Raw genomic sequence first — 115343 nt, 5'->3', positions numbered from 1 at the left:
TGAGTTCAATAGTTCACCTCGCAAATATACTTGAAGTTTAATTATACCACTTAGAGATAGACCATGCAAAGCAAGGGACTGGATGATTGCAACTTTGTTTTACCTTGAAAGTACATCTTTTATTTTTCCCACCGCCCAGTCTATTTCCTCTTTTCCTATTATAAGAGGCGGCGTAAACCTCAATGTTTGATCATGGGTTTCCTTGCAGAGAATTCCCTCCTCCAGCAACAGCTCGCAGTATTTTCTTGCAGTACCGCAGGATTTTTTTATCTCGATACCAATCATTAGACCCCTTGAACGTATCTCCTTAACCATTGGAGACTCCATTTCTTTAAGCCTTTGGGCAAAATACCTGCCGTTTTCCTTTGATTTTTCACTTAATTTTTCATTCAGAATTACTTTTATTGATGCTGTCGCTACAGCGCTTGCCAGAGGATTCCCGCCGAAAGTTGATCCATGGTCTCCTGGTTTGAAAACCCCCATTACCTCTTCACTTGATAAAACAGCAGATACAGGATAAACGCCTCCACCAAGAGCCTTGCCCACTATCAGCATATCCGGCCTTATCTTCTCATGGATATAGGAAAAAAGCTCTCCAGTGCGGCCTAGCCCTGTCTGTATCTCATCGAAAATCAAAAGGACACGGTGTCTTTCTGTGATTTCCCTCACCTTCTTCATATAGCCCTCTGGAGGGACTATGACGCCCCCTTCTCCCTGAACCGGCTCTATAAGCAAGGCCACTGTATTTTCGCTTATAGCCTCTTCCAACTTTTGTGCATCTCCGAATTCCACGCTAATAAATCCGGGAGTGAAGGGCCCAAATCCGGTTTTGTACTGTTCTTCACTTGAGAAGCTTATAATCGTCACTGTTCTGCCGTGGAAGTTGTTGTCGCAGACAATGATTTCAGCTCTGTTTTCAGCTACTCCTTTAACCTTGTTGCCCCATTTTCTCGCTGCCTTTATACTTGTTTCAACCGCTTCTGCACCGGTATTCATGGGAAGCGCCTTGTCGAACCCTGTCACGTCGCACAACAGGCTTAGAAATTCGCCCATTTTGTCATTGTGAAATGCTCTAGATGTAATTGTAATCCTTTCCATCTGGTCTTTCGCCGCTTGAATAATCTTAGGATGTCTGTGACCCTGATTGACGGCAGAATATGCAGCCAGCATATCTAAATATTTCTTTCCGTTCTTGTCCCAGACCCATACTCCCTCGCCCTTTGCCAGAACGACGGGCAGTGGGTGGTAGTTTCTTGCGCTGTAACGTTCAGTTTCTGATATTATTTTCTGCATTTTAACGCCCCCCTTTTAAGTTATAAGTTTTAAGTTATAAGTCGTAAGTAAAAGCATATGCCAAACACTGTCATTTCGAGCAGAGCGAGAAATCTCAGGAATAACGTTGTTTAGCAATGGTATGCGCCGGATCTCAGGAAATTCTGGAATTTCTTTAATTATTGTTAAACAATTGTGAGGCAATGGTTAAGCTATAGTTAAACAATTGGATAATTAAAGGCCTTTACGACTGTTTAACGACCGTTTACCAACTGCCCAACGATTGTTTTACCGGTTAAAAGCAAGCTTTAGACGCAAAATCCTTTATTGTTGCAAATGTATCGAAACAGCATCTCGTACAGCTCCGCTGTCCGAGCTCGCGGGCTTCGCCCAATACCTTCCTCGAAATCATGCGTCTTTAAAGCAAGCTTTAGACGCCTATTTCTCATTAGGTGCTGTTTCTCAGCTTTTCGCGAAAAAAAACCACGGAAAATTCCGTGGTTTTGATATCATTCCGCATAAACCGGAAACTTTTCACATAATGATTTTACCTTATCCTTAGCTGCTTGTCCATCGTTTTTGATCAGGCAATCATATATGGCTTCTCCGATTACAGCCATTTCCGCTTCCTTCATTCCCCTAGCAGTTACTGCCGGAGTTCCGATTCTGATTCCACTCGTTATGAAAGGACTTTCAGGATCAAAGGGAATTGCATTTTTATTTACTGTAATGTTGACTTCGTCGAGTATTTTTTCCGCATGCTTTCCTGTCAAACCGAAGTTTCTTAGGTCGACTAGCATCAGATGGTTGTCAGTTCCGTTTGACAACAGCTTAAATCCCTTTTCCATAAGCTTTTCGCTGAGGGCTTTGGCATTTAATGCAACCTGTTTTTGATACACTACAAAATCATCAGTTAATGCTTCTTTTAAAGCTACAGCTTTTGCAGCTATAACATGCATCAACGGTCCCCCCTGGCTTCCAGGAAAAACTGCCTTGTCTATAGCTTTTGCATATTCAGCTTTACAAAGTATGGCTCCACCTCTTGGACCTCTTAAGGTCTTATGAGTTGTGGTTGTTACTATATCTGCATAAGGCACGGGACTTTGGTGAACGCCTGCAGCTACTAGGCCTGCGATATGGGCCATATCTACCATGTATAAGGCTCCAACTTCTTTGGCGATTTTTCCGATTCTTTCGAAATCTATCTCTCTTGGGTATGCGCTGGCTCCTGCAACTATCATCTTGGGCTTGTGTTCCTTGGCAAGCCTTTCAAGCTCTTCGTAATCTAAAAGCTCCGTATCTTCTTTTATTCCATAAGGTATGAAATTGTAGTATTTCCCTGACATGCTTACAGGACTTCCGTGACTCAAGTGTCCACCATGAGCTAGATTCATTCCCATAACAGTGTCTCCAGTCTCCAAAAGAGCGAAATATACAGCCATATTGGCTTGTACTCCGGAGTGAGGTTGAACATTTGAATGCTCCGCTCCAAAAAGCTTTTCTATTCTTTCCTTTGCGATAGTCTCTATTACATCTACGTGCTCACAGCCTCCATAATATCGTTTTCCGGGATATCCCTCTGCGTACTTGTTGGTAAGGTGGCTGCCCATAACTTCGATTACCTGTTTTGTAACTAAATTTTCTGAAGCTATAAGCTCAAGATTGTTTTCCTGTCTGTTTAATTCCTTTTCCATTGCTGCGTAAATTTCCGGGTCGTAATCTTTTATGACTGTAAAACTCAATTTCTATTCCTCCTCAATGTTATTCTTTTTTTGACAACTGCTGAGCGATCTGCTGTAAGCTAATTGCTATGCTTCTGATATAGGCTTCTGTTTTTTCAACCTTTTCCCTTAAAAAAAGTAGGAAGAAAACCACCGACATCAACATGATAAATGTCATAACGGGATTAAGTAATGTGGTTATCCCTGATAGGCTGGTAATAAATCCGTCCATACTTGCACCCCCGATTTAATCTTTAAGTATTATCTCATATTTATGTGAAAAAAAGAAGATTAATATGAATAATATTTTATTATTTTAGTTTATCGTACGTATATTTATACATTTTTATTATCTTTGCCAATGATGTCCTTTACTACTTCCCCTGCCATTATAAGACCTGCAACCGAAGGCACGAATGAAACGCTGCCTGGTATCTGCCTCTTTGATGTGCATTTCTTAGAACTTTCCTCTGGGCATACGCAACCTGTCGCGCAGTCGTCGCCAGATTCCATCGGCTTTAATGGCGGTTCCTTTGAATATACAACCTTTAGTTTTTTAATTCCTCTGTTTTTTAGTTCTTTTCTCATCACTTTTGCCAGTGGACATACGCTGGTCTTAAATATATCTGCTACTTCAAACCTGGTGGGATCGAGCTTGTTGCCTGCTCCCATAGCGCTTATGATAGGGATATTTCTTTGGTTAGCCTTCATTACAAGGTCTATTTTACCTGTCACTGTGTCTATTGCATCTACGATATAGTCGATATCTCCCTGCAGCATGGACTCAGCAGTTTCAGGAAGATAAAAATCCTGTACTATATCAACATTTGCCTTGGGATTGATGTCCAAGACCCGTTGCCTCATGACCTCGACCTTCGGCTTGCCTATAGTCTTTCTGCTGGCATGGAGCTGCCTGTTAATATTGGTAAGGCATACCACATCGTCATCTACTAACAAGAAGTTCTCTACACCGCTTCTTGCCAGACCCTCCACCACGAAGCTGCCCACCCCTCCGATTCCGAAGACGGCAACTCTGGATTTCTTTAATTTTTCTAAAGCTTCTTTTCCAATCAGAAGCTCTGTACGTGAAAATTCATTTAGCATAGTTTCCCTCTATTGTTTTTCCTTGTTTATATACTTTTTCTCTACTATTTGGATATCGTGTCGTATCTGTTTGATAAGATCAGATATATTTGTAAATTTCTTCTCTTTTCTAATTTTATTATTAAATATAAGCTCTACGGTTTCTCCATAGATATCTTCATCAAAGTCATAAATATATGTCTCAACGCTGAAAGGGTGATTTTCGAATGTGGGGTTATAGCCGATGTTTGTAAGCCCCTGGTATTTTACTCCCTTTACGATGATGTTAGTATAGTATACTCCTGCATCCGGCAATATATGTTCCTCTTCGACCGTTATGTTCGCAGTGGGTATGGCATATTGTCTTCCAAGCCCTTTGCCTCGGACAACTTCGCCCATTACGGAGAATTTTCTGCCCAGATATTTTTCAATCTGTTCCACCTTGCCGTTGACCACCAGGTTTCTGATAAATGTGCTGCTTATAATATGTCCGTACTTTTCCACAGGATTTACGACCAATACATCGTAACCGTACTTTTCCTTAAGCTTTACCAGAAGCTCCGGGGTACCCTTTCCTTTTTTGCCAAAATTATAGTTGAATCCCACCACGATGATTTTGGAATTTAATTTTTTGACAAGGATTTCTCTAATGAATTCCTCCGGCTCGAAGTTCATTATTTCTTCCGTAAAGTCGATAAAAATCAGCTTGTCTATATCCATTTGATTTAAAACATTAATTTTCTCGTCGTTTGAGCTAATGAGTTTGGGCGCAAATTTGGGAAATACCAATGTCAATGGATGCTGCCTGAAAGTAACCAGGCAACTTTCTAGATCCTTTTCCTTTGCTATTTTTATCATTTCGTCTATTAATGCCCGATGGCCGATATGAATGCCGTCAAAAAAACCCAGTGCGACTGCAGCAGGTTTTTGATTTTCTATTTCTGTCCAATCGTATATCTCCATAGTCATTTCTCCTCATTGAATATACATTTTGGTTTGATTTTATTAATTTTGTCTTCCACTATTATTTCGCCTATTCCGTAAAACCTGTCTAAGCAGTATAACAATACCTTTTGGCCTTCAGCCAAGGTATCGATTGGTTCCATGAGATTTCTTCCGTAAAGCACATTCCCGTTTACCAGATATTTTTTTGAATCTGGGTCTATCAAAATCTTCGGAAAATCCTTAAGGGGGAAATCCGTCGGATAAAGCTTCCCGGCAATAGCTTCTACATCCATTTTTTCAAGCTTATCCAATGTTATTGCATCATCAACTGAAAAATATCCGCTTTTTGTTCTGATCAGAGATGTCATATGGGCTCCGCAGCCCAGCTTTTCTCCGATATCGTTGAAAAGCGACCTAATGTAGGTACCCTTCGAGCAGCCGACCCTTATCTTAACGTATGGAATTTGGATGCTGACAATCTCAATATCATGTATGACGACCCTTCTTGGCTCTATTTCAACCTCTACGCCCTCTCGGGCATACTCGTAAAGCTTTTTGCCCCTGACTTTAAGGGCTGAGTATATAGGTGGCTTTTGGAGCAGCTCTCCCTTGAAAGAATCAACTGCATCAAGTATTTGATTTTCAGTGACGCTAACAAGTCTGCTTTTTACTTCTTTCCCTTCGCTGTCGTAGGTGTCTGTGGATATGCCAAGCTTCAGCTCTCCTACATACTCCTTTTCCTTGTCAAGCATATATTGGGAAACCCTCGTGGCCTTGCCCACGCATAGTGGCAAGACACCTTCTGCCAAGGGGTCTAAAGTGCCTGTATGACCGATCTTTTTAGTATTCAATGCTCTCCGCAAGATATTGACCATATCATGGGAAGTCTTTCCTTTAGGTTTGTAGATATTTAAAATTCCGTCCATAGACACCTCAAAACACGATGTGGGATTTAATGTCCTCGAGCACATCTTCAAATCTCATATCCCTAATCGTGCATCCGGCTGCCTTGCTGTGACCACCACCTCCATAGTGAACCGCGATCTTGCTCACGTCAAAGTCAGTATTTGCCCTGAAAGACACCTTAAATGTATCTCTGGATGTCTCTTTTATCATGACAGCCACCTCAACACCTTTTATATCCCTGGCGTAGTTGATTACGCCTTCCATATCCGCATCATCTGAGAATTTTTTTAAGTCCTCATGCGAGAGATGGATCACTGCTGCTTTACCCTCTTTAATCAAGGATATCCTGCCTAAGGCATAACCTATCAGCTGCACTTTTTCAAATGTGGTCTCATCGAAGAGCTTCCTGCTTATCTCCCAGTACCTGTTTGGATACCGGTAAAGCTTGCTGGCGATATCATGGGTTTTGTATGTGACATTGCTGTATTTAAAATTGCCGGTATCCGAGACAATGGCCGTATATAGCGCAAGGGCTATCTCTTCGTCAAGTTCCACGTTGAGATTTTCCAAAAGTTCATATACCGCTTCTCCTGTAGCACTGGCATTTACATCAACGTAATTCAAGTGGCAATAGCCGTTATTGCTGACATGGTGGTCTATGTTTATCCTAATCCTGCACCTTTCCATCAGTGAAGCATCGTATAGATGGTCCGGATCTGAGGAATCCAAAAATATCCCAACATCAAAGCTTCTGTCGCCATAGGAGCCGTTGAGTTCGTTAAGCTCGTTTAAAAAACTGTACTTCCCACCCCCGGGCTTTTCTAATGCATAGAAAACATTCTTGCCCATTTTTTTAAGGGCAAGTCCCAAGGCGAAGCTGGAGCCTAGAGCGTCGCCATCGGGAGATTTGTGGGTGCTTATCAGAAAGGTGGAGTTTTCTTTTATGGCGCTTGTTATTTTATTCATGCCCATTTTACTACTCCTGACTGTCCTTGTGCAGCTTTCTTATCACTTCATCTATGTGAGCACCGTACTCGATTGAATCATCAAGTACAAAAATCAGCTCAGGTGTGTAGTGAGTCTTAAGCGTCTTGCCCACGTTTTTTCTTAAAAATCCTGCAGCCTTGTTAAGTATGTCGATTGCCTGAGCTTTCTTTTCGTCTGTATCGAATATGCTTATGTATACTTTGGCATATCTTAGGTCCCCGGTCGTATCTACCTTCATCACGCTGATGAGTTCGGTCAGCCTGGGGTCCTTGATGTTTTTCCTTATGAGGCTGCTAAGCTCTTGTTTTATCGTTTCATTTATTTTGTTGATCCTGTTTTTTGCCATGCTCATCACCTGCTATCTATGTTCTTGCTATCTCTTCCATCGTGAAGGCTTCTATTTGATCGCCTTCCTTTAAATCGTTATATTTCTCGACGCCTATGCCACACTCGTATCCCTGGGCTACTTCCTTTGCATCGTCTTTAAATCTCTTTAGAGATGTCATTTTGCCTTCGAAAACAACTATGCCGTCTCTGATTACCCTTACATCGTTGCTTCTTGCTATTTTACCATTGGTAACGTAGCAGCCTGCTATGGTACCGATGTTAGGAACCTTAAACGTTTGTCTTACTTCCGCAGTACCGAGAACTACTTCCTTGTATTCAGGAGCCAACATTCCCTTCATGGCCTGTTCCACATCGGCGATGGCATCGTAGATGACCCTGTATAGCCTTAAGTCTACCTCTTCCCTTTCGGCGAGTGCATTGACGTTATTTCCCGGTCTTACGTTAAAGCCAATAATTATCCCGTTTGAAGCTGCTGCAAGCATAACATCGGACTCGGTTACCGCACCTACTCCGCCATGAATTATATTGACTCTTACTTCCTCATTGGTAAGCTTCTCCAAAGACTGCTTAAGTGCTTCAACAGAGCCCTGAACATCTCCTTTGATGATTATGTTTATATCTTGAACTTCTCCCTGCTTGATGTGATTGTAAAGTTCGTCAAGAGAAAGTGGAGCGCTCCTTTTTACCTTTTGCTCTTTCAAGTGGGTTCTTCGCTTATCCGCTATCTGTCTTGCGGTTCTGTCATCCTTAACAGCATAGAATTCTTCTCCTGCTTCAGGTACCTCGTTAAGACCCAAAATTTCAACAGGAGTGGAAGGTCCGGCGGTCTTTACCTTTTTACCTTTGTCATTAAGCATTGCTCTTATCTTTCCATAAGATGTCCCGCTGACTACTGAATCTCCGACTCTCAATGTTCCTGCATTTACCAGCAGGGTAGCAACTACGCCTCTGCCCTTGTCGAGCTTGGCATCTATTACAGTACCCTTTGAAAGTCTGTCCGGATTGGCTTTAAGTTCCTGAACCTCGGCTACAAGCAGTATCATCTCAAGGAGTGTATCCAAGCCTTCTCTGGTCATTGCAGATACGGGAACGAATATGGTGTCACCACCCCATTCTTCTGCAACTAGGTTGTATTCGGTAAGTTCCTGCTTGACCTTGTCCGGGTTGGCTCCGGGCTTGTCAATTTTATTTATTGCTACTATGATTGGCACTTTAGCCGCCCTAGCATGGTTTAAAGCTTCTACAGTCTGTGGCATTACCCCATCGTCTGCAGCGACAACCAAAACAGCGATATCCGTTATGCTCGCTCCACGATGTCTCATTGCCGTGAAGGCTTCATGTCCCGGCGTATCGATAAATGTGATTGCTTCGTCGTTTGTCTTGACCATGTAAGCTCCGATATGCTGGGTAATTCCACCGGCTTCCTTTGCTGTTACGCTGGTCTTTCTTATTGCATCAAGAAGGGAGGTCTTGCCGTGATCGACATGGCCCATAACAGTTATAACTGGAGGTCTGTGGATCAGATTTTCCTCATCCTCTTCTTCTTCGACATTTAGCATTTCCGCTACTTCTTCTTCAACATCCTCGAGCTCGATTTTAACTCCAAGCTCAGAAGCTACTACCTCCGCAGTTTCAAAATCGATTTCCTGGTTGATTGAAGCCATGACTCCCAAGCCTATGAGCTTTTTGATTATCTCAGTCGATGGCACGTTTATCTTTACTGCAAAATCACCTACGGAAACGGCGGTTGGAATCATTGCTACTAATTCTTCTGTTTCGTCCTCGCCCTTTTTCTTCTTGTAGGCGCTTTTTGATTTTTTCTCTTTTTTGCTGTTGTCTATAGCCACAGGAGTTACAGGAGGCTTCTTGCTTTTTCTGAAGTCTTTTTTTCCGAGCTTTTTCTTATCTGCCTTCTGCTCAGTTTTAGCTTGTGGCTTTGCGAGGGGTTTCGCCCCTTCAGTCGCTTTTTCTTTTACGGCCTCAGGTCTTTGCGGAGCCTGCTCTTTTTTTTCGACTGTCTTCACAGGCGTTTTCTCCTGTTTTGGACTCTCGCCTTGTGATTTGTTGTAATTGTTTCTAAAGTACTTTTCCTGCTGCTCGGTCAATGCACTCATGTGGTTCTTGACAGGTATGTCCATACTGTTCAATACCTTTACCAGTTCCTTGCTATTTACATTAAGTTCTTTTGCCAGATCGTATACTCTTACTTTGTTCATAAAACTCCCCCTGTTTCTTTTAGATTTTCGTATAATTTAACCAGGTTATCACTTTGGTTTTGGTCTTTAAAGCCCGCTACTGCTGCCGCTTTCTTTCCCACTGCTTTTCCCAGTTCCTCTTTTGTCGACGCTCTCAGGGCAGGTATGCCTTTTTCCTTGCAGAAACGTTCGTACTTGGCCCAAATCCTGTCTGAAGTATCTGTCGCCACCACTACAAGCTTTAAGGTCTCCCTGTTCATTTCCTTTTCTACCATATGGTCTCCAAGTACTATCTTCCCTGATTTTTTACATATTCCTATAAAATTCAAAAACTTATTTTTTTGCATTCTTCACATCATCCATAATCTTCAATTTTACGGCTTCGTCGATTTCCATCTTAAAAGCCCTGTTCAGGGCGTTTTTCTTTAGAATCGCCTCTGTGCATTCGTCACTGCCGCATAAATAGGCCCCTCTACCGTTGGCCTTTCCTGTGGGATCGTAGAAAACTTCACCTTCTTTGTTCTTTACGACACGTATAAGGTTCTTTTTGTCTATCTTCTCTCCGCAAACTATACATGTTCTTTGAGGTATTTTTCTCATGGTAATCCCTCCAATCTGTTATAGATCCAGATCGTCAAGCAGATCGCTGGCGATTTGATCGATCTCTTCCATGTTTTCACTTTGGGACTTGCTCTTTATGTCGATCTTCCACCCTGTAAGCTTTGCTGCCAGTCTCGCGTTTTGTCCTTCTTTTCCTATAGCAAGAGACAGTTGATAATCATCCACTATAACCAGTGCCGATCTTTCAAGCTCATTTACGTCCACTCTTAACACCTTCGCAGGACTCAGAGAACTAGCGATGTATTCTCTGGGATCATCGCTCCATTTAATTATATCAATTTTTTCGCCATTTAGCTCGTCAACAATATTTTGAACCCTTATTCCCTTGGGTCCTACGCATGATCCTACAGGATCTATATTGGATTCAACAGCTGATACAGCTATTTTAGTTCTGGAACCGGCTTCCCTTGATATAGACTTTATAGTGACAGCGCCGTCATAAATTTCTGGAACCTCGTTTTCAAACAATCTTTTTACAAGTCCGGGATGGGTTCTTGATACCATGATCTGAGGTCCCTTAGTGGTTTTTTTAACTTCAAGGACGTACACCTTAATTCGCTTGTTTTGGGAATAATCTTCTCCTGAAACCTGCTCGTTTGGCATCAATATCCCTTCTGTTTTTCCAAGATCCACATATATGTTGTTTTTTTCTTTTCTTTGGATAACTCCGTTTATGATCTCGTCCTCACGCTCGGAGAATTGGTCGAAGATGATGTTTCTTTCAGCTTCCTTGATTCGCTGCACCACCAGCTGCTTTGCATTCTGTGCTGCGATTCTTCCGAAGTTCTTAGGCTTGATTTCTATCTCTGCTAAATCTCCAAGTTGATATCCATCGTAAATCTGCTTGGCATCATCCAATGTGATTTCGATATTGGGATCAAATACCTCTTCAACTACTTCCTTTAAAGCATGTACGTTTATTTCTCCAGTCTCCCTGTCTATGTTTATCTTGATTTCATGGGAGCTGCCGTAGTTTTTTTTGTAAGAAGATGCTATCGCTGCTTCTATGGCATCTATCAGCTCTTCCTTTTTTATTCCCTTTTCCTTTTCCACTGAATCCAGTGCAAGAATAAAATCTTTATTCATCTTGTTTGTAAACCTCCGTTATCATTATATGGCTTCTAATTTAAAATTCAAAATACAGTTTTGCGCTTCCTATCGATTTGACAGGGATCTTAATCACTTTATCTTCTTCTAAGAACAAGGTTAGCACCTCATCCTCGATCCCGCCGTTTATACCTTTGTAGTACTTGCTTCCTTCTATCTGGGCATAAAGATTGACCTCTATCATCTTCCCCTTGTACCTGTCGTAATCCGCCTTTTTCTTTAGTGGCCTGTCAAGACCCGGTGACGAGACCTCCAGAAAGTAGCTTTGAGAAATGGGATCAGTTTCATCCAGCAATACGTTTATTCTGCTGCTGAAGGCCTGGCAGTCATCCAGGTTCACTCCCCCGTCCTTGTCTATGTATAGGCGCAAAAACCAGTTTTGTCCTTCCTTAATGAACTCCACATCCACAAGTTCAACCCCCAATTCTTCCGCTATGGGCTCGGACAAATCGAATACGAATTCATCCGTTTTTTTCTTCGCCATATCAAAACCTCCCGTATCAAATAATAAAGAGCGGGTTTTTCCCACTCTTCGAAAAGTAAACTCAAATTGTTACTGTTAATCATATCATACTCTCATTTTTTTTTCAAGTACCTTTAAAACAGGCTTATCTGGTTGGATTGTGGCAATTCGTTGATGGTTCCGTGCTTAAGCAGGGTTTCCACGTTCGTCTTGCTTAGCTTGGTTCTTGCCTGGAGGTCCTCTATGGATATGAATGAGCCTTTCTTTGCTGATTCGTACACATTTTGAGACGCCTTAAGCCCGATTCCTTCCAGGGCGTTAAATGGCGGCAGCAGCTTTCCATCCTTTATGATGAACTTTGAGTAATGTGATTCGTACAAGCTGACCGGAAGGAAGTCATAACCTCTGCAGAGCATCTCCAGTATGAGCTCCAGGACAGTAATCTTGGATTTATCCTTGGCAGTTGCTCCGTTGCCTATTTCCTTGATCTCTCTAATGGCCTTTCTGACCCTGTCTTTTCCCTGTACCGCCAGGTGGGCGTCAAAGTCATCAGCTCTTACACTAAAATATGTGGCGTAATAAGCAAGGGGGTGGTGAACCTTAAAGTAGGCTATCCTAAAGGCCATTGTCACATATGCGACGGCATGGGCCTTTGGAAACATATATTTAATCTTGTTGCAGGAATCAATATACCACTGGGGAACATCATGCTGGTTCATAAGGGCTACGTCTTCATCGCTTAAGCCCTTGCCCTTTCTTACCTTTTCCATAATATTAAAGGCCTTCTTGCTGGGCAGACCCATATGTATGAGATAAACCATTATGTCATCCCTGGTACAGATGACTTCTTTGATGGTGGCCGTTTTATTTGCTATGAGCTCTTGAGCATTGTTAAGCCAAACGTCCGTTCCATGAGAAAGACCGGATATTCTTATTAAGTCTGAAAATGCAGAGGGCTTGGTAGCCACCAGCATCTCCCTTACAAATCCTGTCCCGAATTCAGGTATCCCATAAGTTCCCACTGTGGATCCTATATCCCCGTCAACCAGCTTCAGTGCCTTGGTGGAAGTGAAAAGGCTCATAGTTTCTGAATCGTCCAAGGGAATCTTAGTTGCATCAAGACCCGTCAGGTCTTCAAGCATACGTATCACGGTAGGATCGTCATGACCCAGGATATCCAGCTTCAAAAGCCTGCCACTTATAGAATGATAATCAAAATGTGTGGTGGTAGTCGTGCTGTCTACGTCGTCTGCCGGCTTTTGTATGGGGCAGAAATCGTATATCTCTTTATTTGAAGGAACCACCATGATTCCACCGGGATGCTGGCCCGTAGTCCTTTTTATCCCGGTACACCCATCAACCAATCTATCGATCTCCGCATTTGTGATCAGGCATCCGTTTTCCTCCAAATAGTTTTTTACAAAACCGAAGGCTGTCTTCTCTGCGATAGTAGAAATAGTGCCTGCTCTGTATACGTTGCCCTTTCCGAATAGCTCTTCGGTGTATTTATGGGCGGTGGGCTGGTATTCCCCGGAGAAGTTTAAATCTATATCCGGCTCCTTGTCCCCTTCGAATCCAAGAAACACCTCAAAAGGAATGTCAAAGCCATCTTTTATGTATTCACTGCCGCATTTCGGACACAGCTTGTCCTCAAGGTCCGGTCCCGAGCCAATCTGAGAGCTGTCGTAAAATTCACTGTTTTTGCACTTTGGACAAACGTAGTGAGGAGAAAGTGGATTTACCTCTGTAATATTGGAAAATGTAGCCGCCAGAGATGACCCTACTGAACCTCTAGAGCCTACCAGATAACCGTCCTCCAGGGATTTTTTCACTAGTTTATGGGCAACAAGGTACAATACAGAATAGCCATTGCTTATTATGGAGTTAAGCTCCTTGTCTACCCGGGCTTCAACAACCTCGGGAAGAGGATCTCCATATTTATCCTTGGCGTAGGCAACGATCATTTCTCTGATCTCCTGATCGGACCCCTCTATTATAGGAGGGAATGTTCCATTTGGTATGGGCAGCACGTTATCGATCATATCTGAAATTTTTATTGGATTTTCGATAACAATTTCACGAGCCTTTTGTTCATCTAGATAGTAGAACTCGTGAAGCATCTCCTGAGTAGTCCTGTAGTAAAGGGGCGGCTGTCTATTAAAGTCGTCATACTTTTGACCGCACATCAAGACCTTCCTGAAGCACTCATCCTCTTTATCCACAAAGTGGACGTCCCCTGTAGCAACCACAGGTTTGCCATATTTTTCTCCAAGGGCAATTATTCGTTTATTGATATTTTTAAGTTCTTCTTCGTTGTTTACGATTCCCTTGTCCAGCAAAAAAGCATTGTTGCCGAGAGGTTGAACCTCCAGGTAATCGTAGAATTCGATGATCTTCTCGATGTCATCTTCCGATTTGTCGTTTAATATTCCTTTGTAGAGCTCGCCGCTTTCACATGCGCTTCCTAAAATCAAGCCTTCCCGGTATTTTTCCAATACGCTTTTGGGAATTCTGGGTTTTTTGTAGAAGTACCTAAGGTGGCTCATGGATACCAGCTTGTAAAGATTTTTAAGGCCTGTTTGGTTCTTAACGAGTATTATTATGTGGGCAGTGTCCATCTTCTTTATAGCCTGCTCGCTGTCGAATACATGGTTTAGATCATCTGCTGTCTTGGCACCCTTGTCCATGCTTATTCCCACAAGCTTGATAAACACCTTGGCCGTGGCCATGGCGTCGTCGCTGGCACGATGATGGTTTTTCAAATCAATCTTGAAATACCGGGAGAGGCTCTTTAGGTTGAACCTGCCCAGATCGGTTAAAGCGTTTCTTGCCAAAGACAGAGTGTCTATTACTGTGAATTTCTTTTCAATGCCCAGCTTTCGACAGAATGCTTCTATGAAGGATATGTCAAATCTTGCGTTGTGGGCAACCATTATGTTGCCTTCTGCAAAGCTTAAAAACTCCTCCATTACGACGTCGATCTCCCGCTGATTTCTTACCATCTCATCAGAAATTCCGGTTATCTCTGTAATCTTAAGGGGCACCTTTGCTTTTGGACGAACAAATGAATTGTAGGTTTCTACGATTTGACCGTTGTTTACCTTGACAGCTCCTATTTCAATGATCTCACTGTTTTTGGCAGATAAGCCTGTAGTCTCTAGGTCAAATACCACAAAGCATCCGTCAAGCGGGCCGTCTCCTTCCCCCCATTTGGAGTTTTTATTGTCATCTACAAGGTATCCTTCCATTCCATAGATAACTTTGATATCTTTTTTAGCCGCTAGCTCCATAGCCTCGGGATAAGCCTGCAATACTCCGTGGTCCGTGATGGCTATTGCCTTATGTCCGAAATCAGATGCAGTTCCTATAAGCTTGGAAAGCTTCGCCACGCTGTCCATCGAGCTGTATTGTGTATGGGCATGAAGCTCTATCCGTCTGGTTTCGGCTTCATCCTTTCTCGGTTCCACCCATTGGCTTTCTATTGAACTGACTATAAGCACGTTCTCTCTGGCAAAAGTATCAAATTGGATTTTCCCTTTCACCTTCAGCCAGCAACCTTCGCTGATTGATGACATGACCTTTTTTGTCTTTTCTTCGTTTAAGAAAGACTTGCATGTCAAAGATGAGGTGTAGTCCGTTATATTGAAGGTGACGATAGTCATATTGTTTCGGATTTCCTTTTGGTCAATCTTAAAGATTTTCCCTCTGATTGCCACATCCTGATCCGAGGAGACTTCGTTCATTGGGATTGGGGCATCCTTGATTTTTCTGCCAAGTATCGTGGAAGCCTCCATGGGTCTGTTGGCCAATGGTTTGGTGCCGGAGGGTTTCTGTCTTGTTTCAAAGCTATTTACCTTTTTCTTTTCTGATTCGATTTCTTCACTGAGCTCCTGCAGTCCGTCCATGGGACAAAAGGAAAATTCCACATTGATTTTGGTCTTCTCGCCAAACCATCTTCTCAATTTTTGGGGAGCATCCGTTTCTGTCATATTCTCACAGTCGGATTTGTGAATAAGGGGTATTCTGATTTTACCGGGTTCTATTACCCAATTGTTTGCAGTAAGCAGCACTTCCGGATAGTTTGATTTTATCCATTTTTTGATATCATCCTTCTCGGAATCTCCAATATATCGATCATCCGACTTTACAGGAATCAACTGAATCTCTACCTGATTGTTCAAAATCCCTTCAAGGTCTATGCGGATTTTATCAAGATCCGTATCCTTTAAGGGATTTACGTACAATGTCCATCGGCTTTTCTTTCTGGCTACTTCAACCCTTTTAATCTCAAAGGCCTCCCGGGAAAGAACCTCTCCTATGGATTTCTTAATATTTTCACTATCATTTAGCATTTTATACACCTGTTTCACTCTTGATATTAATAAAAGCCACATCCTCCTTGGACAAGTAATTGAAAATACTGAACTCCTTGTCTTGAGGGTGCTTTAGTACGGTCAACTTTACATGTTTTTCCCTCAGCTGAAAATCAAGTATCTTAAATTCGTCACTATCTATATCCTTGTATAGCTTGTCCGGATCGAAATCTAGGTTAAACTCCATTTCAATGGAATAGATTTTTGCCATATCGTACTTTTTCAAATTGATGTGTGAAAAAGCTCTCAATATTATAAAAACAGCCGCTGAAGCAGCTAGGGCTATTTCATAGTAACCTGCTCCGATAGCCAGACCAATGCATCCTACCGCCCATATAGTCGCAGCTGTGGTGAGGCCTCTGACATCAAACCCGGATCTTAATATGGTGCCTGCGCCTAAAAAACCTATCCCGCTTATTACCTGAGCCCCCATTCTAGATGGATCCGTCGGGCTGATATCCTGATAATCCCCGGCTAGAGCTATGCCTGTTAGCATAACTACAGTTGCTCCTACAGAAACCAGTACGTGCGTCCTAAGTCCAGCCGGTTTTTTGGTTTTTTCACGTTCCAGACCTACCAAGCCGCTAAAGAGTATTGATAATGCTATCCTTAATACGATATCCAAAATTTCCAGATTTCCTTGCATTAAATCACCTTGAATTCCTTGATTTCCCTAATCATCTCACTTACTATGTCATTTTCATCAATAGTTCTGATGATTTCGCCCTTTTTAAACAGTATCGCTTTTTTATCCCCTCCGGCTATGCCTATATCGGCATCTCTTGCCTCTCCGGGGCCGTTGACAGCACATCCCATAATTGCTACCTTGATTTTCTTTTCTATCCCGGCCGCCGCTTTTTCAATTTCTGCGGCGTATCTGATGAGGTCGATCTTGCACCTTGCGCATGTGGGACAAGAAATGAACTCGATATCCGGCTTCCTAAAAAGACCTAGAGACTTAAGTATTTCCCTGGCTACCTTGATTTCCTCTACCGGGTCTCCTGTGAGGGAAACCCTCATGGTGTCGCCAATTCCCATATTGAGTATGATTCCCAGCCCTACAGAAGACTTGATAGTTCCTCTAAATGGAGTTCCCGACTCGGTTATCCCTATATGCAGGGGGTAGTCGTATTTTTTTGAAAAAAGATCATAGGCCTTGACGCTCATTAAAACGTCGGAAGCCTTAATTGATACGACTATGTCGGTAAAATCCATGTCTTCAAGTATCTTTATGTGATTTGCGGCGCTTTCAACAAGCACTTCTCCGCTTATTTTTCCATCGTATTTTTTTAGAAGCTCTTTGCCCACCGAACCTGCATTGACCCCGATTCTGATAGGTATGCCATTTTCCTTTGCGGACCTAACGACTTCCTGTACTCGTTTTTCATCACCGATATTTCCGGGATTTATCCTAAGCTTGCTGATTCCGCATTCAATGGATTTTAAGGCAAGCCTGTAGTCAAAATGTATATCTGCCACTAAGGGAATAGATATATTCTTTTTTATGTCCTTCAGAGCCTCTGCGCTTTCCATATCAGGGACAGCTACTCTGACGATGTCGCATCCCGCTTTCTCAAGGTCTTTTATTTGATTCACGGTAGATGCCACATCTCTAGTATCCGTTGTGGTCATGCTCTGTATGGCAATTGGGTTCCCCCCGCCTATTTTGACATTTCCTACGTTTATTACTTTGGTATATTCTCTTTTAATCACTTTATCTCCTCATTTACATTCTCAGGGATTATTAATCAGTTAAGCCTCAATATGTCGTTGTAGGCTATAAATAATGCAAGAGCCATAAGAATTACAAAACCTATTAAATGTACCATTCCTTCTTTTTCGGGGTTCACCGGGGAACCTTTGATCCACTCTATCAGGACGAAAACTATTCTGCTTCCATCTAGAGCAGGAATCGGCAACAGATTGAAAATCGCCAAGTTCAAACTGATTATGGCTGCTAAATTCAAAAGCGCCACAGCTCCGTACTGAACTGTTTCACCTACTATGCCCACTACTCCGATTGGTCCCATAAGGTCTCCCGTAGATGCATTCCCGGCAATCAATGCGCCAATAGCGGAGAACATCAATCTGGTATACATATAGGACTGGGTTATTCCTCCTGACAAAGACCCCAGTATGGTTTTTTCTCGAGCCGGAGTTATTCCTATCCTGTACCTGTCGAGCTCGGTGTCTAAATATGAAGTCAACTGAATCTCTATAATTTCTCCCTCTCGGTCCAGGGTTATCCCATAATCAGATTCCCGGCTCTCGTCAAGGGCAAGGTTTATATCGTCCCAAGAATCTATCCCTTCACCATTTATAGAGAGTATCTTGTCTCCCGACGCCATTCCTGCTTCATAAGCCGGATACCCTATCTGAACCTCATCGATGGTGGCTGTGGGTATCCCTATTATGAAAAATACCGCCGTGAGCAAGATTATGCATCCAATTATATTCATGGCCGCACCTGCAGAGAGTATCAGTATCCTGGAGAGCTTGCTCTTTGAATTATAGCTCCCCTCCGAATAGTCGCTTTCATCCTCTCCCTGCATCCTGCAAAATCCTCCAAGAGGGATAGCCCTCAATGAAAAAAGCGTCTCTTTCCCCTGTTTGGAAAAAAGCACGGGCCCCATTCCAATGGCAAACTCCAGTACCTTTACCTTAGACATCCTTGCTGCTATGAAATGTCCGAACTCATGTATTACTATCAAAAACCCAAATATCAATATGGATACTGCAATTGTAAAAAAATTCACCTTATCACCTCTCAGGCTGTCATTATTAGAATCATGTAATATACCACTGGGGATGCAAATATGATGCTGTCAAAACGGTCCAGCACTCCTCCATGCCCAGGGAAAAGATTTCCAAAATCCTTGATTCCAAATTGTCTTTTAATCATCGACGCAGCCAAATCGCCGATTTGAGACACTGCGCTCGCAACCATGCCGATAAATCCGTATCCGATAATGGACAAGCCACCCGGGTACGCATGATTTAGGTAAAACCCATAAACCAAAGCCAGGACGATACCTGCCACCAAACCTCCGATAGAACCCTCAACTGATTTTTTAGGGCTGATCTTAGGTGCCAGCCTGTTTTTCCCGAATCTGATTCCAACAAAGTAAGCAAATGTATCGGTACCGAAGCATATTAAGAAAACCAGCCATATCAGAAGGCTGCCTTGTTCCATGCCTTCAAGCAGAATGAGATGCCCCAAAAAAAAGGTTGCGTATACCAATCCGTAGACCCCATAAGCGGTATTCGAGATATTCGTATTGTCTTTAAGGACATCCCTTCCTGCCAGAATCATTACTGAAAACACCAAAACTCCCAATGTATATTCCTTGAAGAAATAAAAAGAAGATGTCATGCAAAGCCCCAATACAATCAACAACCAAGCATTCAAGCTTACCTTATCGTCTCTGATGGCACCAGCGTATTCCCATAGTCCTATGGAAGCTAAAACGGCTACAGCCAAAAACAACGCCATACCTCCAATTGACACTATCAAAATGAGAAGAGGCATGCCCAAAACAGCTGTCAGAACTCTTTTACTCATCAAACCCCTCCAAATCTTCTTGTTCTATTTTGAAACTCCTCCAAAGCTGAAAGAAATATCTCCTCTGTGAAATCCGGCCATAAGACCGGCGTGAACCAAAGCTCGGAATAAGCGCACTGCCATATTAAAAAATTGCTCAGCCGCATTTCACCGCTGGTTCTTATCACAAAATCCGGATCAGGCAATCCAGCTGTATACAGATTTTCTTCAATAGTGCTTTCACTTATGTCCTCAGGATCGATTCTTCCCTGTTTGACCATTTCCGCAATTTCCCTGACAGCATTTAGAACCTCAGATCTTCCACCGTAATTTACCGCAATATTTAAGACAAGTCCTGTATTTTCCTTAGTCAGTTTTTCTGATTCTGCAATCTGCTCCTTTAATTTCTGAGAAAGAGGGGCTATGTCCCCAACAATACGAAGCTTTACGTTGTTGTCATTTAGCTCTGATACTTCTTTTTTTAGGTATCTGCTGAATATTCCCATCAAGCCGGCAACCTCAGTATGAGGTCTTTTCCAGTTCTCCGTTGAAAAGGCATAAAGGGTCAAAGCTTTTATACCTAGTCTTGAGGATACCTTCACTATTTCCCTAATGGTTTCAACTCCGGCCTTGTGTCCGTACAGCCGTGGTTTATTCTGCATTTTCGCCCATCTTCCGTTTCCATCCATTATGATGCCCACATGATTGGGCAGATTTTCGGATAAATTATTTGACATAGGTTTTCACCTCGCTAATTTCGTCTAGAAGAAAACACCCATCAGGGTGTTTGATTTTAGACTTCCAATATTTCTTCATTTTTAGCAGCAATAGTCTGATCGACTTTTTTTGTTTCTTCATCGGTCATCTTTTGAACATCAGCCTCTGCTTGCTTCAACTCGTCTTCAGTTATCATGCCTTCTTTTTCCAGTTCCTTGAGCTGCTGTATGGCATGTCTTCTTATATTCCTAATAGCGACCTTGCAATCCTCGCCGAATTTTTTTGCTGTCTTGACCAGATCTTTTCTTCTTTCCTCAGTCAACTGAGGCATTACGATCCTAATGATCTTGCCGTCATTCCCAGGATTAAGGCCTAAATCTGATTTTTGTATAGCTTTTTCAATCAGCGGCAGCGCATTTGTATCCCAAGGCTGAACGATTATCATTCTAGGCTCAGGAGCACTTACGTTTGCAAGCTGGTTGACCGGAGTCATTGCACCATAATAGTCTACTGAAACCCTGTCTAGTATCTTAGGATTGGCTCTTCCCGCCCTTAAAGAGTTAAGCTCGTATTTAAGACTTGCCAATGCCTTGTCCATCTTTTCGATGGTTTCGTTTTTAATCTCTTTTATCATCAGTTTACCTCCTCTACTATTGTCCCGATATTTTCGCCGCAAAGTACCTTTACTATGTTTTCAGGCTGCTCGAGTCCAAATACCAAAACCGGTATGTTGTTGTCCATGCAAAGCGATATAGCAGTAGAATCCATTACCTTGAGTCCTTTATTCAAAACATCTATATAGCTTAACCTGTCTATTTTTTTAGCATTCGGATTCAACTTGGGGTCGCTGTCGTATACTGCGTCAACTTTTTTTGCCGACATTATTACTTCTGCATCTATTTCAGCGGCTCTAAGAGCTGCTGTTGTATCGGTAGAGAAAAATGGATTTCCTGTCCCGGATGCAAAGATAACGATCCTTTCTTTTTCAAGATGGCGCATAGCCTTTCTTCTTATATAAGGCTCAGCTACCTCCTTCATTTCGATTGCAGTCTGTACCCTTACTTCCACTCCGATATTTTCAAGTGCGTCCTGAAGTGCCAAGGCGTTTATTACAGTGGCCAGCATGCCCATGTAATCTGCTGTGGCTCTATCCATGCCCTCTCCGTCACGGCCTCTAAATATGTTTCCGCCGCCTACCACGATGGCAATCTCGACGCCTAGGTCTTTTGCTTCCTTAATATTTTTACATATCCCGGCTATCGTAGCGGGGTCTATACCAAATCCTTTATCCCCTGCCAAAGCTTCGCCGCTTAATTTGATTATCACTCTTTTATACTTAGGTTCCATGGCACTACCTCCTCTATATAATATAACACTTACCTTAAGTTTATTGAAGTACAATTTTACATTCTCGTGGCAAGGTTCTTAATTTTCGATTGTCAGATATTTATTCTTCAAGCATTACGTTAAAAAAGGGCACGCAATAGGTGCCCTTGAAATATTACACGTTCATTTGCTTTGCAACTTCTTCAGCAAAGTTTTCTTCTTTCTTTTCTATGCCTTCACCCATTTGGAATCTGGCGAATCTTCTTATCTTGATGTTCTCACCGATTTTAGATATTTTTTCGTTTACCATATCTTGTATAGTCTTGTCAGGATCCTTAACGAAAGGCTGGTCTAAAAGACATATCTCTTGGTAATATTTTTTGATTCTTCCCTCAACCATTTTTTCAACGATTTTTTCAGGCTTGCCTTCGTTTAAAGCCTGTGCTGTAAGAATAGCTTTTTCCTTTTCGATGAAGTCAGAAGGAACTTCGTCCTGAGAAAGGAATTGAGGATTAGTAGCTGCTATATGCATCGCAATGTCTCTTACCATGTTTTTGAAATCATCAGTTTTTGCAACGAAGTCAGTTTCACAGTTTACTTCTACCAATACGCCGATTTTTCCTCCCATGTGGATGTAAGACTCGACTATTCCTTCAGCCGCTACTCTGTCCGCCTTTTTAGATGCGGCAGCAAGTCCCTTTTCTCTTAAGAATTCTATCGCCTTTTCTATATCGTCATTTGAAGCTTCCAATGCTTTCTTGCAGTCAAGCATTCCAGCACCAGTTTTTTGTCTCAACTCTTTAACCATTTGCGCAGTTGCCATTTTTTAACCTCCTTAAATTGTAAAGCATATATATCGTTCACATAAAAATGGAAGAAGGAGGGTTGTACTCCCCGTCTTCTCCCTATAAGTCTCTTAAGCTTTTGTTTCTTCTGCAACTTCTACAGCTGCCGCCTCTTCAGAAGCAGCTTCTTCAAGCTGTACGCCTTGCTTTCCTTCAAGAACAGCATTTGCCATTGCTTCTGAAAGAAGGTTTACCGCTCTAATTGCATCGTCGTTTCCTGGAATTATGTAATCTATCTCGTCAGGATCGCAGTTTGTATCTACGATTCCAACTACAGGTATTCCAAGCTTTTTGGCTTCAAGGATTGCGATTCTTTCTTTTCTTGGGTCAACTACGAAAAGTGCTCCCGGAAGTCCTTTCATGTCCTTGATTCCGCCTAGGAATTTTTCAAGCTTTTCTCTTTCGTTCTTAAGCTGGATTACTTCTTTTTTTGGAAGAACGTCAAATGTGCCGTCATTCTCCATTTCCTCAAGCTTATGAAGTCTCTTGACTCTCTTGCTTATAGTAGCGAAATTTGTCAAAGTTCCTCCAAGCCATCTGTGGTTTACAAAGTAGCTTCCGCTTCTAAGAGCGTGTGTCTTGATAGCGTCTTGTGCCTGTTTTTTTGTTCCTACGAACAAGATGTCCTGTCCATCCTCGACCAAGTCTCTGACAAATTCGTAAGCCTTGTCAATAAGACCTACAGTTTTTTGCAAGTCGATGATGTATATTCCGTTTCTCTCTGTGAAGATATAAGGAGCCATCTTAGGGTTCCATCTTCTTGTTTGGTGTCCAAAGTGAACACCTGCCTCCAACAATTGTTTCATTGATACGTATGACATTGCTACACCTCCTCTGGTTTTTCCTCCACCTTCGTCTTCTGCGCGATCCACCCGTTTGGGGCACCTGATCTGCATCCGAAGATGTGTGTTTTGTGTGCACTAAAAATATTAACACATTGCCTTCATAAAATCAAATGTTTTTTACTTTCATTTATTGTCAGATTTTTCTAGTTCATCTATGAGCCGTGAGTTTAGTATCTTTATATATGTCCCTTTCATGCCTAGAGATCTGGTCTCTATGACTCCTGCGCTTTCAAGCTTTCTCAAAGCATTTACAATTACTGACCTGGTTATGCCTACCCTGTCAGCAATCTTGCTGGCGACCAAAAGTCCTTCTTCTGCGTCCAGCTCCTTAAAGATGTGGGTTACAGCCTCCATCTCAGAATAGGATAATGTAGCTATAGCCATCTGAACCATCGTCTTTTTTCGGGCTTCCTTCTCCAGATCTTCACTTTTAGTCCTCATCATTTCCATCCCTACAACAGTTGCCGAGACTTCGGCTAATATTAGATCCTGGGTGGTAAATTCCTTTTTGAACCTTGCAAGAACCAAGGTTCCCAATCTTTCACCGCCGCTGTTGATCGGCACATATGTTGAGAATCTGTCTTCGTACTTGCACTTTTCAACCCTGTCATATACGCATCCCGGTATATTCTCTTTTTTATTTGAAACTGTCTCTTTTATTTCATTTATATATTTGTTGAATTCTTCAGGGAACTTCGTTCCTTGATCCTGAAGAGTCTTTATATTTAGTTCGCATTCAAATTCCTTTGCAAATGAATATCCCAGCAGATCCCCATTCTTGCTTGCTATATAGACATTGCATACCATTACCTGGCTTAGTATGTCGCTTAGATTAGAAAAATGCCTGTCGCTTTTTTCCGGAAGCTGCAATACTTTATTTACTTTTCTGATTTTTTCCAAAAGACTCAACACATGATCACCCCGTTATATTTATAAAATCGAAATGCGACCCCGCAACGAGATCGCAATCTGTGTGTTCATCATCATTTTAAGATTAACATAAGCATTATTTAAATTCAATTGATTTTTCAGAATATTTTGCTTTTTGCAAAAATTCAAAAGGCTCGTTCTCTATTTTCTTTGAAAACGAGCCTTTTCAGCTTTATCCATAACTCTGATTATTTTTTTACGTAGTCACAGTCCTTGTTGGAGCAGTATGTCTTAGTCATCTTACTGTAGCCCTTTTGAAGCAGCAAAGAATCGCATTTAGGGCACTTCTCATCCTTTACCGGCTTGTCCCAAACCATGAAGTTGCATTCAGGATAATTGGTGCATCCGTAAAAGACCCTACCCTTTTTGCTTTTCTTGGCGACTATGCTGCCGTTTTCGCATTCAGGGCAGGCAATCCCAAGATCCTCCACTATTGTTTTGGTGTTCCTGCATTCAGGAAAACCCGGACATGCTAAAAACTTTCCGTACCTGCCGGTCTTAATGACCATCATTCTGCCGCACTTGTCGCACTCAACATCTGACACAGGATCTTCTATTACGATCTTTTCCATAACTTTTTCAGCATGTTGCAGGTCTTTAGCGAAATCCTTGTAGAAAAAACCAATTATTTCCTGCCATTTGGTATCCCCCTCTGCTATTTTATCAAGTGAGGCCTCCATATCGGCGGTAAAGTCTAAATCTACGATCTGTGAAAAATACTCTTCCATTAGCTCAGTGACCATTATGCCAAGCTCTGTAGGTTGGAACTTCTTTTCTATGTTTTCCACATATCCTCTTGCAAGTATGGTTTGTATCGTTGGGGAGTAGGTACTGGGCCTTCCGATGCCTTTTTCTTCTAATGTCTTTACAAGGGTTGCCTCAGTATATCTTGGAGGAGGATTTGTAAACTTCTGTTCCTTGATGAGATCTTTCATGTCAAGGATGTCCCCCTTGGTGATTGCAGGAATCAGCTCCTTGTCCTTGCCCTTGTCCTTCTCATCATCCTCTTCTTCCTCAACGTCGTATACCTTCATAAAGCCTTTAAATACCAGCTGGGAATCAGATGCCTTGAATCTATACTTCCCACAGCTTATATCTACCGAAGTTGTGTCATAGACGCCGTTTGACATATGACTAGCTGTGAATCTATCCCATATTAGCTTGTAAAGCCTGTATTGGTCCCTTTTCAAGGAGCTTTTAATGAGTTTAGGGTCAAACTCCATGGATGTAGGCCTTATGGCTTCGTGGGCATCCTGTACATTTTTGGCTTTGTTTTTTCTGACATCAGTCCCCAGATATTCCTTGCCGAAGTTATCTTCTATATACGCTCTGCAGTTGTCCTTTGCTTCATCCGATACCCTTATAGAGTCCGTTCTCATATAGGTGATAAGCCCTACGCTGCCCTTACCTTCTATATTAAGCCCTTCGTAGAGCTGCTGTGCCAGGCTCATGGTCTTTTTTGTAGAAAAGTTGAGCTTTTTAAAGGCTTCCTGCTGTAGAGTTGAAGTAGTAAAGGGATTTGGGGGCTTTCTGTTTTTCTTGCCTTTTTTGACATCTGTAACCAAGATGGGGTCTTTTTTCAGGTTATCGAGGATTTCTTTTAGTTCGTCCTCGGAGTCAATGTCTTTTTTCTTTCCGTCCACACCGTGGTATCTGGCAGTAAATATATCCTTGCCATCTTCCTTTATTGCCACCTTCAGTTGAAGAGTCCAATACTCCCTGCTTACGAAATCCATGATTTCTTTTTCACGGTCTACTATTATTTTGGTTGCTACAGACTGAACCCTTCCGGCACTCAATCCTTTTTTGATTTTCTTCCATAATAAAGGACTGATGCTGTATCCAACAAGGCGATCAAGGATCCTTCTTGCCTGTTGAGCATCCACGATATCCATATTTATTTCCCGTTGGCTTTTAATTGCGTTTCTGATTGCATTTTTAGTTATCTCGTGAAACTCAATTCTTGCTGAGCCTTCCTTAGTCAGATTCAGATAATTTGCGATATGCCAGGATATCGCTTCTCCTTCTCTGTCGGGGTCAGTGGCAAGCAATACCATGTCAGATTTTTTTGCTTCGCTTTTCATCTTCTTAAGTATGTCGCCTTTTCCTCTGATAGTCACATAGCTAGGCTCAAAGTTGTTTTCAAGATCTATTCCTAGTTTGCTTTTCGGCAAATCACGTACATGACCCATTGTGGCCTGCACCTTATATCCCTTTGGCAGATATTTATTTATAGTTTTAGCTTTTGCGGGAGATTCCACAATTACAAGCGTTTTAGCCATTTAATCACCTCAAATTATTTAACAGTTGTAAATTATATCAGAAAGCATTTAACTATTCAACCAAAACAAAAATCCCTAATATTCTGGCATATGAGCTTATCATAAAATATGATAGATGCTTCTATCCTTTGAAATCATGCGTTTGATTTCCATTTTTGTCAAAAAATACCCAGTTTCTGCAGGAGTCAAGCCTGATTTTGAAATTAACATGTCAGGCGTATTATACCCCTTTTCTATCAGATCAAAAAGAATTTTTTCATCCTGAGATAAATTTTTCTCTCTATTACGGTTTTCGGCACTCTTGAATTCCATCATGGGAAATATATCTTCAATTATGTCCATAGTCTGCAATACCAATTTAGCGCCGTCTTTTATCATGGAGTTGGTTCCCTTGCTGTTTCTATTGTTGATATCACCAGGAAAGGCATAGACCTCCCTGCCCTGCTCCATAGCAAATTTTGCAGTAATAAGAGATCCGCTTTTAGGCGCCGCTTCTGCCACCAGTACTCCAAGAGCCATCCCGCTGATTATCCTGTTTCTTCTTGGAAAATGTAACGGCAGGGGTGGCGCTCCCAGCCTGTACTCACTAAAGATTCCTCCCCCGCTATCCAGTATTTCGTGATATAAAGATCTGTTCTCCGGTGGGTAGCATCGATCCACCCCGCAACCCAAAACGGCCGCGGTAATTCCCCCTCCTTTCAAGGCGCCTTCGTGAGCCTTTGTGTCTATTCCGTTCGCTAGACCGCTAATAATCGATATTCCACATGAAGAAATTTCACTTGCCATTTCAAATGTGTTCCTAAGGCCGTTGACTGTAGCTTTTCTTGAACCTACAATAGCCAACGAGTTCTTGAAAGAGTCTTTTCCGCATATCCCCTTGTAGTGGAGAGCAAATGGGGGATGTAGGACCTCCGATAGATTGGCGGGATAATTATCATCTAAAACAGTCACTGTTTCGATATTGCTTTCTTCAAGGCTTTTGATATATGAATCCATGTCTATTTCTTTATGACTTAAAAATTTTCTTAAAGTGCTTTCATCCATCAACCCATTCTCTGCCAGATCTGCCTCACTGGCATAATATACATCTTCAGGGCTCCCGAAAAAATCCACCAGATCATATAATGTTGACATGGGAACGTCTTTGATAAGATTCAACCATAAGGCATAAATTTTATCATTCATCTTATCACATCCATTTCATCCATTTAGTTGTTTATAATGTTATATTATAGCATATTTGTTATCTATTCGATATAATAGACTGTGAGGTGATAAGATGATATCAGAAATCTATAGTTGTTCAGTACTAGGAATAGACGGTTTTATGGTACAAGTGGAAGCAGATATTTCTAAAGGGCTTCCCTCATATGCACTGGTTGGTTTACCCGATACAGCCGTAAAGGAATCAAAGGAAAGAGTTTTTTCCTCAATAAAAAACAACGGGTTTAAATATCCCATGAAAAGGATAACGATAAACCTTGCTCCTGCGGATATAAAGAAGGAAGGTCCTTGGTATGATCTTCCCATAGCAATGGGCATACTCACAGCCAGCGAGGAAATTTCTCCTGAAATAGATCTTAATAAAACAATATTCATAGGCGAGCTCTCCCTTAAAGGAGAGATTAGACCCGTAAGAGGCATTTTGCCGATGATCCTGGAAGCAAAGGCCAAGGGCTTCTCTTCAGCAGTCATCCCCTGGGAAAATGCAAGGGAAGCCTCATTGGTGGAGGGGATAAAGATCCATCCTGCCAAAAATTTGATGCAGACGATAGAACACGTTTGCGGTATGAGGGAAATAGAAACTTATTCTTCAAACCTGGCAGAGCTTTTAGAGAATAATACAGATTTCAGCTTTGATTTTTCCGATGTCAAAGGTCAAAATCACGTAAAACGTGCCATGGAAGTCGCAGCTGCCGGTTACCACAACATAATAATGATAGGTCCTCCCGGGTCGGGAAAAACCATGCTTGCAAGAAGGTTCCCCTCTGTCCTTCCTCCCCTTTCACCTGAAGAAGCATTGGAAGCGACAAAAATCTACAGCATATCCGGGATGCTAAAGGGCAGATCTTTGATTACAGAGCGCCCTTTCAGAAGCCCACATCATACAATTTCAAAAATCAGTTTGATTGGAGGCGGTCAGGTGCCAAAACCAGGAGAGGTCTCCCTTGCTCATCTCGGCGTTTTGTTCCTTGATGAAATGCCTGAATTCCAAAAGTCTGCTCTAGAGGTTCTAAGACAGCCAATGGAAGACAAGTTCGTAAATATCTCAAGAGTGAATGCGACGCTTACATATCCCGCTTCCTTTCTTCTTGTCAGCTCCATAAACCCTTGTCCCTGCGGCTACTACGGAGACGAGACCCACAACTGTCAGTGCACCCCAAGGCAAATCAAAAACTACTTGAACAAGATCAGCGGACCCTTGCTGGATAGGATCGATATACACATAGAAGTAAAAAGGACTGCATACGAGGATTTGGAAAACGATGCTGAAGAAGAATCTTCCTTGTCCATAAAAGAAAGGGTAAACAGAGCACGTGATATCCAATTGGATAGATATAAAAACGAAAATATTTTTTTCAACTCCCAGCTGGGCGCTTCTCAAATAAAAAAATACTGTTCAATGGACAAGGAAGCAAAATCCCTTGTGAAGGATGCCTTTGAGGCCATGAATTTAAGCGCTAGGGCATACCACCGGATTATCAAGCTCGCCCGTACAATAGCAGATTTGGACGGCAGGGAAGGCATCGACGGAAGGCATATAGGAGAAGCCATTCAGTACAGAAGCCTAGACAGGAAATACTGGGAGGTTTTTTAACAAAATACTGGTTTTGCACAAAACACAAGCTCAGGCGCATAGGCGCCTGAGCTTGTGTTTTTCTTTATGTAAGTAAACAATATTTTAATATCTACCAATTTAATCCAAAAGCATTTTCTATGTGGTTGACCTCACCGGGAAGTATCTCTATGACATCAAATCGATAATTATTGCTGAAATCATCCATCTCCATCAGATAATGCATGGCGGTCTTCACGATGTGCCTTTTCTTCGATTTTGACAGCGCTTCACCGGGGTTGCCGTAGTCGGTGGAACTTCTGGTCTTAACTTCTACGAAGACTACGTCATCATTATTTTTAGCAATAATGTCTATCTCTCCTGCCTTGCTGCGGTAATTTGTTTTTAAAATCTTGTAATTTTGCTTTCTAAGATAATCTGCTGCCAAATTTTCTCCCATAGCGCCCTTTTCCTTATTGTAGCTCATTGGACCTCCAGATCTTGTGACATAGAGTTGCTTAGATGAAATTCTTACAAAATGACCTTCTGTGAATGGGTGAAAGCCCATACCTTTTGATTGCTTCTAAATGTTCCTTGGTGCCGTAGCCTTTGTTGCTTAGAAAATTGTACTGAGGATATTCTTCATGATAGTCCTCCATAATCTTGTCTCTGACCACTTTTGCTACGATGCTTGCAGCGGCAATCGAGTAGCATTTTTCATCCCCTTTTATAACGGATTCCTGAATTATGTCAAGGTCTTCCAACCTTACAGCATCGATCAAGACTGCCTGGGGACTAGGATCTAATTGTTCCAATGCAAGATACATGCTTTTTTTTGTTGCATTCAGAATGTTTACATCATCTATGGTTTCAGGGCTTACAACCCCTACCGCCACGGATACAGCATTTTTTTTAAGTTCTTCAAATAATGCTTTTCTTTTTTCCGCTGAAATTTTTTTTGAATCGTTTATATGCAAAATATCGCAATCGGAGGTCAAAATAATGCCACAGCTAACCACCGGCCCTGCCAAGGGACCTCTTCCTACCTCGTCAACTCCCGCAATAAGATTAAGGCCTTGTCTGCGGTACCTCTCTTCGGTTTCTTTCATTTCCATGATGCGATTTTTTTCCAGGTTAAAGTCATTAAGTCTTCGTTCAAGGCTTTTACCGATTGATTGCACGCCTTTCCGGTGATCATTTTTCAACACCGCTGCCGCTTCGATCCAATCAGCATCGCTCAAAGCCGCAATAGTTTTTTTGATGTCTCCAACCGACATGTCTGCGAAATTCATAACTGCTCCATAGGCCACTCGAAAGATATTTTCCCAAAGGTAGTCTTCTTTATTTCGTCCATAATCATCTCTGAAGTCCTTGCATAATCTATCTCTCCGCCCCTGGCCAACAGCTTTCTTTTTAGTGCGATCTTGTCCATTATCTCCAAGTCAGTGGTATTTTCGTCAAATTCTATCTTGTATCTATCGTGGAGTTTTTCAGGGTATGCTTCCCTAAGGTATCCAATCAATTTTAATGCCGCTTCTTCCCTGTCGTAGATGGTTTCCTTGATGGAGCCAATCCATGCAAGCTTCAAACCAATTACTTCATCATCAAATTTAGGCCATAGAATTCCAGGTGTATCAAGCAAAAGAATATCACTGCTTACCTTGATCCACTGATTTGATTTTGTGACCCCGGGGATATTTCCAGTTTTGGCCGTGGACTTGCCACCGATAGTATTTATCAGTGTTGATTTTCCTACATTTGGTATGCCCAGGATCAGGCACTTTATTTGACGATTCATCCGGCCCTTCTTCTTATCCCTGTCCATAACAGGCTTCATAACCTGCTTGATCTTTGCGATAAGCTCCTTTATGCCTTTGCCCTTAATGCAATCTACGAATACGTAGGGTTGGCCTGCATCCTTGTAGTGCTGTTCCCAAAGCTTATTGATTTCAGGGTCAGCAAGGTCGGTTTTATTTAATACCACTATTTTCTTCTTGCCGCCTACAAGTCCGTCCACCTCAGGGTTTCTGCTGCTCACAGGTATTCTAGCATCCACCAGTTCAATTACTATGTCTATTAATTTTAAATTTTCGCTAATCAGCCTTTTTGTCTTGGCCATGTGTCCCGGATACCATTGTATATCCATATTATCACCTACTCTATCCTACCTATTTCACTGAAGGGATAAATCCTGAAGAAGACCTTGCCTACTACGTCATCCCTTTTTATAAATCCTACATCAGGGAATCTGCTGTCCCTGCTGTTGTCTCGGTTGTCTCCCAAAACAAAATAAGTCCCATCAGGAACTACTGTTTCCGGGAAATCAGGTACGGTCGATTCATCTGTATAATCCTCATCTATTGCAACTTTATTTACGTAAAGTACATTATCCTTGATTTCAACCGTGTCGCCACCTACTGCCACGATTCTTTTTACAAACTCCACATCCCCAGAGTAGTGCATGATTATAACATCGCTGTAGGCGGGATCATTAAAGTAATACTGGGGTTTTGTAACTATGAGCCTGTCTCCATCATTAAGCGTTGGGTTCATGGAACTGCCTTCAACCAGAACAAACTCAAAAACAAAAAATTTCAATACTAGAGCTATGGCAATCGCCGCCAACGCGGATTCAATCCATTCTCTCAAATCACTTTTATTTTTTTTACCGTGGATATTCAGCTCACTCACGACCTTCACTTCCTTAAGTAATCCTATAAAAAATGGGACTGTTGCCAGTCCCCGGATGTTACATTTTTTCCTTGATTTTAGCTGCCTTACCAATTCTTTCTCTTAAGTAGAACAATTTAGCTCTTCTTACCTTACCTTTTCTTGAAACCTCGATTTTATCGATTCTTGGTGAATGTAAAGGGAAAGTTCTCTCTACACCTACACCTGAAGAAATTTTTCTAACAGTAAAAGTCTCTCTGACTCCGCCGTTTTGTCTTTTCAAAACTGTACCTTCGAAAAGCTGGATTCTCTCTCTTTTGCCTTCAACTACTTTAACATACACCTTAAGGGTGTCGCCTACGTTGAACTGAGGAATTTCTTGTTTCAGTTGCTCATTTTCAATTTCTCTAATTATGTTCATGTCTTTACCTCCTCCCTTTCTGGACGTTCTTGCCTTCAGCAGAGGACCGCCTGAGATAACACAACACATTATAGCATATTAACAATCAAATAACAATCATTTATCCTCTTCTTTTTTGTACATTTTGTATAAATCAGGCCTTTTGGCCTCTGTCTCACTTTCTGACATCTCCAATCGCCATTTGTCGATTTCCTTATGGTTGCCACTTGTGAGAACCTCTGGAACCTCCATTCCCTCAAAGACCCTTGGTCTTGTATATTGGGGAAACTCCAGGAGATGCTTCGAAAAACTCTCGTCAGCCGAGCTGTCCTCATTGCCCAATACCCCTTCTAAAAGCCTTGAAACAGAATCTACTACCAACATTGCCGGGATCTCGCCTCCCGTCAAGATGAAATCCCCTGCTGAAATCTCTTGATCCACGTATTTATCGAGAATACGCTGATCCACTCCTTCGTAATGGCCACACAGCAGTATCAAGTCAGTTTTATCATGGGCAAATGTCATAGCATCTGATTGGGCATATACTCTTCCCTTAGGGGTAAAGTATATCACCCTACTCTCGGGACTTAATATCTTTGCATGCTTTATAGCATCTGCAATTGGCTGAGGAGTCATTACCATTCCCGGTCCTCCCCCAAAAGGGTAGTCGTCGGTTTTTTGGTGCTTGTTCTTCGAAAAGTCCCTGATATTTAGGATTGTTACTTCGATTAGATTTCTTTCCAAGGCTTTCTTAATTATGCTGCTTTCCATGAAGGAAGTAAAAAAATCAGGAAAAATCGTGAGGATTATAAATCTCATAGATCCCAAAGGCCTTCAGGGATTGATACCTTCATTTTGCCTTCCTCAATATCAATATCCAAGATATTTTCTTCAGTAGCCGGCAGCATTAGCTGTTTTGTAGGTGTATCTATTATATAAATGTCTGCTGCTCCTGTCTGTAGAACATCCTTGAGTACTCCCAGTTTTATATCGCCTTCAAATACATCTATGCCTACCAAATCTACGATGTAGTACCTTCCTTCGGGAAGGGGTGGTGCATCTTCTCTGCTTATTTCAATTAAGCTGTCCTTTAGCCTATCCGCGCCATTTCTATCTTTTATATCTGCGAATGTGATCAGGACCATGTTCTTGTGATATCTGATGCCTGTAATCAAAAGATTTTTTTTGACTCCATCAGTATTGACGATTATTTCTTCCAAGTCGTCGAATCTGTGCATGTCGTCGGTTATAGGCATCACCTTAACCTCTCCCTTTATGCCATGGGAAGCTACGATTTTTCCTATTACTAAATTATCTTTTTCACTCAAGGATTTCACCGCCCTGCTTATCTTTGATTTCAATTAAAGATAAGCCAGGATAAACCTGACTTATTTTATTGGATAATTTCTAAAACTACCCTCTTATTCTCTTTCGTTGCAGCTGCCTTGACAACAGTTCTTATAGCTTTCGCTATCCTACCCTGCTTGCCTATGACTTTACCCATGTCATCTGGAGATACATGCAACTCTAGAATAATTGTATGGTCTCTCTTTGTCTCAGTGACTTCAACCTTTTCAGGATGATCCACCAGTGATTTTGCCAAAATTTCAACCAATTCTTTCAAAAAAGACACCTCCGGGAATATATCTATTACTTGATAATTCCATTCTTTTTGAACAATGCCTTAACGGTGTCAGACGGTTGTGCACCGTTTGCCAACCATTTTTTTGCCTTTTCATCTTCCACCTTAAATTCAACAGGCTCAGTCAGCGGATTGAAATATCCGATTTCCTCAATGAACTTGCCGTCTCTTGGAGATCTTGAATCTGCAACTACAATTCTATAAAAGGGTTTTTTATTAGCACCGATTCTCTTTAATCTAATTTTAACAGCCATTTTTTCACCTCCTTAAAATTCTACATGAATGGAAATTTAAATTTCCCATGTTTTTTATTATTCAAACCGCTGAATTGTTTCATCATCTTTTTAGATTGTTCGAAGCCCTTCAGTAGTTTATTGACATCCTGAACCCGCGTACCTGATCCTGCGGCTATTCTTTTTCTTCTATTTGCATTTATGATTCCCGGATTATTTCTTTCTTCCGGAGTCATGGAATTGATTATGGCTTCGGAACGTGTAAATTCCTTTTCATCCAGATCTATTCCCTTAAGAGCTTTTTTACCCGCTCCTGGCATCATTTCCAAAATATCTTTAAAGGATCCCATATCTTTCATTTGTGAGAGCTGCTGCTTGAAATCTTCGAGAGTGAATGTCTGTTTCCTGATTTTTTCTTGTAGCTCCAAGGCTTTTTCTTCATCGAAATCGGCTTGCGCCTTTTCTATGAAAGTCAGCACATCACCCATTCCTAGGATTCTTGAAGCCATTCTGTCAGGATAAAAAATTTCAAGATCAGTAAGCTTTTCTCCCATACCGGCAAATAAAATGGGCTTTCCGGTAACTGATGCCACCGACAATGCCGCACCGCCTCTTGTATCTCCGTCCAGCTTGGTAAGTATCACACCGGAGAGACTTATCTTTTCATTAAAAGTCTCGGCTACGTTTACTGCTTCCTGTCCTGTCATAGAGTCTATGTTAAGTATGATGTGATCCGGAGTTACTGATTTTTTTATCTGGACAAGCTCGTCCATTAAAGCTTCATCTATATGAAGCCGTCCCGCAGTATCAAATATAACCACGTCATAAAAATGTTCCTTGGCGTATTTGAGAGCTTTCTCGGCAATCACCACGGGATTCTTTTCTTCAGTATCCGCAAAAACCTCGGCATCAACCTGCTTGCCGATGACCTGTAGCTGTTTGATAGCTGCCGGTCTATATACGTCACAAGCTGCCAGCAATACTTTTTTTGACTCTTTTTTAATATATGCAGCTAGTTTCCCCGCAGTGGTTGTCTTGCCCGCACCTTGAAGACCAACGAGCATTAAAACCGTCATTCCCTTTGGAGAATAGGTTAGCTTTACAGGCTGCCCCCCCATAAGTGAAGTCAATTCGTCGTTGACTATCTTTATTACCTGCTGTCCTGGCGTAAGGCTTTTTAAAACATCTGCTCCCAGAGCTCTTTCGTTTATGTTTTTCACGAAGCTCTTGACCACCTTAAAGTTGACATCCGCCTCAAGTAGAGCCAGTTTGATTTCCCTAGTAGCTTCTTTTATATCTTTTTCAGTAAGCTTGCCTTTTCCCTTAAGCTTTTTGAATGTATCTTGCAGTTTTGAACTGAGTCCTTCAAATACCATGTTTACCTCCCTCAGTTTTCCTCTAAAAGTCCTTCCAGCTCGGCTTGAACTTTTTTAATTTCATCAACGGCGATTCTATCTGAAATATGGTCCTGTGCTTTTTTCAAACCGGTGATGGAGTCGCTTATTACTTTGTTGATTCTATTAAACTTTTCTACAAGCTTTAATTTTTCTTCAAAATTATACAAGGCCTCTTCCGACCTGACTAATGTATCTCTGACTCCTTGTCTGGTAATGCCCATCTTTTCGCCAATTTCAGCTAAAGAATAATTCAGATTATAGTAAAAGTATATAGCCTGTTTTTGCTTGTCCGTCAAGAAATCCCCGTAGTAATCGTATAGAATCGGTATCTCAAAGAATTTATCCATAATTTTTACTTCCTTGCTGTAAAGTGTTTTTGCTTTACAGTAGAATTCTAAACTAAACCCGTGCTCCTGTCAAGGATTATTCAAATAAAATTTCGGCAAAATCTTCAGGAATGAATTCTTGTAAATCTTCCACCCCTTCTCCTACGCCTACGTATTCAACCGGAATATGGTACTGGTTCTTTATAGGAATTATTATCCCGCCCTTTGCCGAACCGTCCAGCTTTGTGAGTATTATCCCGTCGAGCTGGGTAACTTCATTGAAAGTGGCGGTTTGATTTAAAGCATTCGTACCGCTGGTCGCATCAAGGACAAGGTATCTGTAAACATTGAAATGATCCGAAGAATTGTTGATTATCTTGTTCATTTTCGAAAGCTCTTTCATCAAATTGTCCTTGTTGTGAAGCCTTCCCGCAGTGTCGCATATCAGTATGTCGGTCTTTCTGGATTTAGCTGCCTGAAGAGCGTCAAAAATCACCGAGGAAGGATCCGCCCCTTGTGCGTTTTTAACGATGGGAACTCCCACCCTTTCAGCCCAGATTTCCAGCTGCTCCACCGCTGCAGCTCTAAATGTGTCTCCAGCTGCAAGCATCACATTCAAACCCATGCCCTTATACAAGTTTGCAAGCTTTGCAATAGTTGTAGTCTTGCCAACCCCATTTACTCCTACTATTAAAATGACAGCCGGAGTTGCAATGTCCCTGTGCTTATCATCCTCTTTTTTGAGTATTTCCTTCACTACCAGTTTAATGGCGTTTTTTACTTGGATTTTATCGGTTATGTTTTCTCGGGTTATTATCTCTCTGGTCTTTTCTATTATTTCGTTGGTGCTTTCATATCCGATATCCGACAATATCAGTATCTCTTCCAATTCCTCAAAAAATTCTTCATCATAGACACCGGAATAATTTATTAGCTGGTCGATTTTCCCTGTGAAGCTCTTCTTAGTCTTCACCAGGCTGTTTTTTAATTTTTCAAATAAATTTTCAGCCATTTCAAGCCTCCTCCTTAAGTAATTCAGAAATGTGAACAGAAAGCATCTTAGATACCCCGTCTCGTCCCATGGTCACTCCATAGAGCCTGTCCGCAATTTCCATTGTTCCTTTTCTATGTGTAATGGTTATAAACTGATTTTGTTTTGTTATCAGAGACAAGAACTCTGCGAACCTGTCCACATTGCTGTCATCCAACGCAGCATCGATCTCGTCCAAAACGCAAAAGGGTGCCGGCTTTATGCTTATTATGGCAAACAAAAGGGCTATTGCGGTAAGAGCCTTTTCCCCACCGGATAAAAGCGTTATATTCTTCAGCTTCTTGCCCGGAGGTTGAGCTGCTATTTCAATTCCCGTTTCCATAATATCCCCGTCATCCAGTATGGAAAGGCCGGCAGTGCCTCCATTGAAAAGCTTTTTGAATGTCACGTCAAATTGTGCCTGTATCAAGGAGAATTGCTCCACGAATTGCACTTCTATGTCCTTGCTGATGCTTTTTATCATGGACTTCAGTTCTTCCCTTGCGTTTAAGAGGTCATCCTTTTGGAGTGTCAAAAATTCGTACCTTTCCTTGACTTCCTTGTACTGATCTATGGATGATACGTTTATGTTTCCAAGAGCTTTTATTTTATCCTTTAACTCTTTGGCCTTTTGTATCTCCAACTGCATGTTTTCAACAGGATAGCTTAGCTCCTTAGCCATCATATAATTCATCTGGTAGTTTTCAAACATGTTTTCAGAAAGGTGGTTCTTTTCGATGCAATGAGCATTTATCTTCATTTCCAACTTGTTCAAAGACTCGCTTATAAGCATGCTCTCGTGGTTGATTCCCTTTAAATTTCGATCCACTATATCGAAAGACTTGTTTTGGTTTTTCCTTTCTTCATGAAGCTTGTCTAGTTTGCTCTGAAGGCCCTTTTTTTCTTCACCAGAGCTGTTCATGAATTTCGACTTTTCTTCCACACCCTTTTGGAGTTCCAAAACAAGCTCCTTTGAATTAACTATCTGATTTTTCTTACTAGCGTACCTGTTTTTCAAATCATTTATGAAGTTTTTCTGTCCCTCTCTTTTTTCCATTTGAGATAAAATCTTAGTATCCAGTCTCGCCTTTTCTATCATAAGCTCGTTGATTTGTCGCATAAATCCGCTAAGTGAATCCTTTAACTTCTCTATTTCAAAATCTTTTGCTCCAAATTCGATTTTTGATTTTCTTTCTTTCAGTCCTTCGATTTCAAGTTCTATTTTTTCGATATTTTCTTCTGTGTCTTGGATTTTTTTAAGACTAATCAGGATGGAGCTTTCAACTCCTTTTACTTTCTCCCCTGTTTCACTGAGTGATTTTTCAAGATTCAACATATTTTGTTCCAAAAGCCTTTTATGAGTCATTTCCTCATTTAAATCTTCAGTTACTTTCTGGATCAAATCTTTTAATTGATTTAATTCATCTTCGGTCCGTTGAATGTCTTTTTCCAAATCCTTGGCTTTGCCAATATTGTCTTTTATTTCTTCTTTCAAGGAAAGAATGTGGTTGCTGCGTTGCAAAAGCAGGTTGCTTTTGTTAAAATTCCCTCCAACAATAGCGCCTCCGGGATAAAAAATCTCCCCTTTCAGAGTTACCAGCTTATATTTTTTAGACAGCTTCTTGTTTATGGTCATTGCGGCGTCCATATCCTCTACGATCAGAACCCTTCCCAATATGTTCCCAAGAATCCCCTCGTACACAGAATCATAGTCTACGAGATTTACAGCAATATCTATGAAACCGTCAAACTTTCTAAATTCATCAACCCTTTGTTCCCTGTTTCCCTTAACATTGTTCAGCGGTAAAAAAGTGGCTCTGCCCCATTTATTCTCATTAAGTATTTGTATGCAGCGTTTAGCAGAGGCTTCATTTTCAACCACTAGATTTTGCATGCTGCCTCCTATGGCTGTTTCTATTGCTACGGAGTATTCATCTTCAACTTTAATGATATTACCCACAATATTATGAAGGTTATGCCTTAAAAAATCATCTTTTTCCTTAAGCTTCAATAGATTTTTAACGCTTTTATAATAGCCCTTTTGATCTTGGTCTTCCTGCAAAAATTGCACCTTCGACCTTCCGGAAGCTATATTATTCAAGAGAAGATTCTTTTGAGCAATCAAATCTCGACGCTTTATTCTCAGCTTTTCGACATTAGACTCTTTAAAACGCTTTTTTTCGCCGATTTTTTCAATCCTTGTATTGTTGGATTCAGATTCCCTTCTTATACTAATCAGCTCATCACCGAGCTTTATGCTTTCTGACTTAAATGCCTGAAGTGTTTTTCTGAAATCCTCGATCCTCTCATTTTCAAATACGATGCTCCCTTTTGAGAGGTTTGCTTCATTCTCTTTTGATACAAGCTGCTGTTCAATATTTTTGTAGTTGTTTTCTGAGTCTGCATTCTCATTTATGAGGAGATCAAGCTCCCTTTGGACAGTAGCTTTTTCATTTTCCTTCTCGGCAATGCTGTCATTTACGCTTTTTAGCTCTGTCTTGAATTTCTCATATTCTTCCGCAAACGCTTCAAATGATTCCTCAGATTTTTCCAAACTTTTATCCAACTCAGAGAGTTCATCCTCCCACTGGGTTATCTGATTTTCGCTATTTCTGATATTGGCTATGGCGACTTGGATTTCCGTATTGAATTTTTCCGTGTCTTCACTTAACTCGATAATTTTTTTGTTGTAATCATCTATTTCTTCGTCAAGCTCTGTTATCCTGCTTCTTATCTGCTGGTATGACTTATCGGACTCTTCCATCTCCATATTTTTTTGTCTTTGATTGTATAATGCATCATCTTTGTCCTTTTCAAGATCTGTCAGTTCTCTTTCAATCTTTTCAATTTTATAGACAAATACATTTAAATCGATCGTTTTCAATGACTCCGCAAGCTCCAGATATTTTTGAGCTTTTACCTTTTGTCTTTTTAGAGGTCCAAGCTGTTTTTCAAGCTCAGATATAATATCTGCAACTCTGTGTAGGTTGTCGACAGTTCTTTCCAGCTTTCTTTCAGATTCAGCTTTTCTGTTTTTGAATTTGACAATGCCTGCAGCTTCATCAAAAAGATGCCTTATATCCTGGGGATTGCTGCTGACGATAGAATCTATCTTGCCTTGGCCTATGATTGAGTAACCTTCTTTGCCAAGGCCAGTATCTGCAAAGAGATCCTGAACGTCCTTAAGCCTGCAATGACTTTTATTTATAAGATATTCGCTTTCCCCGGACCTATAAAGCCTTCTTGTCACCGATATTTCGCTATAATCCAGTTCCAGTGATCCTTGAGAGTTGTCCAAAACCAGGGTAACCTCCGCATAACCCAAAGGCTTTCGGGATACAGTCCCTGCGAAGATCACATCTTCCATTTTTGTTCCTCTCAAAGACTTGACTTTCTGCTCTCCGAGGACCCACTTTATGGCGTCCGAAATATTGCTTTTGCCGCTTCCGTTTGGTCCCACGACTGCTGTAATCCCTTTGTCAAAATCTAATTCGATCCTGTCGGCAAAGGATTTAAACCCATATATCTCTATTCTCTTAAGAAACACCGCATTCACCTCGATATATTGTATTCAGATTCATACTCTTTAACCGTTTCTTTATAATAGTTTCCCAGACTTAACTTGACATCACCATGGATGCTTTTAATTGATATCATATTTTCTAGGCTGTCATCTGATTGTATCAAAATATCAACGCCATATCTGTCCTTTAGTTTGCATAGCACAAAGTTTTTGTTTCCAGATACTTTCGACCTCATTTTGAGGGAACATCCTATAGTTATATTCCCGGAGAATTCTTGAGCATCCAGATATCCGCAGATCATGTCAAAAATAATGGAAGATACTACGATCTCTCCAAATGATGGATGATTGGGACCTGCTATGACATTTCCACTTTCTCCAAGGGATTTAGATGCATGAAGTCCGGTTCTGATAATCGGAATCTCTTTTTCTGTGAATGCAATAAATGGAATCTTTACCAAATCAACCGCTTCTTGAAGGGGCAAGGGTTTGTAGCTTCCTTCGTAATAGAACTGCTCTAATTGAGTATCTTTGATTACAAGACAAGGATATATCCTCAGTGTAGAAGGCTTAAGGTGGATCAAGTCGAAGGTAGTTTTTAAAAGCTTTCTTCTGTTATCCCCGGGTAAGCCCACCATGATTTGAAAACCCCAGTTGATTTCTGATTTTTTCAAGTTTTGCACTGCTTCTTTTATCCCATCCAAATCATAATGCCTATTGGCAAGGCTCAAAACAACAGGATCAGTTGATTGTATTCCTATTTCTACATGCTCAACAGAATAGCTTTTGAGCAGTCTAACGTTTTCTTCATTCAAGTAGTCCGGCCGGGTAGATACCCTTATTCCATGGATTTTTCCATTTTCCATATTTGTCTTCGCCAGTTGGAGCAAGGCCATCTGTTTTTCCTCTTCTATTGCAGTAAAGCTCCCTCCGTAGTATGCAATGGTAAATTTACTGCTTTCATCATTGCTATCCACATACATTTGGATTGTGTTTTGTATCTCTTCCTCTCCGGGAACTTTTACAGACCCGGAAATTTTTTTTTGGTTGCAGAAAGAACAGTCATGAGGACAACCCTCATGAGGGATAAATATCGGAATTATTTTATTTCTCATTTAGCACTCCAAGAAAAGACAATCCGTTGTAAGCTGCCTTTTGCTCCGCTTCTTTCTTGTTTTTTCCGTCACCTTTTCCTATTAGCTTTGAATCCAACAGCAAGTCAACGTAAAATATCTTGTTGTGTTCAGGACCGGTTTCCTTTTCAACTCTGTATTCAACTATTGATCCCTGCCTTTGCTGCGCTACTTCCTGCAGCCTCGTCTTATAGTCGAATATCAGCTTTCCGTTTGCTGCATCGTTTATATTTTTCTTGAGAAAGCGTAATATGAATTTGCGTGCCTCTTCAAGTCCCCCGTCAAGATAAACCGCACCTGTAACGGCCTCAAAGGTATTAGCTAAAATAGATCTTCTTTCTCTTCCTCCGGTGTTTTCCTCACCTTTTCCCATATAGACGTATCGGCCGAGATTATTTTTTGCCGATACCGTCGACAATGATTCGGTACAAACTATTTTAGCTCTTATCTTTGTAAGCTCTCCCTCTAATTTTTCGGGAAACTTTTTGTACAGGTATTCGCTTATGACCAGCTCCAAAACTGCGTCCCCTAAAAATTCAAGTCGTTCATTGTTGTTGGAGCAACTCTTTTCATTTATAAATGAACTGTGAGTCAATGCTGTTTTTACAAGCGTCTTATTGTGGAACTTATAACCTATCGTCTTCTCCAAACTCTTAACTTCCATATTTCACCTCATTTTGTTCTAAATCCAATCAGCTCGGATTATCTTATATAGGAGAAAAGAATCAAAAGCAAAGTCTTGATTCTTGTCGTGCTGATACAGTATTTACTTTTCCAGGTATTCAACCAAATCCTTGATAGTCTTCATTTTTTCAATATCTTCCTCATTTAGCTCAATGTTGAATTCTTCTTCTATTGCCATGATAATTTCTGCAATATCCAGGGAATCAGCTCCGATGTCTTCCATTAAATCCGCATTCAATGTGATGTCCTCTTCTTTTACATCCAAATGATCCAAAATTATACCTTTAATTTTTTCAAAAGTGTCCATAACACGCCTCCTAATATTTATAGTACGCTTTTTAACTACTTTGTTTCAACTAGTTTGTTGGAAATTTGCTCTAAGGTATCTTTTTCCTGAAAGATTATTCCCTGTCTTATGGCATTGTAAAAAGCTCTTGCATCAGAACTGCCATGAGCCTTTATGACTCCACCTCTCACTCCTAAGAGGGGTGCTCCGCCGTATTCCTTGTAGTCAAATTTAGTTTTAAACTCTTTAAGCGCGGGTTTTAAAAGAAGCCCGCCTACCTTCGTCCTCATACTTCCCATTATTGTAGATTTGAGAGAAGCAAAAATAAATGAGCTCAAACCTTCAGTAAGCTTGAGAATTATATTGCCTGTAAATCCATCACAAACCAATACGTCCGCACCACTGCCTATTATATCCCTGCTTTCCACATTTCCTATGAAATCAAGGCCCGACTGCTCCAAAAGAGAATATGTCTCCTTGTAAAGTTCATTTCCTTTATTCGGTTCAGACCCTATATTGACAAGGCCTACTTTGGGAGACTTGATATCCAATACATTTTGAGCATAAACCGATGCCATCATCCCAAATTGAACCAGATAGGATGCTTTGCAGTCGGCATTTGCTCCCACATCCAACAACACCGTGGGTCCTTTTTCGGAGGGCAGCACTATGGTAAGAGCGGGCCTTTGTATCCCTTTGATCCTGCCCAGCAGCAATGTTCCTCCTGCCAATAGCGCCCCTGTGCTTCCTGCTGATATAAATACCCCTCTCGGGTCTTCCTTGAGCTTTTTTATTCCTACTACCATTGAAGAATCCTTCTTCCTTCTGATTACCATCGCCGGCTCGTCTTCGTTCTCAACTATTTCAGTGGTATGAATGATCTCTATCAAATTTTTGTCATATTCGTATTTTGCAAGTTCTCTTTGAATCGCTTCCTCATCGCCAAGGATATGGATTTTTCTTTCAAAGTCCCTGGTTGCATCCACACAGGCTTTGACAATTTCTGAAGGAGCATTATCTCCTCCCATCCCGTCCACATAAATGTTATTCATAGTGCACCTCTGTTTTAGATTGTTCTTGTTTTACTTGTTTGGCTCTATTTAAAAACGGATAAAAGAAATGGCAGAGATAAACTCTGCCTTAATTATGCTTCAACTGCTATAACTTCTTTATCTTTGTAAGTTCCGCATGCTTTGCAGACTCTGTGAGGAAGTTTTACCTCTCCGCACTTGGGACAAGTACTCATTCCCGGAACTGCTAGCTTATAATGCGTCCTTCTTTTATCTCTTCTTGATTTGGATGTCTTACGCTTTGGTACTGCCATGATTACACCTCCTATTCGTCCTCATTTAATAAATTGCTCAGAACAGATAAACGAGGATCAAATTGTTCCGATTCACAATTACAGTCATTCGTATTCTTGTTGGTTCCGCATACCGGACATAATCCTCTGCAATCATCGCTGCAAATCGGTTTGATCGGCATGTTCACAAGAATATTATCCCGTATCAATTCTGTTAAGTCAAGGTGTTCTTCAATACTTTCCTGATTATCATTCAAATCTAAAGCTTCAGTAAAAGCAATATCGAAGTCTTTTGTGAACTCTGACGTGCATCTGGAACAATTAAGTTCAGCAGAAAATTCCGCCCGGATTTCCACAATCAATTCATCGTTAACCAGGCTGATATTTCCCTTTACCTTAACAGGGGTCAGCACGGTCAGATACTCATCAGAAATCTTTTCAGGTTTCAAATGAAATTCAAAATATTTTGAAGATCTGTACCGATTTATCAGTTCAGAAATATTGATAATCAAAAAAACCACCTCATTACTCGCAAAGAATATTATATATTCTAAGACAGGGCTTTGTCAAGCACATTCCCTTTTACAATATCTTTTGTATCTCTTGCGATAGCCATTTCTTCATCTGTAGGAATTACAAGAACTTTTACTTTAGAATCAGTGGTAGAAATCATGTTTTCCTCACCTCTGATTTTGTTCCTTTCATCGTCGATAGTAATACCCAGATAAGAAAGACCTTCACAAATCGCTTTTCTATTAGAAGCAGAGTTTTCTCCAAGACCTGCAGTAAATACGATGGCATCTACTCCGTCCATGGCAGCCGCATATGCTCCAATTGATGTTTTAACCTTGTAGTTGAATACATCAATAGCTAAAATCGCTCTTTTGTTTCCATTTTCAGCTGCTGCTTCTATATCTCTAAAGTCAGAGCTTACTCCTGATATTCCAAGAACTCCGGATTCTTTGTTCAGAATATCGTATATCTCATCTGTGCTAAGCTTTTCTTTTTCCATAAGGAACGTTACTATTGATGGGTCGATGCTTCCGCATCTTGTACCCATGGCCAATCCCTCTAAAGGCGTAAATCCCATCGTTGTGTCTACTGAGTGACCGTTTTTGACAGCTGCTATGCTGGCTCCGTTTCCAAGGTGACAAGTAATTATTTTTAAATCCTCAATTGATTTTCCCAGGAAAGCCGCTGTTCTATTTGATACGTATTTATGAGATGTTCCGTGAAAACCGTATTTTCTAACTTTATATTTTTCGTAGTATTCATAAGGCAACGGATAAGTGTATGCTTCGCTTGGCATCGACTGGTGAAACGCCGTGTCGAATACAGCTACCTGAGGCACTTCCGGTAGTAGCTCCTTACATGCATTGACACCTGTGATATTCGCCGGATTGTGAAGTGGCGCTAGTTCGATGCATTTTTCAAGTGCTTCCATCACATTGTCATCGATCAGTACTGATTCAGAGTAGTACTCCCCGCCATGTACTATCCTGTGGCCAATTGCAGTGATTTCGCTTAATGAATCGATAACACCATACTTGCTTTCAGTTAAAGCAGTCATAACCATATTAAGTGCTACGGTATGGTTTGGAATGCTTTCTTTTTGGACGATTTTATGTTTTCCGCTTGGGCTATGAGTGAAAATACCCGTCTCCAGTCCAATTTTTTCTACAAGTCCTTTTGCCATAACTGACTCATCTTCCATGTTGATTAGTTGGTATTTTAAAGAAGAGCTACCACAGTTAATAACTAATAAATTCATCAAAACATCTCCTATCATAAATATTGTTCAGTATCATTTTAACATACATGCAACAGGTTGTTTACAAAAAAACACTATAACATACCATGTTTTTTAAGTCTTTGAGCATAAATTCAGTTTTATTCTGAAATTTGTTTTTCATTCTTTCTTTAATATTGTATCATAAAGTAACAATATTAAAAGTGAGGTCATCATGCTTATGAAAATATTAGGGATAGTAGCAGAATATAACCCTTTCCACAATGGCCATCTGTACCATTTGGAAAAATCAAAGGAAACAAGCGGATGCAGCCATACAATTGCAATTATGAGCGGCAGCTTTTTGCAGCGGGGAGAGCCTGCGTTAACAGATAAATGGAATCGGGCAGAGACCGCCGTAAAAAACGGGATAGATCTTGTAGTTGAACTTCCTTATGCATACTCTTGTCAAAGTGCAGAAATATTTGCTTATGGCGCCATTAGAACCTTAAATGACACCAAATCAGTAAACTGTCTAGCCTTCGGCAGCGAATCTGCAGACATATCAAAGTTGTCTTTGGTCGCAGATATTATTGCCAAAGAGCCGGAGTATTACAAAGACAAACTTCGAAAACATCTTCAAACAGGTCTTTCCTTCCCTAAGGCAAGAGAACTGGCTTTGAATTTCTGCATCCCAAATGTAGGAGAAAGCGTAGTGATAGGACTGCCTAACAACATCCTGGCTCTTGAATACCTTAAATGGCTATCCAGACTAGAGAGCAATATAGAGCCAGTCCCGATAGAAAGGACCAAGGTGGGATATCACAGCGATTTTTCACTAGACGGCATAGCAAGCGCCACCCATATTAGGAATATAATAAATCAAAACGATCAGTGGAGAGAAATTTTAAAGCCTTTGGTTCCTCAAGTTACTTATGAAGAAATAGAGAGCTATAGCCATAAACAAGGTTTCAACAACCTTGAAAATTATTTCGACATCATAGCTTCAGAAATATTGAGATCTTCCCCCAGGGAAATTTCTGCCTATCCCGATGTGACAGAAGGGCTTGAAAACAGGCTTGTAAGCTCACTGAAAAATTCTTCTACTGTCGCGGGGCTTGTAGAGGAAGTATCTTCAAAGCGATATCCATCAACCAGGATTTCTCGAATACTCTGCCATATGGCAACGCATTTTACCGATGAAGACACTGCGCTGTTCTATAAGGACAAGTCCTTTAGCCCATATCTTAGACTTTTGGCATTCAATACAAAGGGTCGCGAGATAATCAATGCGATTAAAGGCAATTCTGAAATAAAGATTCTTGACAATCTGGGAAGATCACAAAAAAAACTGAAACCAAACCAGGTCAGATGTCTGAAAAAAGACCTTGCTGCATCAGACATTTATTTTTTAAAGACCAATCCCCAAAAAATCGGTTCTGATTATTTAAAAAAACCCATATACGTCAACGAATAAAGGCAAATGAAATAGAGCGCAAGCTCTTTTTCATTTGCCTTTTAGTTGTTTTCTGTTGTCTTCAATGGTTTCGGATAATTCCTTGATTTGCATCTGAAGGTTTTTCAGAATTGAATCGGCATAATCGTTTGTGGATTTTCTGATTTCCCTGGAGATCTCTTCAGCTTTTTTCCTTATCTCCTGTGCCTCCAAATATGCAGACTGGGTGATTTGGTTTTCATCTACCATTGATCTTATTTTTGATTCAGCATCGTTCAATATTTTTTCCGATTCCTTTTGAGCTTCAAGGAGTATTTTTTTTCGTTCTTCCTTGATCCATTGAGCCTGCTTGATCTCGTCCGGAAGGGAATGCATTATCTCCTGAATGATTTCCAAGGCCTCCTCGGTATTGACCATGACTCTTGATGAAAACGGCACATGGGTGCCTTCATGGAGAATGCTCTCAAGCTCATTTAACAGCGCTATTATCTTCATCGTTTACCCTCCCGTATTTTTGATCGATCTTCTTATAAACCAACTCTGGAACCATATCCTTCAGATCTCCGCCAAATTTTATTATTTCCCTAATCAGCGTGGAGCTGATAAAGGAATACTTGATATTTGTCATCAATATCACTACTTCAATTTCGGGATAGAGCTTTTTATTCATTGAAGCCATCTGAAATTCATTTTCAAAATCTGCCAAAGCCCTAAGCCCTCTCAATACGTACTTATAGTTGTTTTTTTCCATATAGTGCACAAGCAGTCCTTCGAAATGCTCGACCTGGACATTATCGAGGTGTTTGACCGATTCTTCTATCATCTCCATCCGCTCCAGTGTCGTAAAGCACGGCGTCTTCGATGAATTCACCAGTATTGCCACCACCAGTTTGTCAAACATTTTTGAGCCTCTCTCAATTATATCCAGATGTCCTTTTGTCATGGGATCAAAGCTTCCCGGGTATACCGCTATTCTCATTCAACCACCTGATTTCTAAAGATTTCAATGCCCGTATTTCCGTATTTTTTCTTGCTCTTCCATTTGTATTTTATCATATTTTTGTCAATATTGCGATTTATATCATGTTCCAGGATCAAAATCCCTCCAAGACCAAGCAATTCGAGAGATTGGATCTTGTTTATGATTTCTTCCAATCCTTCAATATCGTAGGGAGGATCCAAAAAAATCACATCGGCTTTCACACCTTTTCTGCCAAGGGATTCCAATGATTTTCGGTAATCCATGTTTATAAATTCACACCTGCTTTGATCCAGATTTGTGTGGTTGAGATTTTTTTTTGCCAAATCAATGCTTTCGCTGTCTTTATCACAAAAATAAACTTTTTCCGCCCCTCTGCTTAATGCTTCCAGTCCCATAGATCCACTTCCCGCAAACAGGTCGACGAAAACACATTCATAAACCTTTTGATTGATTATATTAAAGATGGATTCCTTGATTCTATCAGTAGTAGGTCTTATAGAATCGTCTTTTGGAGAAAACAGCTTTTTACCTCTGGCTGATCCGCTTATTATTCTCATAAACCCTCCTTGGTTAGTCTATATTGTCTATCTTTTTCTTGAAGCTTTGGATAATCTTTTCAATGGTTTCTGTTTTGTTGTTGTCCACCAATGTATCCAGTATTTTTTTTGCAGTTTCTATCTCTTTTTCATCTCTTGACAAATCCGTAAGCTTAAACTCGGGAAGTCCATGCTGCTTGAATCCGAAATAATCTCCGGGACCTCTCAATTCGAAGTCTCTTTGAGCTATTTCAAAGCCGTCATTGCTGGTTTCTAGAACTCTCAACCTCTCCAAAGATTTTTCATTTGATGTGTCCGTCGCTAATATGCACCACGACTCATAAGATCCTCTACCCACTCGTCCCCTTAACTGGTGCAGCGTGGCAAGACCGAATCTGTCCGCATCCATGATCAGCATGACAGTGGCATTGGGTACGTCTATGCCCACCTCAACGACTGTAGTTGATACCAATACGTCAATTTCTCCTCTTGAAAACTTACCCATGGTCTCTTCTTTTTTATCTGCTCTCATCTTTCCATGGACCAAAGCAACTTTGGTTTCGGAAAATACCGAATCGATTAAATCTTTGTATAACTCGCTTGCCGATACGTTCTCATTTTCTCCTTGTTCAATCTCTGGACAAACTATAAAGGCTTGCCTTTTCTTTTGTATTTCCTCCAAGATGAATCCGTAAACTTTTTTAAGCCTGGATTTTTTGATGCAATGAGTCCTAATGGCCTTTCTTCCCTTTGGCATTGTATTTATTGTCGATACGTCCAAATCTCCGTATAGTGCATGGGATATAGTCCTGGGAATCGGAGTAGCGCTCATTACGAGAACATGAGGCGAGGAACCTTTTTTCATAAGCTTAGATCTTTGTTCAACGCCGAAGCGATGCTGTTCGTCGGTTATCACAAGACCCAGGTTAAAAAACTCCGTATCCGATTGAATTATCGCATGAGTGCCTATAGCCAAATGGCATGTCCCATCCTTAAGCCCTTCTAAAACGGCTTTTCTATCGTTTTTTTTCATGCCTCCAACGACGAGCGCCACCTTTATGCCAAAAGGCTCTAAAAACGCCTTAATCGTCTTTTCATGCTGTCTTGCAAGTATTTCCGTGGGAGCCATAATCACTGATTGGTAACCTTTTAAAAAAAAGATATACTGAGCCAACGCAGCAACCACTGTCTTTCCGCTACCCACATCCCCCTGAATTAACCTATTCATTCTTTTCCGTTTCTTTAGGTCATCTAAAATAGTACCTACGACCTCCTGCTGACCCTTAGTCAACACAAAAGGCAGGCTTGACTTGAGGGCTTCGATCTTCCCTTCATCTTCCCGGTCAACGTTCAGCCTGATTTTTGTTTTGTTCAGGCTTTTAAAATATTTAAACCCCGCTTGAATCTCCACGAGCTCGTCTATCACCAGCCGTCTTCTTGCGCCAATTACTTCATCCTTTGATTTGGGTCTGTGGATTTTATAGATTGCATCTCCCTTTCCAAGAAGATCGTGCTCCCGCAAAAGGCTGTCTTCCAGATATTCCTCCACTTCAAGCTTTTGATCTAAGACATCAGCCACCGCTTTTCTAAGATCTTTTTGTGTCAAACCCTTGGTCAGAGAATACTTCGGAAGAATTTCCCTATTGTTCTGCCCCTCTTTTTCGTGTTTGAATTCAGGGTTTTCCAGTACATATCTTCCAAACTTTTTTTGTATCTTCCCATAAAAATAGTAGGTCGAGTTTTTCCTGAGGGTGTTCTTTAAGTAGGGAATGTTGAACCATGCAACGTCAAAAACACCCGCTTCCCCTTTACACGAAAAACGGGTTATTGACAAATTTCCTCGAATTCTTTTTACTATTCCGGAGTCCATGAGCGTGCCTTTGACTACCCACTTATCTCCCGGGATTACTTCGTCTAAAGAATCGATTACTTCTCTGCTTTCATAATCCCAAGGATAATAATAAAGCAGATCGTTTATATTGAAAATTCCGAGCCTGTGGTAAAGGGTTTCCTTTTTTTCACCGATACCCTTGATTCGTCTGATTGTTTCATATCTGTTCATAGCCTGTAATCTCTATTCTACTGAAATCACATAATAGTAAAGGGGCTGGCCTCCCCAATGCAGCTCTACGTCCATTTGGTCATACGAGCTTTCTAAAGAAGAAATAAAATCTTCAGCAGATTCTTTTTTAACATCCTCTCCATAATAAACCGATATCAACTCGCTATATTCGTCAATCATGCTTTTCAAGAGTTCATCGCAGACTTCTTCAGGGTTGTTACCGACACAAACGATTTCTCCTTCTGATATACCTATTATATCCCCTTTTTTTATATCCCTTCCTTTAAAGCTGGTATCTCGAACGGCAAAGGTCACCTGTCCGGTCTTGACTTCCCCAGCCGCTTCCTCCATAAGATCCTGATTATCCTGTGGCTGAAGCTCCGGATTGAATTCTAAAAGCGCTGTGATTCCCTGGGGTATGGTTTTCGTAGGTATCACCACCACATTTTTCTTGCTTATTTGCTTGGACTGATTTGCAGCAAGTATGATGTTGCTGTTGTTAGGTAGAATTATTATATTCTCTGCGTTTATATGATCGATTTTTTCTATGAAAGCTTGTGTGCTTGGATTCATCGTCTGTCCCCCAAGAATCACTTCGTCAGCTCCCAAATCTTCAAAGATCCTTTTCATTCCTTCACCTGAAGCAACTGCTATCACTCCGTATTTTTTTGGCTTGACACTTTTTGCAGTGGTCTTTTCCACAGTTCTGTTTTGAACCTGCTCACGCATGTTTTCGATTTTTATGCGGGTAAGAGAGCCGATTTCAAGAGCCAGTCCCATAGCTTTGTCGGGATTATCCGTATGAAGATGTACTTTTATCTTTTCTTCATCTCCTACTACTATTATTGAATCGCCAAGCTTATTGAATTTTACCGCCAATTGATCTCTGACAGTTTCGTCATTATTACCTATTATTATAAATTCCGTGCAATAACCAAATGTTATATTCTCATAGGACTCGATCCTGTCCTCAACGGGCTTATCCCATTCAATTTCGGGCTGTTGATACGTTGACTCTTTGCCAGTAAGAGCGTTTAAAGCTCCCTCCATGATAAATAAAAGACCCATCCCTCCGGCGTCGACGACTCCTGCATCCTTTAATACCTTAAGCATGTCAGGCGTTTTGTCCAAAATGATTTTGCCTTCCTTTATCACATCTGTCAAAAAGCTCTCCATATCGATATAGCTCTCATTATTTGACATGGCAAATTCAGCCATTCCTCTCGCCACAGTCAAAATCGTTCCCTCTGTAGGTTTCATAACTGCCTTATATGCCATGTCAGATGCATATTGCAAAGCTTGTGCTGCATTTTGAATATCAAGCTCCTTGAGCCCTTTGCATCCCTTAGCAAAGCCTCTTAACAACTGGGATAGTATTACCCCGGAGTTTCCCCTTGCTCCCATCAAAGCTCCGCTTGAAGTTGAAGCGCTTACTTCTGACACGGTCCCATCAGCAATGTTATCTATCTCTCTGACAGCGTATTGCATGGTTAGTGACATGTTTGTTCCTGTATCCCCATCTGGCACGGGAAAGACATTTAAATCGTCTACTGTCTTTTTATTGGCATCAAGGTTTAAGGCCGCTTCCTTCAACATTTTTTTCAGTAAAGCTCCGTCTATCGTTTGTATTCCCATCCCGAATTACCTCCTCAAGCTGTCATACCCTGACGCTTTCTACTATTACATTTATTTTTTCTATTTTTAATCCTGTCTGTTTTTCCACGTTGTATTTGACTTTTTCGATAATATTTTCAGCCACTACGCTTATTTTGACACCGAATTCGATGATAACGAACAAGTCTATGCTGACCTTGCCCTCTTTTTGAGTCACCTTCACGCCTTTACTCAGATTTTCACCTTTTAGAAGCTGCACGATTCCATCTGTGCTCTTTTTTGAAGCCATACCAACTACTCCGTAGCACTCAGTAGCTGACAGTCCTGCAATATTGGCAATTAGATTCTCAGAAATATTGATATATCCGAACTCATTGTATATTTTCGCTGACATAATTATTCCTCCTCATATTCTCTTGGTTATTATTCTAATTTAACACGTTATTAAATTCAAGTCATCAGTACAACATTTGACTCCAATGCATGTTTTTAATTGTAAGCGCTCCTGATTTTCAAGTTATTCTTGAACTGCATATTGAATTATGCTATAATGCTAATGCTATGCAATTATAGCTAAGGAGGGTTGTAAATGTCAAGAGTATGCGAAGTTTGTGGAAAAGGTTCCGTTTCTGGAAATCAGATAAGTCACTCCGTAAGACATACTAAAAGAGTATGGCTTCCGAATTTGCAGAAAGTCAGAGCCATGGTAGACGGTTCTCCGAAGAGAATTTCCGTTTGCACTAGATGCTTAAGAAGCAACAAAGTCGAAAGAGCACTTTAAGCACAAAGGGGATTTAAAAAATCCCCTTTTAAGGTTGCTGAGTTTTTCAGGTTAATCCCCTTCCGAATAAACCAACAGCAACACGCCTTGCTCAAATTCAATTTTCGCTTTATTGTCCGTCACTACATTGCTGATTCCCCTGGAGGAACCCATATCCAAATCCTGATTGTTCAGTTGATAATAAAACCCATGAAGGGTTATTTTTTTTACGCTTTCACTCAGTGGAACCAAGGAAACAGTACAACCTTTTTTTCCTATGAGTGCTTTTTCGTTAAGGATTACCTCCATGGAGTTGTATTCATCTACCATCATCGCGTCTATGTTTTTTTTAGCCAACTCGTACAGCAGATGGATATTTGCCATGGTATGATCTATGCGCCTGCCTGAACACCCTATCATGATTATACTATTGCAACCCTTTTCAATAAGATGGGACAAGGCAATTTCCGTATCGGTTTCATTCTTTTGTGCTGGATATTTTATAAAATCCACCTTTTCCCCGGTGAAATACGTACGCACTTTTTCATTGATGGAATCCAAATCTCCTACTATCGAGTCAGGTTTTATTTTAAGTTTGTAGGCATTGTTTGCCCCTCCATCAGCACAGGTTATATACTCAAAGTCTTCCTTATCCATCAGCTTGCTGTAGAACTCTTTATCTCCTATCTCACCGTTTGCGATAAGCAATCCTTTCATCCTAGTTACCCTCCTTTATCTTTTGTCCAATATCTCCAAATGGGTTTCCTTATAGAAAGAATACCTCTCTTCAGATACAATTTGACCTACCTTATCCTTAACGGCGCACTCAGGTTCATTTATATGCAGACACCCTTTGAAACGGCAGTCTTCCTTAAGACCGGAAAATTCAGGAAAAAGCTCTTCCAAATCGTATTGGTCGATATTCGACAAATCGATGTTCCCAAAACCTGGAGTATCGGCAAGATATCCTTTCTCCCCTGTCTTAAACAGCTCTACATGCCTGGTCGTATGCTTGCCCCTTTTAACTTTGCCACTCAAGCTGCCAATTTCTAAATCCTCCCATCGGTGAGGTAGAAGATGCTTGATCAAAGACGACTTCCCAACTCCTGAAGGGCCGCAAAAGACAGAAATACGACCTTCTAGCTCCGTTTCAAGCGTCTTTATTCCCTCTTCTGTCTTGACTGATGTGAATATTACCTTATAGCCTGTGTTTCTGAAAGCTTCGGTGATCAGTTTCCTATCCTCGGGGGAGGTAAGATCTTTTTTGTTGAAGCATATAACTATTCTTAAACCGTTGTACTCACCGTTTAATACGACTTTGTTCAGCAGTGAAAAGTTCAGCTTGGGCTCGGTTATCGCCGAAACCACCACCATCTGGGTGACGTTAGCCACTGGAGGGCGTACCAACTGGTTCTTCCTTTGGCATATTTTTTCTATGACTCCGATGTTATCGCTGTCAACCGTTATTTCCACCATATCGCCTACGCAAGGCTTGATGTTTTCGTTTCTGAATATGCCTCTTGCTTTGCACTCTATAATGCCATCGGAGGTTTCCACATAGTAGAATCCTCCGATGCCTTTTAATATTCTTCCGTTAATCATATATCACCTAAAATGTTATTATCTCAGGCCCGAATTTCTCACCGTCGATTTCAATTTGATAATACTGAACGCCTAATCCTTCAAGGGTAACGCTTATAGTCTCATCAGCTTTGTGATTTCTTTCGTATACAACTGAAGAATTGCTTGACTGATCGATCAAAGTGACCTTTACGCTGACTGTAGGAACTTCGTCATCGTCGTCGTATTCGATATATCTCCCGATATTGATGGTTATATCTTTTGTTTGGAGCTTGCCTTTGCTCACTGTTAAGGATACGACGCTGTTTTTTGCCACTTCCGCATTGGGTTTTGGATCCTGATTTTCAACTATCCCCTGGCCGTGCTTGTCGCTGACTACTTCTCTGACTTCTCCAACCTGCAACCCTAATGCTGTTATAGCACGTCTGGCATCTTCCAGTGACATTCCAACAAAGTCCTCTACCACTGCAGTGTCTTTGCCTTTGCTCACGTATATTATAATCTCAGCGCCTTCCTTGACCATGAGTCCCGGTCTTGGGTTTTGATCATATATTTTATCTTTTTCCACATCGTCGTTAAACTGACGTGATATTTCCTTTACCGTGAAATTAAGGTTCTCTAGCTCCTGGACACCTTCAACTTCGAATTTGCCTGTAACGTCAGGAACTTCCGCTTCTCTAGGTCCTGAGCTTACAACCAGCTTGACCGTCTGGCCTTCCTTTAGAATCGTCCCTGGATTTGGATTTTGACTGATTATGTAATCTTCTGGAATAGTTGCGCTGCTTTCAGTCCTTTCGATTTCATATTTCAGACCTTCCTCTTCCAGTTTTTCTGCTGCTTCCAATATATTCATGCCTTCAACCGAAGGTACAGAGACTTCATTTACAGAGAAATACCTGCTCGATAAAAGAATAACCGCCAAAAAAAGCAAAATCAAGCCACCTAGGATCCACATGGTGGTTTTTTTCATTTTTCCTTCTTTAGGCTTTTTCTCAGAAGGTTTTTCTACAACAGGTTTAGGTTTTGAAGTCGCTAGGATACCAGGTAATATACCAGGTTTTTTTGTTTCTCTTCCTGCGATCTTTTCACCGCTTTGAACAGCTATCAAGTCTTTTACCAGTTCTTTGGCGTTTTCATATCTTTCTTTGGGGTTTTTCCTAATCAGCTTCAAAACTATATCTTCAAGACTTTCAGGTATGTCATCGAGATCGTCCTCAAGGAATTCTATTTCCTCCTGAATGTGTTTGATAGCTACAGATATGGAATTATCTCCGTCAAAAGGCACTCTCCCTGTCAGCATCTCATACATCACTATTCCCAAAGAATACAGGTCGGATCTTTCGTCGACAAAACCACCCCTTGCCTGTTCTGGAGATATATAGTGAACGGAACCCATTGTTTCTTCCACCAAAGTGATGGTGGAACTGGTTATTGCTCTTGCTATCCCGAAATCAGTGACCTTGGGTATTGTTTCTTCATTTATCATTATATTATGAGGCTTGATGTCCCTGTGAATTATATTGTTTTTATGTGCGTGATCCAGAGCAAAAGCGATCTGTTTTGCAATATAAACAGCTTCCTTCCAGTTGAGCTTTCCCTTTTTTCTTATATAATCCTTTAGAGTGTCTCCTTCTACGTATTCCATGACTATGAAGTGAATATTGTCTTCAACTCCTACATCGAATACGTTGACTATATTGTTATGGGACAAGCTAGCGGCAGCCTGTGACTCTCTTCTGAATTTTTTTATGAATTGTTCATTTTCGTTGAATTCCTGTTTTAATATTTTAACAGCTACCGTTCTGTTAAGAAGGGTATCCATAGCCTTGTAGACAATTGCCATTCCTCCCTGGCCGATTGTCTCCAGCAACTCGTAACGATTTGCTAACATTCTTCCCTTCATCAATACACCTCCGGTTTAAATACAATCGCAGTTATATTGTCTCCTCCGCCATTATCGTTGGCGGTTTGAATCATTTTTGAAACTGCTTGACTGCTAGTGTTGTTTAATACTATATGTTTTATTTCCTCTTCAGAGGCGTAATTTGTGAGTCCATCGCTGCATATAAGAACTATGTCTTCTTTTCTTAATTGAAATTTGACATAATCTACCTTTAAACTCTCATCGGTGCCTACTGCCCTTGTCAATAGGTTTTTATTGGGATGATGCTCTGCCTCGTCCCTGGTAATTTCCCCCGAATCAATAAGTTCCTCCACATATGAATGATCTTTAGTGACTTTCTCGATAATATTATTACCTATCCTGTATAGCCTGCTGTCACCCACATGGAATACGTGGGCTTCACCCCCGGACAATAAGCAAAATGTCAGAGTTGATCCCATGCCGGTCAAGCTTTCGTCATCACGGCCTTTTCTCATTATATGGCTGTTTAAGATTTTAATCCTATCTTTTAATGTTTCTTGGATTTTACCCTCAGCAACTGACTTCGAGGCATCAAAGCCTGTTAAGAACTCATCCAACTCATCGATTAGCATCCTGCTTGCTATCTCGCCGCCTTTGTGACCACCAAGACCGTCTGCAACCGCAAAGTACGCGGCACCATCCTTTGTTTTCCCTAGCGTGTAGGAATCCTGATTTATTCTTCTTAGCCTGCCTATATGACTCCCATGACCTGTTTCCATATTAACACCCCTTACGGATTTTTATGTCCCCGTCTAAGCTGCCCGCATGCAGCTTCAATTTCAGTTCCGAGTTTTCTTCTTACAGTATGACTGATATTTTCTTTGCTTAGTATGCTGCTGAACTGCTCAACAGAAGAATCAGCGCTTTTTTTGTAGTCTCTTTCATCAATTTCATTCATCGGTATTAAATTTACCATGACGTTTTCCATGTCTTTTAAAAGTCCCGCGAGCATTCTCGCGCATTCAGCGGTGTCGTTGACTCTACTTATCATAGCATACTCAAATGTTATTTTCCTATTTGTTTTTTCATAATAGTACCTACAAGCCTTCATCAGCTCGTTTAGAGAATACTTCTTGGCTATCGGCATGAGTTGACGACGCAAATCGTCATTAGGTGCATGAAGGGATACCGACAGGTTTATTTGGAGGGATAAATCTGCCAACTTGTAGATTTCAGGTACCAAGCCACAAGTTGAGATGCTTAAATGCCGCTGTCCTTTATTAAGGCCGTCAGGATCGTTCGCAACTTTTATAAACTTAACGGTATTATCAAAGTTGTCCAACGGCTCTCCACTTCCCATTACCACTATATTTGATATTCTGACGCCTTCAAGCTGTTCCACGCTCATTATTTGGTCAGTCATTTCACCGACCGTTAGATTTCTTTCCAGCCCGTCTATTGTGGAAGCACAAAACTCGCACCCCATTCTGCATCCAGCTTGAGAGGATATGCATAGAGTATAGCCGTATTTGTATTTCATAAGTACCGTTTCTATTATATTGTTGTCTTGGAGGCTAAACAAGTATTTTTTTGTACCATCCTTTACATCTTCATACTTTTTTACCAAGCTTATTCGCTTCAATTCGTAATTGTTTTTGATCATGTCTTTGTGGCTGTTGGATATGTTCTTCATATCATCTATTGTGTTTATTCCTGAATAAATCCATTTGAAGACCTGATTTCCTTTAAAGGACTTCATGCCAATGGATTCCATCTCTTTTCTCAATTCGTCTTTTGTTAAATCTAATAAATTTTTCATTAATACCACCTGCTTGATTGAACTGATTTCATAAACCGTTTTAATTTTCAATACCTATCCTGACGATGAAAAAGCCGTCCGTTCCATGGACATTTGGATAAAGTTTTACATATCCAGCTTCGTCTATTATATCCCTAAAGATGTCTTCAGGCAATTTGTCGTCTACAAAAGCGCGTTCCCTGTTCTTAAGCAGATAATCCACGACCTCTTCGTTTTCCCTTGGATTCACGGTGCAAGTAGTATAAACAAGATATCCACCTGGTGACAAAGAATCGAAAGCATTTAAAATCAGACGCTTTTGTATCTGCACGATTTCATGAATCTTTTGGGGGCTGAGCTTGTATTTTATATCAGGCTTTCGTCTTATTATGCCAAGTCCCGAACATGGAGCATCAAGTAAAACCCTGTCATACTTTCCTAAATCAGATTCATCCAGATTCAATCCATCTTTTATCTCGCTTTTTACATTGTCCAAACCGAGCCTGTGGATGTTTTTTTCTATCAGAAGCATCTTGTGGCTGTGTATATCCCTAGCTGTGACGCTGCCGGCATTTTCAAGCTTTTGAGCTATGTGGGTCGTCTTGCCTCCCGGGGCTGCGCACATGTCTAAAACTGAGTTCCCGAGTTTTACCTCCAATGCCTCAACACTTAACATGGCCCCTTCATCCTGTACGAAATACAGACCCTGATCATGGCTTTTTAGACCCCCGATATTGGTAAGCCCCTTTGTAACAAGGCATTCTGGTGAAAAATTGCTTTTTTCAGCCGCAACACCTTCATTTTTTAAAATCCCGATTAATTCATCTGCATCCACCTTCAAAGTGTTTACACGTATGGTCAGAGGAGAAACCCCAAGTGATGCCTTAAAGAAATCCATGGCAAAATCGTAACCGTAATATTTGGTCATCAGCTTTAAAAGCCAATTCGGAACCGATAGTTTTACGTAATCCGGATTTTCCTTGGCTTTAATGCTCTCCATATTCCTCTCTGCACTTCTTAAAACTCCGTTCACAAATCCACCTGCTTTGGCACTTTCGTACCTTTTACCAAGCTTAACCCCTTCATTTACCGCTGCAAATGTGGGTACCTTGTCAAGAAAGTACATCTGGTAAATCCCTACCCTTAGAACTATTAATATCCATGGCGATATTTTTTTCAAGGGGGTTTTGCTTAAAGAGGATATTATTGAATCTATGTGCAGTTTGTTTTTTTCAGTTCCATAAACAAGAGAAGTTGCCAAAGCAACGTCGTTATTAGACAAAGCCGCTTTTGACAACCACTTCTTTAATGCCAAGTTTGTATACGCATCTTTGTATTCAACCTCATGCAATACGTTTATGGCTACTTCCCTGGGATTTTTAATTTTATCATTATTATTCATCAGTCTCTTGAACCTCTCAAAACCACAAGTCTTACCAGCTGCAGCAATGATACCAGCAGCGCTGCTACATAAGTCAAGGCAGCCGCATCAAGAACTTTCTTGACCCCCACCGATTCTTCTCTGATGACAAGTCCGTTAGCAGACAACTGGGCTATGGCTCTCTTGCTGGCATTGAATTCAACCGGCAAAGTCACCATGTTGAATACGACGGATCCGGCAAAGAAGATTATTCCTATGTTCATAAGCTGCATAGCTTGGAATAAAAATCCTATGAAAAACAAAAACCAGGCTATGCTAGATGCGAAACTGACGACAGGAAATATCGCATTTCTGAATTTAAGTGGCGCATACGCCTCTTGATGCTGTATGGCATGACCCACTTCATGAGCGGCGATGCCCACAGCAGCTACGCTTCTTCCGTTATACACTTCATTTGACAGACGCAAAACTCTTTTTCGCGGGTCATAATGGTCGGATAGCTTTCCACCCACCAATTCTATATTGACGTTGTAAAGTCCGTTGGCATCCAACATGTTTCGCGCTGTTTGAGCTCCGGTAAGCCCCCTTGTGCTCGGCACTCGTAAATATCTATTGTATGTTCCGCTTACCTTGTTTTGGGCATAAGCGGCAATTATGATTCCGGGAATCAATATCAACATTGTAGGCTCAAATAAAAATGGAAAATACATTTTGACCCCTCCATATCTTTTTAACTAAAGTTTACATTCGGTAGCTTAATTTTAACTTAAGGTTGAAAACCGCTTGCCTATCAGACTGCCATTTCCCCTTATATAATCCGAAACCTTCATCCTCTTCTTGCCGGGAAACTGCAGCTCTCTAATCAACAAGACCCCGTCTGCCGTTTTAACGACAATACCTTCATCCCCCTCATTCACTATTGTCCCCGGTACGGCATCCGTTGATGCCAAGACCGTGAGCCTGGAGGTTGACAGCTTGACTCTGTTTCCTTCCAAAAAGCTGTATGCACCGGGATAAGGATGCGTGCCCCTTATTAAATTGTGTATTGCCGCAGAAGGACTGTCCCAGTCGATTTTACCCGTGTCTCTGTCTATCATCTTTGTGTAAGTCGCCTCTTCATCATCTTGCTTGACAGGTGTTATGATTCCTTCTGGGTAATCCCTTAAGGTGTCAATAAGAAGATCCGCTCCCTTTCTTGCAAGGATGTCGTGAAGCTCCCCTGTAGTCATCTCGTTGGATATTTCTACCTCGAATTTATAAAGCATATCTCCTGTATCCATGCCCGTATCCATTAACATAGTGGTCGCGCCGGATTTTTTTTCACCGTCGATAACCGCCCAATGAATCGGAGCCGCCCCCCTGTATTTAGGAAGCAGCGATGCGTGAAGGTTAATGCAGGCAATTTTCGGTATCTGAAGTATCTCCTTTGGCAGGATCCTTCCATAAGCTACTACAACTATGTAATCGGGATTATACGATCTAAGCTTTTCTATAAAAGACGCATCCTTGATTTTTTCCGGTTGCAGCACCTGCAGCCCATTATCAAAAGCTGTCTGTTTGACAGGTGAAAAATTTACTTTTTTACCTCTTGAATTTGGTCGGTCAGGTTGAGTCACAACGGCACTGATTACAAAATCCGAATCGATGAGTTTGTTTAAAGAGCTAACCGCAAATTCGGGAGTACCCATAAACACTATATTCATGAATCAGTATCCTCCTTTAAAGTCTCCTCATCGGCTCTGTCTGTAAACAAAATTCCATCAAGGTGATCAACTTCGTGACAAATAGCCCTTGCAAGCATGCCCTCCGCCGTCAGCGATTTCTCTGTACCGTCGATATCGGTAAATTTCACCTTGAGGGTTTCCGGTCTTTCCACCTGCCCGGACACTCCCGGCAAGCTCAAGCAGCCTTCTGCGGCTCTTTGACATCCCTCTTCGTCAAATATTTCAGGGTTTATCATAGTTATTGGACCATCGCCTATGTCAATGACTACGATCCTTCTGAGGATCCCTACTTGGTTTGCCGCCAGTCCTACGCCGTCTGCTTCGTACATAGTCTCTATCATATCATCTCTCAAGGTGATTATTCTATCAGTTATTTCATTTATTCTTCTTGCCTTTTTTCTCAAAACCGGATCACCATCTTCTCTAATGGTTCTTAAAGCCATATTTGAGCCTCCTCTACTTAAAACACTGCATTTGGATTTACATCCACGATCATTGTCGATTTTATTTTTTTTGTTTCATCTGAAAAATTCACTGCTCTGATTATATCATTAAATTCTTTAATTCTGCTTGTCTTAATTAAGATATAGTACCTATATCTGTTGTTTATTCTAATTATTCCTGATGGGCTGGGAGGATAAACGTCTTTTATCAAGATATTTTGATTTCTTTTTTCTAGCTCCACCTTAATCTGTCTGTGATATGATTCGCAATCTTTTTTTACGCTTTTCATGTCATCACCCGCGAAGCCAACGTAAAAAAGTCTTGAGAAAGGCGGGTATTCGTGAGTTTTCCGGAAAGAGATCTCTTTATCGTAAAAGCCCTTGTAGTCGTGGCACTTTGCATGGTTTATTACATAATTGCCAGGATCGTAAGTCTGTATAACCACTTCCCCCCGCTTAGTGCCTCTTCCTGCTCTTCCTGCAACTTGAGTCAAGAGCTGAAAAGTTCTTTCCGATGATCTGTAATCGGGAAAATTTAGTGTAAGATCAGCGAGAAGAACGCCTACCAACGTGACGTTTTCAAAATCAAATCCCTTGGTGACCATTTGAGTGCCGAGAAGTATATCTGCCTTTTTATCCGCAAACAGCTCTAAAGTTTTTTGTACAGAATCCTTCTTTTTCATGGTGTCTGTATCCATTCTCAAGACCCTTGCAGCCGGAAAGTACTTCTCGAGCAGTGCCTGAACTCTCTCCGTTCCGCTGCCTGAATATTTGATCTTGTTGCTCTTGCATTCAGGGCAGGTATCTTCAACAGACCTGGTATGATTGCAATAGTGGCAAATCATTTTATTGGTCTTTCCATGATATGTCATTGCGACATCGCATTTTTTGCATTTGATCACATATCCACATGACCTGCAGAATACAAAACTGTAGTATCCCCTTTTGTTTAGGAACAAAATGGTTTGCTCACCTTTATCCAGCCTATCCTTGATTCTGCTGTACAATGCCTTGCTTAAAAAGGACCTGTTCCCATCCTTTATTTCTTCTCTCATGTCCACGATTTCTGTTCGAGGCATCTCCATGCAGTTTATCCTGTTGGGAAGCTCTAAAAGCCTGTAAGCTCCTATTGATGCCTTGTAGTATGACACCATTGATGGAGTGGCACTTCCTAAAACGACTTTGGCGTTGAAAAACTCAGCAAGCTTGCATGCCAGAGGAATCGTATCATATCTGGGCCTGTTTTGAGATTTGTATGTATTTTCATGCTCTTCATCTATTATTATCAGGCCCAGATCTCTAAATGGAGAAAAAACAGCAGATCTGGCACCTATAATTATCTTGATTTCTTTTTTATCTATTTCCAAATACTGCCTGACTTTGTCCTTATCGCTTATCCTACTGTGGATTACAGCAGCTTTTTGATCGAACCTTTCCGTTATCCTGTTAATCGTTTGAGGAGTCAATGAAATTTCTGGCACTAAATAAAGGCAGGTTCCGCCCTGTTCAAGGGCTTCTTCCATCATATTTAAGTAAATTTCTGTTTTCCCGCTTCCAGTCACTCCATGCAATAGGCTGACCCTGTCAACAGAATTCGAAAATTCGGATAAAATATTTTTTTGATCCGGTGTAAGATCTGGCTTTTTAATAAGTTTTTTCGGATGTACATATGATTCCTTATTTGCTGCTTCCAAAAGGATGCCTTTCGTCAATAGAGATTTAATCGCCTGATTTGGGTTTATGATCACCTCTTTTAACTCTTCCCTCGTCTTTGGACCAGTGTAGAGATATTTTAGAATCTCAGCCTGTTTGATTGCATTTTTAGGCGTCAGTTCCAACACCTGGTCTAGGCTTAAGTCTCTGTACTCGCAAGCTAAACTATACTGAATAGTTTCTTTAATCTTAAAATCCAAATAAAACCGGGTCTTAAGATCTGAATCTTTTTTTGTCTTTATGTTTAGCGTCCCCGGAAAATATGCATTGACATTATCCATAAAAAAAGCATGATAATTGCTTTGCAGCCACTCACAGGCTTTTAACTGCTCACAGCTCATGACTGGATAATTTTCAACGACTCCCAGAACCTTTTTAAGCTTGTAACCATTGCTTTCACCAGCATTAAAATCAATAATGTCCACCACCACCCCGTCTAGAGGCTTGTTTCCGTATCCAAAGGGTACCATGACCCTTTGACCCACAGCAATCAAAGATTCCATCTCTCTGTCAATCAGATAGTCAAAAGGCCTGTCCATGCTAAAATTAGTTTGATTTATATAAACTTTGGCTATTTTCATGAACAATCCTCCCATAAAGATTAAAAAAGCAACGGCCTATCGCCATTGCCGAGTGACTACTTATAATGAAATTTCAACCTGTCTTCAGCTATTTCCCTAGTGGCCAAAGTGACCGGATTCCTGATTTGTCCTTCAATGAACAAGTCCTTTTCCACAATGTTTCTTGCCCTTTTTGCTGCGATTATAACCAATGAATATTTATTGTTAGTTCGTTCGATTAAATCATTTAATGCTGGATATCTCATACTGATTACCTCCCTAAAATTTCTTCTATTTTACTTTCCAGTCTTTCAGATCTACATTTTTCAGCGGTAATGATAGCAGAAACCTGGTTTGCAGCAACTGAAACTGTATCATTAATGACTATATAACTGTACTTTGTGGCATTCCTGATTTCTTCGTAGGCACAATTCATCCTTTTATCCAACTGATCTTGATTTTCAGTTCCTCTATCAGTAATGCGTTTTTTTAGCTCTTTTAAAGAAGGTGGTACTATAAATATATATATCCCTTCCGGATAATTTGCCCTGACCTGGCTCGCACCTTGAATATCGATTTCCAAAATGACATCAATTCCCTGCTCCATCTTTTCCAAGACTCGCTTCTTTGGCGTCCCATAATAATTGTCGTATACTTTTGCATACTCCAAAAACTCATTATTGCCTATCATGTCAAGGAAACTTTCCTTGTTTATAAAGCAATAGTTCTTGCCCTCTATTTCCCCATTTCGCGGATCTCTAGTAGTAGCGGAAACTGATATCTCTAAATTTTTCTGTCGTTTCAGCAGCTCCTTGCAGATCGTTCCCTTTCCTGCCCCGGAAGGACCGGAGATAACGATCAACAACCCTTTCTCTCTCTCATAAAAACTTCTAGTCATATCTATCTCCATTACTCAATATTTTGTATTTGTTCCCGCATCTTTTCTATCTCACTTTTAATCTCAACCACAAGATTTGAAATGTCAATGTGGTTTGATTTCGATCCTATGGTGTTAATTTCTCTGTGAAGTTCCTGAATCAAAAAATCAAGCTTTCTGCCAACGGGCTCATCTTCTTCCAGTATTTTTCTAAATCTCTCTATATGACTTTTAAGCCTTGTAGTCTCTTCTGTTATATTAGCCTTTTCGGAATAGTATGCAACTTCAGTCAATAATCTCGACTGGTCTATTTCAATATTTTGAGTGTATTCTTTTATTCTCTGTTCAAGTTTGTCTCTATACTCATCCACTACCAGGCTCTCAAATTCCTTGATTTTTCCCAATTCAGTCTCGATGATTTCAAGCCTCTTGTAAAAATCCTTTTTAAGAGACTCCCCTTCACGTTCTCTGCTGTCTGTAACGTTTTTCAAAGCTACTGAGAGCGCTTTTTTTATTTTGCCCCACAACACGTCTGGGTCTTCTTCGCTATCTTCAGAATATATGACATCTGGAAACCTGGATACAAGCGATAGTGAGTACTCTCCGGTGACTTCCGGAACTGATGTTTTCAAATCCTTTAAACAACTCATATAAGCTTTAGCTAACTCCATATTGAGTTTGATATTTTTATTTGCCAAATCGAAAGAATTCATTTTTACATTTACTTCGATTCTGCCTCTAGAAATAACCTCTCCTATCTCCTTTCTGACTAGATCTTCAGCAAAAGAAATCTGCCTAGGCATTCTTATGAAAAAGTCCTTGTATCTGTGATTAATAGTTTTAAGCTCAACAGCTATCTCCATTTGCTCATCCCTGTATTCGCCTTTTCCAAAACCTGTCATGCTTTTCACAATCAACCCTCCTTAGGAATTTGAACTTGCCCGTCAAATACGTGCACTGCCGGACCTGTCATAGTTATAGTATCGTCAATTTGCACTTTAAGCCTCCCACCGGGGATGGATATGACAACATCTTTGTCAACCAGTCCTTTTTTGTGAAGGACCACTGCCACTGCACAGGAACCCGTCCCGCAGGCAAGTGTTAGTCCGGAACCTCTCTCCCAGGTTAAGGCTTTTACGTTTTTCCGGTCTATTATCTGTGCAAAGTTGACATTTGTACCTTCAGGATAAAATTCAAGTTTTTCTATAAATGGCCCTATTTCTCTATATGGATAGCTATCAACATCTGCAACCTCTATCACTGCATGAGGATTGCCCATAGATACTGCGGATATAACGACCTCTCCCCACGGTGTTTTAAATGGAATATCCATTGCTTTTTCTTGTTCATACACTACCGGTATTTCTTTTGGTTCAAATATGGCTTTGCCCATATTTACGCTTATTAGAAAAGCCTTTTCGCTCTCATCAGTCTGTATCTCTATATGTTTTTCCCCAGCCGGGGTTTCGACGCTGAAATTCTTGCCAGATATCATCCCGTTATCATATACATGCTTTGCAAAGCACCTGATCCCGTTGCCGCACATCTGTGCAGGAGTTCCATCAGAATTGTAGTAAGTCATCTTTACATCAGACTTTTTAGACTTTTCTACGAGCATCAGTCCGTCAGATCCTATTCCAAAGTGCCTTTTGCATAAAAATGCAATCTGATTTTGCTGCAGAAGGATTTCACCTTCCAAGTTGTCAATTATTATAAAATCGTTACCCGTTCCATGATATTTACTGAAGTTAATTTTCATCACCCTCCAATTGTATCTTTATATTATACCATAATACCGATTAAATCCTATAGTATTTTTCCCCGTGTTTTGTTACAATAAGACTGCCTCTGTACCATATAATGAAAGGAATGATATTTATGCCTTTGGACGGATTTGCCGTACACCATTTGCAACATGAACTCTCAAAAGCCCTCGTCGGAGGCAAGATAAACAAGATTTATCAACCTGAAAAGGATGAACTTATACTGAATATCACCAATAAGAAATCCAAGTATGAGCTTTTAATCTCTGCCAACAACAATCATCCCAGGATTCATTTCATAACTGCCACCAAGGAAAACCCCCAGTCGCCGCCGATGTTCTGCATGCTTCTGAGAAAAAAGCTTTCTAATGGCATTATAACCGCTGTTAGGCAGATTGAATTCGACAGAATCGTAGAGCTGACCGTCACGTCAAAAGACGAGCTTTTTGATTTTTCTGAAAAGAAGCTGCTCGTTGAAATCATGGGCAGACACAGCAATATAATATTGCTCGAAAATGGTATTATAACAGACAGCATTAAAAGAATCAACCGATTTGTCAGTTCATTCAGGGAGGTTTTGCCGGGAAGGAGCTACGTGGCCCCTCCGATGAACAAAAGAGATTTTTCTTCCTTGGATGATGAAGAGTTTAAAAAGCTGCTTTTAAGCGCTCCCGACAAAAAGATAGACAAGGCTGTCATGGACTCATTCCAAGGGATAAGCAAGCTAATTGCCAGGGAGGTTTGCAACAGGCTTGATATCAATACGGAATTTGCCGCTTCAGATATTCCGGAAAGCTTGATATGCAAAATCAAGAATATCTTAACTGTGCTGAAGGGTAGTCCAAAGTACTGTATCTATAAAGATCCCGACAGTAAGGAGATCAAAGATTTTTCTACAGTTGCCATTACTCTGTTTGACGGCATGGAAGCATCCTGCTATCCGGATGTCAGTCAAATGCTTGAAGATTACTACAGGTTGAAAGATTCCCACCAAAGAATAAAGGAGCGGACTGCCTCCATCAGCCAAATTATAGGCAATAAGCTAGAGAGAAACTACAACAAGCTCAACAAATTGACGGAAGACAGAAAAAATGCCGAAGACGCGGATAAATTCAGACTCTACGCTGATATGCTGTATGCCAATCTCTACGCCTTAAAGTCTCCTGTCAAGGAAGTTGTTTTAGATAACTTTACCGATGGAACAAAGATCACTATTCCTTTGGATATCAGAAAAACGCCTGGGGAGAATGCCAAAAAATATTATGACAGATATAACAAGGCCAAGAGGGCTCTTAGCTATATAGACGAGCAAACACAAAAGACAAAAGAAGAAATCTACTACCTCGAGAGCATCTTAGACAGCATATCTAAATGCGATTCAATTGGAGAGCTGAGAGAAATCAAAGACGAGCTAGCAGAAAACGGACTTATTAAATCCTATAAAAAAAGCAAAAAAAACCAACAGCAGTCATTATCAGCTCCTGATGTTTTCAGGTCATCTGAAGGATATGACATACTGGTAGGCAAAAACAACAAACAAAACGACATGCTGACTACCAAGACCGCCTCAAAAGACGACTTGTGGTTTCACGTCAAGGATCAACCCGGATCTCATGTTGTCGTGAGATGTGAAGGAAAAACTCCCGGGGAAGCAACCATCTTCGAAGCTGCCATGCTTGCAGCTTACTTCAGCAAGGCAAAGATGAGCTCAAATGCTGCCGTTGACTATACGTTGATAAAATTCGTTAAAAAGCCCAAGTCAGCTAAGGCAGGTATGGTCATATATACCGACAACAAGACTGTTTATGTCACTCCAAGTGAAAAGAAAGTTACAGATCTTAAGAACAACATGACCTCCTGACTCCCGTAAATCCGATTCTGTTTCAATAGGTCATCCTTCGGGTAAGAATTTAACAACTATTGATGAGGAGGTTTTAATATGAGTTTGTACGATATGGCATTAAAACTCGAGGTAGACAGCAAGGAGTATTATATTAAACAGGCAGAGGAAGCTGAAAACGAAGGACTAAAAAAAATATTCCACAAATTAGCTGATGACGAACAAAAGCACTATGAGTATGTTCAGAAATTAGCATCCGGAAATTTGGAATTCAAGGAAACAGACGTTTTAAATGACGTGAAAAATGTTTTTACAGAACTTTTGGAAAAAGACATTAAGTTTGAGATGAATTTATCCACCATTGAAGCCTATGAATTTGCAAAAAAAATGGAGCAGGAGAGCATCGACTATTATCAAAAATTACAGAAGGATAATACTGACCCGACAACTTTGGATTTGCTTAAGAAACTTGAAAACGAAGAGAAAAAACACTTGCTGACCCTTGAGGACATCTTGCTTTATATGCGCAAACCAGAGACTTGGGTTGAGCATGCAGAATTCAATATACGTGAAACATATTAAAAATGGCGGTTTTCGCCATTTTTATTTTTTTATCTTATTAATTATTTTAATGAAATAATCAGGAATAGGCGTTTCGAAAATCATTGCATCACCTGTTGAGGGATGATCAAATGCCAATCTGAAGGCATGAAGAGCCTGCCCTTCCTTTGTCAAAACCTGCTTTTTAAAACCATATACCCCGTCACCTACAAGAGGATGACCTATATAGGCCATATGCACGCGGATTTGATGAGTGCGTCCAGTCTCAAGTGAAGCTTCTATCAGGGTATGCTTTGGAAATCTTTCTATCACTTTGAAGTGAGTGACTGCAGATTTGGAATTTTGATTCACAACAGCCATCTTTATCCTGTTTTTCGGATCTCTACCAATAGGCGCATCAATCTTCCCGTTTTCTTCCTGGATAACTCCTTCTAGGATTGCATAGTAATTTCTCCTTATGTCGTGCTTCTTTAAGAGAGCAGCTAGTTTCTTATGGGCTGCATCGTTTTTCGCAACAAGCAACAGACCTGACGTGTCTTTATCGATCCTATGAACTATTCCGGGACGTTTTACCCCATTGATACCGGATAGGTCTTTAATTTGATGCAACAAGGCATTTACCAGCGTTCCTGAAGGATTGCCATGACCAGGGTGGACTACCATACCCTTGTCCTTGTTTACCACAACTATGTCCTTGTCTTGATAGACTATATCAAGGGGCAAGTCCTGTGGCTCAACCCGATAATCTTCAGCCTTAGGAATATCTACAGTTATTAAATCTCCTGGAGACGTCTTTACGCTGCTTTTTGGTATTTCCCCGTTGAGACGTACATTTCCGCTATCGATTAATTTCTTAATATAGCTTCTTGACATCTCTTTAAAATGACTGCTTAGATATTGATCAAGCCTCATCGAATCTTCATTTTCTCTTATACGAATGGTTTCTAAATTCTCCATTTTACCTCACATGAACTTTAGTATTTCTATCTTTTGATTGCCTTTTTTAGTGCTGCCTGAAATTTCATCAAACAAAAATCTACCATGACCTCTTATAGATATTATTGCTCCAGGGGTAAGTTCATAGGAAGTTTTCTCTACTACCATATGATCTACCTTGACCATCCCCTTTTTAACCATCATTGCAGAATCTCCTCTTGATAGTGAGCAAATCTTACCCACTATGTTGTCTAATCTTAAAGAAGACACGATACAAGTCTTTTTTTCAAATCGCCTCTCAGGAATTGCGACACTCTGGTAAGAGACTATTTGGATTTCAGGGTACTTGTTCTTAATCTTTCCCACATTATCCTTTAGATACATAGAAAATGAATCTTTTACAAATACCATTCCGCTATCCGAATCAGTCAGGATATCACCTAAAACTTCTCTTTTAATTCCTGTGGCTAAAAAGGCTCCTAATATATCCCTGTGAGTAGCTTCGTCAGGAAGAGGGAATTTTAAGACCTCTATAGGGAAAGCCTTTGCCCCCAAAGAGCCTACAGCCAATATATTCCTTTCAGCATCCCGGTAGCCGCCAAAAAAAGAATAATCAACCCCCATTTTATTGAGGGCTGAAGATATCAATTTCTGCTGTGAGGGATCGTAGAAATCGAAAAATTCGACTTCTGACCATTGTCTTGCTACATTTGCCGTTATGTTTTTGACCAGCAGCTCGTCATCGCTGTATTTTTTCATGAAAATCATCCCAACAATTTGATCACCAATGCGCTATATACCGGCAATACAACATATTCTATCAGAAGTATTACAATAAATGGTGAGAAGTCCATCGTTTCAAACATTGCGAACCTTCTTAAAGGATCGAGCATCGGTTCAGTCATATTCCCAACGAATTCTCCAAACTTCCCCTTTTTTTTAGGACTTATAAACTTCAGCACTACATTGACTATTATCATGATGTTTACAAATTCGAAAAAAGCATTTCCTACTCGAATCAACGTACCGCTCATTTCTTACACCTATTTTTCATAATTCCAATCTAAGAACTCGTGGGTGTGGTCCGAATCCAGTTCTTCGGTTATTACATCCACAGTGCTTGGCGCTAAAATAAAGACATTCTCGCTAATCTTTTGAATCGTTCCATCCAATGCGTATACAGCACCATTCAAGAAGTCGAATATTTTTCTTCCATCTTCATAATCCGCATTTTCCAAATTCACGACTACAGTCTTGTTGCTCTTAAGATTGTCGCAAATTAAAGGAGCATCGTTAAAAAATTCCGGCTCAACTACTAAAACCTTAGAATTATCCTTACCGGAACCAACAGGTTTATCCTTCTTCATTTTTTTATTGAATATGGCGTTGCCTGTATCTTGATCCTGTTCCTTTGGCTGCATTTCTTCCTGTTCTTCCATCTCTTCGTCGTAATCTTCCTCGATTTCCAATCCCAATAGGTTTTTTACCTTGCCCCAAGAATCCTTAGCCATAATTATGCCTCCCTTTTATTCGAATAATCCTGATCCGATTCTAACCATGTTCGAACCCGATTCAACTGCAACATCAAAGTCGTTGGTCATACCCATGGAAAGATAGGTCATTTCAATGTTTGTAACTCCATTAACATTTTCTTTTATTTTATCATATATTGCCCTTGTTGTCGTAAAAATATCTTTTAAGTCCTCTATATTTTTAGTGTTCGGCGCAATCGTCATCAATCCTTTGATACGTATATTCCCTAGAGCCGATATATCTTCCAAAAATTGATCAAGCTGATTTGGATCCAAGCCAAATTTGCTTTCTTCGCCTGAAACGTTTAATTGTATCAAAATATCCGTCGTTAGCTCTTTCTTTTTTGATTCCTTGTCAATTGCCCTAGCCAATTCCACAGAATCCACAGAATGGATCAAAAATACCTTGCCGACGACGTATTTAACCTTGTTCTTCTGAAGATGTCCTATTATATGCCACCTAATATTTTGGGGAAGGACTTCTTGCTTTTCCCTAAATTCCTGAACTCTGTTTTCACCCAAGTCGAAAATTCCCGCTTCCAAAACCTTCTCGATTTCCTCGATGCTTCTGTGTTTTGTAACTGCCACCAACAAAACGTCATCTGGGAGCTTTCTCATAATCTCTTCTATATTTTTTTTGATATTGCTCATTTAAAACACCTCTACGGATTTATAAGTACCTGCATCCCGTCGCTTAGGTTGCTGTTTTCTGATCTGCTTAAGAAGACTTGACTCCCATCAACCAAAGTCACCGTCACTTCGACATTCCTTCTCAAATATCCTTTGCTCAAGACCATTACGTAGCTTTTTCCGTCTTTTTCAAATACAGATCTGGATGGTACGAGATAGCCTTGATTTTCGTAGGTATAAATGTCTGCCGTGCCTTTTCTTTTGCTTAGAATCTCTCCTTGAACCATTTCCTTTAGCATGAACACTAAAATTTTTTCCTCTTCTTCTTCAATGGATTCAATCAAGTAAGCCGCATATTCATTGTCATCCATGTTGAATTTTACTTTTGGAAACCCTCTTAGCAGATCCACCCTTTCGGTCAAAAGCTCTATATAAGATGAAAGATTTTCTTCATCCAACCGTTCATATATGCCGGTTTTTCTTTCCTGGAGAAGTGCTTCTCTCTGCAGCTCGACTTCTTTGGGTACTGCCGCCACAATAATTACCCCATCATCGTCAGTAACCTTAAGCACGTTGTTTCCATAACCTCTATTCAAATCAGCTATTTCATCAGCTTCTTCTAGGAACTCTTTCGACAACATATCCATATTCGAAAAGGTAAATACCTGTTCATATCCATCATCATCAAAAAAAACGTATCCAGGATAATCTGATCCGATTTTCTTAAGGGTCGGCGATGAAATTGAAGCACCAGAATTTTTTTCTAAAATGTCCTTTAGTTCTTCTTCTGATTTGGACTGGTATCTCAATGCAGATAGCATTATTCGGATTTCCCTTTGACTCTTGGTCTTGTCGTCCTCATCGAATGAATCAATTAGCGATAAATCCAATTCTTTTTTTGAAGACCCGGCATGGGATATAGCTTTATTGATTGCTGCCGATTTGTCAGAAGCGTATCCTTGAGTGGAAACCGATTGTTCAGCCAGTAATTGATTCATAGATATTCTAGTGCCCGAGCTTATTAGATACGAGGGTTTTTGGTCAAAATAAAAAACCTGCTCGTTTTTGATTAAAGTCACATCCGCTTCGTAGGTTTTTACGTAGCGTTCATTGTGAAGTGTCTGAGTTTGTTTGCTGCTTAAATTCATCCAGGCTAGTGCCATCAAAAATATTATAAGCATATACAACAGCGGCTTCCTGTTGTTCTTTCTTCTGGATCTTCGTTTGCTTTTCAATAGATCACGTCCGATAGAGTATAATAAAAATGGTCTGAGTGACAGGAATTGAACCTGCGACCTCGTGAACCCCATTCACGCGCGCTACCAAACTGCGCCACACCCAGACATATACTATATTATAATGATTGTACCATTGCATTTCAAGTAGAATTTTTAAAAAATTTAGAAGCGGTGACAACCGCTTCTAATTCCAGCCGTAATAATAAAGGCTGTTGATCTCTTCTATTTCGTGTTTGCTTCTTCTTGTCATGATTTGGTTTACCACATCCTTTGGGTCGTACCCTTCGTAGAGTATCTTATAAATCCCTGTGGTTATGGGCATCTCACAATCATGTTTTCCAGCAAGCTCGTAAGCAGTTTTAGTGGCTTTGACGCCTTCAACGACCATTCCTATTCCTGCCAGCACATTTTCAAGGGATTCACCCTGTCCCAGAAGTATTCCTGCCCTTCGGTTTCTGCTATGCATGCTGGTACAGGTTACGATAAGATCGCCAATGCCTGTCAAACCAGCAAATGTTTCTGTTTTTGCTCCAAGAATTTTACCTAGTCTGCTTATTTCAGCTATTCCCCTTGTCATCAACGCTGCCTTGCTGTTATCTCCATAACCCAGACCGTCAGAAATGCCGGCTCCGAGAGCTATTATGTTTTTCAATGCACCGCCCAGCTCTACGCCTATCATATCCGGGTTAGTATATACCCTTAAATAATCCGTACTGAAAAGATCCTGCAGTAACTCGCATTTGGCTTTTTTCTCACCGGAAACAACTACAGTGGTAGGAAGCTTGTTTGCTACCTCCTCCGCGTGGCTTGGCCCGGATAAAACATAAACATTATTATATGAAAGTTCTTCGTTTATTGCTTGGCTCAGTCTGAAATACGAACCTTCCTCAAGCCCTTTTGAAACATTGACTATATATTGCTCGCAATTGACAAAGTCTTTGATTTGAATGCAAAGATCCCTTATCGTGTGGGATGGGACAGCTAAAACAACCACTTCGCTTCCTGCAACTGCTGATTCTAGGCTTGTTGTCGCCGTGATTTTTTTATTTATCACCACTCCCGGCAGATACTTAGAATTGACCCTTTTAAAGTTGATTTCATCAACGAGGTCCTCTCTTCTGTGCCATAAGTCAACTGCATAACCCTTGTCAGCCAGCAATACCGCCAGGGCGGTCCCCCAGCTGCCTGCACCAAGTACTCCTATCTTCATAATCTTTCACCTCTACGATTTGTCCTTTTTCTCTCTAGCAATCAACCTTATAGGAGTACCTACAAAACCGAATGCGTTCCTGATTTGGTTTTCCAAAAAGCGTTCATACGAAAAGTGCAACAGCCCCTTGTCATTTACAAATATTATAAAAGTTGGCGGTTTGACTGCTCCCTGAGTAGCATAATAAATCTTAAGCCTTCGACCTTTGTCTGAAGGGGGTTGATTCATCAACACAGCCTCACCAATAACCTCATTAAGGGTTCCAGTTGTGACTCTCTTTGAATACTCGTTGGATACCAATAAGACGGTCTCCATAATCTTGTTGACTCTTTGTCCGGTCAATGCGGAAATAAATATTATAGGTGCATAAGGCATGAATGAAAGTGTGTTTCGAATGTCCTTTTCGAACTTTTTCACGCTGCCCTGGTCTTTTTCGTATATATCCCATTTATTTACTACTATGATAGAAGCTTTTCCTCTGTTGTGGGCAATTCCTGCAATCTTTGCATCTTGTTCGCTAATCCCGGTATTTGCATCTATTACAATCATGCAAACGTCGGCTCTATCCACCGCAGCTACAGCTCTTACGATGCTGTATCTTTCTATATCATCATATATTTTGCTCTTTCTTCTTAGACCTGCAGTATCTATCAAGACATACTCTTCTCCAAAGTACTTGAATGTAGAGTCGATTGCATCTCTGGTAGTTCCCGCTACTTCGCTGACTATTACCCGGTCTTCTCCCAAGAGTCTGTTGACGATGCTTGATTTACCCGCATTGGGCTTTCCAAGCACAGCAATCTTCAACCTGGTATCCTCTTCTTGAGATACAAGAGATGAATCAAAACTTTCAACAATCCGGTCAAGAAAATCCCCCAGGCCCAAACCCTGTTCTGCAGATATCGCCATCGGGTCACCAATTCCCAAGTTATAAAACTCGTAAATATTCTTTTCTATATCCTTATTTTCGATTTTATTTACAGCTAAAACAACGGGTCTGTTGGACTTTCTTATCATATTGGCAACTTCAAGATCCGAAGCAGTCATACCTTCCCTTCCATCAACTAGCAGCACTATTACATCTGCTGTATCTATTGCTAATTGCGCCTGTCTTCTCATCTGAAGAAGTATGATATCACTGGAGTAAGGCTCAATACCACCTGTATCTATCAATGTAAATTGCTTTCCAACCCATTCGCAATCAGCATAAATCCTGTCTCTCGTTACGCCAGGGGTATCCTCCACAATAGAAATTCTCGATCCTGCTATTTTATTAAATAATGTCGACTTCCCTACATTAGGCCTTCCAACAACTGCCACAACCGGCTTTGCCATTGAGCCACCTCCTCTATTATTCCATCAATTTTTCTATAAATTTTCTTCCGTCAATTTTTACGGAAAACATCTCAACGTTTAAAACCTCTTTTGCATCGGTAAGGGTTACATCATCCAAAAATATTTCTTCATCCTGCTTTAGCATGTTTTCAGGTATCAAAACCACAGAATGGCAATCTGACACTTTCAACTGAGCTAAAAGATCCTTCCCTGTCACAAGACCAGTTACAGTAATTTTTTCACCAAAGAAATCATTTTTGATCATATGAACTCTTACTTCCAGTCCAGGTACTTTTTCCATGATCCTTTGTGTCAATTCCACCATATGTGGATAAGCAAGTTCTGCTGTGACAACGGATATCTTCTTTGTCTTTTCCTGGTCTATATCCAGGTCATTCAACGCTGTTATGAACTGTTCTTTAAACAAGCTCAGCATCCCAACCCCGTTTTCAAGCTGGGTGAACTCTTCATAATACACAGGCTGCGGCAAATCAGCTCCAGCCCGCAAAAAAAACTCGTCACTGGGAAAAACAAATCCAGTGTTCCACGTCTCAATCATGGTTTTACGGGTTTCTTCTATTGTTTCCAAAACAGTTTTGCATTCTTCCACCGTAAACTGTCTCAAATTCGATAGCTTTTCTCTATATCTAGTTATTCCAACAGGAACTACGGAAACGGTCTGCACTTGTGGAAAGAACCCAGAAAGGTCCTTTAACGTCTTCTTGAGATTTTCACCGTCATTTATTTCAGGGCAAAGCACTATTTGAGCATTCATAGTCATTCCATAGGATGCAAATTTCTCAATAAGCTCTAAAATTCTTCCCGCATTTTTGTTGTTGAGCATCTCTCTTCTCAGCTCGGGATCTGTTGTATGAACAGAAATGTTTATCGGTTGGATCCTGTAATCTATGATCCTCTGGATTTCTTCATCTTTCATATTAGTCAGGGTAACATAATTTCCATGCATAAACGAAAGCCTCGTATCGTCATCCTTGAAGTACAGGGTGCTTCTCATCCCTTTCGGAAGCTGGTCTATAAAGCAGAATACGCACTTGTTGTTGCAGCTCTTGGGTTCATCTAAAAGCCCTTTTTCAAAAACTATACCCAAAGCTTCATCCATATCTTTCTCGATTTCAAGCTCCCACACTTCTCCTGAGGCCTTCTTGATCTCGATTATTATCTCCTCGTCGTTGATCAAGTAATAATATTCAAATATGTCTTTTGGCAATTTACCGTTAATGGAAAGAAGGGTATCTCCCTTCTCTATATCCATTTCCTCAGCTATGCTGTTATGTTCTATATCGGAAATTTTTATCTCTTTCATCGTTCCACCCTGTTTATGAATTCTTTATGTATATTATCATTACAAAACTTGCGGGTCAAGTTTTATATTGACCCGCTACGAAAACGAAGCGCCATGAAGGCGCTCCGTAGTTTGTGCTATTTGCTTTTTTTCACGCCTTCCAGATCCTTGAAATCCCTGTACTCACCGGTAACTATATAATGAACCGATTCAAATATGTTAGTGCCATGATCTCCTACCCTCTCCAGATAAGAGGCTACGAAGGTAAACCTGGAAGCTTGTTTGATATTTGCGGTATCTTCAATCATATAGTTCAGCAGGTCTCTATAAATTTTCCTAAACAAGCTGTCGATTTGATTCTCTTTCTCTATCATTGCATCTAATTTAGATATATCTTGGTTCACATATGAGTCGATGCTGATTTTCACTGCCTCCAGTGCTATTTCGGACAGCTTTGGGATATCAATAAGAGGCTTGATATATTCCTCTTTCATCAAATCCAAGGTGGTCTCTGCTATGTTTACCGCATGATCAGCTATTCTTTCCAAATTAGTCAATATCTTAAAGGCAGATGCTACTGTCCTCAAGTCTGTTGCCACCGGCTGTTGTGTTGCTATTATTTTTATGCAGAGTTCCTGCAGCATCACTTCTTTTTCATCGACATCGTCATCCCTGTCAATTACCTTTCGTGCCAACTCATCGTCCTTGTTTATCAATGAGCTAATAGAGTCTCTGAGCATTTCTTCAACTATGGAGCTCATTATAAGTATTTCCTGATGAAGCTTATCCAATCTCTCGTCAAATTTGTATCTTTGTATCATCGCGATTTATCTATCCTTTCAATGTTAAATTCTTTATTTACAAGTGGTGTCCAATAGAACTGTGAAAGTGGTGCCTTCCCCAACCTTGCTGTCAACTTTTATCGATGCTCCTTGAGATTGGACTATGTGTTTTACTATCGCAAGGCCCAATCCGGTTCCACCTTCTTTTCTTGCTCTTCCCTTGTCCACTCTATAAAATCTTTCAAAAATTCTGTGGATGTCCTTTTCCGGGATTCCAATTCCCTTGTCTGAAACCGTCAGTTTAACTCTGTCCCCACTCCAGCATGTCTTTATGGTTATCTCACCGCCATCATTGCTGTATTTAATGGCATTGCTAAGTAAATTAATGGTCATCTGCCTGAAGTAATCTTTGTTAAAACAGATCATCGGCAAATCATCTTGCATATCAACTTTTAGAACTATTCTTTTTTCTCTGCAAGCCATATCCAACATGTATATGACCTTTTCAATCTCTTTTTTAATTTCTATCCGCTCTTTTGGTATAGTCTTCAAATTATTGTCGTTGTCTAAAAATGATAATGTCAAAATGTCTTCCACAAGCTCAATCAGCCTATCTGTTTCCATGTTTATTATTTCATAGAAGTGATTTCTGACATCATCGTCTTCAATCCCTCCATCCTTAAGCGTCTCAATGAATCCTTTTATAGATGTGATCGGCGTCTTAAGTTCGTGGCTCACATTTGCTACAAATTCTTTTCGCAAGTTTTCGAGTTTCCTAATCTTGCTTACGTCCTGAAGAACTATGATATAGCCATGAACCAGATTTTGATCCTTGATCTTGCTGATGGTGACCCTGAAGATTCTGTCCCCTATGTTAGTTTCCATGAATTTTATATCTTCCATGTCACTGCTTTTTATCACTTCTTCAACTTTTTGATAAATGGCGGTAACTCTCAATGCCTCCAGCAGGTTTTTGTCCAACAGATTTCTCTCTTTAGGGATCCCTAGCATCTCGTATGCGCTCTTATTGATTATTTTAATCCTATATTTCTTGTCTATTGCTATTATTCCATTCACAATATTGATCAATATGCTCTCAAGCTCGGCATTTCTATCTGATAGCTGATTAAACGAACTCTGTAGCGCATCTGCCATGTCATTTAATGATTCAGTTAGATCTCCTATTTCATCCTTTCTAAACCAGGTCATCCTCTCGAGATAATTTCCCTTAGCTATCTTCTGTGCAAACATGGTTATTTGCTTTATCGGGGTTAGAAAGTAAGAAATCAAATATTTTGAAAACACAGCTGCGATTGCAAAGCTCAGCAGGATATAGATAGCCGTATCCTTAAGGCTCTGATAAAATATATTTTCTGTTAGACTGAGCTTCATTGATACTCTGAGCACCACCTCATCACCTTCCTGAAGCTTGAAGCCTTTTGCTACGTACATCATATCAGCACCAACTGAATCGCTGTATCTTATAGATCTTTTAATTTCACCCATGCTATTGATGGCTTCTGCGATCTCAGGTCTCATGTTGTGATTATCCATTCCTCCTGCATCTCTGTCGGTATCATATGCCACGTTACCCTCGCTATCGATCAAGGTAATCCTATATCCACTGTTTGACACGGTATTTTTTATCATCGTATTGTCATCAGCATTTACATAGTCTTCCTTAGTGGCGATAGTCTCCTCTATGGCGCCCAAAGATCTTGCCAACCCGTCTTCAACAAAATCATAATACAGAGATTTAGTATTGTGATACGTGAAAAAACCAGTCAGCGACAATGTAAAAAACAATATCGCCAAGGTGGATAAAAATATTTTTTTGCTCATCAATTCACCTCTAGTCTCTAAATCTGTACCCTACTCCCCTTACTGTCTCAATATAAATCGGGTTTGTGTCATCTTCTTCAATCTTTTGACGCAAGTGCCTTATGTGGACGTCCACAGTCCTAGTTTCCCCTATATAGTCGTAGCCCCAAATTGTATCTAATAGGAAATTTCTATTCAGTACCTTTCCCTTGTTTTTTATCAACAGTGCCAACAGCTCGTATTCTTTTAAGGTCAAACTTAACAGCTCGCCTTTTTTATATACCTTGAATGCATCTTGGTGGACTTCAAGGTCATCAAACTTGATGATGCTTTCATCTGCCTCATCGCTAGAAATCCGTCTTAGCACGGCTTTAATCCTGGCGATAAGCTCCTTTATGCTAAAGGGTTTTGTCAGGTAGTCGTCAGCACCGATCTCAAGACCTAAAACCTTATCAAATTCGGTTTCCCTGGCAGTTAGTATTATCACCGGGGTTTCTTTAAAATCCTTAGTTTCCCTCAATTCTCTAAGTATGGTCAAACCATCCTTGTTGGGAAGCATAAGATCTAGTATGACAAGATCCGGCTTTTTCTCTTCTATGAGAATTCCGGCTTCAGTTCCGTCCTGAGTGCCGAAAACATCATAACCGTTTTTTTCCAAGTTAAACTTGATAAGCTCATAAATATTGGCTTCGTCTTCGATTATTGCTATTTTCTTATTCATTGAAACCTCCTGGCGAGTTGTTGTTTTAATTATATTATAATTGTTTTATTCATTTGTTAAAATGATGTTAACAATAAAGTTTTAATTTATTTTTATTGAATTTAAAAAACAACAACCTTAAGCTACCCTCTGCTCAAGGTTGTTGTTAAATACTACATATCTTTATCCAGTATATTTGTGATCTGAGGTTCGAATCCTTTTGAAAACAGGCCTTTTTTTTCCGCCAATTTAATGACCGCATAGGTTGCTGTCGTCAATATCATCCCTGCTATAAATCCCGTCACAGGGTTTTCCGGAGTTCCCATAAATGAATTCACAGGATAATAACCTATTGCAGCGCCTGCAATAAACATCAAGAGGGGAAAGCCATAGGCTATCATAGAGGCTTGCATGACATTCACAAACTGCATCTCAACCTCTACTGCATCTCCCTCTTTTGCTCCTATTGCATTGTATGCTACAGTTTCCATAGTCATTTTTTCCTGACCGACTGCGCATGCACCGCAATCACCGCATGCTGCGTGCCTTTTAATCGTCACGCTTGCCTTGTTTCCCGATATCTGTTTTATAACACCTACTTCTTTCATTTCGACCACCTAGTTACTTTAAAAATTTTTTCATAAGATCCATCAGTTCCTCAATGTCCATCTCGTCTTTGCTTTCGATAATCCCTCTTAGACATTTTTTTGCATGGGTATCCAAAATTATTGCAGACGTGGAATCAAGCGCTGATTTAACAGCACTAAGCTGAATTAAAACCGACTTGCACTCCTCATCGTTTTCTATCATCTTTTGTATACCCCGGATTTGTCCCTCTATCCGATTTAATCTGATCAGGATGTTTTTTTTTGATTCATTCATAAAAACACCTTCTCATAGTTTTTTGAGAATCAATCCTAGTTCCTCAAGTCTTGCCTCTTCAGCCACATCCGGCGCCATTGTCATAGGGCAGCTATGATTTTGAGTTTTAGGAAATGCTATTACGTCTCTTATGTTGTCAGTACCTAAAATCTCCATGACTATCCTGTCAAGTCCATATGCTATTCCTCCGTGAGGTGGAGTTCCGTATTTAAATGACTCTAAAAGAAATCCGAAGTTTTCTGAGGCTTTCTCTTCACTAAAGCCCAATACCTTGAACAACTTTTCCTGCAGTTCGTTGTTGTGTATCCTTATGCTTCCGCCGCCGATTTCTGCACCGTTTAATACTATGTCATAAGCCCTTGCTCTTGCTTTTAGCGGATCTGTATCCAAAAGCTCAATATCCTCTGGCTTGGGGCTGGTAAACGGATGGTGTATTGCAACATATCTCTTTTCATCTTCGTCATATTCAAGAAGAGGAAAATCAGTTATCCATACAAATTCGTACTTGCCCTTAAGGTCTAGTTCAAGCTTTCTTGCGATTTCCAGACGCAGTTGCCCCAAGGCGTCCCACACGATGTTTTGCTTGTCTGCAACTATTAGAATAAGATCTCCCGGCTTAGCATCCGTTGCCACTAGTATATCATTGACTTCCTGATCTGTAAGAAATTTTTCTATCGGTGATTTTACTCCTTCATCAGTGACTTTAAGCCACGCCAGGCCTTTTGCCTTGTATATTTTAACAAAATCCACCAAGGCATCTATTTCACGTCTGCTGAATATGTCTCCACATCCCTCGGCATTGATGGCTCTTACATCTCCACCGTTTTTGATATTATCTGCAAACACTTTGAATTCGCTGTTTTCTACGGCCTTTTTTATGTCTTTAAGCTCTAGTCCAAATCTTAAGTCAGGTTTGTCTGAACCGAATCTATTCATCGCATCGACGTATGTCATTCTTTTCAATGGCAATGCTACGTCTACATCAAGCATCTCCTTGAAAAGGCCTGCTATCATCTTTTCATTGATGTTTATAACATCATCTTCGTCAACAAATGACATTTCGATATCAACCTGGGTGAATTCAGGTTGTCTGTCCTGCCTTAGATCCTCATCTCTAAAACATTTGACTATCTGATAATATCTATCAAATCCCGATACCATAAGTATTTGCTTGAACAACTGAGGCGATTGAGGCAATGCGAAGAAATTGCCTTTTTGTACTCTGCTTGGAACCAAAAAGCTCCTAGCCCCTTCAGGAGTGGGCTTTGTTAAAAAAGGTGTCTCTACTTCGACAAATTCACTGTCGTCCAAGAAATTTCTTATGTACTTGGCAACCTTGTGACGAGTTACCATGCTATTATGCATTTTATTTTTTCTTAGATCCAAATATCTGTATTTAAGCCTCACGCTCTCCTTTGAGGTATCGCTGTCGTCCACGTATATCGGGGGTGTCTTAGCAGAATCAAGAATTTTTACTTGCGAGCAAATCACCTCAATTGTCCCCGTAGAAATATTGTCATTATAGTTTGCAGGATCCCTTTTAACAACTTCACCTTCTGTCTGTATTACGTATTCATTTCTGAGACCGTCGGCAACCTTTAGTGCCTCTGCATCATTTTCCTCATTGAACACCAGTTGGACAACTCCTGTTCTGTCTCTCAAGTCAATAAATACAACGCCTCCTAGATCTCGTCTGTTTTGCACCCATCCGCAAAGCTTGACATTCTGTCCTATGTTTTTTTCTGTAATATCTGCGCACATTCCGCTTCTGTAATATGTTTTCATTTTTTCCTCCTGGTATTAAATTTTAAACTGTTAGAACACCAAGCGCCTTCCAGCACTCAAAATAAAAAGGCCCTCCCTGACTGTACTAGTCAGGGACGAGCCGTATATACCCGTGGTGCCACCCTGTTTGGTTAAAACCCACTTTTATCGATAACGCAAATTAGCGAACACGACTCCAAAGTGTTTTTTGAATGAATTTACACAGAAACGCTTCCAGTCTCGGCGCTTCCTCCCTGTTTGCATTAGACACTCTACTTGCTTTTTCATAGTCGCTTGATATGCAATTGTTTATAATTATAATTATTTCGTCAAAACATGTCAATATCATTTGCCAGACTTTTTATCTGTTTTAATTTTTCCGCTGCGATTTTTTTCACATCTCTTATATACAACTCGATGTTTTTTACAGTTTCCATTCTATCAAACCTATCAACGTCGGGATAATAGACTTTTCCGGTGGAACCTGCTCCAAGTCCAATTACGCTTCGCTTATCCGACATTATGGCCATGTTGTAAAACCCTTCGTGTCCAGCTTTTGAAAACCCTATATTTTCCCCATTGTTTGCTGTATATTTCTGTCTGTAGATGTAATAAGGGACGTATTGCCTGGATTTAAACATCCTATATATCTCATCAGCAGCTTTTTCTGTTTCTGATTCATCGAAAAAGCTTTCTTTGTGAATGGAACCTTTAAGATACGAAGATTTTTTTACCGACAGGCTGTGTACAGTGATATTTTCGGGTCCCAGTCCTAAAAGCTTTTCAGCGGTGCGTACCATGTCCGCTTCCGTTTCCCCCTCCAAGCCGATTATCATATCACAGTTAATGGTCTTAAAACCGAACTTTTTAACCAATTCATACGCTTTGTAGAACTCTTCGACGCTATGGCATCTTCCGATATTGCTTAATGTGGCATCAGTAAGCGATTGGGGATTTACAGATATTCTATCAACCCCGCTATCCTTGATTGCAGCCAGCTTATCCTCAGTTATCGTATCAGGCCTTCCCGCTTCAAATGTATACTCCAAAACACTATCAACAGGCATATGTTTTCGAATTGTTCCAAGTAGCCTTTCAATGGATCCAGCATCCAAGATTCCCGGTGTTCCACCTCCTATGTAGACGCTTTCTATGCAAGCTCCCGACTCTTTTAACCCGGTTCCTACAATGGATATTTCTTCAAGGAGCTTATCGAGGTAATTGGAAAGGACATCTGAATCAGCATTAGAATCTCTAGTGATAAATGAACAATAGCTGCACCTGGTGGGGCAGAAGGGAATATTGATGTACAGCTGCATTTTTTTTATGTCCAAGGGATATAGCTTTTTAATCTCAAGGCAGGCTATATCAATCAAATCACTGATTCGGCCTTCTTCCACCTTGTACTCCCTTCGAATCTCATCTATGACTTGCTTTTTGTTTTTACCTTCAATAAGCTTTCCATGAGCTATCCTAGCAGGCCTTATTCCTGTCATCGTTCCCCACTTGAGACTTTTTTCTGTAAATTCTGACAGCGTATCGTATAACAGGGTCTTTATCTGTCTTCTTTGAGCGTCTTTTACAATGACAATTTCTTTTTCAACCTTTTTGCCCATAAATTCAATTTTGGACTTTGCTTTCTTTCCTTCTCTGTTCACCGACAGGGTAATATCTGATTCGGTTGATAAGCCAATCTTCTTAATAGTATATTCAGGAAAAAACTGCATTGCCATTTCTCTTATATCGTTGGCATAAAAATCCCCATCAGTAATAATATAGAAGTATTTTGACATAATACTACTCAAAGTAAGGATTTGTGGCAACCTCATCTCCTATGGTGCCACTCTCTCCATGTCCCGGGTGGAATATAAAATCCGGATTCATGGTTTTCAATTTTCCCAGTGATTTTTTTATCACATCAAAACTGCCCCCCGGAAAATCCGTTCTTCCTATGGAGCCTTTAAAAAGCGTATCTCCTGTAAAGATCGCTTTATCATAGATTATGCAAATACATCCTGGGGTATGTCCTGGAGTATGAATTATTTTAAAGCTTAATTGACCTACTGTTAAGCTTTCGCCGTCTTTTATGCCCACTAATTTTTCTGTGCCTTCGAAGACAAAGCTGCTGCCGAAAAATCCAGATAGATTTAATTTCGGCTTTAAGAGCATCTGCATATCGTCTTCGTGGATATAAATATTGCAGCCGAATTCTTTATATAATTCATTTGCCGATGCAATATGGTCGTAATGACCATGGGTATATATTATCCCTTTCAGTTCGGCATGATTTTCTTGAAGCAGATCTCTAAAATATGCTATATCTCCAACCGGATCTACTAAAACCGACTCCTGTCCCTTTAATATAAAGTAACTGTTCGTAGTATAATTATTTGACATGATTTTTTTAATCATATGATCACCTGCTATATCGTTTTTTCGCTGTCCAGCATAATCGTTACTGGCCCGTCGTTGATTAAGGATATGTCCATATGGGCCTGAAATACACCCTGCTGAACACATATACCTGTTTTTTCAAATTCAGCAACAAATTTTTTGTATATTTCTTGTGCAGTATCCGGATTTGCTGCCTTTATAAAGCTAGGTCTTCTGCCCTTTCTGCAATCTCCATAAAGGGTAAATTGGGACACTATCATTATCTGACCCCCAGTATCTTTAAGGGACAGGTTCATTTTGCCTTCTTCATCTTCAAAAACCCTTAAGTTCACGACCTTGTCTTTTATATAGTCTATATCCTTTTGATTATCATCTTCTTTTATTCCAAGAAGAAGAAGAAGGCCTTTTTCAATATCTCCTACTATTTTCTCATCTACTTCCACGCTGCATTTCTTAACCCTTTGCACTACCGCTCTCATAAAGCCTCCTATTATATTCTGTAAATCGTTATGATCTCCGGAATTTTATTGAGCTTTTTAATCAGCTGATTAAGCTCCCGCGTACTCTTGACTTCAAAGGATACATTAAAATAAGCATAATCCTGATCAGTCTTTACGTTTAATGACACAATGCTGATATTTTGATCCGATATCACCGTAGTTACCCTAGTCAGTAGACCTTTTGCGTCTCGGGCTTTGATATTTATTTCTGAAACAAAGCTTGCAGTAGTATATTTTACCCATTCCACATCTATCAGCCTGCCTACATCGTCTGCATTTCTAATGTTGACGCAATCCGTTCTATGAACGCTTACTCCCCTACCTCTAGTTATGTAGCCTACGATTTTATCTCCAGGCACCGGATTACAGCATCTGGAAAATCTAACAGCCATATTTTTAAACCCTGACACCTTGACGGCTTTCTCCAGTTTGTCGTAGTCCGCACCTTTCTTGGGAGGTTTCTGCTCGATAGCTACTTCTTCGGTGATGGTAACCTCAGGTATTAGATTAAGTTCATTCTTAAAATGATTTTTAATCTTTTGGATGATAAAATTCGGCTTGATTCCTCCATATCCAATAGATGCGTACAAATCATCCACTGTGTTGTAGTTGGATTTGTTGGCGGCATATTCCAGATAATTGTGTTTTAAGATATTCGACTGCTGAAGACCCTGCCTCTTTACCTCTTTATCCAGCAAATCCTTGCCTTTTTGTATGTTTTCTTCTTTTTTATCCTTTTTAAAGTATTGCTTAATCTTGTTTCTAGCGTGTGAGCTCTTTACAATCTTAAGCCAGTCCCGGCTTGGTCCATGGGAATGTGATGCTGTAAGAACCTCTACTATGTCGCCGTTTTGCAAGGTATAGTTAAGGGGAACTATCTTCCCGTTGATTTTAGCTCCGATGCATCTATTGCCAATGTCGCTATGTATCCTATAGGCAAAATCCAATGGACATGAACCTTTGGGCAGCTCAATTACATCTCCTTTTGGCGTAAATACATAGACCTCGTCTGTAAACAGATCTACTTTTAGTGTCTCCATAAATTCGTTGGCATCCTGAAGCTCTCTTTGCCACTCCAGTATTTGCCTCAACCAGACAAGCTTTTCTTCAAAATTGTCGCTGTCTTCAATGCCCTCTTTATATTTCCAATGAGCTGCTATTCCAAATTCAGCCGTTCTGTGCATGTCCCATGTCCGGATTTGAATCTCAAATGGATCGCCTTTAGGCCCGATTACTGTGGTATGTAGGGACTGGTACATATTTGGCTTGGGCATCGCGATGTAATCTTTGAACCTTCCTGGTATGGGCTTCCACATGGTATGGGCGACACCTAAGACTCCATAACAATCCTTTATGCTGTTGACTACAACCCTTACGGCAATTAAGTCGTAAATTTCCTCAAAGCTCCTGTTCTGCTGATACATTTTTCTGTAAATGCTGTAGAAGTGTTTTGGTCGCCCCTGAATGTCAGCTTCTATGCCCACATCTGTAAGCTTTTCTCTAAGAATATCCATGACATCCTTGATATATTTTTCTCGAACCTCTCGTTTTTGAGCTACTTTGTTTACCAAATCATAATAACCGGGCTCATCCAAATACCTAAGAGCTATGTCTTCAAGCTCCCATTTTATCTTAGAAATCCCAAGACGATGGGCTATCGGGCTGTATATGTCCAACGTCTCCTGAGCCTTCGCTTTTTGCTTGTCTTCCGGCATGTACTTCAAGGTTCTCATGTTGTGTAGCCGGTCAGCAAGCTTGATCATAATGACGCGAATATCCTTCGCCATTGCTATGATCATCTTTCGCAGATTTTCAGCCTGTTGTTCTTCCTTTGACTTGAACTCGAGTTTGCTGATCTTGGTTACTCCATCCACAAGATCGGCAATTTCATCTCCAAAGACCTCTTTCATATCCTCAAAGGGATAACTTGTGTCCTCTATTACATCGTGCAATATTGCCGCAGTAATTGTAGGCACATCCAACTGAAGCTCAGCCAGTATCAGCGCAACTTCCATGGGGTGAATAATATAGTCTTCACCGGAGACTCTCTTTTGTCCTTCGTGGGCACCTACTGCTATTGCATGAGCTCTTTTTATGGTTTCGATATCTGCATCCTTGTTGTAGGACAGAACTTTTTCTATGAGCTTGTTTATCAATGTCTTTCACCACCTGATTTTATGAAGAGCTAAAACAATTCAAAGCTGACTTTAGTCAGCTTTAAATTTAATACGGGTATGATACAAGGGATTCCACCTTGTATTTATCCAGCTTGTCACGTCCTTTGAGCTCAGTGAGCTCGATTAATGTCATGATTCCTACGACCTCTCCTTCAAGCTGCTCTATTAGGTTTGCCGTAGACAGCAGCGTTCCCCCGGTTGCCAGCAGGTCATCGATTATAAGTACTCTCTGACCAGGTTGGATTGAATCTTCATGTATTTCCAAGGAATCTTTCCCATACTCCAACTCGTAATCTTGTGTCAGTTTGGCATGTGGAAGCTTCCCAGGCTTTCTTATTGGTATGAATCCTGCGTGTAGATTATAGGCAAGTGCGGTGCCAAAAATGAAACCCCTCGCTTCCGGACCTACCACCAAGTCTACTTTCAAATCCTTTGACAGATCCGTAAACATATCTATAGTTGCCTTTAAAGCTTCTTTATCCTTTAAAAGCGTAGTTATATCCTTGTAACTGATACCCTTTTCCGGAAAGTCCGGTATTGCCCTTATTTTTTCTTTCAAGTCCATTTTTATCCCACCTTGTATGAATTCGGTATTATTATTTTATCATTGATGAAGTACTTTTTATATAAAAAGTTATTTATAATCCTTTATTACGAATTGAAGGCTTGCATTCCCATTGTATATGTTTATATTCGCCTGATATGCAATATCCAGCCTTATTTGCGAATTACCCCCATTGAAGAATTTTTCAAGTTCTGATTCACCGAATTTATCTTTTACGTATATATCAAATTCATTTGTATAATTGAATAAAACACCTTTGTAACTATTTAAAAAATCATCTGCCAATTCAATAAGCAGAACATTTTTATTCGACCCTACTATTCTGCCCTTAGTGAATCTGAGAGCTTTATCTCCAAACACCGGAGAGGGGTTTGCTTTGCCAAAGGGCTGCATTAGCTCTATTTCTTCCACCAGACCTCTATTTGCAAATCGCAATGGAAGAAAAAGATCTAGTTTTACCTCCGGTAGAATTTCCTCTTCTCCTAGTGGAAATTCTTTATTTAAAGATTCCCTTAGCCTTTGAATGTTCTCTTCTTTCATCGCCAATCCCACAGCCATTGGATGTCCGCCGAACTTTTCCAACAGCCTGCGCTGCTTTGAAATTTCCATGAACATGTTGTAAGCTTCTATGGATCTTCCGGATCCTTTTACTCCTTCTTCTCCGTCAGCGAGCACCAGTGTCGGAAGGTGAAATTTCTCCTTGACCCTTCCTGCAACTATTCCGGCAATGCTTTCGTGCAGCTCCGGTTGATAAACCACCAAGACTTTATCTTCCCGAAGATTTGCATTTATCTCATCTACAGCCTTTAACACGCCCTCTTCAGTCTTTATCTTTCTATCTTCATTCAACAATTTCAACTTGGATGCAATTTTTCTGCCCTCATCCAAGTTTTTTGAATTAAAAAGTTTTATCGCAGATTTTGCAGTATCAAGACGTCCCGCAGCATTTAGACAGGGACCTAGCAAAAACCCCAAATCATAAGAAGAGAGTTTTTTTTCATTCAAGCCATTTACTTCTATTAGTGCTGCCAGCCCCGGGTTACTGGTTTTTTCCAATATCTCTAACCCTTTTTTTACTAGAAACCTATTTTCTCCCTGGAGGTCAACTATATCACAAACTGTCGCCAGGGCGACAAATTGGAGATATTTTTCAAGATCCTCTTGGCTTGCACCATGGCGTTTACCCAGTTCCTCCACCAATTTGTATGCAACTCCCGCTCCACAAAGGCTCTTGAAGGGATAAGAACAATCCTTTTGCTTTGGATTCAAAACCGCTTCGCATTGGGGAACTTCTCCTGATTCAATGGTCTCATGATGGTCTGTTATTATTACTGATATGCCATTTTCTCTCGCCAGATTTACACTTTCAAATGCGTTTATCCCATTGTCGCAGGTTATTATGGTATCTATGCCGTCTGATATGCAGCCTTCAACTATTCTGTTATTTAGGCCGTATCCGTCATTTACCCTGTCTGGAATATCCCAGTCTACTATTCCACCAAATTCCAATATTCCATTAACTAAAATATAGCTGCTTGAAATTCCGTCAACATCATAGTCTCCAACAATTCTTATCATTTTCTTTTTTAAAATCTTATCTTGCAACAGATCACAGGCCTTTTCCATATCCTTCATCAACAGTGGAGGCTTTTGCATATTTTTATTCGGATATAGAAATTCTGATGCGGATTCCACAGTGTCAAAACCCCTGTTGATCAATAAATTGCAAAAGGCCTTCGACTTGTGCAAGTCTGCGGCCATATTGTCAATATTTCCTTTTTTGTTTTTAAGTATCCATTTTTTCATAGTGGTTCCACCTGCGTCTTATTGGTTGTTTTTGTAATAAAGCGAAGAGATAAAATCAATTTATCTCTTCGCCGTTGTCAGTATCATCTTGATTGTTTTTAATGGATTCCTCTGAAGATTCTTCTTCATGCAAGCAGTCTGCAGCTATCGACTCGCTATCTGATCTGCAATTTTTCAAATCTGATTCCAATATAGAGATTCTTTTTTTAAGTGCTTTTGCGTCTTTTGAATGTTTAAGCTTGCTGTAGAAGTTAAAAAGTCCTAAAATCGCTGCTCCAAAGGCAACTGAAACTAGTATAACAAGCGCGAGAGAGGCTTGTCCATGGAAGGTAAAGAACTTGACGTCGACGGGTTGTGCGTTTTGAAGCGCAAAAATAGTAACCAGTATTGCAAAAACAATCGATACTATAAATCCTGCCTGCATAAAAATCACCCTTTTCGAATTATTTTACTTTTATATCTGTTCTTCGTCTCTCTTTAACCATGTACCAAAATGAGCTTGCTATAAATATTGAAGAATATGTGCCGCTCACGAAACCTACTATCATAGGCAGCGTGAAATCCTTTATTGATTGAACCCCTACGAAATAAAGGGCTGAAATCGCGAGAATCGTCGTAAGTGATGTGTTTATAGATCTTCTCAAGGTCTGGTGTATGCTATTGTCAACCAGGTTTACGAAGTCATTTCTCTTGTACTTGCTTCTATTCTCCCTTATTCTGTCAAATACTACTATAGTATCATTTATTGAATAACCTAAAATCGTAAGTATGGCCGCTATAAAAGGCGTATTGACCTGAATGCCAAATAGAGCGTAAACGCCAAGTACTATAATTACGTCGTGCACCAAGGCAATAATCGCTGCGATTCCAAATAAGAACTCAAATCTAAAAGTTATGTAGACAAGCATTCCTAAAATTGCCACTCCTACTGCTAGCAGAGCCTGGGATTTCAACTCATTACCTATGGTTGCGCTAACATTGTCTATAGATAAAACCTCTGTTTCGCTTCCATACTTTTCCGTAAGGTCATCGATCAGCTGCGCTCTTTGATCCTCTTCCATATCAACCCTAGTACTTATAATCATTTGATGCCTGTCTTCACCCGCATATGTAATATCAGCGCTTTCATCGAATTTATCGGTGAATTCCCTTACATCTCCAGTCTCAAATTCTTGATTTAAGTCTACTTGTACAATAGTCCCTCCAATAAAATCTATACCCAAATTCAGACCGTTGAAAAGCAATGCACCTACGCTGATAATTAAAAGCACGGCGGAGAGCATGAAAAATTTATTGTGATTTTTTGTTATATTTACCTTCATTCAAGCACCCTCCTTTACGCCCCGTACATTTTTTTGTTGTTTACCAGTGAAGTATTTATAAACAATTTTAAAATCCGTTTAGTTATAAGCAACGTCGTAAACAAGCTTAACCCGATACCGATCATAAGAGTCACTGCAAAACCTCTTACTGAACCACTGCCAAGGGCAAACAACACCACACCCGCGATTAAAGTCGTGACGTTTGAATCTATTATTGTGGTAAAACCTCTTCTGAAACCGGCATCTAGCGCTGGCATCAAGGACTTGCCAAGCCTTAATTCTTCTCTTATTCGTTCAAATATAATTACATTTGCATCAACTGCCATGCCGATGGACAGGATTATTCCGGCTATTCCCGGCAAAGTGAGAGTGAAACCTATCAATGCCGCAGTTAGGAGGAACAAAAGGATATAGATTCCCAGTGAAACGCAGGCCACAAAGCCAGGGGCCCTATAATAGAGCAACATGAACGCAAGAACCAAAGCAATTCCTATCATGCCGCCCATAACGCTTTTATCAAAGGAATCCTGTCCAAGGGTCGGACCGATAGAACGGATTTCCACGGGGTCAAGCTGAACAGGCAGTGCACCTGCTCTAATAAGCATAGCCAAGTTTCCTGCTTCTTCGATATTTCTCATTCCTTGAATAACAGCTTCACCATCTGAAATAACACTATTGACCACTGGTGCCGAAATAACTTCGCCGTCCAGTCTTATCTCGATTACTTGGCCTAAATACTCTTCCGTCGCCTGGGCAAACGCCTGGGTGCCTTCAGAGTTCAATTTAAGTGAAACCACCGCTTCTTCAATGCCCAGGTTGTTTGTTTGATAAATAGCGTTTGAATCCTCAACATGGGCACCGGTAATCACAACTTCGCCTTCAGGACTTAAAAATTCCAGTTGAGCTGTCTTTCCTATAATTTCTAAAGCCTGTTGTTGATCTTGTATGTCCGGTATCGATACCCGGATCCTTTTATCTCCTTGTCTTGCTATAACAGGTTCTGATACTCCCAATCCATCGATCCTCTGTCTGATCGTAGCAATTGCCCTGTTTATTTTATCATCTGTCACAGGGTCATCCTCGCTGTCCTGTGCTTCCAGCACCACATAAACCCCCCCGGTTAAATCAAGGCCGTAATTGATAGCCTCCTTAACAGGAAGAACACGGTAGGTTCCTATCGAAAGTCCATTAAGAAGAACCCAGCCTGCGGATATAACAAGAAGCAGCAATACTGCCAGCTTAATTCTGCTTTTGCTTTTCATATTTGTCCTCCAATCGTAAACGATAATTAATTATATATCTTTTATTTTTAGCCGTCAATTTCAACAATGTTAAATTATCTGTTTTGCTGAGCTACTTTTATCATTATGGCGCATTCGATGCGTTTTTTCTCCAATTCGCATCCTATTTCATATGGTATTGAAATATCATCATTGAAGTTGTGCGCATTAGCGAAACATCCACCACCGCAGTAGTACTTTGCCCAGCAATCCTTACAGGTTTTCTTGTCAGTAAGATTGACTTCTTCAAATTTTTTTCTGATTTTTTGATCGATTATGCCTGTATCAAGATTGCCAAGAATGAATTCTTCTTTTCCTACAAACTGGTGACATGGGTATACCTCCCCAGTTGGAGTTACCGCTACGTAATCAGTTCCTGCACCACACCCTGATACCCTTTTATAAGCACACGGCCCTGCATGGAGGTCTATGTTGAAATGAAAAAAATTGAACCCTTTATTTTCTCCGGAATATCTTAGATACTCATCTGCCAGTTTTTCATATTCTTTTTTTAGCACAGAAATATCCTCTTCTCCTAGAGCATAATAGTTCTCCGGCGTCGCTACGACTGGTTCTACAGAAATGCTTGGGAATCCTTTATCAGCTAAATCCAGAACATCTTTTGAAAAGTCGAGGTTGTTCTTGGTAAATGTTCCTCTGATATAATGATCCTTGGCACCTCTTTTTTCAGACATTTTTTTGATTTTTTCTATAATGTGTTTGTATGTGCCCTCATCGTTTAGCGTTTTTCGCATTTTATCGTTTGTTTCTTCTCTGCCGTCTATGCTAAGAACTATATTCGCCATATTAGCGTCCAGATAATCCATTATATCTTCATTTAACAAAAGACCGTTTGTTGTCATGGTGAATCTAAACATCTTTCCTGACTCTGTTTCTTTACCTCTGGCGTACTCCACCAAGGCTTTCACCACTTCGAGATTCATCAATGGCTCTCCACCGAAAAAATCAACTTCAAGGTGTCTTCTATTACCTGAATTTTGAATTAAAAAATCTATGGCTTTTTTTCCGGTCTCCAGGTCCATAAGTCCCTTCTCACCTTCGAAGCTCCCCTCCGAGGCAAAACAATATCCGCACCTCATGTTACAGTCATGGGAAACGTGAAGGCACATTGCTTTTACATCGTGGTTTTTCATCAAATCTTCTTCCAGGACTATATCGTCGCTGAAAAGGATTCCTTGGTTTTTCAAGTTATCAATTTCTCCCCAAGCCTCATCCAGGTCGAATTCAGGGTACTTGCCCTTTAAGCTGATGATCGCTTTGTCTTTATCGGGGAAATAATCCAATAAATCGTAGGTAGGTTCATCTATTTCAAATACCGAGCCGGAATTGATATCCAGCAGTATATGATATCCGTTTAATTCATATTTATGTATCACTATATCCTCCTGTTAGCAAACAAGCGCCCAATGGCGCACATTATATTTGATATTAATTAAATTTAAAAATACATATAATAAGCAGTAAATATAAAAATATTTACTGCCTGGTTTTACTGCTCGTTATTTTCACATTTTTGATTTCCTACTGTACACGAGGTTTTGCAGGCAGATTGGCAGGATGTCTGGCATTCGCCACAGCCTTTTCCCTCAACTTTGTTCAACTCTCCCAAATTGATAACTTTAATGTGTTTCATTGTATCACCCCCGCCTCTCAATATTCTATTTTCAGGTTTTCGGGATTTTAATGTTTATTCAGACCTGTCAATATCTTCTTCAGTCTTGTTTAAAACATCTGCTACAGCTGCTCTGGTAATTTGAACCTTGATATTGTCAGGTTTAAGCTCAACAGTCAAAACGTCATCTTTGAAGGCTATGATTTTTCCGTAAAACCCTCCTATAGTAACGATTTTGTCTCCTTTTCTAAGCTCATTTCTCATGCTTTGAATTTTCTTTTGTTGTTTGCTTTGCGGTCTAATGACAAAAAAGTAGAAGAATCCAAAAACCGCAATAATCGGCAAGAATGAAAGTAATTCCTGTAAGTTCATAAAGTCAATGCTCCCCTTTCATATTATTGATTATTATTATAGCATTATTACCTGTCTAATATCTATATTTATTGAAAAATTCATCCTTGTAATCAGCAAGCCTGTCTTCTAAAATCGCTTTTCTGATATTTCCCATAGTTTTAAGTGTAAAATGCAAATTATGAGATGACAATAGCCTTAGCCCAAGTATCTCATTAGCCTTGATCAAATGCCTCAAATAGGCTTTAGTGAAATTTTTACATGTATAGCAGTCACATTCCGGGTCAAGGGGAGAAAAATCCATCTCGTATTTTGCGTTTTTTATGACTACTTTACCGCTGCTTGTCATTGCAGTTCCATTTCTTGCTATTCTAGTTTGCAAAACGCAGTCAAACATGTCAATGCCCCGCAAGACACCCTCAAAAAGGGCATCGATGCTGCCCACTCCCATAAGGTATCTGGCTTTGTCTTCCGGCAAGTGAGGCACTACAGCATCTAGGGCCTTGTACATCAGTTCTTTAGGCTCTCCTACGCTCAGTCCTCCAATCGCGTAGCCGGGAAATCCAATCTTTACGGTTTCCTTGGCGCTTTCCACCCTTAAATCGTCGTACATTCCACCTTGAACTATACCGAACAATGCCTGGTTTTGGGTATTGGTATGAGCATCCTTGCAACGTTGTGCCCATCTTAAGGTTCGCTCCATGGATTTTTTTGCATACTGATAGTCAGCCGGATATGGAGTACACTCATCAAATGCCATGATTATGTCAGAGCCCAATATATTTTGAATCTTTATTGCATCCTCCGGTGAAATGAAATGCTTAGATCCATCCAGATGACTTCTGAAGGTTACGCCTTCCTCTTCAATTCTTCTCAAGTCCCCTAAACTAAAAACCTGATATCCTCCGCTGTCTGTAAGTATAGGCATATCCCAGTTCATGAATTTATGCAGACCACCCGCTTTTTTTATTACCTCTGTTCCCGGTCTAATGTAAAGGTGGTATGTATTAGAAAGTATGACTTGAGCTCCTGTGCTTTTTATGTCTTCAGGAGTCAGGCTCTTTACAGTTGCTTGAGTTCCAACAGGCATGAATATAGGCGTTTCTATTATTCCATGGGGTGTGTGCAGTCTTCCCAGCCTCGCTCCTGTTTGCTTGCATGTCTTTATGTGCTCGTATCTAACAGCCATTATAGTCCTCCAGTTAATTTTATATAATAATCATGCTATCGCCAAAACTAAAAAACCTGTATTTTTCTTCAACAGCTTTTTTATAAGCACCCATTATCAAATCCTTTTGCGCAAAAGCTGATACCAGCATCAAAAGAGTGGATTCAGGCAGATGGAAATTCGTAATCATTCCATCGACAGCCTGAAAATCATGGGGAGGATAAATGAAAATATCCGTCCATCCGCTGCATGATTTCAAGGGAAATCCTCTTTGGGCTACAGTTTCCAAAGTCCTTACCGATGTGGTGCCCACGGCTATTATCCTACCCCCATTATCCCTTGTATGGTTTAGCATCTCAGCAGTCTTTTCATCGATGGAATAATACTCGGAGTGCATTTTGTGCTTTGTTACGTCATCCACTTTCACGGGTCTAAAGGTTCCGATCCCGACATGGAGAGTTATATATGCTATGTTGACACCCTTCTTCTTAATCTTCTCCAATAGCTCTCCAGTAAAATGAAGACCTGCAGTTGGTGCAGCTGCCGAGCCAACCTCTTTCGAATAGACAGTCTGATATCGTTCCTTGTCGGATAACGTCTCCTTAATGTAAGGTGGCAGAGGCATATGTCCCAATTTATCCAAAATATTTTCAAATATCCCTTCATATTGAAACCTTATTATTCTTAACCCATCTTCCTTTATAGATACAACTTCTCCCTGCAAGACATCTTCAAAAACCAGCACATCCCCTAGCTTGGCTTTTTTCCCGGGCTTTACCATGGTTTCCCATTCATCTTTTTCGGTTCTTTTAAGAAGCAGTATCTCAACCACTCCTTCTCTGTCTTTATTTTTTCCGTAAAGCCTCGCGGGCATCACCCTTGTGTTATTTAGCACAAGGGTGTCACCTGCTTTTAGATGGTGGGTAACATCAAAAAAATTCTTATGATGAATGTCTCCGGTATTCCTGTCTATGACCATCAGTCTTGAGGCGTCTCTTTTTTCTATCGGATGCTGGGCTATGAGCTCCTGTGGCAATTCAAAATTAAAATCTCTTGTTTTCATACGCTCTCCTGTTCGTAAATCTTCTAAAATATAATACTAGATATACATAAATAAAGCAAGCCGACTGTTGAATATATCAACAATAAGCTTGCTTATTATCAGTATGGTTTTTTCTTCAGCTTGTCCAATATTTTTATTGCCTGCTGTTCCGTTAGATTTATTCCCTTTGATTTGTATATGTATTTTACGGATTTAATGCCGGAGTGTTTCCCCAATACGAATTTATGCTTCCTTCCTATTATATCCGGATTTAAATATTGGTAATTATCCCTGTCCTTTATCATTCCATCCACGTGTATTCCCGATTCATGGGTGAAAACATCTTTTCCTACCACGGGTTTGGCGGGGTGCACTCTTACCCTGGAATACTTTTCAACTAGCTTTGACAGCCTGGCAAGTTCTCCAATATTGATCGACGCGATCACATTTTCCATGTATATAAGGCTGAGCACTATCTCGTCAAGGGAAGTATTTCCAGCCCGTTCCCCTATTCCGTTGACGGTACAGCTTATATGGTCCGCGCCTGCCTTGAATGCACTGAAAGCATTTGCCGTTGCCATGCCAAAGTCGTTATGTCCGTGAAAATCAATTGATACAGGAAGAAGTATCTTTAATGGCATAATTTCTTCCCAAACGGTATATGGATTTAACCTCCCGACAGTATCGGCATATCTCACTCTCACAGCACCTGACTCCACTACGGTTTTAAAAAATTTCTGAAGAAATTTCCTGTCACTCCTGGAAGCATCCTCAGCACCAACAGACACCTTGCATCCTTTTTTTACTGAATACTCAACTAGTCTATTAGTTTCTCTTAAAATATGATCCCTGTCAGAACCCAGTTTGCTTTTTATCATGATATCAGATACGGGAGCAGAAATATGAAGGCTTTCGATTCCAGTCATCAAAGAGCTTTCTACATCTTCCTGTTTCATCCTATTCCATGTCATAAGCTCTGATGATATATCTAGTGAGTTTAATGCCTGCAAAACCTTTATCTCTTCTTTACCCATGGCGGGAATTCCGGCTTCAATTACGTCCACTCCCGCCTTGTCCATAGCCTTAACCATGTTTATCTTTTGCTTAAATGAAAAGTTTATTCCGGGAGCCTGTTCCCCATCTCTTAAAGTGGTATCCACAATGTGAAGCTTCATTTCAGCTACCTCCCGTTAAATTATGATTTAAATAATAAGCCTTTCAACTTTTTCTTCCTCTTCAAGGGCATCTACTATTTCCTCAACATCATCAGGAGTCACCTTCCCGTACCAGGTCTGTTCAGGATAAACGACTACGATGGGCCCTTTTGAGCATATACCCATGCATCCGGTACTGGTGACCATCACTTCCCCGTCCAGGTCTCTGTCTTGAATCTCTTCATTGAAGTTTAGCACTATATCCACTGCATCCTTTTGCAGGCAAAAACCTTTGTTTTCACCTACCAGTCTAGCGCTTCCACATACAAAAATATGATGCTTCAATTTTTCCATTTTGCCGCCTCCTAGCTTATTTTTCTCTTTTCCGAATCCTTATCCTCACCAAGCTTGCCTACTGCATCCGCCCTGCACTGTCTGCAGTGGTACATTTGAGTTACCAATTTCTCACAGCTCTTTCTGATTGCTTTTAGCTCTCCTTCAGTGAGCTTCTCATGATTTTCAAACTCCGTGCCCGCTACCGGGATTAATGACATTATATTTGTAAATGTCACGCCTAATGACTTGACTTTTTTAACAATCTCTTTCACATGCCCGTCATTGACGCCTTTAATAGCTACTATGTTTACTTTGCACATTATGTCCATTTCCTTCAATTTAGCCAGACCTTCCAGCTGGTTGTCCAGTAGTATCTTTGCAGCATTCCTTCCCGTTATCAATTTCCCGTTGTAGTAGATACTGTCGTATATCTTTTCTCCTATATCAGGATCCACTGCATTTATGGTAACCGTAAGGTGGGTAATTCCCAGCTCTTTAAGCTCTTTAGCATAGATGGGAAGCATCAGCCCGTTGGTTGAAAGACATATGGCAACCTCTGGGTATTTTTCCTTTATAAGTTCTACAGTCTTTTTAGTCTTGTTGAAATTGGCCAGAGCATCTCCGGGACCAGCTATACCCATTACAGTAAGATTGTCAACTTGCTCGTTGTAGTAGTCAAATGTTTCAAGGGCTTTTTGTGGAGTCAATAAATTACTAGTGACGCCAGGTCTGCTTTCATTTTGACAGTCAAATTTTCTGTTGCAGAACTTGCATTTGATATTGCACTTTGGCGCTACCGGCAGATGTATCCTAGCATTGTCATGAGCCTCCTTGTTGTAACAAGGATGTTTGAGCGTCTTTTGTTGAACCTCAGATGATAATCCAGATTTAAGATAAGGGCTATCTGTATTCTTTCCATCGCATCCTCTGCAGTTACGCATATTTCTCACCTCCGCTTTTATCATAAAATTCATCGTATATCCTCTGTCTGTAGCCACTGTGTTTTAAGTCCAGCAAAGTATTTGTAATTTCATCTAAGTATGTCATGCTTCCCGTATAACCGATTATAAGCTTCCTTTGAGCTCCTATATGATCGTGAACAGGAAAACCAACTCTGATTAATGGTATGTTTTCTTTCTCCCAGATGAACTTGCCGTCTGAGTTGCCTATCATAATATTAGGCTTTAATCTTTTCACTTCACTGTGGATAGTCTCAAAGTCAACATCATCCATAATCAAAGAATTTGGATAATCAAAATATTTTTTTAGTGTTTTAGCCTTCGCTCCGGTTGCAACTATCATAGGTGTTATTCCGTTTTCTGAGCACAGCTTTGTAGTTGCGTAAGTTATTTCAGGATTTCCAAAAATCAATGCTCGTCCTTCTCCGTTATATTTATGAGAATCGATCATTCCGTCGAGCATCCGCTCTCTTTCTGCATGCAAATCTTTCGGAACCGATCTGCCGGTAATCTTTGCAAGGGCTTTTATAAAGGTATCTGTTCCTTCCAATCCCACCGGCATTGCCATCTTATATAATTCTACTCCGTATTTTTCTTTTAGAAATATCCCCGGGCTATATTTTTCCTCCAACAGCAGCGCAAACTCAATGGTGGCTTTAGCTCCTGCCATTGACCTTATCTCCTGGATTGTTGTGCCTCCCTTTGGTATTTTACTGTAATCTTCACTGAATGACCCGTCCAAAGTCTCCGAAATATCAGGTATTAGATTAAAGTCAACTTCGTAGAGTTTGCCTATCCTTTTTATTTCCCTGATATCTGCGGGAGTCAAATCACCGGCGACAATATTTATTTTGTCATTTTTTTCCGGTGTTTCAGGGGAGTAGTATTCAACTATGGATCTCACCGTATGAAAAAAACCCTCGTAATGGCTAGCTCCGTATCCCGGAGTTGAAACCGGTATGATGTCAACTTCGGTTATTGAATGCTTGCTTTTAAATTCTTCTATTACCCTTTTGATATCCTCGCCGATAGTCTCAGCCAAGCAGGTCGTCAATACACCTATAACCTTGGGATTGTAAAGCTTGATTACATTTTTGATCCCGTGCTTTAAATTTTTGCTTCCTCCATGCACTGTTTGATTTTCACTTAGTGAACTTGAGGCAATGTCAATGGGCTCATTGTAATGGGTAGCCATGTGTCTTCTGATATACGTTGCACATCCCTGAGATCCGTGCATCAATATCATGGAATTCTCTATGCCTTTAAAGGCCAGGGACCCGCCCATAGGCATGCACATTTTGCATGGATTGACATTCATATTCATGTAATTTTTAGTTTTCATCAAGTCCGCCTCCTTTCACCAGGTTCCAAACAGGACTGTTTACAGTTAGATCGACTTCTTTAGCAAAGTTGACTGCCCCTTCATAGCCGCAAAGGGGATGCTTTCTTTCGTGGTTGTGATCTATAAAGGCTATGCCGAGCTTATAAGCCAGCGGTCTTTCTTTGACTCCTCCCACCAGGAGATCCGCACCTTTTTCTTTCATGAAGGACTCTAACTCCGATGGATTAGTATCATCCAGTATAACTGTCCCTTCATTTGAGAGCTCTTTGATTTTTTCGTATTCTTCTTTTCTGCCTGTTTGAGTTCCCACCATTACGGTTTCCATCCCAAGTTCATTAAACTGCTTGATCAGGGATATGGCTTTAAAGCCTCCACCGACATAGATTGCGACTTTTTTTCCTCTGCATCTGTTTTTATAATTTTCAAGTGCTTCTTCAGTTTCTTCTATCATTAGTTCGATAAATGCCTCTGCTTTTTGAACTACCCCTTCGTCTTTCGATAATTTGGCAAGGGTTCTCAAAGACTCAGATGTGTCGTCAATTCCGAAAAAACTTACCCTTTCGTAATCTATACCGTATTTCACTTTCATCTGCTCCGCCAGATAAATGCTTGAACCTGCGCATTGCACAATATTGAAGGATGCATTTTTTGCCTCTTTAAGCTTATCGGTGGACGAATCTCCAGTCATTCCTGTTATCAGCTTCAAGCCCAAGGCATTAAAGTACCTGCCCAAAATCCATATCTCTCCGGCTAAGTTGAATTCCCCTAAATAATTGAAACTTCTCTTGTCTTTAATATCATCCATTTGGGAATCGCTATCCATCAGGGAAATAATCGCATTGCAAGCCGCTTTATATCCATCTTTTTTACTGCCGGCAAATCCCGATGACTGGACAGGAATCACCTTTATTGTAAATTTTTTCTCAACCTCTTTACATACAGCTTCCAAATCGTCGCCTATTACCCCTACTACACAGGTCGAATATACAAATATGATTTGTGGCTTGATTTTTTCAACAATCTCCTCTATAGCCGATGCAAGTTTTTTTTCGCCTCCAAAAATAATGTCTTTTTCCTGCAGGTCCGTGGAAAAGCTGTTTCTGAAATTTTCAGATCCACTGCTTAAGCTCCCTCGTATGTCCCAAGTGTAGCTGGCACAACCAATAGGTCCATGAACGATATGCACTGCATCCGTTATCGGATTCAAAACAACTCTTGCACCACAGTAAACGCACGCCCTTTGGCTTACAGCTCCTGAAACACTGTCCTGATCGCATTTGATGCCGTCAGAGCCTGATTTTTTTATTAGTATATGATCTTTCCTTTCGTCCAGCATATAGCTTTTTTCAGCTTTCATATCTCCAACCTCCAAATATTCACAATGTCTCGCATCCGGCAAACCATATATTTAAAACAGATTTTTCCGTTTGTTTTCATCTCTTTTTATAAATTGAGGGAGCAAATATTAATATCTTGCTCCCTCGCCTTATATATTGACTTTTACATTACCAATTCAAAATCTTCGTCCGTGCATTCTCTGTCATACTTGTCCAAGAATGCGGTGCTTATCTTTTCTATGAGCCTCATGGCTCCTTTGTAACCTACCGTAGGGAATAAGCTATGTCCGACTCTGTCTAGTATCGGGAATCCTACCCTTATCAAGGGCACATCCTCAGCTCTTGCTATATACTTTCCGTATGTATTGCCTATCAGCATATCAACAGCTTCGTTCTTCATCCATTGATGAAGAGTCATCAAGTCCCCCCCGGCCTTAACCTTGGATCCTTCTATTCCTGCTTCTTTTAGTATTTCATTGATTGATTTTTCAAATGCATTACCCGGTGTTCCTGTTAAAATATACTTAGGAACCATGCCTAAGCTTATTACGAATTCGGTCATTGGAATAACTATGTCCGGGTCGCCGAAAATGGCGACTTTCTTGCCGTGATAATGATTGTGAATATCTATCATGAGATCCACAAGCTGTCCTCTTTCAAATTCGAGTTCCTTTGACATTTCATTTCCAGTAGCCTCCAACACCTTCATTACAAAGTCATCGGTAGCCTTTATTCCAATAGGAATGTTTATGACGTTCGCCTCAACGTCACAAAGCTTTTCAAGCTCGAAGGCAGCAGCTTCTGATGAGAATTTGCCCATTGCGATCGTCTTTTCGCAATTTCCAAGATCGCTTAGCTCCTCTACTGTCGTTCCTCCCTCAGGATACATTTCGTACTTTCCTGTGTTCGGTGAGTTTACCACACCGCTTGTGTCGGGAAACATCGTAAAGGGGGCTCCCAACATGCTAAGCATTCTCTTGATTTCTGACATATCACTTGGTTCAACGTATCCTGGGATTACTGCAAGTTTTCCATTTTCGATAATCTTGTTTTTATTTACCATGTGAGTGACCATGGCTTTTGTCATATTAGAAAACCCTGTCACGTGAGAACCTTGGTAACTCGGCGTACTTGCATAGATTACAGTTTTTCCTTCAGGCACCTTGGTGCTAAGGACTATGTCGTTCAAATCGTCACCGATAGTCTCTGACAAGCATGTTGTATTGACCGCGATAACGTCAGGATCGTATATTTCAAATACATTCTCGATACCTTTTTTCAGGTTGCTTTTACCTCCGAACACACAAGCTCCTTCAGTGAACGAACTGGTGGATGCAACGATTGGATCTCTGTAATGTCTTGTAAGGTGCATCCTGTGGTAAGAACAGCATCCCTGTGAACCGTGACTGTGGGGTAGGCATCTGTGGATACCTAAAGCTGCGTACATTGCTCCTATGGGTTGGCAGGTTTTTGCCGGATTAACAACTAATGCACTTCTTTCGTTGATCTCTTTTGGTGTATGGTCTAGCATACCTTTTCAACTCCTTCCACTTTCCCTGTTATCATAGGCTCTTTCTTCCACGGGGGAATAGTGTAGCTCCATGCCGGAGTGTGTATTCCTGCCGCAGTATCTCTTGCAAAATTAACCGCTCCCTTGTACCCTGCGTATGGTCCTGAGTAATCGTATGAGTGCATTTGCTTGGAGTAGATGCCCATCTTTTGGATCATATACTTATCTTTGATCCCTGAACCGAAGAAGGATGGCTTCAAAGCCTTCACAGCTATTTCAGTTTCATAGTGGTTCAAATCATCAATAACTACTGTATTTGTCTTCATGTCAGTTATCAAACCCTTGTATTGGTTTAAAGGAAGCTCTTTCTTAAGTTCTTCCAATCTATTCACGGGAATTCTTAACCTGTACTTCTGTTCGTCTTTTTCCACAGTTATTTCTTCTATGTTTCGAGTATCCGCATCCAGTTTTATATCCGGTATGACGTCCCTTCCTTCATAGTCGTCCCTATGCCCGAATTCGTATCCAGCTAGTATGGTATCCATGCCGATTTCTCCTAAAAGCCCTTGATAATGATGGGCTCTGGAGCCACCTACATACAACATCGCTGTCTTTCCTTCGCACATTTCCTTGTAATACGCCATTTCATCCTCTATTTCTGAAATTTCTTCGCTTATGACTGCTTCAGTTCTCTTGATAAGATCCTCGTCCCCAAAGTATTTTGCTATATTTCTAAGAGTGTTTGACATATTTTCCATACCAATAAAGTTCACCTTCATCCAAGGCATCCCGTATTTGATTTCTATCATCTCAGCTATGTAGTTTATCGATCTATGGCATTGAACTAAGTTCAAGTCTGCATTATGGGACTTGGCTATATCTTCATACTCAGAGTTACCGGTCATACAAGCGACTACTTTGTATCCAATCTTGTTGAGAACTCTGGATATCTCCCATTCGTCACCACCGATATTGTACTCCCCTAGAATGTTCAACGTAAATTCCTTCTCTTTCGGCTTTGGAATATCTATCGTTCCTATTACGTCCTTCATAAGCTTGTTGTTCGCTATGTGATGACCTGCAGATTGGCTAACGCCCTTATAGCCTTCACAACTGAAAGCCAGCACAGGAATGCCGTATTCCTTTTCTGCATCCTTGGCAACCTTTTGTATGTCATCTCCTATAAGTCCCACCGGACATGTTGCAGAAACAGATATCGCTTTGGGGTTGAAAGTTTCAACTGCTTCCTTGATGGCTTGCGCCAGCTTTTTATCACCACCGAATACTATATCGCTTTCCTGCATATCTGTAGTAAAGGCATAACTTAAGAAATTCTTTCCTCCGTCTTTTGCCTTGCCCTTATTACGTCTGGTTCCCCATGCATAGTAAGAACATCCGACTGGACCGTGGACTATATGCACCATATCCACTATTGGCCCTATAACTACGCCTTTGCACCCTGCATAGCAACAACCCCTATTTGTAATAATCCCAGGTATAGTCCTTGTATTTGCACCAATTTTAGGGATATCGTCAGAATCCTTGACAAGGATGTGTTCTTTTCTGTTTTTCATAACCTTTGCAGGATAAGCATCCAACATCTTATCAACTACCTTGTTCATATCTTTCATCATAACACCTGCTTTCGTCTCCTGTTTTTTACCTCTAAATTGCCAGATCTCCGCATTCGTCCGTTCTGACTCTTATAGCATCATCCACCGGACAAACGAATATTTTTCCGTCTCCCATGTTACCTGTTTGATTGACATCGATTAGTAGGTCTATGACGCTTTTTACATCCTCATCGTGCACCACGAGATAAATTAGCCTTTTTGCGATAAATCTGTTGTTTTCCGTAATTGTCTCAATCAAATGAGGATTATCTATCTCTTTTCCCTCAATCAGGTCCTCCAATATATCCATATTGACCATTTTTTTGCCTCGGCCAGTTACTTTTTTACATAGCATGGACGGGTACCCGGCTTCAGACAGTGCATTCTTTGTTTCATTCATCTTGTTCATTCTGATTACTGCCATTATTTCTTTCATAAAGAAGCCTCCTCTACAGCTCTTGTACGCCACTGCTTATTGTGTAAACATCCTCAACCGGTGTAACAAATATCTTCCCATCTCCATAAACTCCTTCTCCAGTCTTGGCATTCTTGGAAATAAGCTTTACTACCTCGTCTTTTTCCTCGTCTTCCACTACCAAAAGCAGCATTTCTTTTTGAAGTTCATCGTATCTTACATTTCCTACTTTTATGCCTCTTTGTTTTCCTCTTCCTACGACATCAGTTTTTGTTACCGCCGGATAGCCGGCATCTAGCAATTCTTCTAAAATCACAGACACTCTTTCAGGTCTGACAATGGCTCTTATCATTTTCATCTCGATATCCTCCTTTAATTATTCCATGATTAAAACTACAGGTTCATGGATGGACGTATTTATGAATTGAATTATGTTCTAATTTTTGATAAAATCAAGATGTAGGTCCCTAGCCTACTTATTACCGATTGAGAGGCAGGCCCCGCTTGTCTTTCAATCAACCCAAGATTCCATATTCCATCAAAATTTCTTCCAGTCTGTCTGTCTCCATAGGTTTAGGTACTACAAACATATCGTTGTCTTCGATGTTTTTGGCTAAAGTTCTGTACTGGTCTGCCTGAGGTTGTGAAGGGTCAAAGTCTATTACTGTCTTTTTGTTTATTTCTGCTCTTTGTACCATGTTGTCTCTTGGCACGAAGTGAATCATTTGTGTTCCTAGCTCTTTTGCAAAGGCCTCTATCATTTCATATTCGTTGTCAACTTTCCTGCTGTTGCATATTATTCCACCAAGTCTCGTGCCACCTGTTGCAGCATATTTTTGTATGCCTTTGCTTATGTTGTTTGCGGCGTACATGGCCATCATCTCACCTGATGCAACAATATAGATTTCTTCAGCCTTTCCTTCACGTATAGGCATCGCAAAACCGCCACATACAACGTCTCCCAAGACATCGTAGAATACATAATCTAGATCTTCCGTATAAGCTCCCAGTTGCTCAAGAAGGTTTATTGAAGTTATTATTCCTCTTCCCGCACAACCTACACCCGGTTCCGGTCCACCTGACTCCACACATCTTATGTCCTTAAAGCCTTTTACAAGCACTTGATCCAGCTCAATGTCTTCACCTTCATCTCTCAAAGTTTCCAGCACAGTCTTTTGAGCCATCCCGTGAAGCACCAGTCTTGTAGAATCTGCTTTAGGGTCACAGCCAACTATCATTATTTCTCTTCCCATTTCTCCTAGTGCGGCTGTCAAGTTTTGAGTAGTCGTTGATTTGCCGATTCCACCTTTACCATAGATTGCAATTTGTCTCATTTCATTCATCCTCCTTTTTTATAAAAAAAATGTTGGACGATATTTACATACCGACCAACACCTTTGTTATCGAGTCAAGCTAATGATTGCTAAAACAACTGCCGCTGTTCCATAAGTCGTGGAACAACGGCAGCGTCATTTGTTATTTACTTGTAATAAAAAATGACGTTACCCACAATGTGGATAACGTCGTTGTTATCAAGTGTATTTTCTTGTTAAATAGATACTACCACAGGAAAAAATCAAATGCAAATATTTTTTTCATGAAACTGATTTCATATTTTTATTATAATTCATCATAATTAATATTTATGCTTCTGAAGTATCTTGACCGTCAAAAAAGCTTATATTTTCACTATCGAAGGAATAGCCCATATGCTCATATGCCCTTTTGGTTGCAATCCTTCCACGAGGAGTCCTCTGAATAAAACCCAATTGCAATAAATATGGTTCGTACACATCCTCTATTGTTGACTTTTCCTCATCTATTGTTGCAGAAAGAGTATCCAGGCCTACAGGCCCTCCTGAAAACTTAATTATTATGCTTTCAAGCATCTTCCTGTCGATTTCGTCAAGTCCAATTTCGTCAACCTCCAGCAACTCTAATGCATCTTTTGCAGTTTTCTTATCAATTATGCCATTTCCTTTTATCTGTGCAAAATCCCGTACCCTTTTAAGGAGCCTGTTGGCGATTCTAGGCGTTCCTCGAGATCTTTTGGCTAGTTCTTCTGCTCCATCCCAGGCTATATCCACATCAAGTATTGTCGCGCTCCTAGTGATTATCTTTGAAAGTTGTGATGTGTCGTAAATTTCTAGTCTCGAAATCACTCCGAACCTGTCACGTAATGGTGATGTAAGAAGCCCGGCGCGGGTAGTGGCGCCGATCAGCGTAAACGGTGGTAGCTCTAAACGAATAGACCTAGCTCCCGGGCCTTTACCTACGATTATGTCAATAACAAAATCCTCCATGGCTGGATATAGGATTTCTTCTATGCTTCTGTTTAGGCGGTGTATCTCGTCGATGAACAGAACATCCCCCTTGTTGAGTCCTGTCAATATCGCAGCCAAATCACCCGGTTTTTCTATAGCAGGACCTGATGTTATTCTTATGTTTACTCCGAGCTCATTTGCTATTATATTTGCCAAAGTCGTCTTTCCAAGACCCGGCGGACCATAAAGAAGCACATGGTCCAAAGTCTCGCTTCTTTCCATCGCAGCTTTTATAAATATGCTCATTTTTTCCTTAACCTTGTTCTGGCCAATGTAATCCTTAAGTTCCTTAGGCCTGAGGCTTTTTTCTATATCAAGATCCGATTCAGTTGTTTCCGTGGTTATAATTCTATCTTTCAATTCATCACCTCTGTTAGGAAGTTGCAAAAGCACTGGATGACAGTGCTTTTTTGATTATATCCTCAATGGTCATACCGTCAATAAATATCCTATCCACCATATCAAGACCCTCTGAATAGGAATACCCCAAGCTCTCCAAGGCTTGTGCCGCTTCTTTTCTGATTTCAGTAGTGGTTGTTGAAATTACGTCATTAGAATCTCCATGGGTGGGAATTATATTTTTGTATTTGTCTTTTAATTCAAGAATTATTCTGTTCGCTGTCTTTTTTCCTATTCCAGGAGCTGTGGAAATAGCCTTTTCATCCCCGGTAGAAAGATAGGAGGCAAACTTATCAAACGTGAAGCTTGAAAGTATTCCTATGCTTACCTTAGGTCCTATGCCGGAAATGCTTATTAGGTCTCTAAAGAGCTTTCTTTCCTGCTTGTCCCCAAATCCGTAAAGCGTCATTTCGTCTTCTCTGATGTGTTGATGAATGTATATCTTGGTTTGCCCTGCATCCTGGCTAAGACTTTTCAAGGTCATTGCTGATACAGTAATCAGATAGCCAATATCTCCACACTCGAGGACGACCTTATCTTCATAAAAGTCCTTTATGCTTCCCTTTAGATATTCGTACAAAATCGTTCCTCCCCATATACTACAATTAACAGCAACTCAGACACCTAATTGTCCTTGGTTTGCATTATTCATATAATATCGTACATACTGATATTATATAGAAATATTCTTGTTAAAGCAAACATATATTCGGTTTATTCTTCTTCCCAGTTGTGGTAGACTTCCTGTATATCATCGTTGTCGTCAAACATATCCAGCATTTTATTCATCTTTTTAACATCTTCTTCTGAGAGCTTAGAATAAGTAGTGGGTATCATCGCTACTTCTGCAGATGCGAATTCATATCCTGCTTCAACCAGTGCATCGCAAGTTTTTTGAAACTCCTCCGGTTCGGTTACTATCTCAAAGCCTTCCGCTTCAACATTTATATCTTGAGCTCCTGCCTCAAGTGCAATCATCATCAGCTCATCTTCATCTACGCTATCGTCTTTTTCTATCATTATCTGGCCTTTTTTTTCAAACATGAAAGAAACGCATCCCGAAGTGCCCAGATTACCTCCATTTTTATCAAAGGCATGCCTAACATCCCCAGCAGTTCGGTTTTTATTTTCTGTCAAAGCTTGAACGATAACAGCTACTCCTCCTGGACCATATCCTTCATATGTTATCTCTTCGTAATTCGCGGACCCTAGCTCCCCTGCACCTTTTTTTATCGCTCGGTCGATATTATCATTCGGCATATTGTTAGCTTTTGCCTTGGTAACGGCATCTCTCAGTCGTGAGTTCATTTCAGGATCAGATCCGCCTTCTTTGACAGCTACTGCAATAGCCTTTGAAAGCTTGGTGTACACCTGCCCCTTCGCTGCATCAGCCTTGCCTTTTTTATGCTTAATGTTTGCCCATTTTGAATGTCCAGCCATTTTAATTCCTCCTTAGAAATTTTCAGCATTAATATTCTAACATAGTCTTTACCTTATTCCTATAGCATTGATGTCTAAAAGGCAATTTTTTCAATGAATTTTTCTCCCCCACTGTATAATTTCTGTTTGCCATTTGTTAGCTCCCTGTGTCCGCTTATGAACTGTTCCTTTTGTCTAAAAGGTATGCAAATTTTAATTTTAACTTCATCTGCATATTCTATTCCTTCCATAACGCAATCGAATGTTGAAAAATAGTTTTGAAGCATTCCTAAGAGGCTATAGTCCGTGGAGATTTCAAAAACAGCATTATATTGCATCTTCACTATTTCCATTTCGTCCAAAGCTTCTTGAGCTGCCTGGCCGTAAGCCCTGACTAGTCCCCCGGTTCCCAGCTTTATACCCCCGAAATATCTAGTCACCACCACCAATACGTTGGTCAAATTTCTTCCCACGATGCTTTCGTATATGGGTTTGCCTGCGGTAAGGGAGGGTTCCCCATCATCACTGTACTTAAATATATCTCCTGTCGGATTAACCGCATATGCAAAAGTATTATGGGCTGCTTTATAATTAAGCTTCTGTATTCTTTTTATCTTATCCTCAGCAACATCTACGGACTCAATATGAAAGCAATATGCTATAAAACGAGATTTCTTTACAACAATCTCCCTGATCGATTCTCCCTTTACGGTTAAATAGTCTTCCATGTCAAACCTTTCCCTTATTAAGTAAATGCTCATTCTTCTCGCTGATTTGAACTTTTACAACGATTTTATCCTCCAGATATTTTTCATCTGTTACAACTCCTAGACTGTGTAGGTAACTGACATACTTGCTGTCGGAGTAAGGAATCTCTAATACCTTCTCGATTGTGTCTCCAAATATTTTTTTCACTATCGCTTTTAGGAGTTTTTCAACCCCGTCGCCTGTAATAGCGCTTGTTTTCAGCTTGTCTCCTCTAATCATTGAATAAATTTGGTCGAAATCTTCACCTACAATATCCGTTTTATTAAAGACATACACCATCTCCTTGTCACTGCATTCAATTGATTGTAATACCTCTTCTACAATCTTAATTTGTTGAAGACAATTTGGATTTGAGCTATCTATAATATGAAGTATCAGATCTGCATCCTTCACTTCGTCCAATGTGGATTTAAAAGACTCAACAAGATCATGGGGCAGTTTTTCAATAAATCCGACTGTATCAGACAGTAAAAATTCCTTGTCATCCATCTTGATTTTTCTTGTAGTGGAATCCAGCGTTGCGAAAAGTTTATCCTGAGCTAAAACTGAACTTGAAGAAATCAAATTGAACATCGTGCTTTTCCCTGCATTTGTGTAACCTACCAGGGATACCACGGGAATCTGGTTCTTCACACGTCTGCTTTTTTGAATCTGTCTGGCAGATTGCATATCCTTTATCCTTTTTTCAAGGATATTGACCTGCTTGTAAATAGCCCTTCTATCGGTTTCCAGCTTTTTTTCCCCTGGTCCTCTTGTACCTATTCCCCCGCCTGCTCTAGATAGCACTTTACCCATTCCCATAAGCCTAGGGAGGCGATACTTAAGCTGGGCAAGTTCCACTTGAAGCTTTCCTTCACCTGTAGTAGCATGTTTTGCAAATATATCTAAAATAAGGGCCGTTCTATCGATCACTTTTACACCAAGTACCGTCTCAATAATTCTGAGCTGCACTGCGTTTAGCTCGTCGTTGCAGATTACGATATTGGCATTCTTTATTTGAATCAGCTCCTTCAACTCCAGGAGCTTGCCTTTTCCTATATAAAAATTCGAATCTATTTTATCTTTGTTTTGAACAACCATGTCAACAGGAACCACCTCTGCAGTTAAAGCCAGCTCCTTTAATTCATCCATAGATGACTGAATATCCAGCATCTCCGTCTTTGATTTCAGGCTGACCCCTATCAACACCGCCTTTTCAGTTTCATCAGAGACTATTTTAGGAGCATTCCTTTTAAATTTAGAGACTTTATCGCTGTAGACATCAATTTCAAATCTTCTTAAATCCTTTAAAGAAAATATACCCGGCACCTTAACTACTATTTCGTCATCTTCAACATCCAATACGCCGATTCCAACTAATATTTTATCATCCCTCACAACGACTGCTCCCAAAAGATCGAGACCAAGGCTGAGCATAGCCGATTTATCCTGATCTGATAAGTTGGGATTTTCATTGGGATGGGTATGAAAACTCTTCGCACCCTGTATTTTCTCATAGTCTATCTCCGGAAAGGAGGCACTTCTAAAATCTCCAACGCCAACTTCAAGTATTTCATTTCTTTTATCAGTAATTATTATAACTTCCCTGTTTATGAGTGTGCTGATTTCCCATAGCTCGTAAGCAGTATTTTCATCAAGAAGTTCGTTGTTTTCCATAACAAGACCCCTCAAGTCTTCCAGTCGTTCCAATAAAGACTTTTTTAATCCGTCAATATTTCCGTATATCATTTCATCACCTGTCTTCCATTGCTAATACCCTTTATTAATTTGATTTCATTTTTTTAATTTGATTTTTAATGGTCAATTCCAAAATTTTTCTCACAAGTGCTATCCCCAACACAAGCATGTAAAAATAAGCAGCTTCAAACTTTCCCATATATGTACTTATTCCCAATGAGACGTACAAGGCTCCAGTTGCTATGTCTATAAATCCCTGAACCCTCAAATACTTAAGTTCGGTATCGCTTTTTGACAACTCTTCGTTATTGGCTGATCTATTTTTCAATATATCTACAATACCAATAAGAACCAACCCTACTCCGAATACCATGAATAAAACGATCAATATCTTTTCAAAATTCATAATCCAACCTACTTTCCGTTATAGTTTATCAAGTACCTTTCATTATACAAAAATCATCTTAGTTATACCAGTGCTAATAAATTTCTTTGGTTCAATGCAAAGAAAAAAACCGGTTTCCCGGTTTATATCTGATAATTTTCAATTTTAGATGATGATGGATTTAATTCCATCAATCCGCCGTCCACAAAAATAGTCTGTCCTGTTAAATAATCTGAAAGATCTGTGGCCAGGAATTCAATGACCTTTGAACAATCTTCAGTAGTTCCTATTCTCCCTAGAGGCACTTTTTGCACCAAATCTTCGATTTGAGCTTCAAAGTGAGCATCCCACTTTACTGTGCTTATATAACCTGGGGCTATAGCATTCACAGTAACTCCGTATGGAGCAAGTTCCAATGCCATCGTCTTTGTAAGGGATATTACTGCCGCTTTCCCTGCAGAATAATGAGGCTGCACCACGAACAGTGGAACAAAACCAGCAACAGACGCAACATTGATTATTTTACCACTCTTTTGAACCTTCATAACTTTTCCTGCATGTTTAGAAAAAATGAAAGTAGTAGTAAGGTTAATGTCTATTACCCTTCTGAACTTCTCAACTTCCATATCTGTAGCAAGACCAGGTCCCGCACCACCGGTACCTCCAATGTTATTCACAAGAATATCCAAACTTCCAAAAGTATCTATTGTATCATCTACTACTTTTTTTACAAAACTTTCGTCCGTTCCGTCTCCTTCGAACTCCAAAGATTTGACTCCTAATAATTCTACCTCTTCTTTCACCGATTTTGCCTTGATGTCAGTTTCCTTGTATTTTCCTGCGCTTAAATCGATATCTGTAATCACTACGTTTGCACCGAGCTTAGCCATTCTCAGTGCATATTCTCTTCCGATTCCTCTGGCGGATCCTGTTATAATAGCAGTTTTTCCTAAAAGTCGCTTTTCCATTCCATCCTCCTCGAAAGATATGCTGCCAGCTATCCCCATAGCCTTTAAATTCAATTAAAGATAATCATCTTTACGATTAGTATGATATCATTTTAGGACGTTTATGTCAAATACTAAGTTGTTCAAATACTCCGATTGACATTATATTACTAAGTTGCTATACTCATAATCATCTATATATAAAGTTTACGAGGAGAAATCATGGGAAATATACCTGCTTATAAAAAAGTTTATTTATCGCTAAAGAAAGACATCCGAGAAGGTCGATATCCTACTGGAAGCTTGCTGCCAACTGAATACGAGCTAGAGCTTGAGTTTGATGTGAGCCGAACGACTATCCGAAAAGCCATCGGTCTTTTATCTTCAGAAGGATATGTAAAGAAAAAACAAGGCTATGGAACTGAAGTTTTGGATTATTCAACGACCCAAAAATTAAATTACCTTACATCAACCAGCGAAACATTAAAAGCAAAAGGAGTAAAGGTTACTACTCGTGGAATGGTTATTAGTATAGTCAAAGCTTCTCAGAATGTTTCAGAAGCTTTAGAAATACCTGAGGGTTCAAAGGTATACATGATTCAACGTGTTCAGCTTGCAGACGGTGTTCCCATAGCGATAATGGTTAATTATTTGAAATTAAATGAAGTTGCAGGCATAGAAGAATTCGTAGGGACATTTACCGGTTTATATGAATTTCTTGAAAATCAATATCACATTATACTTAAATCGGCTCATGAAAAGCTATCAGCAATTAGTGCTGATTTTACTGAGTCTCAAATTCTTCAGATCCCTGTGGGTGCTCCTCTTTTATTAAGCAAAAGAGTCACTTATACTGAAAAAGGTCCTTTGGATTACAGCATCGCCAAGCTGATAGGTGACAGATATGAGTATAGCGTAAGCATGGAGGGTAGAAAGTAGCCTTTAGTCAAAGACAAAAGGGATAGATCTATTACCTATTAACAGGTTTAAGATCTATCCCTTTTCTTTTAAAGAATTATCCCGCAGCGACATACTCTCCCAGGACGTCTCCATCCAAGTACCATCTGCGCAGGAGGACTTAACTACTGTGTTCGGTATGGGAACAGGTGTAGCCCCTCCGCCATTGCCGCGGAATAATTAAATCTCAAATGAGATTTGAAAACTGCATAAACTACATAAGCAAAGTATTGTTTCAATCATTCTAAACCTATTGGTCAAGTCCTCGGTCTATTA

At 40.4% G+C, this 115343-nt stretch carries 119 protein-coding genes, 1 tRNA gene and 1 rRNA gene (1 of these 121 running past the window's edge); 6 read left to right on the top strand and 115 right to left on the bottom strand.

Annotated features, from left to right (window positions below; genetic code table 11):
- The 27 genes from BUB93_RS00605 to dprA form a co-directional block, all read right to left on the bottom strand.
- A protein-coding gene (locus tag BUB93_RS00605) for an Eco57I restriction-modification methylase domain-containing protein (protein ID WP_073269123.1) crosses the window boundary here: on the bottom strand, positions 1 to 9 show its 5' portion. The gene continues 1992 nt to the left of window position 1, outside the view; 9 of the gene's 2001 nt are visible here — the first part of the coding sequence; its start codon is at positions 7 to 9; its stop codon lies beyond the left edge, outside the window.
- A 90-nt stretch (positions 10 to 99) separates the two neighbouring features.
- Complete coding sequence (gene rocD, locus BUB93_RS00600) at positions 100 to 1293, bottom strand: ornithine--oxo-acid transaminase (protein ID WP_073269122.1); 1194 nt, start codon at positions 1291 to 1293, stop codon at positions 100 to 102.
- A 488-nt stretch (positions 1294 to 1781) separates the two neighbouring features.
- A complete protein-coding gene (locus BUB93_RS00595) occupies positions 1782 to 3014 on the bottom strand; it encodes a serine hydroxymethyltransferase (RefSeq protein WP_143159036.1) in 1233 nt (410 codons plus the stop codon).
- Between the two features lie 19 nt (positions 3015 to 3033).
- Positions 3034 to 3225 carry a hypothetical protein gene (locus BUB93_RS00590; RefSeq protein WP_073269121.1) on the bottom strand — a complete coding sequence of 64 codons (192 nt, stop codon included), beginning with the start codon at positions 3223 to 3225 and terminating at the stop codon, positions 3034 to 3036.
- Positions 3226 to 3329: 104 nt separating this feature from the next.
- The gene (locus BUB93_RS00585) at positions 3330 to 4097 is read right to left on the bottom strand and encodes a tRNA threonylcarbamoyladenosine dehydratase (RefSeq protein WP_073269120.1); all 768 of its coding nucleotides are present in this window, start codon (positions 4095 to 4097) and stop codon (positions 3330 to 3332) included.
- Between the two features lie 9 nt (positions 4098 to 4106).
- On the bottom strand, positions 4107 to 5039 hold the full coding sequence (locus BUB93_RS00580; protein WP_073269119.1) for a bifunctional riboflavin kinase/FAD synthetase: 933 nt from the start codon (positions 5037 to 5039) through the stop codon (positions 4107 to 4109).
- 2 nt (positions 5040 to 5041) lie between these two features.
- Positions 5042 to 5947 (bottom strand): tRNA pseudouridine(55) synthase TruB, encoded by a 906-nt coding sequence (truB, locus tag BUB93_RS00575; RefSeq protein ID WP_073269118.1) that lies wholly within the window; start codon positions 5945 to 5947, stop codon positions 5042 to 5044.
- A gap of 7 nt (positions 5948 to 5954) precedes the next feature.
- Entirely contained in the window at positions 5955 to 6899 is a 945-nt protein-coding gene (locus BUB93_RS00570; protein ID WP_084116772.1) for a DHH family phosphoesterase, read from the bottom strand.
- A 4-nt stretch (positions 6900 to 6903) separates the two neighbouring features.
- A complete protein-coding gene (rbfA, locus tag BUB93_RS00565; protein WP_073269117.1) occupies positions 6904 to 7260 on the bottom strand; it encodes a 30S ribosome-binding factor RbfA in 357 nt (118 codons plus the stop codon).
- A gap of 16 nt (positions 7261 to 7276) precedes the next feature.
- Positions 7277 to 9478 (bottom strand): translation initiation factor IF-2, encoded by a 2202-nt coding sequence (gene infB / locus BUB93_RS00560; protein WP_073269116.1) that lies wholly within the window; start codon positions 9476 to 9478, stop codon positions 7277 to 7279.
- Positions 9475 to 9804 (bottom strand): L7Ae/L30e/S12e/Gadd45 family ribosomal protein, encoded by a 330-nt coding sequence (locus BUB93_RS00555; protein ID WP_073269115.1) that lies wholly within the window; start codon positions 9802 to 9804, stop codon positions 9475 to 9477. Before BUB93_RS00555 ends, infB begins: the two co-directional genes overlap by 4 nt.
- A complete protein-coding gene (gene rnpM, locus BUB93_RS00550; protein WP_073269114.1) occupies positions 9791 to 10057 on the bottom strand; it encodes an RNase P modulator RnpM in 267 nt (88 codons plus the stop codon). Before rnpM ends, BUB93_RS00555 begins: the two co-directional genes overlap by 14 nt.
- Before the next feature lie 18 nt (positions 10058 to 10075).
- Positions 10076 to 11164, bottom strand: a complete 1089-nt coding sequence (gene nusA / locus BUB93_RS00545; protein WP_073269113.1) for a transcription termination factor NusA — start codon at positions 11162 to 11164, stop codon at positions 10076 to 10078.
- Between the two features lie 40 nt (positions 11165 to 11204).
- On the bottom strand, positions 11205 to 11669 hold the full coding sequence (rimP, locus tag BUB93_RS00540) for a ribosome maturation factor RimP (RefSeq protein ID WP_073269112.1): 465 nt from the start codon (positions 11667 to 11669) through the stop codon (positions 11205 to 11207).
- A 113-nt stretch (positions 11670 to 11782) separates the two neighbouring features.
- Positions 11783 to 16042, bottom strand: coding sequence for a PolC-type DNA polymerase III (locus tag BUB93_RS00535; RefSeq protein WP_200789369.1), 4260 nt, complete (start codon positions 16040 to 16042; stop codon positions 11783 to 11785).
- The gene (locus BUB93_RS00530) at positions 16002 to 16667 is read right to left on the bottom strand and encodes an MgtC/SapB family protein (protein WP_073269111.1); all 666 of its coding nucleotides are present in this window, start codon (positions 16665 to 16667) and stop codon (positions 16002 to 16004) included. The genes BUB93_RS00535 and BUB93_RS00530 overlap by 41 nt, the downstream gene beginning before the upstream one ends.
- A complete protein-coding gene (ispG, locus tag BUB93_RS00525) occupies positions 16667 to 17731 on the bottom strand; it encodes a flavodoxin-dependent (E)-4-hydroxy-3-methylbut-2-enyl-diphosphate synthase (RefSeq protein ID WP_073269344.1) in 1065 nt (354 codons plus the stop codon). Before ispG ends, BUB93_RS00530 begins: the two co-directional genes overlap by 1 nt.
- A 38-nt stretch (positions 17732 to 17769) precedes the next feature.
- Positions 17770 to 18777 (bottom strand): RIP metalloprotease RseP, encoded by a 1008-nt coding sequence (rseP, locus tag BUB93_RS00520; protein ID WP_073269110.1) that lies wholly within the window; start codon positions 18775 to 18777, stop codon positions 17770 to 17772.
- Between the two features lie 11 nt (positions 18778 to 18788).
- Positions 18789 to 19583: a phosphatidate cytidylyltransferase gene (locus tag BUB93_RS00515; RefSeq protein WP_073269109.1), complete on the bottom strand. Its 795-nt coding sequence runs from the start codon at positions 19581 to 19583 to the stop codon at positions 18789 to 18791.
- A complete protein-coding gene (locus tag BUB93_RS00510) occupies positions 19583 to 20299 on the bottom strand; it encodes an isoprenyl transferase (RefSeq protein ID WP_073269108.1) in 717 nt (238 codons plus the stop codon). The genes BUB93_RS00515 and BUB93_RS00510 overlap by 1 nt, the downstream gene beginning before the upstream one ends.
- Positions 20300 to 20355: 56 nt before the next feature.
- Positions 20356 to 20913 carry a ribosome recycling factor gene (frr, locus tag BUB93_RS00505; RefSeq protein ID WP_073269107.1) on the bottom strand — a complete coding sequence of 186 codons (558 nt, stop codon included), beginning with the start codon at positions 20911 to 20913 and terminating at the stop codon, positions 20356 to 20358.
- Complete coding sequence (pyrH, locus tag BUB93_RS00500) at positions 20913 to 21626, bottom strand: UMP kinase (protein WP_073269106.1); 714 nt, start codon at positions 21624 to 21626, stop codon at positions 20913 to 20915. Before pyrH ends, frr begins: the two co-directional genes overlap by 1 nt.
- 154 nt (positions 21627 to 21780) lie before the next feature.
- On the bottom strand, positions 21781 to 22428 hold the full coding sequence (gene tsf / locus BUB93_RS00495; protein WP_073269105.1) for a translation elongation factor Ts: 648 nt from the start codon (positions 22426 to 22428) through the stop codon (positions 21781 to 21783).
- 93 nt (positions 22429 to 22521) lie between these two features.
- Positions 22522 to 23271, bottom strand: coding sequence for a 30S ribosomal protein S2 (gene rpsB, locus BUB93_RS00490; RefSeq protein ID WP_073269343.1), 750 nt, complete (start codon positions 23269 to 23271; stop codon positions 22522 to 22524).
- A gap of 147 nt (positions 23272 to 23418) precedes the next feature.
- Positions 23419 to 24207, bottom strand: coding sequence for a GTP-sensing pleiotropic transcriptional regulator CodY (gene codY / locus BUB93_RS00485; RefSeq protein ID WP_073269104.1), 789 nt, complete (start codon positions 24205 to 24207; stop codon positions 23419 to 23421).
- 206 nt (positions 24208 to 24413) lie between these two features.
- A complete protein-coding gene (gene topA / locus BUB93_RS00480; RefSeq protein WP_073269103.1) occupies positions 24414 to 26507 on the bottom strand; it encodes a type I DNA topoisomerase in 2094 nt (697 codons plus the stop codon).
- Between the two features lie 99 nt (positions 26508 to 26606).
- Complete coding sequence (dprA, locus tag BUB93_RS00475; RefSeq protein ID WP_073269102.1) at positions 26607 to 27692, bottom strand: DNA-processing protein DprA; 1086 nt, start codon at positions 27690 to 27692, stop codon at positions 26607 to 26609.
- 94 nt (positions 27693 to 27786) lie between these two features.
- Between dprA and BUB93_RS00470 the strand changes: the two genes are divergently transcribed.
- Positions 27787 to 29325 carry a YifB family Mg chelatase-like AAA ATPase gene (locus BUB93_RS00470; protein WP_073269101.1) on the top strand — a complete coding sequence of 513 codons (1539 nt, stop codon included), beginning with the start codon at positions 27787 to 27789 and terminating at the stop codon, positions 29323 to 29325.
- Positions 29326 to 29416: 91 nt separating this feature from the next.
- Here BUB93_RS00470 and BUB93_RS00465 read toward each other — a convergent pair whose 3' ends face one another.
- The 20 genes from BUB93_RS00465 to BUB93_RS00370 form a co-directional block, all read right to left on the bottom strand.
- Positions 29417 to 29770: a YraN family protein gene (locus BUB93_RS00465; RefSeq protein WP_073269100.1), complete on the bottom strand. Its 354-nt coding sequence runs from the start codon at positions 29768 to 29770 to the stop codon at positions 29417 to 29419.
- Positions 29771 to 29801: 31 nt separating this feature from the next.
- Positions 29802 to 30575: a ribonuclease HII gene (locus tag BUB93_RS00460; RefSeq protein WP_073269099.1), complete on the bottom strand. Its 774-nt coding sequence runs from the start codon at positions 30573 to 30575 to the stop codon at positions 29802 to 29804.
- Positions 30572 to 31429 carry a ribosome biogenesis GTPase YlqF gene (gene ylqF / locus BUB93_RS00455; protein ID WP_073269098.1) on the bottom strand — a complete coding sequence of 286 codons (858 nt, stop codon included), beginning with the start codon at positions 31427 to 31429 and terminating at the stop codon, positions 30572 to 30574. Before ylqF ends, BUB93_RS00460 begins: the two co-directional genes overlap by 4 nt.
- A gap of 8 nt (positions 31430 to 31437) precedes the next feature.
- A complete protein-coding gene (lepB, locus tag BUB93_RS00450) occupies positions 31438 to 31974 on the bottom strand; it encodes a signal peptidase I (protein WP_242945263.1) in 537 nt (178 codons plus the stop codon).
- A gap of 58 nt (positions 31975 to 32032) precedes the next feature.
- Positions 32033 to 32374 carry a 50S ribosomal protein L19 gene (rplS, locus tag BUB93_RS00445; RefSeq protein ID WP_073269097.1) on the bottom strand — a complete coding sequence of 114 codons (342 nt, stop codon included), beginning with the start codon at positions 32372 to 32374 and terminating at the stop codon, positions 32033 to 32035.
- Positions 32375 to 32470: 96 nt separating this feature from the next.
- A complete protein-coding gene (trmD, locus tag BUB93_RS00440; RefSeq protein WP_073269096.1) occupies positions 32471 to 33172 on the bottom strand; it encodes a tRNA (guanosine(37)-N1)-methyltransferase TrmD in 702 nt (233 codons plus the stop codon).
- Positions 33169 to 33681, bottom strand: coding sequence for a ribosome maturation factor RimM (rimM, locus tag BUB93_RS00435; RefSeq protein WP_073269095.1), 513 nt, complete (start codon positions 33679 to 33681; stop codon positions 33169 to 33171). Before rimM ends, trmD begins: the two co-directional genes overlap by 4 nt.
- 65 nt (positions 33682 to 33746) lie before the next feature.
- Positions 33747 to 33977 (bottom strand): KH domain-containing protein, encoded by a 231-nt coding sequence (locus tag BUB93_RS00430; RefSeq protein WP_073269094.1) that lies wholly within the window; start codon positions 33975 to 33977, stop codon positions 33747 to 33749.
- 26 nt (positions 33978 to 34003) lie between these two features.
- Positions 34004 to 34249 carry a 30S ribosomal protein S16 gene (rpsP, locus tag BUB93_RS00425; RefSeq protein ID WP_073269093.1) on the bottom strand — a complete coding sequence of 82 codons (246 nt, stop codon included), beginning with the start codon at positions 34247 to 34249 and terminating at the stop codon, positions 34004 to 34006.
- Between the two features lie 20 nt (positions 34250 to 34269).
- A complete protein-coding gene (gene ffh / locus BUB93_RS00420) occupies positions 34270 to 35604 on the bottom strand; it encodes a signal recognition particle protein (RefSeq protein WP_073269092.1) in 1335 nt (444 codons plus the stop codon).
- Positions 35605 to 35615: 11 nt separating this feature from the next.
- Positions 35616 to 35972: a sigma factor-like helix-turn-helix DNA-binding protein gene (locus BUB93_RS00415; RefSeq protein ID WP_073269091.1), complete on the bottom strand. Its 357-nt coding sequence runs from the start codon at positions 35970 to 35972 to the stop codon at positions 35616 to 35618.
- A gap of 76 nt (positions 35973 to 36048) precedes the next feature.
- On the bottom strand, positions 36049 to 36963 hold the full coding sequence (gene ftsY, locus BUB93_RS00410) for a signal recognition particle-docking protein FtsY (protein WP_073269090.1): 915 nt from the start codon (positions 36961 to 36963) through the stop codon (positions 36049 to 36051).
- Between the two features lies 1 nt (position 36964).
- Positions 36965 to 40528 (bottom strand): chromosome segregation protein SMC, encoded by a 3564-nt coding sequence (smc, locus tag BUB93_RS00405; protein WP_073269089.1) that lies wholly within the window; start codon positions 40526 to 40528, stop codon positions 36965 to 36967.
- A gap of 5 nt (positions 40529 to 40533) precedes the next feature.
- Positions 40534 to 41619, bottom strand: coding sequence for an elongator complex protein 3 (locus tag BUB93_RS00400; RefSeq protein ID WP_073269088.1), 1086 nt, complete (start codon positions 41617 to 41619; stop codon positions 40534 to 40536).
- Complete coding sequence (rnc, locus tag BUB93_RS00395; RefSeq protein ID WP_073269087.1) at positions 41609 to 42301, bottom strand: ribonuclease III; 693 nt, start codon at positions 42299 to 42301, stop codon at positions 41609 to 41611. The genes BUB93_RS00400 and rnc overlap by 11 nt, the downstream gene beginning before the upstream one ends.
- A gap of 102 nt (positions 42302 to 42403) precedes the next feature.
- Positions 42404 to 42643, bottom strand: coding sequence for an acyl carrier protein (acpP, locus tag BUB93_RS00390; RefSeq protein ID WP_278278364.1), 240 nt, complete (start codon positions 42641 to 42643; stop codon positions 42404 to 42406).
- 20 nt (positions 42644 to 42663) lie between these two features.
- The gene (gene plsX / locus BUB93_RS00385) at positions 42664 to 43659 is read right to left on the bottom strand and encodes a phosphate acyltransferase PlsX (RefSeq protein WP_073269085.1); all 996 of its coding nucleotides are present in this window, start codon (positions 43657 to 43659) and stop codon (positions 42664 to 42666) included.
- 92 nt (positions 43660 to 43751) lie between these two features.
- The gene (rpmF, locus tag BUB93_RS00380) at positions 43752 to 43931 is read right to left on the bottom strand and encodes a 50S ribosomal protein L32 (RefSeq protein WP_073269084.1); all 180 of its coding nucleotides are present in this window, start codon (positions 43929 to 43931) and stop codon (positions 43752 to 43754) included.
- Between the two features lie 11 nt (positions 43932 to 43942).
- A complete protein-coding gene (locus BUB93_RS00375) occupies positions 43943 to 44422 on the bottom strand; it encodes a YceD family protein (protein ID WP_073269083.1) in 480 nt (159 codons plus the stop codon).
- A 38-nt stretch (positions 44423 to 44460) separates the two neighbouring features.
- The gene (locus BUB93_RS00370) at positions 44461 to 45681 is read right to left on the bottom strand and encodes an acetate/propionate family kinase (protein ID WP_073269082.1); all 1221 of its coding nucleotides are present in this window, start codon (positions 45679 to 45681) and stop codon (positions 44461 to 44463) included.
- 193 nt (positions 45682 to 45874) lie between these two features.
- Between BUB93_RS00370 and BUB93_RS00365 the strand changes: the two genes are divergently transcribed.
- Entirely contained in the window at positions 45875 to 47116 is a 1242-nt protein-coding gene (locus BUB93_RS00365; RefSeq protein WP_084116762.1) for a nucleotidyltransferase, read from the top strand.
- A gap of 30 nt (positions 47117 to 47146) precedes the next feature.
- Here the strand turns inward: BUB93_RS00365 and BUB93_RS00360 are convergent, their stop codons facing one another.
- Genes BUB93_RS00360 through BUB93_RS00335 form a run of 6 tightly spaced genes read right to left on the bottom strand, consistent with a single transcriptional unit; the run spans position 47147 to position 52683 of the window.
- Positions 47147 to 47590, bottom strand: coding sequence for an ATPase (locus tag BUB93_RS00360; RefSeq protein WP_073269081.1), 444 nt, complete (start codon positions 47588 to 47590; stop codon positions 47147 to 47149).
- Positions 47565 to 48074 (bottom strand): pantetheine-phosphate adenylyltransferase, encoded by a 510-nt coding sequence (gene coaD, locus BUB93_RS00355; protein WP_073269080.1) that lies wholly within the window; start codon positions 48072 to 48074, stop codon positions 47565 to 47567. Before coaD ends, BUB93_RS00360 begins: the two co-directional genes overlap by 26 nt.
- Complete coding sequence (rsmD, locus tag BUB93_RS00350; protein WP_073269079.1) at positions 48071 to 48634, bottom strand: 16S rRNA (guanine(966)-N(2))-methyltransferase RsmD; 564 nt, start codon at positions 48632 to 48634, stop codon at positions 48071 to 48073. Before rsmD ends, coaD begins: the two co-directional genes overlap by 4 nt.
- 13 nt (positions 48635 to 48647) lie before the next feature.
- Positions 48648 to 50675, bottom strand: a complete 2028-nt coding sequence (gene recG / locus BUB93_RS00345; RefSeq protein ID WP_073269078.1) for an ATP-dependent DNA helicase RecG — start codon at positions 50673 to 50675, stop codon at positions 48648 to 48650.
- A gap of 12 nt (positions 50676 to 50687) precedes the next feature.
- Positions 50688 to 52310 carry a DAK2 domain-containing protein gene (locus tag BUB93_RS00340; protein ID WP_073269077.1) on the bottom strand — a complete coding sequence of 541 codons (1623 nt, stop codon included), beginning with the start codon at positions 52308 to 52310 and terminating at the stop codon, positions 50688 to 50690.
- A 22-nt stretch (positions 52311 to 52332) separates the two neighbouring features.
- On the bottom strand, positions 52333 to 52683 hold the full coding sequence (locus BUB93_RS00335; protein WP_073269076.1) for an Asp23/Gls24 family envelope stress response protein: 351 nt from the start codon (positions 52681 to 52683) through the stop codon (positions 52333 to 52335).
- A gap of 195 nt (positions 52684 to 52878) precedes the next feature.
- On the opposite strand from BUB93_RS00335, the gene rpmB reads away from it, so the two are divergent.
- The gene (gene rpmB, locus BUB93_RS00330) at positions 52879 to 53070 is read left to right on the top strand and encodes a 50S ribosomal protein L28 (protein ID WP_073269075.1); all 192 of its coding nucleotides are present in this window, start codon (positions 52879 to 52881) and stop codon (positions 53068 to 53070) included.
- Positions 53071 to 53121: 51 nt separating this feature from the next.
- On the opposite strand, the gene BUB93_RS00325 is transcribed toward rpmB, so the two are convergent.
- The 14 genes from BUB93_RS00325 to dapF are packed head-to-tail and all read right to left on the bottom strand — an operon-like array spanning position 53122 to position 66749.
- A complete protein-coding gene (locus BUB93_RS00325; RefSeq protein WP_073269074.1) occupies positions 53122 to 53766 on the bottom strand; it encodes a thiamine diphosphokinase in 645 nt (214 codons plus the stop codon).
- A gap of 15 nt (positions 53767 to 53781) precedes the next feature.
- Complete coding sequence (rsgA, locus tag BUB93_RS00320; RefSeq protein WP_084116760.1) at positions 53782 to 54651, bottom strand: ribosome small subunit-dependent GTPase A; 870 nt, start codon at positions 54649 to 54651, stop codon at positions 53782 to 53784.
- 7 nt (positions 54652 to 54658) lie between these two features.
- Positions 54659 to 56533 carry a Stk1 family PASTA domain-containing Ser/Thr kinase gene (gene pknB, locus BUB93_RS00315; protein WP_073269073.1) on the bottom strand — a complete coding sequence of 625 codons (1875 nt, stop codon included), beginning with the start codon at positions 56531 to 56533 and terminating at the stop codon, positions 54659 to 54661.
- Positions 56533 to 57273, bottom strand: coding sequence for a Stp1/IreP family PP2C-type Ser/Thr phosphatase (locus BUB93_RS00310; RefSeq protein ID WP_073269072.1), 741 nt, complete (start codon positions 57271 to 57273; stop codon positions 56533 to 56535). The genes pknB and BUB93_RS00310 overlap by 1 nt, the downstream gene beginning before the upstream one ends.
- 11 nt (positions 57274 to 57284) lie before the next feature.
- Entirely contained in the window at positions 57285 to 58313 is a 1029-nt protein-coding gene (rlmN, locus tag BUB93_RS00305; protein ID WP_073269071.1) for a dual-specificity RNA methyltransferase RlmN, read from the bottom strand.
- Between the two features lie 40 nt (positions 58314 to 58353).
- On the bottom strand, positions 58354 to 59694 hold the full coding sequence (rsmB, locus tag BUB93_RS00300) for a 16S rRNA (cytosine(967)-C(5))-methyltransferase RsmB (RefSeq protein ID WP_073269070.1): 1341 nt from the start codon (positions 59692 to 59694) through the stop codon (positions 58354 to 58356).
- Positions 59694 to 60383 (bottom strand): zinc metallopeptidase, encoded by a 690-nt coding sequence (locus tag BUB93_RS00295; RefSeq protein ID WP_073269069.1) that lies wholly within the window; start codon positions 60381 to 60383, stop codon positions 59694 to 59696. Before BUB93_RS00295 ends, rsmB begins: the two co-directional genes overlap by 1 nt.
- Positions 60384 to 60434: 51 nt before the next feature.
- A complete protein-coding gene (fmt, locus tag BUB93_RS00290; protein WP_073269068.1) occupies positions 60435 to 61376 on the bottom strand; it encodes a methionyl-tRNA formyltransferase in 942 nt (313 codons plus the stop codon).
- The gene (gene def / locus BUB93_RS00285; protein ID WP_073269067.1) at positions 61373 to 61840 is read right to left on the bottom strand and encodes a peptide deformylase; all 468 of its coding nucleotides are present in this window, start codon (positions 61838 to 61840) and stop codon (positions 61373 to 61375) included. Before def ends, fmt begins: the two co-directional genes overlap by 4 nt.
- A gap of 17 nt (positions 61841 to 61857) precedes the next feature.
- A complete protein-coding gene (gene priA / locus BUB93_RS00280) occupies positions 61858 to 64134 on the bottom strand; it encodes a replication restart helicase PriA (RefSeq protein WP_073269066.1) in 2277 nt (758 codons plus the stop codon).
- Positions 64135 to 64190: 56 nt separating this feature from the next.
- Positions 64191 to 64379: a DNA-directed RNA polymerase subunit omega gene (rpoZ, locus tag BUB93_RS00275; protein WP_073269065.1), complete on the bottom strand. Its 189-nt coding sequence runs from the start codon at positions 64377 to 64379 to the stop codon at positions 64191 to 64193.
- 5 nt (positions 64380 to 64384) lie between these two features.
- Positions 64385 to 65011, bottom strand: a complete 627-nt coding sequence (gene gmk, locus BUB93_RS00270; RefSeq protein WP_073269064.1) for a guanylate kinase — start codon at positions 65009 to 65011, stop codon at positions 64385 to 64387.
- Positions 65012 to 65022: 11 nt separating this feature from the next.
- Positions 65023 to 65892, bottom strand: coding sequence for a YicC/YloC family endoribonuclease (locus tag BUB93_RS00265; RefSeq protein WP_242945274.1), 870 nt, complete (start codon positions 65890 to 65892; stop codon positions 65023 to 65025).
- Between the two features lie 11 nt (positions 65893 to 65903).
- Complete coding sequence (dapF, locus tag BUB93_RS00260) at positions 65904 to 66749, bottom strand: diaminopimelate epimerase (protein ID WP_073269063.1); 846 nt, start codon at positions 66747 to 66749, stop codon at positions 65904 to 65906.
- Positions 66750 to 66868: 119 nt separating this feature from the next.
- On the opposite strand from dapF, the gene BUB93_RS00255 reads away from it, so the two are divergent.
- Positions 66869 to 68614, top strand: coding sequence for an Rqc2 family fibronectin-binding protein (locus BUB93_RS00255; protein ID WP_073269062.1), 1746 nt, complete (start codon positions 66869 to 66871; stop codon positions 68612 to 68614).
- Positions 68615 to 68692: 78 nt separating this feature from the next.
- Positions 68693 to 69175, top strand: a complete 483-nt coding sequence (locus BUB93_RS00250; protein WP_073269061.1) for a ferritin-like domain-containing protein — start codon at positions 68693 to 68695, stop codon at positions 69173 to 69175.
- Between the two features lie 21 nt (positions 69176 to 69196).
- Here the strand turns inward: BUB93_RS00250 and BUB93_RS00245 are convergent, their stop codons facing one another.
- The 47 genes from BUB93_RS00245 to BUB93_RS00015 all read right to left on the bottom strand — a co-directional run bounded on the left by BUB93_RS00245 (position 69197) and on the right by BUB93_RS00015 (position 114131).
- Positions 69197 to 70111 (bottom strand): RluA family pseudouridine synthase, encoded by a 915-nt coding sequence (locus tag BUB93_RS00245; protein WP_073269060.1) that lies wholly within the window; start codon positions 70109 to 70111, stop codon positions 69197 to 69199.
- 6 nt (positions 70112 to 70117) lie between these two features.
- Positions 70118 to 70849 carry a YlmH/Sll1252 family protein gene (locus tag BUB93_RS00240; RefSeq protein WP_073269059.1) on the bottom strand — a complete coding sequence of 244 codons (732 nt, stop codon included), beginning with the start codon at positions 70847 to 70849 and terminating at the stop codon, positions 70118 to 70120.
- A gap of 5 nt (positions 70850 to 70854) precedes the next feature.
- Complete coding sequence (locus BUB93_RS00235; protein ID WP_073269058.1) at positions 70855 to 71124, bottom strand: YggT family protein; 270 nt, start codon at positions 71122 to 71124, stop codon at positions 70855 to 70857.
- Positions 71125 to 71133: 9 nt separating this feature from the next.
- Positions 71134 to 71601, bottom strand: coding sequence for a cell division protein SepF (locus tag BUB93_RS00230; RefSeq protein ID WP_073269057.1), 468 nt, complete (start codon positions 71599 to 71601; stop codon positions 71134 to 71136).
- Positions 71602 to 71616: 15 nt separating this feature from the next.
- A complete protein-coding gene (locus tag BUB93_RS00225; RefSeq protein ID WP_073269056.1) occupies positions 71617 to 72273 on the bottom strand; it encodes a YggS family pyridoxal phosphate-dependent enzyme in 657 nt (218 codons plus the stop codon).
- 11 nt (positions 72274 to 72284) lie between these two features.
- Positions 72285 to 73487 (bottom strand): biotin/lipoyl attachment domain-containing protein, encoded by a 1203-nt coding sequence (locus BUB93_RS00220; protein WP_073269055.1) that lies wholly within the window; start codon positions 73485 to 73487, stop codon positions 72285 to 72287.
- Between the two features lie 30 nt (positions 73488 to 73517).
- Positions 73518 to 73594: transfer RNA gene (locus tag BUB93_RS00215), tRNA-Pro, on the bottom strand.
- Between the two features lie 80 nt (positions 73595 to 73674).
- Positions 73675 to 74700, bottom strand: a complete 1026-nt coding sequence (locus BUB93_RS00210; RefSeq protein ID WP_073269054.1) for an NAD(P)H-dependent glycerol-3-phosphate dehydrogenase — start codon at positions 74698 to 74700, stop codon at positions 73675 to 73677.
- A 12-nt stretch (positions 74701 to 74712) separates the two neighbouring features.
- Positions 74713 to 76035, bottom strand: a complete 1323-nt coding sequence (der, locus tag BUB93_RS00205; RefSeq protein WP_073269053.1) for a ribosome biogenesis GTPase Der — start codon at positions 76033 to 76035, stop codon at positions 74713 to 74715.
- Positions 76036 to 76051: 16 nt separating this feature from the next.
- Positions 76052 to 77359 (bottom strand): DUF512 domain-containing protein, encoded by a 1308-nt coding sequence (locus BUB93_RS00200; protein ID WP_073269052.1) that lies wholly within the window; start codon positions 77357 to 77359, stop codon positions 76052 to 76054.
- 116 nt (positions 77360 to 77475) lie between these two features.
- Entirely contained in the window at positions 77476 to 78159 is a 684-nt protein-coding gene (gene phoU / locus BUB93_RS00195; protein WP_200789365.1) for a phosphate signaling complex protein PhoU, read from the bottom strand.
- Positions 78160 to 78192: 33 nt separating this feature from the next.
- A complete protein-coding gene (gene pnpS, locus BUB93_RS00190) occupies positions 78193 to 79962 on the bottom strand; it encodes a two-component system histidine kinase PnpS (protein ID WP_073269051.1) in 1770 nt (589 codons plus the stop codon).
- 10 nt (positions 79963 to 79972) lie between these two features.
- The gene (locus BUB93_RS00185) at positions 79973 to 80662 is read right to left on the bottom strand and encodes a response regulator transcription factor (RefSeq protein ID WP_073269050.1); all 690 of its coding nucleotides are present in this window, start codon (positions 80660 to 80662) and stop codon (positions 79973 to 79975) included.
- A 152-nt stretch (positions 80663 to 80814) separates the two neighbouring features.
- Entirely contained in the window at positions 80815 to 81249 is a 435-nt protein-coding gene (locus BUB93_RS00180) for a SoxR reducing system RseC family protein (protein ID WP_073269049.1), read from the bottom strand.
- Between the two features lie 13 nt (positions 81250 to 81262).
- Entirely contained in the window at positions 81263 to 81523 is a 261-nt protein-coding gene (locus tag BUB93_RS00175; RefSeq protein ID WP_073269048.1) for a metal-sensitive transcriptional regulator, read from the bottom strand.
- Positions 81524 to 81535: 12 nt separating this feature from the next.
- A complete protein-coding gene (gene aspS / locus BUB93_RS00170; protein ID WP_073269047.1) occupies positions 81536 to 83308 on the bottom strand; it encodes an aspartate--tRNA ligase in 1773 nt (590 codons plus the stop codon).
- A gap of 308 nt (positions 83309 to 83616) precedes the next feature.
- Positions 83617 to 85080 carry a coproporphyrinogen dehydrogenase HemZ gene (gene hemZ / locus BUB93_RS00165; RefSeq protein ID WP_073269046.1) on the bottom strand — a complete coding sequence of 488 codons (1464 nt, stop codon included), beginning with the start codon at positions 85078 to 85080 and terminating at the stop codon, positions 83617 to 83619.
- A gap of 4 nt (positions 85081 to 85084) precedes the next feature.
- On the bottom strand, positions 85085 to 85699 hold the full coding sequence (locus tag BUB93_RS00160; RefSeq protein ID WP_073269045.1) for an MBL fold metallo-hydrolase: 615 nt from the start codon (positions 85697 to 85699) through the stop codon (positions 85085 to 85087).
- Positions 85700 to 85710: 11 nt separating this feature from the next.
- The gene (dtd, locus tag BUB93_RS00155) at positions 85711 to 86160 is read right to left on the bottom strand and encodes a D-aminoacyl-tRNA deacylase (protein WP_073269044.1); all 450 of its coding nucleotides are present in this window, start codon (positions 86158 to 86160) and stop codon (positions 85711 to 85713) included.
- 11 nt (positions 86161 to 86171) lie between these two features.
- Entirely contained in the window at positions 86172 to 88337 is a 2166-nt protein-coding gene (locus BUB93_RS00150; protein WP_073269043.1) for a RelA/SpoT family protein, read from the bottom strand.
- Between the two features lie 67 nt (positions 88338 to 88404).
- Entirely contained in the window at positions 88405 to 88923 is a 519-nt protein-coding gene (locus tag BUB93_RS00145; RefSeq protein WP_073269042.1) for an adenine phosphoribosyltransferase, read from the bottom strand.
- 69 nt (positions 88924 to 88992) lie between these two features.
- Positions 88993 to 90729: a single-stranded-DNA-specific exonuclease RecJ gene (gene recJ / locus BUB93_RS00140; protein WP_073269041.1), complete on the bottom strand. Its 1737-nt coding sequence runs from the start codon at positions 90727 to 90729 to the stop codon at positions 88993 to 88995.
- A 55-nt stretch (positions 90730 to 90784) separates the two neighbouring features.
- On the bottom strand, positions 90785 to 91153 hold the full coding sequence (locus tag BUB93_RS00135) for a LapA family protein (protein WP_073269040.1): 369 nt from the start codon (positions 91151 to 91153) through the stop codon (positions 90785 to 90787).
- Positions 91154 to 91172: 19 nt separating this feature from the next.
- Positions 91173 to 92051, bottom strand: a complete 879-nt coding sequence (secF, locus tag BUB93_RS00130; RefSeq protein ID WP_073269039.1) for a protein translocase subunit SecF — start codon at positions 92049 to 92051, stop codon at positions 91173 to 91175.
- Between the two features lie 14 nt (positions 92052 to 92065).
- Positions 92066 to 93313: a protein translocase subunit SecD gene (gene secD, locus BUB93_RS00125; RefSeq protein WP_073269038.1), complete on the bottom strand. Its 1248-nt coding sequence runs from the start codon at positions 93311 to 93313 to the stop codon at positions 92066 to 92068.
- 74 nt (positions 93314 to 93387) lie between these two features.
- Positions 93388 to 94728 carry a thioether cross-link-forming SCIFF peptide maturase gene (scfB, locus tag BUB93_RS00120; RefSeq protein WP_073269037.1) on the bottom strand — a complete coding sequence of 447 codons (1341 nt, stop codon included), beginning with the start codon at positions 94726 to 94728 and terminating at the stop codon, positions 93388 to 93390.
- A gap of 113 nt (positions 94729 to 94841) precedes the next feature.
- The gene (scfA, locus tag BUB93_RS00115) at positions 94842 to 94985 is read right to left on the bottom strand and encodes a six-cysteine ranthipeptide SCIFF (RefSeq protein WP_073269036.1); all 144 of its coding nucleotides are present in this window, start codon (positions 94983 to 94985) and stop codon (positions 94842 to 94844) included.
- A 54-nt stretch (positions 94986 to 95039) separates the two neighbouring features.
- Positions 95040 to 95336 carry a preprotein translocase subunit YajC gene (gene yajC, locus BUB93_RS00110; RefSeq protein ID WP_073269035.1) on the bottom strand — a complete coding sequence of 99 codons (297 nt, stop codon included), beginning with the start codon at positions 95334 to 95336 and terminating at the stop codon, positions 95040 to 95042.
- A gap of 55 nt (positions 95337 to 95391) precedes the next feature.
- The gene (gene tgt / locus BUB93_RS00105; RefSeq protein WP_073269034.1) at positions 95392 to 96507 is read right to left on the bottom strand and encodes a tRNA guanosine(34) transglycosylase Tgt; all 1116 of its coding nucleotides are present in this window, start codon (positions 96505 to 96507) and stop codon (positions 95392 to 95394) included.
- Positions 96508 to 96523: 16 nt separating this feature from the next.
- Complete coding sequence (gene queA / locus BUB93_RS00100) at positions 96524 to 97546, bottom strand: tRNA preQ1(34) S-adenosylmethionine ribosyltransferase-isomerase QueA (protein WP_073269033.1); 1023 nt, start codon at positions 97544 to 97546, stop codon at positions 96524 to 96526.
- Between the two features lie 98 nt (positions 97547 to 97644).
- Positions 97645 to 98700 carry a homocitrate synthase/isopropylmalate synthase family protein gene (locus BUB93_RS00095; RefSeq protein ID WP_073269032.1) on the bottom strand — a complete coding sequence of 352 codons (1056 nt, stop codon included), beginning with the start codon at positions 98698 to 98700 and terminating at the stop codon, positions 97645 to 97647.
- A 27-nt stretch (positions 98701 to 98727) separates the two neighbouring features.
- The gene (locus tag BUB93_RS00090) at positions 98728 to 99033 is read right to left on the bottom strand and encodes a (2Fe-2S) ferredoxin domain-containing protein (protein WP_073269031.1); all 306 of its coding nucleotides are present in this window, start codon (positions 99031 to 99033) and stop codon (positions 98728 to 98730) included.
- An 11-nt stretch (positions 99034 to 99044) separates the two neighbouring features.
- The gene (nifB, locus tag BUB93_RS00085) at positions 99045 to 99956 is read right to left on the bottom strand and encodes a nitrogenase cofactor biosynthesis protein NifB (RefSeq protein ID WP_073269337.1); all 912 of its coding nucleotides are present in this window, start codon (positions 99954 to 99956) and stop codon (positions 99045 to 99047) included.
- Entirely contained in the window at positions 99949 to 101316 is a 1368-nt protein-coding gene (locus BUB93_RS00080) for a nitrogenase component 1 (protein ID WP_073269030.1), read from the bottom strand. Before BUB93_RS00080 ends, nifB begins: the two co-directional genes overlap by 8 nt.
- Complete coding sequence (gene nifE, locus BUB93_RS00075) at positions 101306 to 102673, bottom strand: nitrogenase iron-molybdenum cofactor biosynthesis protein NifE (protein WP_073269029.1); 1368 nt, start codon at positions 102671 to 102673, stop codon at positions 101306 to 101308. The genes BUB93_RS00080 and nifE overlap by 11 nt, the downstream gene beginning before the upstream one ends.
- A gap of 143 nt (positions 102674 to 102816) precedes the next feature.
- A complete protein-coding gene (gene nifK, locus BUB93_RS00070; protein WP_073269028.1) occupies positions 102817 to 104184 on the bottom strand; it encodes a nitrogenase molybdenum-iron protein subunit beta in 1368 nt (455 codons plus the stop codon).
- Positions 104178 to 105785: a nitrogenase molybdenum-iron protein alpha chain gene (gene nifD / locus BUB93_RS00065; protein ID WP_073269336.1), complete on the bottom strand. Its 1608-nt coding sequence runs from the start codon at positions 105783 to 105785 to the stop codon at positions 104178 to 104180. The genes nifK and nifD overlap by 7 nt, the downstream gene beginning before the upstream one ends.
- Before the next feature lie 43 nt (positions 105786 to 105828).
- Positions 105829 to 106212: a P-II family nitrogen regulator gene (locus tag BUB93_RS00060; RefSeq protein ID WP_073269027.1), complete on the bottom strand. Its 384-nt coding sequence runs from the start codon at positions 106210 to 106212 to the stop codon at positions 105829 to 105831.
- A 13-nt stretch (positions 106213 to 106225) separates the two neighbouring features.
- Positions 106226 to 106549 carry a P-II family nitrogen regulator gene (locus tag BUB93_RS00055; protein ID WP_073269026.1) on the bottom strand — a complete coding sequence of 108 codons (324 nt, stop codon included), beginning with the start codon at positions 106547 to 106549 and terminating at the stop codon, positions 106226 to 106228.
- A 157-nt stretch (positions 106550 to 106706) separates the two neighbouring features.
- Positions 106707 to 107525, bottom strand: a complete 819-nt coding sequence (gene nifH / locus BUB93_RS00050) for a nitrogenase iron protein (RefSeq protein ID WP_073269025.1) — start codon at positions 107523 to 107525, stop codon at positions 106707 to 106709.
- Between the two features lie 309 nt (positions 107526 to 107834).
- Positions 107835 to 108875: a Holliday junction branch migration DNA helicase RuvB gene (ruvB, locus tag BUB93_RS00045; RefSeq protein WP_073269024.1), complete on the bottom strand. Its 1041-nt coding sequence runs from the start codon at positions 108873 to 108875 to the stop codon at positions 107835 to 107837.
- 13 nt (positions 108876 to 108888) lie between these two features.
- Positions 108889 to 109494 carry a Holliday junction branch migration protein RuvA gene (gene ruvA, locus BUB93_RS00040; protein WP_073269023.1) on the bottom strand — a complete coding sequence of 202 codons (606 nt, stop codon included), beginning with the start codon at positions 109492 to 109494 and terminating at the stop codon, positions 108889 to 108891.
- A 134-nt stretch (positions 109495 to 109628) separates the two neighbouring features.
- Complete coding sequence (locus tag BUB93_RS00035) at positions 109629 to 110354, bottom strand: YebC/PmpR family DNA-binding transcriptional regulator (RefSeq protein WP_073269022.1); 726 nt, start codon at positions 110352 to 110354, stop codon at positions 109629 to 109631.
- Between the two features lie 74 nt (positions 110355 to 110428).
- Positions 110429 to 111094: a YigZ family protein gene (locus BUB93_RS00030; protein WP_084116746.1), complete on the bottom strand. Its 666-nt coding sequence runs from the start codon at positions 111092 to 111094 to the stop codon at positions 110429 to 110431.
- A complete protein-coding gene (hflX, locus tag BUB93_RS00025) occupies positions 111063 to 112829 on the bottom strand; it encodes a GTPase HflX (protein WP_073269020.1) in 1767 nt (588 codons plus the stop codon). Before hflX ends, BUB93_RS00030 begins: the two co-directional genes overlap by 32 nt.
- Before the next feature lie 34 nt (positions 112830 to 112863).
- Positions 112864 to 113184 (bottom strand): hypothetical protein, encoded by a 321-nt coding sequence (locus BUB93_RS00020; RefSeq protein ID WP_073269019.1) that lies wholly within the window; start codon positions 113182 to 113184, stop codon positions 112864 to 112866.
- A gap of 122 nt (positions 113185 to 113306) precedes the next feature.
- A complete protein-coding gene (locus BUB93_RS00015; RefSeq protein WP_073269018.1) occupies positions 113307 to 114131 on the bottom strand; it encodes an SDR family NAD(P)-dependent oxidoreductase in 825 nt (274 codons plus the stop codon).
- Positions 114132 to 114332: 201 nt separating this feature from the next.
- Between BUB93_RS00015 and BUB93_RS00010 the strand changes: the two genes are divergently transcribed.
- Positions 114333 to 115049, top strand: coding sequence for a GntR family transcriptional regulator (locus tag BUB93_RS00010; protein WP_073269017.1), 717 nt, complete (start codon positions 114333 to 114335; stop codon positions 115047 to 115049).
- Between the two features lie 78 nt (positions 115050 to 115127).
- On the opposite strand, the gene rrf is transcribed toward BUB93_RS00010, so the two are convergent.
- Positions 115128 to 115244 (bottom strand): 5S ribosomal RNA (rrf, locus tag BUB93_RS00005).
- Positions 115245 to 115343: the final 99 nt, after the last annotated feature.

Source organism: Alkalibacter saccharofermentans DSM 14828, from assembly GCF_900128885.1.
In the GTDB taxonomy this organism is placed as follows: Bacteria; Bacillota; Clostridia; order Eubacteriales; family Alkalibacteraceae; genus Alkalibacter; species Alkalibacter saccharofermentans.
This window is presented reverse-complemented; position numbering and strand designations above follow the sequence as displayed.

What these genes read in the sequence shown, in the direction of transcription:
- recG (WP_073269078.1), bottom strand. Translation starts at nt 50,675, where the DNA reads ATGAACAGATATGAAACAATCAGACGAATCAAGGGTATCGGTGAAAAA.
- BUB93_RS00055 (WP_073269026.1), bottom strand. Translation starts at nt 106,549, where the DNA reads ATGAAAATGATAAGAGCCATTGTCAGACCTGAAAGAGTGTCTGTGATT.
- BUB93_RS00230 (WP_073269057.1), bottom strand. Translation starts at nt 71,601, where the DNA reads ATGGCTAAGGATTCTTGGGGCAAGGTAAAAAACCTATTGGGATTGGAA.
- coaD (WP_073269080.1), bottom strand. Translation starts at nt 48,074, where the DNA reads ATGAGAATAGCGGTATACCCGGGAAGCTTTGATCCCATGACAAAAGGA.
- BUB93_RS00240 (WP_073269059.1), bottom strand. Translation starts at nt 70,849, where the DNA reads ATGAAAAAATACAGCGATGACGAGCTGCTGGTCAAAAACATAACGGCA.
- ftsY (WP_073269090.1), bottom strand. Translation starts at nt 36,963, where the DNA reads ATGGCTGAAAATTTATTTGAAAAATTAAAAAACAGCCTGGTGAAGACT.
- aspS (WP_073269047.1), bottom strand. Translation starts at nt 83,308, where the DNA reads ATGAAAACATATTACAGAAGCGGAATGTGCGCAGATATTACAGAAAAA.
- rpmF (WP_073269084.1), bottom strand. Translation starts at nt 43,931, where the DNA reads ATGGCAGTACCAAAGCGTAAGACATCCAAATCAAGAAGAGATAAAAGA.
- BUB93_RS00145 (WP_073269042.1), bottom strand. Translation starts at nt 88,923, where the DNA reads ATGGACTTGAAAGAAAAAATAAGGGCAATACCGGACTTTCCGGAAAAG.
- BUB93_RS00265 (WP_242945274.1), bottom strand. Translation starts at nt 65,892, where the DNA reads ATGACAGGTTTTGGAAAAGGCGAATACAGGGATGAGCAAATGGAGATA.
- topA (WP_073269103.1), bottom strand. Translation starts at nt 26,507, where the DNA reads ATGGCTAAAACGCTTGTAATTGTGGAATCTCCCGCAAAAGCTAAAACT.
- BUB93_RS00530 (WP_073269111.1), bottom strand. Translation starts at nt 16,667, where the DNA reads ATGCAAGGAAATCTGGAAATTTTGGATATCGTATTAAGGATAGCATTA.
- hflX (WP_073269020.1), bottom strand. Translation starts at nt 112,829, where the DNA reads ATGATATACGGAAATATTGACGGATTAAAAAAGTCTTTATTGGAACGA.
- BUB93_RS00135 (WP_073269040.1), bottom strand. Translation starts at nt 91,153, where the DNA reads ATGCAGGCAGGATTTATAGTATCGATTGTTTTTGCAATACTGGTTACT.
- BUB93_RS00470 (WP_073269101.1), top strand. Translation starts at nt 27,787, where the DNA reads ATGATATCAGAAATCTATAGTTGTTCAGTACTAGGAATAGACGGTTTT.
- BUB93_RS00585 (WP_073269120.1), bottom strand. Translation starts at nt 4,097, where the DNA reads ATGCTAAATGAATTTTCACGTACAGAGCTTCTGATTGGAAAAGAAGCT.
- BUB93_RS00515 (WP_073269109.1), bottom strand. Translation starts at nt 19,583, where the DNA reads ATGAGTAAAAGAGTTCTGACAGCTGTTTTGGGCATGCCTCTTCTCATT.
- nifH (WP_073269025.1), bottom strand. Translation starts at nt 107,525, where the DNA reads ATGAGACAAATTGCAATCTATGGTAAAGGTGGAATCGGCAAATCAACG.
- BUB93_RS00570 (WP_084116772.1), bottom strand. Translation starts at nt 6,899, where the DNA reads ATGGGCATGAATAAAATAACAAGCGCCATAAAAGAAAACTCCACCTTT.
- BUB93_RS00360 (WP_073269081.1), bottom strand. Translation starts at nt 47,590, where the DNA reads ATGAAGATAATAGCGCTGTTAAATGAGCTTGAGAGCATTCTCCATGAA.
- rimP (WP_073269112.1), bottom strand. Translation starts at nt 11,669, where the DNA reads ATGGCGAAGAAAAAAACGGATGAATTCGTATTCGATTTGTCCGAGCCC.
- BUB93_RS00225 (WP_073269056.1), bottom strand. Translation starts at nt 72,273, where the DNA reads ATGAGCAATATCAAAAAAAATATAGAAGAGATTATGAGAAAGCTCCCA.
- BUB93_RS00200 (WP_073269052.1), bottom strand. Translation starts at nt 77,359, where the DNA reads ATGAAAGAGATAAAAATTTCCGATATAGAACATAACAGCATAGCTGAG.
- BUB93_RS00015 (WP_073269018.1), bottom strand. Translation starts at nt 114,131, where the DNA reads ATGGAAAAGCGACTTTTAGGAAAAACTGCTATTATAACAGGATCCGCC.
- fmt (WP_073269068.1), bottom strand. Translation starts at nt 61,376, where the DNA reads ATGAATATAGTGTTTATGGGTACTCCCGAATTTGCGGTTAGCTCTTTA.
- rplS (WP_073269097.1), bottom strand. Translation starts at nt 32,374, where the DNA reads ATGAACATAATTAGAGAAATTGAAAATGAGCAACTGAAACAAGAAATT.
- der (WP_073269053.1), bottom strand. Translation starts at nt 76,035, where the DNA reads ATGGCAAAGCCGGTTGTGGCAGTTGTTGGAAGGCCTAATGTAGGGAAG.
- BUB93_RS00295 (WP_073269069.1), bottom strand. Translation starts at nt 60,383, where the DNA reads ATGTATTTTCCATTTTTATTTGAGCCTACAATGTTGATATTGATTCCC.
- frr (WP_073269107.1), bottom strand. Translation starts at nt 20,913, where the DNA reads ATGATAAAAGAGATTAAAAACGAAACCATCGAAAAGATGGACAAGGCA.
- BUB93_RS00175 (WP_073269048.1), bottom strand. Translation starts at nt 81,523, where the DNA reads ATGAATGAATCAAAAAAAAACATCCTGATCAGATTAAATCGGATAGAG.
- pknB (WP_073269073.1), bottom strand. Translation starts at nt 56,533, where the DNA reads ATGAAGGGAAGAATGTTAGCAAATCGTTACGAGTTGCTGGAGACAATC.
- hemZ (WP_073269046.1), bottom strand. Translation starts at nt 85,080, where the DNA reads ATGTCAAAATACTTCTATATTATTACTGATGGGGATTTTTATGCCAAC.
- BUB93_RS00095 (WP_073269032.1), bottom strand. Translation starts at nt 98,700, where the DNA reads ATGAAGCTTCACATTGTGGATACCACTTTAAGAGATGGGGAACAGGCT.
- nusA (WP_073269113.1), bottom strand. Translation starts at nt 11,164, where the DNA reads ATGAATAAAGATTTTATTCTTGCACTGGATTCAGTGGAAAAGGAAAAG.
- BUB93_RS00365 (WP_084116762.1), top strand. Translation starts at nt 45,875, where the DNA reads ATGCTTATGAAAATATTAGGGATAGTAGCAGAATATAACCCTTTCCAC.
- BUB93_RS00590 (WP_073269121.1), bottom strand. Translation starts at nt 3,225, where the DNA reads ATGGACGGATTTATTACCAGCCTATCAGGGATAACCACATTACTTAAT.
- BUB93_RS00335 (WP_073269076.1), bottom strand. Translation starts at nt 52,683, where the DNA reads ATGTCAGCGAAAATATACAATGAGTTCGGATATATCAATATTTCTGAG.
- nifB (WP_073269337.1), bottom strand. Translation starts at nt 99,956, where the DNA reads ATGCGTAACTGCAGAGGATGCGATGGAAAGAATACAGATAGCCCTTAT.
- nifE (WP_073269029.1), bottom strand. Translation starts at nt 102,673, where the DNA reads ATGAAAGCTGAAAAAAGCTATATGCTGGACGAAAGGAAAGATCATATA.
- rsmD (WP_073269079.1), bottom strand. Translation starts at nt 48,634, where the DNA reads ATGAGAATAATAAGCGGATCAGCCAGAGGTAAAAAGCTGTTTTCTCCA.
- ylqF (WP_073269098.1), bottom strand. Translation starts at nt 31,429, where the DNA reads ATGGATATACAATGGTATCCGGGACACATGGCCAAGACAAAAAGGCTG.
- BUB93_RS00400 (WP_073269088.1), bottom strand. Translation starts at nt 41,619, where the DNA reads ATGAGAAATAAAATAATTCCGATATTTATCCCTCATGAGGGTTGTCCT.
- rnc (WP_073269087.1), bottom strand. Translation starts at nt 42,301, where the DNA reads ATGGAAGTTAAGAGTTTGGAGAAGACGATAGGTTATAAGTTCCACAAT.
- rocD (WP_073269122.1), bottom strand. Translation starts at nt 1,293, where the DNA reads ATGCAGAAAATAATATCAGAAACTGAACGTTACAGCGCAAGAAACTAC.
- BUB93_RS00250 (WP_073269061.1), top strand. Translation starts at nt 68,693, where the DNA reads ATGAGTTTGTACGATATGGCATTAAAACTCGAGGTAGACAGCAAGGAG.
- rsgA (WP_084116760.1), bottom strand. Translation starts at nt 54,651, where the DNA reads ATGATTAACGGAAGAATATTAAAAGGCATCGGAGGATTCTACTATGTG.
- rpsP (WP_073269093.1), bottom strand. Translation starts at nt 34,249, where the DNA reads ATGGCTGTTAAAATTAGATTAAAGAGAATCGGTGCTAATAAAAAACCC.
- BUB93_RS00580 (WP_073269119.1), bottom strand. Translation starts at nt 5,039, where the DNA reads ATGGAGATATACGATTGGACAGAAATAGAAAATCAAAAACCTGCTGCA.
- dapF (WP_073269063.1), bottom strand. Translation starts at nt 66,749, where the DNA reads ATGAAAATTAACTTCAGTAAATATCATGGAACGGGTAACGATTTTATA.
- gmk (WP_073269064.1), bottom strand. Translation starts at nt 65,011, where the DNA reads ATGACTAGAAGTTTTTATGAGAGAGAGAAAGGGTTGTTGATCGTTATC.
- BUB93_RS00340 (WP_073269077.1), bottom strand. Translation starts at nt 52,310, where the DNA reads ATGGGAATACAAACGATAGACGGAGCTTTACTGAAAAAAATGTTGAAG.
- phoU (WP_200789365.1), bottom strand. Translation starts at nt 78,159, where the DNA reads ATGATACAAAGATACAAATTTGACGAGAGATTGGATAAGCTTCATCAG.
- BUB93_RS00510 (WP_073269108.1), bottom strand. Translation starts at nt 20,299, where the DNA reads ATGTCAAATAATTTATCCGAAAATCTGCCCAATCATGTGGGCATCATA.
- ffh (WP_073269092.1), bottom strand. Translation starts at nt 35,604, where the DNA reads ATGGTATTTGAAGGACTCAGTTCAAAACTGCAAGATACATTCAAAAAG.
- rbfA (WP_073269117.1), bottom strand. Translation starts at nt 7,260, where the DNA reads ATGGCAAAAAACAGGATCAACAAAATAAATGAAACGATAAAACAAGAG.
- rsmB (WP_073269070.1), bottom strand. Translation starts at nt 59,694, where the DNA reads ATGAATAATAATGATAAAATTAAAAATCCCAGGGAAGTAGCCATAAAC.
- nifK (WP_073269028.1), bottom strand. Translation starts at nt 104,184, where the DNA reads ATGCTAGACCATACACCAAAAGAGATCAACGAAAGAAGTGCATTAGTT.
- BUB93_RS00160 (WP_073269045.1), bottom strand. Translation starts at nt 85,699, where the DNA reads ATGATTAAAAAAATCATGTCAAATAATTATACTACGAACAGTTACTTT.
- BUB93_RS00020 (WP_073269019.1), bottom strand. Translation starts at nt 113,184, where the DNA reads ATGAATTTTGAAAAGATATTGATCGTTTTATTCATGGTATTCGGAGTA.
- rpoZ (WP_073269065.1), bottom strand. Translation starts at nt 64,379, where the DNA reads ATGAGATATCCAGCATTAAATGATTTAATCGAACGAACTAACAATAAA.
- BUB93_RS00245 (WP_073269060.1), bottom strand. Translation starts at nt 70,111, where the DNA reads ATGGAGAATTTAGAAACCATTCGTATAAGAGAAAATGAAGATTCGATG.
- secD (WP_073269038.1), bottom strand. Translation starts at nt 93,313, where the DNA reads ATGAAAAGCAAAAGCAGAATTAAGCTGGCAGTATTGCTGCTTCTTGTT.
- rpsB (WP_073269343.1), bottom strand. Translation starts at nt 23,271, where the DNA reads ATGTCATACGTATCAATGAAACAATTGTTGGAGGCAGGTGTTCACTTT.
- BUB93_RS00235 (WP_073269058.1), bottom strand. Translation starts at nt 71,124, where the DNA reads ATGAGCGGTACGTTGATTCGAGTAGGAAATGCTTTTTTCGAATTTGTA.
- BUB93_RS00465 (WP_073269100.1), bottom strand. Translation starts at nt 29,770, where the DNA reads ATGAGCTACAATAAGGAAAAGGGCGCTATGGGAGAAAATTTGGCAGCA.
- infB (WP_073269116.1), bottom strand. Translation starts at nt 9,478, where the DNA reads ATGAACAAAGTAAGAGTATACGATCTGGCAAAAGAACTTAATGTAAAT.
- rpmB (WP_073269075.1), top strand. Translation starts at nt 52,879, where the DNA reads ATGTCAAGAGTATGCGAAGTTTGTGGAAAAGGTTCCGTTTCTGGAAAT.
- yajC (WP_073269035.1), bottom strand. Translation starts at nt 95,336, where the DNA reads ATGAACTTACAGGAATTACTTTCATTCTTGCCGATTATTGCGGTTTTT.
- BUB93_RS00555 (WP_073269115.1), bottom strand. Translation starts at nt 9,804, where the DNA reads ATGCAAAAAAATAAGTTTTTGAATTTTATAGGAATATGTAAAAAATCA.
- dprA (WP_073269102.1), bottom strand. Translation starts at nt 27,692, where the DNA reads ATGAATGATAAAATTTATGCCTTATGGTTGAATCTTATCAAAGACGTT.
- BUB93_RS00325 (WP_073269074.1), bottom strand. Translation starts at nt 53,766, where the DNA reads ATGAAAGGATTGCTTATCGCAAACGGTGAGATAGGAGATAAAGAGTTC.
- BUB93_RS00370 (WP_073269082.1), bottom strand. Translation starts at nt 45,681, where the DNA reads ATGAATTTATTAGTTATTAACTGTGGTAGCTCTTCTTTAAAATACCAA.
- queA (WP_073269033.1), bottom strand. Translation starts at nt 97,546, where the DNA reads ATGAAAACAAGAGATTTTAATTTTGAATTGCCACAGGAGCTCATAGCC.
- BUB93_RS00080 (WP_073269030.1), bottom strand. Translation starts at nt 101,316, where the DNA reads ATGAAAACTAAAAATTACATGAATATGAATGTCAATCCATGCAAAATG.
- BUB93_RS00535 (WP_200789369.1), bottom strand. Translation starts at nt 16,042, where the DNA reads ATGTGGCTTTTATTAATATCAAGAGTGAAACAGGTGTATAAAATGCTA.
- BUB93_RS00255 (WP_073269062.1), top strand. Translation starts at nt 66,869, where the DNA reads ATGCCTTTGGACGGATTTGCCGTACACCATTTGCAACATGAACTCTCA.
- def (WP_073269067.1), bottom strand. Translation starts at nt 61,840, where the DNA reads ATGGCTTTAAGAACCATTAGAGAAGATGGTGATCCGGTTTTGAGAAAA.
- dtd (WP_073269044.1), bottom strand. Translation starts at nt 86,160, where the DNA reads ATGAGAGCGGTAGTGCAAAGGGTTAAGAAATGCAGCGTGGAAGTAGAT.
- BUB93_RS00030 (WP_084116746.1), bottom strand. Translation starts at nt 111,094, where the DNA reads ATGAGCATTTACTTAATAAGGGAAAGGTTTGACATGGAAGACTATTTA.
- nifD (WP_073269336.1), bottom strand. Translation starts at nt 105,785, where the DNA reads ATGAACAAGGTAGTTGATAAGATGTTGGATGCTTATCCTGCAAAGGTT.
- BUB93_RS00090 (WP_073269031.1), bottom strand. Translation starts at nt 99,033, where the DNA reads ATGGAAAAATTGAAGCATCATATTTTTGTATGTGGAAGCGCTAGACTG.
- BUB93_RS00210 (WP_073269054.1), bottom strand. Translation starts at nt 74,700, where the DNA reads ATGAAGATAGGAGTACTTGGTGCAGGCAGCTGGGGGACCGCCCTGGCG.
- recJ (WP_073269041.1), bottom strand. Translation starts at nt 90,729, where the DNA reads ATGAAAAAATGGATACTTAAAAACAAAAAAGGAAATATTGACAATATG.
- pyrH (WP_073269106.1), bottom strand. Translation starts at nt 21,626, where the DNA reads ATGGAACCTAAGTATAAAAGAGTGATAATCAAATTAAGCGGCGAAGCT.
- rlmN (WP_073269071.1), bottom strand. Translation starts at nt 58,313, where the DNA reads ATGAAAAATTTATTAGATTTAACAAAAGACGAATTGAGAAAAGAGATG.
- BUB93_RS00460 (WP_073269099.1), bottom strand. Translation starts at nt 30,575, where the DNA reads ATGAATTTCGCAGACATGTCGGTTGGAGACATCAAAAAAACTATTGCG.
- tsf (WP_073269105.1), bottom strand. Translation starts at nt 22,428, where the DNA reads ATGGCAACTGCGCAAATGGTTAAAGAGTTGAGACAAAAAACTGGTGCT.
- BUB93_RS00310 (WP_073269072.1), bottom strand. Translation starts at nt 57,273, where the DNA reads ATGGAAACAGGTCATGGGAGTCATATAGGCAGGCTAAGAAGAATAAAT.
- BUB93_RS00185 (WP_073269050.1), bottom strand. Translation starts at nt 80,662, where the DNA reads ATGAATAAGAAAATAGCAATAATCGAAGACGAAGCCAATATTTATGAG.
- BUB93_RS00060 (WP_073269027.1), bottom strand. Translation starts at nt 106,212, where the DNA reads ATGAAAGAAATAATGGCAGTAATCAGAATGAACAAGATGAATGAAACA.
- BUB93_RS00180 (WP_073269049.1), bottom strand. Translation starts at nt 81,249, where the DNA reads ATGAAAGAAGTAGGTGTTATAAAACAGATATCGGGAAACAAGGCAAGC.
- plsX (WP_073269085.1), bottom strand. Translation starts at nt 43,659, where the DNA reads ATGAATAACATTTATGTGGACGGGATGGGAGGAGATAATGCTCCTTCA.
- BUB93_RS00035 (WP_073269022.1), bottom strand. Translation starts at nt 110,354, where the DNA reads ATGGCTGGACATTCAAAATGGGCAAACATTAAGCATAAAAAAGGCAAG.
- scfA (WP_073269036.1), bottom strand. Translation starts at nt 94,985, where the DNA reads ATGAAACACATTAAAGTTATCAATTTGGGAGAGTTGAACAAAGTTGAG.
- trmD (WP_073269096.1), bottom strand. Translation starts at nt 33,172, where the DNA reads ATGAGATTTATAATCCTCACGATTTTTCCTGATTTTTTTACTTCCTTC.
- rnpM (WP_073269114.1), bottom strand. Translation starts at nt 10,057, where the DNA reads ATGAGAAAAATACCTCAAAGAACATGTATAGTTTGCGGAGAGAAGATA.
- BUB93_RS00010 (WP_073269017.1), top strand. Translation starts at nt 114,333, where the DNA reads ATGGGAAATATACCTGCTTATAAAAAAGTTTATTTATCGCTAAAGAAA.
- pnpS (WP_073269051.1), bottom strand. Translation starts at nt 79,962, where the DNA reads ATGAGCAAAAAAATATTTTTATCCACCTTGGCGATATTGTTTTTTACA.
- secF (WP_073269039.1), bottom strand. Translation starts at nt 92,051, where the DNA reads ATGAAGGTAAATATAACAAAAAATCACAATAAATTTTTCATGCTCTCC.
- priA (WP_073269066.1), bottom strand. Translation starts at nt 64,134, where the DNA reads ATGAAAATAGCCAAAGTTTATATAAATCAAACTAATTTTAGCATGGAC.
- truB (WP_073269118.1), bottom strand. Translation starts at nt 5,947, where the DNA reads ATGGACGGAATTTTAAATATCTACAAACCTAAAGGAAAGACTTCCCAT.
- BUB93_RS00415 (WP_073269091.1), bottom strand. Translation starts at nt 35,972, where the DNA reads ATGGATAAATTCTTTGAGATACCGATTCTATACGATTACTACGGGGAT.